Raw genomic sequence first — 109,993 nt, 5'->3', positions numbered from 1 at the left:
GGACATCCCGCCGGTGCCGAGTGCGCGAAGGGCGATGCGTTGGACGCGTGCCCGCGATCACGCCACGTTCGGGGGCCGGCTCGACGCGAAGGCGCAAGGGCACATGGCGAAGTTGATGCTGGACGACGACCGCGGCGGCGACTTCCGCGATCTCGACGACATCGCAGAGTGGGCGACGGGCGTGGCTGCCGAAGTCAGGGAACTGCCGGAAAGACTGTGAACCCATGGCTGCAGGAGTCTGTTGGCGATCGTGGCGCACTCACGCACTGCGCCGACGGATCGACGTCGTCGAGGCACGGCTGCTCCTCCTCCTCTGCGTCACGGTCATCGGGTGTGCGTCGTTGCTCGGTGTGACGACCGGTACCGCGGCCTTCGACCGTGAACGCTCGGCAGCCGCGGAACAGCGCGCCGACCGCCATGTCGCACGTGCCGTGGTCCTGCGCGACGCCGCCGATCCTCCGCCGTGGCAGGACGAGTCCGGGCGCGTCGAACGCGTGCCGGTACCCGTCCGCTGGACCACGGACAAGGGCGGCCACGCCACGGGTGACGCACAGGTGGCACCGGGTACCGAGCGGGGGGCGCGGACGAGCATCTGGCTCGACCGCCGAGGCCATGTGACCACCGCCCCCTCCGGAGACCGGGATGCCTGGGCCGGAGCGCTGTCGGAGGGGGTGGGCGGCGCCGGTCTCGTCGTCGGCTTCGGAACGTTGGCGGGGCTGGGCGTCCACATGGTGTGCGGTCGGCGCCGAGCGGCGGGCTGGGAGACCGAGTGGGGCGAGGTGGAGCCGGAGTGGAGCCGCCGTGCCTGACCTCAGGGAACCGATACGCGGGCGCCGGAGTCGCCCGCGGAAACCACCAGGGAGCTCGTGATGGCCAACTCGCCCCGCACCGTGAGTGATCTCATGACGCACACCGCTGTCGCCGTCGGTAGTCGGGCCTCGTACAAGGAGATCGTCACACTCATGCACCGTTGGAAGGTGAGCGCGCTGCCCGTGCTCGCGGGTGAAGGGCGCGTCATAGGCGTGGTCTCCGAGGCGGACCTCCTGCCCAAGGAGGAGAACCGGCCGGAAGGCGACACCGCCGCCGGCGGCAGTCCGTTCGCGGACGCGGCCAAGGCGGATGCGGTCTACGCCGAGGACCTCATGTCGAGCCCGGCGGTCACCGTGCACGCGGACGCGAAGATCACCGAGGCGGCACGGATCATGGCGAGACGGCGGGTGAAGCGCCTGCCCGTGGTGGACGGCGGCGGAATGCTGCGGGGGATCATCAGCAGAGGTGATCTGCTCAAGGTCTTCCTGCGTCCGGACGACGACATCGCCACCGAGGCCGGTGCCGTGCTGGCGGGCCTGCCCGCCGCTGCGGGCATCGAGGTCGAGGTCGCCGAGGGGGTCGTCACCCTGCGGGGCGGACTCGACGACCGTGCCCTGGTCCCCCTGATCGCCCGGGCCGTGCGTGCGGTGGAAGGCGTCGTGGACATCCGCCTCGACCTCCCGTCGCCCTGAACCCTCCGGTTCCGCGGGACGCCGCGATGGAGGGTCCGCACCGCCGGACGTGAGGCACGGTCAGCCGCTCCCGCCCGGGCATGTGACGCAGCGCAGCCGTTCCCGCCGGATGTGACGCACCTCAGCCGCTGCCGCCGGGGCAGCCGGGCCAGAGCTCGCGGACGGCCGAACCCGGCACGGTGATCACCGGGCACTCGCCCCGGTGCAGGAGCCCGTGAACCACCGACCCCAGCCGCATGCCCGTGTAGCCACCACGGCCGCGCCTGCCGACGACGACGGCGAGCGCCGCGGAGGAGGCGCGCGCGAGCTCCTCCACCGGATGCCCCTGCCGTACCTCCTGGGTCAGCTTCACGTCCGGGTACCTGCCGGGCCACCTCGCGACCGACTCGGAGAGGATCCGTGCCCGCTCGTCCGCTCCCGCCTCCGCCCGGCCGAGCCCGAGGAGCGGGCGCTGCCACACCCACACCGCGTGGACGGACGCCTGCCGCAGACCCGCCTCCTCGAAGGCGAACCCCAGGGCCTGCTGCGAGGACTCGCTGCCGTCCACCCCCACGACCAGGCGAGCGGGACCGGGTGCGGTGTGCTCCGGTGCTCTCACGACTACGGCGGGGCACTCGGCCTGTGCGCTCAGCGGCACGGCGACGGAAGCGGTGCTGAAGATCTCCTCCGGGCGGCTCAGCCGCCGGGACCCGATCACGACCACATGCGTGGTGGGAGCGGCGGCGTACCGGCAGAGCACGGCCGCCGGCGCGCCGTCCACGAGTTCTGTCGCCACGTGCGCGTGCGGCGTGAGACGGAGGACGGTCCCGGTCGCGGCGAGCAGCGCCTCCCTGCCCTGCGCCTGGAGCGACATCCGGTGCGGTGCCGAGTCCACGTGCTGGGTGTCGTGCAGTGGCGGAACGGCAAGTACGAGACGCAACGGCAGATGCACGCGGTCGGCTTCGTCCGCCGCCCAGGCGAGAGTCGGAACCGAGGGATCGCGTGGATCGATGCCCACCACGATCTCCTTGCCGGAGCTGGGCCTGCTCATACCTTCTCCTCCGTCCGGTCGGCGTCGGCGGTCCGGACCCGGGCCGGAGCGGCCCGTGGATACTCCCTGGCCAACCTCCCATCCGCGGTCGTGAGGGAGGCAGGGCCGTCGTGGTCCCGTCCGCGGACCGAATGTCCCCGGGGTGCCACGGCCCGGTGTCCGGATGGTGCCCCACTCGGCCCTTCACCCCGGCTCTCGCTCCGAGGAACCTGTAGGTGCACGCCGGTGTCCACAGGCGCGGGACGCCCCTCTCTGCGAGAGACGGTGAGCGACATGTCGCACGCCACGACCACAGATCCGCACGAGGCGTCGATGGCGCTCCCACACCTGCGGGAGGGCACGACGAAGAGTGCGACGTCCAGCCCCTTCGTACGCGATCCGCCACCCGGGCGTGGCCTCCTCGTGAGAGCCGGGCCGGAAGCGGCTCGGGACTTCCTGAGCACGTTCCGCCCCACGCCGGCCCCGACGCGTGACCGTCTCGTGGCAGACCTGGCCGGATTCCCGCCGTCCGCCCGTCGTACGCGCGTGCGGGAAGCACCCGTACCAGTCGTCTCGGCTCAGCTCTCGCATCCGACCTCAGAAGTCCGCCGTCACCTGGAGAGTCGTGCCGGCCGGCCCACAACCCCCACCGCACCGATGAGGAGACCGACATGACGGCAGTGACCGTAGGAGTGAACGGATCGCCGGAGAGCTTCGCCGCTGTCCGATGGGCAGCGCGCGAGGCGGTGGTGAGGGAACTGTCGCTCCGCGTCATCCACGTCCAGGACTGGCCCGCCCACCCCGAACACATCGAGCACATCGCGGGCCGGCCGCTCGCCCCGGAGCCACTGCCGCCGCCCGGCCGGTCGCGGGAAGCCGAGCACGTCCTCCGGGAAGCGGTGAGGATCGCCGAGCTTCATCAGCCCGGGGTGAGAGTCAGGACGGACGACATGGCCGGCGAGGGCCTTGCCGCTCAGGTCCTGCTCACCGAGGCCGGCTCGTGCGGAGCGGACCTGCTGGTACTCGGGTCGCGGGGGCTCGACAGCCTCACCGGATTCCTGATCGGGTCCACGTCGCTGCCCGTGGCCGCCGCGTCGGAATGCCCGGTCGTACTGGTCCGAGGCCACGGTCACGGAGACACGGACGCGGGCGACGGCGGCTCCGCGACCGGCAAGCTGATCCTCGGTATCGGCCTGAAGCGGAGCACGGGAAACGACGAGCTCCTGTCGTTCGGTTGTGCCGAGGCCGCCAGGCGGAACAGCCGACTCCAGATACTGCACGCATGGTCGCTGCCAGCCATGTACACGTACGCCGAGACCGCCGACCCCGGCATAGGCGACGAGCTCGCCGGCCACATATCGCAGACGCTGAACCGCACCGTCGAGCCCTGGCGGGAGCGCTTCCCCGACGTCTCCATCGAAGCCAAGGCGGTGGTGGGGGCGCCCGGGGCCGAACTCGTGTACGCCTCGCCCGGTGCGGACCTGCTGATCGTCGGCCGTCGTACCCGCACCCTCCCGGTCGGCCCCCGGCTGGGGCACGTGGCGCACGCGGCCATCCATCACGCCACGTCTCCGGTCGCCGTGGTGCCGCACGCGTGAGGTCTTGCCTCACAGGGGAAGGATCGTGATGTCGACTCCACACGCAGACGTCGCATCGGTGACCGCATGGGTCGGGGACGCGACCAAGGCACCGTCGATGCACAACGCACAGCCCTGGAAGTTCCTCTACTCGCCGGCCTCGGGAGTACTGCAGCTTCGGATGGACACCACGCGCGCCATGCCGCGTACCGACTCGACCACTCGCGGCGCGCACCTGAGCTGCGGCGCCGCGCTGTTCAACCTTCGGGTGGCCGCCGCACGGGCCGGGTGGACGGCCGCCATCGGGCCCGTGCCCGACTCCGCCGACCCCGTCCTGCTCGCAACCGTCGCGTTCAGTCAATCCGCGGAGACCGAGGCGGTGTCCGAGCTGTACCCGGCGATCGGCGGAAGACGCAGCAGCCGGGAACCCTTCACCGACGAGCCCGTTCCCGACGCCCTGCTCGACGAGCTCGGCGGTGCCGCGCGGTCGGAGGGCGCGAGCCTCTCCGTGCTCGGCCCCTGGCAGGTCGACGCGGTGCTCGACGTGGTGGACGAGGCCGAGCAGGACGAATCGCTCTCGCGCGAGGCCCGGGACGAGATCGCCCGGTGGACAGGTGCCGGAGCCGGAAGCTCCGAAGGCATCCCGGCCTCCTCCTTCGGGCCGTCCCGCCACGACGGCCGGGCGCCGGTGAGGGACTTCGCCGTGGGCCGCCCGGTTCCGGACCGCCGAACCGCCGTGTTCGAGCGGTTTCCCTGTCTCGCGGTGCTGGGAACGGCGCAGGACCGCCGCCAGGACTGGCTCCTCGCCGGGCAGGCACTCGAACGGGTGCTTTTGCAGGCGACGCTGGACGGGCTGTCCACCTCGCTCAACTCACAAGCGCTGGAACGGACCGATCTGCGCTGGGTACTGCGTGATCCACGCGCGCACGCCTCGTCGGGATTCCCGCAGATGCTGCTCCGACTGGGCTACGGACCCGCTGTTCCGGCGACCCCGCGCCGTGCGGTGAGCGACGTACTCGAGGTGCGCGGGGATCAGCCGTCATAGGCGGGCTGTACGGCTGCGCACGGACCTGACCCTCGGCGCCCTCGCCCAGGTCCACGCAGGACGTACGCCGTCGCAGCGGAACTACCCCGTCACAGTCCGTGCACCACGATACGTCGCCCGGTCACCCTGTCGGGCGTGATCACGATCCACCTGTCGCGACTGCCACCGGCCCAGGCAGTGGTGGAACTGTGCGCCTCATCCAGCCGCCTGACCGCCGACTGCTCCGTGACGGCGTGTGCCCGGCCGACGAGCAGCACACTCCATCCCCGGCTGAAGGCGTCGTCGATGTGATCCACCTCGAAGGCGGTCTCGTGGCCGTCCGCGTCGGCCGGACCCGAGTCCGGCGCCGTCCGGTAGGCGATCTCGCCCTCGACGCAGACGTAGTTGACGGGGAAGACAGCAGGTCCCCGCTCGTTGCTGACGACCACGCGGCCCACCCCGTGGGTGCCGACCAGGTTCCAGCACTCCTCCTCGCCGAGTTCCACCAGTTCCGGACGGTAGGCCGCCCGGCCCACTCCGGGGGGAAGGTCGACCGCGGTCCCCGTGAGGTCGTCGACCGTCGTCTCCAGCGCGTGCGCCAGGCGCACCATGAACCCCATGCCGTGCGCACCCGGCTGCGTCTCGACGTATTCGATGTAGCCGGGAGCGGAGGCGGTGCGCAGCGCGAGCTCCCTCCTGGACAGGCCGAGGTACTTCCGGCGCGCCGCGACACGTCTGCCGATGTCCCCGGTGGCGGGTACTTCGTGCTCCGCCTGATCGTCTGCCGGTCCATTGCGTGCCGGGTCGGTCATGAGGCTCACCTTCCTGTTGTGCCGGGCCCGCCGCAGCCGCCGCGCCGGCCGTCGGGCGGGCGACCGGTGCTGATGCCGTGCGCCCGCAGGCAGCCGCGGCGGGCCGCTGTCGTCAAGGTCAGTCGTGCGGCACCACGGCCACCGGGGCGGCCGCGTGGTGCAGTACGGAATGGACGACCGGACCGACGTGTGCCCCCAGCTCGGAGCTGCGGCGCCGCAGGCCCACCACGACCAGTCCGGCATGGCTCGACGCCTCCACCAGATCCTGCGCCGGATGGCCTTGGCAGCACTGACGCGTCACGGGCGTTCCCGGGTACTTCGCTGTCCAGGGCGCCAGTTCGGCGTCGAGTTCCCTCCGCCGCTCCTTCTCCGTCTCCCTCATGAGCGTGGGTACGACATCGCTCGCGCCCATCCCGTACACGGGCGGCAGGGACCAGCTGTGCACCACTCGCAGTCCGCAGCCGTACCGGTCGGCACAGGCGGAGGCGAAAGCCAGGGCCTCCCGGCTCGCCCGGGGCAGATCAAGACCGAGGACCACCTCACCGGCCGGCGACGCCGAGGCCGACTCGTCCGAATCCGCGCGCACCAGGACCAACGGGCGCCGCGCACGGGCCAGGACGGCGAAGGAGACAGAACCGACGACGAAGCCCCTTACCGTGCTGAGCCCACGCGAGCCCAGGACCATGAGTTCGGACCGATCGCCCGCCGCGCTCAGTTCCTCGACGGGTGGGCCCGAACTCAGCCGCACGTCCACGCGGACGTCCGGATGTCTGAGCCGCACCTGCTCGGAGGCTTCGTGCAGCAGGACTTCGGCCGATCGCTGCCTGTTCCGCGCGTCGGCGTCGTACGCCGTGGGTGAGGCGCCGTCCGTCCACACGTGCACCAGGAGCAGGGGCTGCCCGCGGAGCCGGGCCTCGTCCGCCGCCCAGTTCGCGGCTGCGAGGCTCTCCGGTGAGCCGTCGATTCCGACGGTGACGGTGCGGGTCATGACGCGCTCCTCACGAGAGCTGACCGGACCTCTCGGGACCGAGGTCCTGCTTCAAGGTTCGCCGACCTCGTCAGCCGTTCGGGAGGGGCCGGAAGGGCACGGGCACCGGCCGGTCGGCCCCCGTGCGGTTTCCGTTGGCGGCACACCCGGAGCCCGGGCAGTGTGGTGGGGGAGAGGCTCGGACGAAAGGTGAGGCGGTCATGGACAGCGATACGGAAACCCCGCGCGTCGTCGTCGGTGTCGACGGCTCCGACGCTTCCCAGGAGGCCCTTCGCTGGGCGGCCCACCACGCCCAGCTCACCGGCGCCGTCGTCGAGGCCGTGTGCGCCTGGGACACCCCGTCGGAGATCGGCTGGGCCGGACCGGCCACCGAGGCCGGATTCGACCTGGAGCGTGCCCGTCGCCGGTTCGGCGAAGGCATCAGCGCGGTCTTCGGCGAGGTCAAGCCCGCCGAGGTACGCGAACTGCTGGTACGTGGGGACCCCTCCGAAGTCCTGGTCCGGGCCTCGGAAGGCGCGGAACTGCTCGTGGTCGGCAACCGGGGACGCGGCGGATTCGCCCGTGCCATGCTCGGTTCTGTGAGCCAGCGCTGCGCACAGCACGCGGCATGCCCGGTGGTCGTGATCCGAGCGGGAACATCGGGTCCGGGTCCCGTGTGACGGGTACCAGGCCGACTTCCCGGGCCCTCGGAGGCGCTGGTCCGTCGAGGTGGCGGAGGGCGTCGACGGGAACCGTGCCGTCGAGGTGGCGGAGGGCGTCGACGGGAACCGTGCCGTCGAGGTGTCAGGGGGCGTCGGCGGGGACCGGGCCGTCGAGCTCGCACCGCACCTCCACCACGCCCTCCACGGCTCCGGCCAGGCGTTCTGCGACGGGGATCAGTGAGGCGTCCCGGACGCTCCCACCGAGGGTCACCCGGCCGTCCGACACGTCCACGCGGACGTTCCGACGTGACACGGGGAAGAGCTGGTCGATGACGTCCTCCCGTACCTCTTCGGCCAGTTCCCCGTCCGTACGGAGGAACACCTTGAGCAGGTCGGCCCGGCTCACCATGCCCTTGAGGACGGCGCTCCCGTCCACGACGGGAAGGCGCTTGACCGAGTGGTGCGCCATGAGGCGGGCCGCCTCGGGGAGCGTGGCCCGCGGTGAGACCGTGACCGCGGGCGACGACATGAGGTCCGCGGCCGTGACCGCCCCCGCTCTGGCGTAGTCCGCCAGGCGTCCCCGCGGGCCGGTCATGGTCGCGTCCTGGTCCCGCAGCTCCTCCTTGGCCAGCAGGTCCGCCTCGGAGATCACACCGGCGACGCGCCCCTCGCCCTCCAGCACCGGGACAGCCGTGACCTGCCAGTGGGTCATGGCAGCCACGATCTCCTTGAACTGCGCGTCGCGACCGACTGCGACGACCATCTGCGTCATCACGTCGTTCACGGTGTAGGGCGACCGGCGCTTCACGGCGCTGCTCCTTCCGCGCTGCCGGGAACCACGGCCACCGGGCAGTCCTCGGCCACCGGGCAGTTCTTCGCCATCACCTGATCAGGGCGCGACAGGCGAGCCGCGGGAGCGGCACCCTCGCGCGGCCACGGGGACGCGTGGACCAGACGCAGCCGCACCTCGTGAGGCGACTCCGCGTCCGCCGCCGCCCGGTCGGCAGCGCGGAGACCGCACTCACTTCCGGCGACACCGGCAACCAGAGGAAGGGACGCCATCGTTCCTCACCGTCCTTCTCGGCACACCACTCGTTCAGTGCCACAGTCGCACCGGTGACGTGCCAGGTCCCAGGGCCGACCGGGCCCTACAGGTGCCCGGGCGGCCCTTGGGACGCCGCGGGCGACAGCCACACGATGAACGAGGAAGGGGCGGGCGCGGGCCGACCGGGCCGACGGCTCGGGAACTCGGTTCGGGAATTCGAGGAGGCGCCATGAAGGCACTGGTCTACCACGGCAAGGGGCAGCGGTCCTGGCAGGACGTGCCCGACCCAGGCATCGAGGATCCCGCGGACGTGGTGGTGCGGGTCGAGGCCGTCACCATCTGCGGGACGGATCTGCACATCCTGAAGGGCGACGTACCCGATGTGCGGCCCGGGACGGTCCTCGGACACGAAGCGGTCGGCGAGGTGGTGGAGGCCGGGGGAGACGTACGGGGCGTCCGCCCCGGCGACCGGGTGCTGATCTCCTGCATCACCGCGTGCGGACGCTGTCGGTTCTGTCGCGACCAGCGCTTCGGCCAGTGCCGCGGAGGCGGTGGATGGATCCTGGGACACCTGATCGACGGGACCCAGGCCGAGTACGTCAGGGTGCCGCACGCCGACCACTCCGTACACCTGCTGCCCGATGCCGTGAGCAGCGAGGACGCCGTTCTGCTGGCCGACATCTTCCCCACCGCGTACGAGGTGGGCGTGCTGAGCGGCCGGGTTCGGCCGGGCGACACGGTGGTCGTCGTCGGTGCCGGGCCCATCGGGCTGGCCACCGTGGCAACGGCCCGCATGTACGCTCCCCGCCGGATTGTCGCCGTCGACTTCGCCTCCTCACGGCTCGACGCGGCGCGTGCGGTGGGAGCCGATGCCACGGTCGGGGCGGACGAGGACCCGGAATCACTGGTCCGTGATCTGACCGAAGGCCTCGGTGCCGATGTCGTCGTGGAGGCCGTCGGGGTTCCCGAGACCTTCGAGCAGTGCACCCGCATGGTGCGGCCGTGCGGCCACGTCGCCAATGTCGGTGTACACGGCAAGCCGGCGACCCTCCACCTCGAGAGCCTCTGGTCCCAGGACGTCACGATCACGACCGGGCTGGTGGACACCTTCTCCACCCCGCTGCTGCTCGACATGGCGGCGTCCGGACGGCTTCCCGCCGCGGCCGCGCTGGTCACGCACCGGTTCGTGCCCTCGCAGATGGAGGAGGCGTACGACGTGTTCTCCCGAGCCGTCGACACCGGCGCGCTGAAGGTCGTTCTCGGTGCGGCCGCGCACGACACCGTCTCGGTGCCGTCCTGAGCGCCGTCCCGCGTGATACGGCCTCGCGGATGTCCTCGGTCGTGAACCCGTGAACCGTGTGGAAGCCGGGCGGCCACCGGTGCGGACGTCAGCGGTTCCTCTGCTCGCTGTCGTGGACCTGTGTGGCGATGACGGCCGCCTGGACCCGGCGCTCCACCCCGAGCTTCGACAGCAGGCGTGAGATGTGGTTCTTGACGGTCTTCTCCGACAGGTAGAGCCGCTCGCTGATCTGCCTGTTCGTGAGACCTTCGCCGATCAGGTCGAGTACGGCCCTCTCCCGTTCCGTCAGGGCCGACAGCCGTACGTCACCTTCCGAGGGGGCCGGTGCGGGTGACCTGAGCGACCGCATCAGCTGTGCCGTGGTCGCCGGATCCAGCATCGACTGTCCGGTCGCCACGGTCCGTACCGCCGCCACGAGGTCCGTGCCGTTGATCTCCTTCAGCACGTAGCCGGCCGCGCCCGCCATGATCGAGTCCAGCAACGCGTCCTCCTCGTCGAACGAGGTCAGCATCAGACACGCCAGGTCCGGCAGCCGGCTGCGGAGTTCGCGGCAGACGGTGATTCCGTCGCCCTCCGGAAGCCGAACGTCAAGCACCGCGACGTCGGGGCGCAGAGCCGGCCCGCGTGCCACGGCCTGCCGCGCCGTGGCGGCCTCGCCGACCACCTCCAGGTCCGGTTCGGAGTCCAGCAGGTCGCGCAGGCCGCAACGTACGACTTCGTGGTCGTCCAGCACGAAGACGCGGGTCGGATCTCCTCCGCCGGTCGCCGACCGAGAATCGGTCATTGATGCTCCCGTGGTCGTCTGCGATCACGCTGTGCCACCGGCCAGGGGCTGTTGTCGAAGACCGCCGGGAACCGGGGACAGCTCTGGCCCCAGTATCGCCCGCTGCCGTCCATCCGGCTCGGGACGCTCCGCGGCCTCGGTCGGTGAGGGGCGGAGGGGCCCCAGCGTTACGAAAGGCGCGCTCCGGCACGCGAGCGCTTACGGTGGGCTGAGGGCTGGCTGTCCCGCAATTCCCGGTGGATCAGCGCGCGGCGTCGGATGCGGTGCATCGCAAGGCGGAGGGACGTCCGCATACTGGACGTTCCGACAACGCAGTGAGGCGCCGTTTCCGTCTGCCTTGGAGGGTGTCGTGACCGAGGGCGATCGAGCCGCCGAGGGCGGCGTCCACGAGCAGTCGGGCCGTCGCGGGGCGCTCACCGAGGCGATCGATGCCGTCGACGCCGCCCGTAGCTCCAGGGACCAGCTCCATGGCCTGCTCGAGGCCGTCCTGTCCGTGGGCCGCGGGCTCGAACTGTCACAGGTCCTGCGCCGCGTCGTGGAGGCGGCCATGAAGCTTGTGGACGCCGAGTACGGGGCTCTCGGGGTGATCGGCGAGGACCAGATGCTGTCGGAGTTCATACCCGTGGGAGTGGGGGCCGAGCGGAGAACCGCTATCGGTGCGCTGCCCAGCGGGCACGGGCTTCTGGGAGAGCTGATCAGGCACCCTGAGCCCCTCCGGCTGAGGGAGCTTTGCGAGCATCCCGCCGCGCGTGGGTTCCCGCCGCACCATCCGCCGATGCGTTCCTTCCTGGGCGCGCCGATCCGTGTCCGCGGTGAGGTCTTCGGGAACCTCTACCTCACGCAGAAGCGGGACGCCTCCGAGTTCACCGCGGAGGACGAGTCGGTGCTGCTGACTCTGGCGGTCGCCGCCGGTATCGCCATCGAGAACTCGAGGCTCTACGAGGAGTCCCGAAACCGCGCACGCTGGCTCGCCGCCAGCTCCGAGGTCACGAACAGCCTGCTGTCCGGGCGCCCCCGGCCCGCGGTACTCGCGTTGATCCTCGAGCACGCGTGCGGAAACGTGCCCACGGGCCTCGGGATGATCGCGGTCCCCATCGAGGGGACGGACACCCTGAGGATCGCCCTGGCAGCCGGCGATGACGCCGAGCGCCATCACGGGGCCCTCGTGTCCGTCCGGGACGGATACCTGGGGGCCGCCTATGCCCACGCGGGCGCGTCCGGGACCCGCGACATCGAAGGGGACGCGCGGAGCGGGGCCGATTCCTCCCGATGGGCCGGCCTCGGGCCGGCGGTGGCCGTTCCCATCGGATCGGGGCGCGTGGTCCGAGGCGTGCTGCTGTTGGCCAGGGCAAAGGGGGAGCCGCCGTACTCGGCCGTCGAGTCGGAGTCCCTGACGATGTTCGCGAGACAGGCCTCGCTGGCGATGGAACTTGCCGAACGCCGCAAGGAGGCCGAGCAGATAGCCCTGCTGGAGGACCGGGACCGGATAGCGCGGGACCTCCATGACCTCGCGATCCAGCGCCTGTTCGCCATCGGCATGACCTTGCAGGGGGCCCAGCGGTTCGCCACCCACCCGCAGGCCGAGACGCGGCTGCGCCGGGCGGTGGATGACCTCGACACGACCATCAAGACAATCCGGTCGACCATCTTCGGCCTGCGCGCCCAGGACACGGGCCGCTCGGGGCCGCAAGGTCTGCGGAGCCGAATCGCCCAGACCGTGGAAGCCGCCGCGATACCCCTCGGCTTCCCGCCGGCGTTGCGGGTCGAGGGCCTCGTCGAGACCCGTGTCCCGGTGCCCCTCGCCGACCAGGTGGTTGCCGTCTTGGTGGAGGCCCTGAGCAACACCGCCCGTTACGCGAAGGCGAGTTCGGTCGACGTGCGGCTCCGCGTCGCCGCCGGAACGCTCACCCTCACGGTGACGGACGACGGGGTCGGCATATCCGGGGACGTGAAGCGCAGCGGACTGGCCAACATCGACGAACGCGCCCGTGCGGCCGGCGGCAGGTTCGAGATCAGTTCGGAACACGGCGCCGGCGTGCGGCTGATCTGGACGGCCCCGCTCCTCCGGCCGCGGTCGGACTGAGCCCGACCGGCCCTGTTGCACCGGTCGGGCGGTACGAGCGGTGGCTGTGCCGCCCGCGCGACCGGTGGCGTCGAGGGCCGGCTGGAGGACGGTGAGTCCCCCCGCCTCGTTCCACCGTTCGACGTCCGCTGGGGGCGCGGAGCGTCGCTCGGAGACGAGCCGGACCGTCGTGCCCGGGGCAGGCCTCCGCCTCGCCCGACCTCGTACCGACCCGCACGCTCAGACGGGCACGGTCATGCCAGGGAGAGGAAGAGCTTCTCCAGACGGGCACGCATGGCGTCACGGTCCTCCCCTGAGCGGCGTCCGTCCTCCACGTCGGTCAGGCACTGCTGGAGCCCGGTCGCGATGATCGCGAAGCCGGCCCGGTCGAGTGCTCGCGAAGCCGCCGCGAGTTGCGTGACGACCTCCTCGCAGTCCCGCCCCTCCTCGATCATCCGGATCACCCCGGCGATCTGGCCCTGTGCCCGGCGCAGCCGGTTCAGGACCGCCTTCAGCTCCGCGCCCGCCAGATCAAGCTCCATCTTCACTCCTCACGAAATACCCCCAGAGGCAATGCGGCCCCCGGTGGGGGCGCCCTCGACGAACAAGGATGACATCCGCCACGACCACGCCCACCGCTTTCCGGTACCGACGAGGCGCCTCCTGCGGTGTAGGCGGTTCCGAGTCGGCCCGACGCACCGTGAAACCACGGTTGCCGTGGGGAAACTGTTGTCGTCTCGGTCGCTTTCCAGGGTGATTCGGGCGATGGGGTCGGCTTGATGCGGAGGGCTCCGTGTGAGCGCCAGGGAAACGGATCGTGTCGCGTAGGAAGGGGTGAACCCGACCGAGTGCGCAGCGGTCTTCGGCCGATCTCGGGCCCGGCGGCGTGGCGAGCCCGAGGCGGCACGGGCCCCTCGCCCGCACGTGTGACACTCCCGGATGGACCCTTCGTGGCCGTACCGGCTGCTCGACGGGGCAGTCACGCCGATGAAGGCACGTGAAGGAAAGAAGGGCCCGGTACCGGTGGACAGACCCAGCGCGGTCGAGCGTTCTCTGCGCGAGGCGGCGCCTCACGAGATCTTCGATGTGATCCGCTCGCTGATCGAGCGTCGCCATCATGCCCAGTCGGTGGAGCTGCTGATGGCCGACTACGCCATGACCAGGTTGCAGCCGGTCGGAGTGCTGCCGCACACCCGCCCGCCGGTGTCGGTGTACGAGAGCGCCCCGGGCCGTGCGTTCGGCGCACAGGAGCCGCACTGCGTGTACGACGACTCGGCAGCCACGGTGACGGTGCACGTGCCGGTCAGTGTCCGGGGGGACCGGCTGGGGGTCCTCGGCGTCACTCTGCGGGCCGGCGAGGACGGACCTGCGCCGGAGGTGCTGGCGGAGATCCAGGGGTACGCAGACGCGCTGGCGCACGAGGTGGTCGTCGCGGAGCGGGACACGGATCTCTTCCTGCAGGCACGCCGGGCGGAGCGGCTGACCCTCGCCGCCGAGATGCAGTGGCAGCTGCTGCCGGGACGTTCCTGCGCCCGGCCCGAGTACACCATCGGAGCCCAACTGGAGCCCGCCTACGCCATCTTCGGTGACAGTTTCGACTGGTCAGGATCGGCCGACGACCTCTATGTGACCGTCAGCAACGGCATGGGCGAAGGGATCGACGCCGCGCTCCTGACCAACCTCGCCGTCAACGCCCTGCGCAACGCCCGCCGTGCCGGCCTGGACCTGAGCGATCAGGCCTACCTGGCCGATCAGGCCGTCTACGGGCAGTACCGGGGGAGCCGGTACGTGTCGACCCTGCTCCTCCGATTCCGTCTTCCGACCGGGGAGGTGGAAATCATCGACGCCGGCTCACCACGTGTATGGCGGGTGCGCAGGGGCGCCGTCGAGGCGGTCGAGCTGGAGCCGCAGATGCCCTTGGGCATGTTCGAGGACACCGTCTACGCCCCTCAGCGCTTCTCCGTCGAACCCGGCGACCGCCTGCTCTTCGTGAGTGACGGCGTCTACGACGCGTTGTCACCGGGTGGTGAGAAGTACAGCCTCCGCGCGCTGGCCGGATCCATCAACGGCACGCGTCTGCTGCCCGCTTCGCAGGTGCCCAGAGCGATGCTCCAGCAACTGCTGGGCCATCGGGGCTCCGGCCCGGCCGCGGACGACTCCCTGGTCATGTGCCTGGACTGGCACGGCCGTCCCGCCGTGGACCGAAGCCCTCAGGGCGTGCCGCCCGGTCCGGCCGGCGCGCACCACGCCGGGGACCGGTCGGACGGATAGGGGCGCGCCCCTCGGCCCCGGTTGTCGGGAGCAGCGGGCGTCTCCCCGCCGAGCGGGAGCGCCGATCTGCACCGAGGCGGGAGCGCCGACCGGTACAGAGGCGGGCGCGTCGGCCCGCACCGAGGCGGTCAGCCACCGACGGTGGCTCGATCAGTCGGCTTCGGGCTCGGCGGCATCCAGTTCGGAGGCACCGTTCTCCCAACGCTCCCGCCGCTCCGCGTCGGACTGTTCCCACCACGGGGTGCCACGTTCGCCGAGTGCGACCTTCGCCGTGTGCACCCGGCTCCGGGCGAGCCCCTCCGCCGCCTTGTCCTCGTTCCGGCGTGCGGCGGCCACCGCACGCCGTGCCGCCATGAGGTGGCGGCGCAGGACTGCGGCGACGTCCTCGGGAATCCTCGGGTCCGTTGCCCGCCATCGGCGGCCGTTCACCACGATGTAGCGGCCGTCGGGCGTCCGTTCCGGCGGTGCGGGAGAGTCCATCCGGCTCATGCTGCCCGGACCGGCGCCGATACGGCCCGGCCACGCGGGGCGGCCCGCACGGACGCGCCCGGCTGCCCGCTCCCGGCGTCCGGAGCCCGGCGTCCCTGCGCCGGGACGACCGGCACAGTCACCGACGGTGGACCCGGCTGCGGTCACGTCGCCGCGCGGTGGACCGGGACGGCGGTCACCTGGCCGTGCCCGGCCGGTCCGCAGGCCCCGGCTCACTCGTCGATCGAGGTACCGAACAGCGCGTCGGCGCCGGAGGCTCCGAGGGAGCCCCCGCCGTACGACCACGATCCGGTGCTCACCGTCCCGGTGGCCGACGCTGGCAGCCACCAGACCACCCCGTCCGACGTGTTCTCGCCCGGCGCGGCGGCCAGGAGTTCGGAGCGGCCGTCCGCGTCCGTGTCGGCGAGGCGGACCTGGCCGCCCCAGCGGTCCCCCTTCTCCGCGGTGCCCGGTACGCCCGCCGAGTTCTGGTCGAAGGACTTCGCACCGGCAGCGGTCAGACCCGCCGCCGAACCACGCAGCAGCCGTATCCCACCGGCGTCCGCCACGGTGCCGACGTCCTCGCCCGGGACGCCGACGGCCAGATCGGCGTGACCGTCCCCGTCGATGTCGGCGAGGGAGACGTCGGCACCGAAACCGTCGCCGAGCTCGGCGGTACCCGGCACACCGGCGGTGTCCTGGGTCCACACCTGGGCCGGAGTGCCCAGTTCGTCGACGTCCGCCATGCCTCGCGCCGAACCCAGGTAGACGCCCACCGAGCCGCCCGTCAGAGGCTCGTTCCCGTCCTCAGGCCTGTCCGGCCTGCCGTACACCAGGTCGTCGTACCCGTCGTTGTCGATGTCACCCGAGGCCGTGGCGGTGCCACCGGCGAGGTCACGTGCGTACACCGGGCCGTCGGCGCCTCCCATGACGACCGCCGACCAGGCCCTGCCGTCCTCCTCCAGGCTGCGGCCGGACACGATCAGGTCGGCGTATCCGTCACCGTCGTAGTTGCCCGTCGTCAGGGAGGCGGGCCGGATCGACTCCCGCCCCGGCACACCTGCGGTGTCCAGGCGGCCCGTCGCCCGCAGGGAGCCCGCGTCGTACGTGAACAGGTCGGCGCCCCCTCGGTCGGCGACGGCGAGGTCGTCGCCGGGGGTCGCCCCGCCGAGACGGGCGGCGGCGACGGCCAGGCCGAACCCGGCGTTCGCCTCGGGCGCGGCGGAACGCAGCGTGGCGCTGCGGGCGGCGGTCAGCCCGTCCTTCGAGCCGTGGAGGACGGCCACCCGGCCCGCGTCCGTCACCTGCCCCTCGTCCTCGCCGGGTGCGGCGATGATCGCGTCGTCGTACCCGTCGGCGTCCACGTCCCCCGTCGCCACCGCGGTGCCGAAGCCGTCGCCTGCCTCTGCGGTGCCCGGGACGCCGGGGGTCGACTGGGCGAACACCGCTGTGCGTACCCGGGGGATGCCGGCGGCGGTGCCCATGCCGCTGGCCGAGCCGTACTGCACGGTGACGTACCCCGCCCCCTGCTTTCCGCCGTCGCTGCCCCCCGGCGCTCCGGTGAGGACGTCGTCGTAACCGTCGCCGTCGAAGTCGCAGTTGCGGTCGTCGGCGTAGGTGCCGCCGGGTGTCCCCGCGAGGGCGGCGGGCGCGGCGGTGATGCCGATGCCGCTCAACAGGAGGAACGAGGCGGCGGCGACGGCCGAGAGACGCCTGTTGGTCATGATCTGCTCCCTGGGACGGGCCGGTGGCGGGTCACCGGTACTTGTTGGATGCATGACGTCCCGCGGAGGTTGCGGCCCGGCAGGCCTTTTGTGGCGGAACCGAGGGGCGGGGGCCGCGGCGGGCGGCAACCCGGAGAGCGCCTTCGCGGCGCGCGGGAGACGGACGGGAGGCCGGTCGGACCGCAGGCCGGAGCGTGCCGCAGCCGGCCGTACTCAGCGTGATTCAGCGTGCGCGGCGCTCGTCCGCGAGGGCACCGTCCGCTCCGGGCCTGATGGCCTCCGTCTCGTCCGCCAGTGCGGTCAGCACATGGTCGACGGTCGCGCCGAGATCGGCGCCCGGCGGCAGCCGCGGAGGCGTACCCAGGACCGCCCGATCGGCGAAACCGGTGTCCAGATGCGGCAGGCTCACCTCGAGGACGCGTACGAGGCGGGGCCGCTGCTCGCGTCGCACGGCACGCAGCCAGGCCGACAACGCTGCCTTGGACGCGCTGTAGTCGGCCATGAAGGCCTGTGGACGGTCGGCCACCACGCCCGTGATCGCCGCGGCCGTACCGCCTGGTCCCAGGAGGGGCAGGGCCCCGCGCAGCAGCGCCATGGGGGCGAGCGCGTTCACCGTCATCAGGTGCTCGGCCACCGCGTCCGGCAGCTCGGCCGCGTCCGAGAAGGCCGCGACACCCACCGCGGACATCACCAGGTCGAGTCCGCCCAGGCGGTCGGCCGCCCAGCGGGGCAGCCCCGCCACCGCGTCGAGGTCGTAGGCGTCGAACGCCCTGACGGGTGCACCGCGGCAGGGGACGGCCACGTCGGCGAGCGCCGCCGGGTTGCGCCCCGCAAGGGCGACCTTGCTCCCGCGCTCGGTCAGGGCACGGGCGAGCGCACCGCCGAGCACGCCTGAGGCACCGACCACCAGGGCCCGGCATCCCGCGATCTCCATGTTCTGCCTTCCTGCTGAAGCGGTGGTTCCGGATCCGGCGCGGTGCTGGTGTGTCGCCGGTCCGGCCGGTGGGTCGGTGTCCGCAGGTCCCGGAGTCGTGCCTTCTTGTGTCGGTCGCGGCCGTCTCATTCAGGTATCAGCCGGTTCCTCCCAGTGTCAGCAGGGGAAGCGACATGGGCAACCGAGTCGGCTGCGGTCGCACCTCACCGCGTCAGCGAAGACACACGTGTCCCCGGTCGCGGTGAGTGATCCCGGCCCGATGGCGGCCCACCACCGGAGAGGTGGCCCGGCGGGCTCGGTGCGGCGCCGCCGACGATCTGCCCGTGGGACCGTCGCCGCGGCCCCGGGCCGAGCGGGCCGACGGGTACCGCCGCTGGGCTCTCGTGCGGGGTGGGCCGTCCGGTACTTCGTTCAGAGGGCGACGACCGTCGCCTCCGTCGCCTTGACACTGGTCCACACGGACGCCCCGTCGGCGAGCCCGAGTTCGGCGGCCGCCTGCGGAGTGATCTCGGCGACCAGGTCCGGTGCCTGGTCCGACGTGATCAGCACGCGGAGCCGGCTACCGCTGCTGGTGATCTCCCGTACGGTCCCCGGCCATACGTTGCGCGGGCTCCCGGTGGGCCTGTCCCGGTACACGGCGACGGCCTCCGGAGCGATGACCGCCAGGGAGTCCGTGCCGGGCGGGAGCGGATCCGCCGTGACCAGGGTGCCGCCGCCGGAGAGCCGGATACCCTCGCCGGTGGCCGTACCGGGCCAGGCGTTACGGCCCAGCATCCGCGCCACCCAGGGTGAGCGGGGGTGCCGGGTGACCTCGGCGGGCGGGGCGTCCTGCAGAGCCCGCCCGTCCTCGAGTACGAGCACCCGGTCGGCGAGCGCCACCGCTTCGACGGGGTCGTGCGTGACGATCAGGCACACACCGCCGAACTCGTCGAGATGGCGGCGGAGGGTGTGCCTGACATGGGCGCGGGTGGTCTGGTCGAGTGCGGCGAGCGGTTCGTCGAGCAGGAGCAGCCGGGGGCGGGCCGCGAGTGCCCGGGCGAGCGCCACACGCTGTGCCTGGCCTCCGGAGATCTGGCCCGGCCTGCGGTGCGCGAGATGCCCCACGCCCAGGCGGTCCAGCCACGTCTGCGCACTGCGACGGGCCTCGGCGCGCCGGACGCCGTGGGCGCGTAGCCCGTACGCCGTGTTGGCCAGCGCGCTCATGTGGGGGAAGAGGGCCCCGTCCTGCGGGACCCAGGCGACGCCCCTGCGGTGCGGGGGGAGCGCGGTGACGTCGACGTCGCCCAGCATGAGTTCGGCGTGGGCGCGCGGTGTGAGGCCGAGGAGGGCGCGCAGCAGGGTGGTCTTGCCCGCGCCGTTGGGCCCGACCACGGCGATGGTCGTACCGGCAGCGGCTTCCAGAGTGAGGTGGTTGAACCCGGTGAGCTCGGCGTGGAGCGGCCAACTGCCCTCCGTGCCGCCGGTGCCGGTCGTTCCCTCCGAGGCGACATGCGTGTCCTGCCGGGGGCCGGGAGCGGAGTCGTCCGCCGGGCCGTGCGGCCGGACCGTGGGATTCGGGGTGCCGGTCCAGCGCCCACGCAGTGCCATCAGCACGGCCATGGCGACGACCAGCAGGAGGAGGGAGACCGACGTGGCTGCTTCCGGACTGTCCTGGAGCAGCAGATAGACCTGCAGGGGGAGGGTCTGCGTGGTGCCGGGAAGGTTCCCGGCGAACGTGATGGTCGCGCCGAACTCTCCCAGCGCACGAGCCCAGGTGAGCGCGGCGCCCGCGGCCAGCCCCGGGGCGACCATGGGCAGGGTGACGGTGAAGAACACCCGCACCGGTGACGCCCCCAGGGAGGCCGCGGTCTCCTCGTAGCGGGGACTCAGCCCGCCGAGGGCGCCTTCGAGGCTGATGACCAGGAACGGCATCGCGACGAAGGTCGCGGCGAGGACCGCGCCCGAGGTGTGGAAGGGCAGCGTGAGACCGAAGGTGCCCTCCAGCCAGGGACCCAGGAGCCCGCGCCGGCCGAAGGCGAGGAGGAGGGCGACACCGCCGACCGTGGGCGGCAGCACCATCGGCAGGAGGACGAGGGAGCGGACGAACGCCTTGCCGGGGAAGTCCACGCGAGCCAGCAGCCAGGCCAGCGGCACCCCGAGGACGATGGAAAGACCCAGCGCCCAGGCGGAGACGACGAGGGAGAGCGTGAGTGCCCGGGTCGTACCGGGATCGGTCAGGTGGGCGCCCAGGTCGCCCCACGAGGTGCGGACGAGGATCCCGGCCAGAGGCAGGAGCAGGAAGGCGACTGCCAGTACCGCGGGGATCGCCAGGGCGATCGGCGCGCGGCGGCCGGTGGCGCGACGGCGAAGGCGTGTCATGGAGGATCCCTCGTGCTGAGGTGCCGTGTGGGCGGCCCGTTCCCCACGGACGTGCCGCCCACACGGTGCGGGGGCTGTTACGGCTTCTGGAATCCCGCGCCGGCGAGGATCTTCTGCGCCTCCGGGGTGCTCAGCCACGTCACGAACGCCGCCGCGGCCTCGCTGTTCTTCGAGGCCTTGAGCGTCGCGGCGGGGTAGGAAGCGACGGCGTTCTGGGCGTCCGGGATGTCGATGGCGTCGACCTTGTCGGTGGCCGTCGCGGCGTCCGTCCTGTAGACGAGACCGGCGTCCGCCTCGCCGAGTTCGACCTTGCTCAGGACGGCGCGGACGTTGGGCTCCTGGGAGACCGGCTTCACATCGAGCTTCTGCGCGTCCAGGATCTGCTCGCTGTAACGCCCGACCGGTACCTCTGGGGCCGCGAGGACGACCTTCAGCCCCGGGTCGGCGAGATCCGCCAGGTTCTCGACCTTCTCCGGGTTGCCCTTGCCCGTGGCGATCACCAGACGGTTCTTCGCGATGACGGTCGGGGTTCCCGTGTCTGCCTCGAGACCGTGCATCGTCCTGGTGTCGGCCGTGACCAGGGCATCGGCCGGTGCGCCCTGTTCGACCTGGGCGGCAAGCTCCTGCGAGCCGGCGAAGGAGAAGGTGACCTCGGTGCCGGGGTGCCCCTTCTCGTACGCGGCGCCCGCGGTCTTGAAGACGTCGGTGAGCGAGGATGCGGCCAGGACCGTCAGCTCTGCCTCGGGCGCTCCCGAGGCCGTGGACTTGTCGGCCGACCCCGGCTCGTCGCCGTCGCTGCCGCAGGCTGCCAAGGGGACGAGGAGAGCCGCGGTGAGCACGGCGGCCGCGGTACGCCGCGGGGCGAAGACGAATGGCACGGTGGTGGAACTCCTCGGGGACGCGGTCGGCTCGGGCCGGCCGGTGCGGGTGGTGGTGAGCCGCGCCGGGACGGCGACGCCGCTGAGTGGACCGGTGGTTCAGGTGCGGTCGATGTGCACGCTGGTCGACTTGACGCGGGCGGTGGCCTGCATGCCGACCTCCAGTCCGAGTTCCTCGACGGCTTCCCGGGTCAGGAGCGAGACGAGCCGGTGCGGACCGGCTTGGATCTCCACCTGGGCCGCGATGTCGCCGAGTTTGACGGCGGTGACGATGCCCGGAAAGGCGTTGCGGGCCGAGGTGTACGTCGTTTCCTCCTCGCCGACGCCGCCTTGGGCGACCTCGACGGAGAACGCTGCCAGATCCCGGCCGTCGATCAGCCGGCGCCCGCTCTCCTCGCGGTGCGTCGCGACCCGTCCGGCATCCGCCCAACGGCGGGCAGTGTCGGGACTGACGCCGAGCAGACGTGCGGCCTGTCCGATGGTGTAGGACTGCATGTGCGACACGTTAGACGAGCTTGACTCGTATTTCCAAAGCTTAATACGAATCACCATGGTAGATGCGGTACCGCCTGGACGATCGTCCGAGTGGCTGCGAGTGGCGGGACCGGCAGAACCGCCGTCGCCCGGCCGTTCCGGGCGGAGCCGCCCGGAAGAAGGAGACCGCGACACGGGCTGACGTGCCGTCGGGGATCACGGTGCGAGCATGTCGGCGGCCGTCGCCGTCCATGCCCTCTCCCGCGGGAGGGCGGTGGCCGTTAGGCGTGTGGCGATGGTGGTGGCGAGCGTCGCGGCACGGACCGGCCGGGTGGACGGGGACTCCGTCTGCGCCCGGTCGAACGCCTCGTCCGGTCTCCGGGCCGACCGGCGCCGCCCTGCTCGGTGACGGAACCGGACGGATCGCGTACCTCACACGTCTCGGCGCGATCTGAGCTGCGGGGAACCGGGCCGAGGAGGCGCCGTCGGCCGCTCGCCGGGTGCGGTGCGGCTGCGATCCGAGGACGTCGTACGGAGACCTGGCGGTCAGGCCTCGGTGAGCATGCCTTCGCGGAGCTTGGAGACGATACGGCTGATCAGGCGTGAGACATGCATCTGGGAGACGCCCAGATGTTCGCCGATCTCGGCCTGCGTCATCTCCTGGCCGAAGCGCATCCGGATGATCGCGCGCTCGCGGTCGTCCAGGTTCTCCAGCAGGGGAGCGAGGGTCTGGAGGTTCTCGACCAGTTCCATGCCGGGGTCGCAGTCGCCGGTCACGTCTCCCCGGGTACGGATGGCCGCGCCGGGACCGTCGCTCTCCGACCCGTCGAGGGGCAGGTCGAGCGAGCCGGCGGTGTAGCCGTTGGAGGCGATGAGACCCTCCACGACCTCTTCCTCGCTGATCCCCAGACGCTCGGCCAGCTCCGCCACCGTCGCCTCGCGGTCCAGTGGTGTGGCGAGTTCCTCCTTGGTCTTCGCCAGTGTGACGCGCAGTTCCTGCAGGCGCCGGGGGACGTGGACCGACCATGTGGTGTCACGGAAGAAGCGCTTGATCTCGCCCACGATGTAGGGGATGGCGAAGGAGGTGAACTCGATCTCGCGGGTGAGGTCGAACCTGTCGATGGCCTTGATCAGGCCGATGGTGCCGACCTGGAGGATGTCCTCCATCCGGCCGTCGCCGCGGTTGCGGTAGCGGCCCGCCGCGAACTGCACCAGCGAGAGGTTCATCTCGATCAGGGTGTTGCGGGCGTACTGGTACTCCGCCGTGCCCTCCTCCACGACCCGGAGCCGCTCGAAGAACAGTTTGCTGATCGCGCGGGCGTCCTTGGGTGCGATCTTCCGCGGATGGGTGATATCCGGAAGTGCCGTCGGTACGCCCCTCTTCGCTGTCGGGGCTTGTACGGATGTCGACATGTGCTCGTCCTCCTTCAGCTGACTGCCTCTGTTGGAACCGCACGTATAAGGCATCGCCTACCCCTGGCCTGACGGCTCACACCCCGTCAGCAGACAAAAGCCCTGTCACAGAAGCTTCCTGACAATGCGATACGGATCAGGTCGTGACCACGCCGTGGTCTCCGGACCGGCGCACAGGACCGGTGGGGGAGAGCGCGGGGTCCACGGCGTCGCCCACCGTTCAGCTGTGGTGGGTGAGACTTGGAAGCGTTCCGCCGCGCGGCGCAGTGGCCATTGGTCGTCGATGCACTGCGCCAGGCGCAGGCGGCCGGTCTCGGTCAGGGGCGCATTGCGGTGGACCATGCGGGGCCATTCTGGCTCGGAAGATGACGATGGCCGGGTGCACGAGTGATGTCTCGTGCACCCGGCCGTTGGATGGGCGCCGGCAAGTGGTGAGGTTCGGTGGCGGGTTGTGAAAACGTGGGTGGGCTCGCGCGGAACGCGTGCGCTATTCGCGCGTCGCCATCTCTCTCAGGCGGGGCTCGCCGATCATGCTGAGCAAGTCGGTGTGGTGTGGGGTCCACCCCAGTTCCTGGCGGGTGCGTAGCGCGTCCACTGCCACCTCGGCGCTCTCGCGCGCAGTGTTACCAGGCGACGGCTCCCTTGTCGTCGAAGAAGCCTCCTCGGGGGCCGTCGTCGGGCAGGGTGGCGAGGCGAAGGGCGATCGCGGCGCCCTGCTCGGGTGTTCGTTCCCCGGCGAATCCGGTGAAGTCGGTTGCGACGTACCCGGGGCATGCCACGTTCACGATGATGTTCGTGTCAGCGAATCGGCGGGCGTACTGGGCTGTGACGCTGTTGAGCATCGACTTGGAGGGTGCGTAGGCGGCCATGACCGGGCCGGTCTGCAGCGTCAGGGAGCCCATGTTGCTGGACATGTTGACGATCCGGGGCGAGGCGGCACGGCTGAGCAGCGGGAGCATCGCGTTCGTCACCCGTACAACCCCGAACACGTTCGTTTCCAGGACCGTGCGCAGGACGTCGAGGTCGAGGGTGGTGGGGTCCTGCACCCCGTCCGCGAACCGGCCGGAGATTCCTGCGTTGTTGACGAGGACGTCGAGTCGCCCGGCTTCCTTCTCGATGCTCGCCGCCGCTGCGGCGACACTGGCGTCGGAGGTGACGTCGAGGGCGACTCCGAATGTCTCAATGCCTGCGGCACGCAACTGCTTTACGGCCTGCTCGCGTCGGGTGTCGTCACGCGCCCCCACGGCGACGGTGAAGCCGAGGGTTCCGAGACCCTGGGCGATGGCGAAGCCGATTCCCTTGTTCGCGCCGGTGACCAGCGCTGTCTTGGTGTTGTTCACGCTGCCTATGCTCAGCGCGCGGCGTCCGTTTCGTCCAATATCGATCGAGTACGCTGTGATACCCGACGGGTATCACGAGGTGGATGGGGTGGGCGTATGGACGACCTGGAGACCCGTGAGCTGCGGTACTTCGTTGCGGTCGCCGAGGAGCTGCACTTCGGGCGCGCGGCCCAGCGGCTCGGTATCGCGCAGCCGCCGCTGTCGCGCGCCATCCGGCAGCTGGAACGTCGGCTCGGCGTGCAGCTCCTGGACCGGGACCGACGAGGGGTGGCCCTCACCGACGCCGGGGGTGTGCTGCTGCGCGAAGCCCGGATGGCCCTCGATGTGGTCGCAGCTGCCGCGCGCCGGACCCGCCGGGCAGCGGATCGCCAACGGCCACTGGTACTCGTGACGAAAGCCGGCGCATCACACGAGCTGCTGCAACGACTCCTCGCCTCGTCGGCAGCCGACAGCGATACGGCACCAGTGGAAGTCGTCCTGTGCGAGGTCGGCGAGCAGGCACAGTTCCTGCGCACCGGCCGCGCGGACGTGGCACTCATGCACCGACCGGTCGACGACCTGGCCGGGTTCAATACCGAAGACCTCTGCACCGAAGGGCAAGTCGCCCTCCTCCCGTCCGGACACCCGCTCGCCGCACGTCCCCAGCTCACCCTCGCGGACGTCAGCAACGTGCCGGACCTCCCCATCGCCCGATGGCCCCGGCTCGACGGCTCCTACCCCGACGGCCCCGGGCCAGAGGTGCACACCCAGTCACAACTCGCTCAGCTCGTCGCGCTCGGCAAGACCCTGCTCGTCATCCCCGCCTCCAGCCGCGCCTGGCAGTGGCCCGACCATGTCGCAGTGCCCGTCGTCGACGCCCCCGACATCACCACCGTGCTCGCATGGCCAGCCGGCCACCACTCACCGGCCCTCGCCACACTGGCCCGAGCCGCAGCCGAGCTTCGCAACACGCCACCAGCCGCGCTCACACCCTGAACCTCCACGCCACCCGACTCCGCGGATGTCAACGGGGCCCAACCAGAGCTCTATCGTCACCAACCTCTGTGAACAGAACACCTAGTCACCGAGGATCCGCTCCCACAACAGCCCGTCCCGCCAGCTCCCGTCGAGAAGGATCGAGGAGTGCGCGACACCGTAGGGGCTGAATCCGTTGCGGCGCAGCACCCGCTGCGAGGGCAGATTCTCCAGATTGGTGGACGCCTCGGCCCGGTGCAACCCGAGTTCCTCCGTCATCAGTTGGAGCGCGAGCCCGACGGCGCGCCCGGCGTGCCCTTGATTCTGCGCCGGGCCGGCGATCCAGTATCCGAGGGAGCCGCGGCGCAGGTGCGGCTGCGGCAGGATGCCCCCGACGGTGACCTGCCCGATCACCTGGTCGTCGGCGAGCACGACGCCCGGCCAGACCGTGCCGGCCCGGTATCCGGCCAGCAGGCCGTCGATCCGTTCCGCCTGGCCCTCCGGGGTGAAGAAGCCGTCCGGCTGGGCCGGTTCCCACGGCCGGAAGGCCTCGACGTCCCGCACCCGGTGCGCGGCGATCGCAGCGGCGTCGGTGGGCTCGATCAGACGGATGCTGGTGCTGGTACGCATGGCGGATCCTCGTATCGGTACGTCGGACGGGACAAGAACGGGACCCGCGGAGCCCGTCACGTGACGGGCGCGGTCGGACGGCTCGTCGGTCCACGTGCGGAGCGGGACACCCGGAAGCGGGTTGTTCCGGACGTGCTGTGGGGACTGCCGATCGGCCGGTGCCGTCGTCGAACGCGCGGACCCGGGGCGATGGTACGCAGGACACGGCCGTGGAGCCGCTGTGCGAGCCGACCGAGGCCGGGTGGGCGCGGTAGCACGTTCCCGGACAGCGACTCCCGGGCGGAGAGAACGGCAAGAGGACCAGGTCCAAGGATGCCCCTGGCGCCATCGCCGGCACCTGTCCGAGTCCCACCCGGACGTCCGCACCCTTCCACCAGGAGAACGCACATGCGCCTTCGCCGTCTCGTCACCGTCGCCCTTCTCGCGGCCGCCATGGCCGGGTCCACGGTGGCCACCTCGTCGGCTGCTCCCAAGAACGACCCGGACGAGAACTTCCTCACCGACACGAAGTACGACGCAGTGGCCTTCGGCATGAGCAGGCAGCAGGTCGAGGCCGTCATCGGCACGCGGCCGCACTGTTCCGGAACCGGGGCCGGCGGTGCCCTGGTGTGCTGGGCGAAGAACCAGATGGTCGACCAGACCGCGTCGTTCACCTTCGACGCCGCCGACCAGTTGTTCAGGAAGGAGAAGGACTACGCCTTCGCCTACGCCTGGTACACGTACGATCTGCCCCGGACCATGACCAAGGCCCAGTACGAGCAGCAGTTCGCGGTGGGTGACACGCTGGCCGAGGTCGACACGGTCGTCGCCGGTACGGCGTGCACCGACAGGTGGGTCGAGCGCCCCGCCCACCCGTCGTCCAGTGGGTGGAAGACCATGATCCAGTGCACCGGCACCGTCGACGAGTCCTACCCCGAGATCGAGTTCTTCTTCACCGACGGCGTACTGACGAACAAGACCTACTCGTCCCGCGACGACGCCCGCTGACCCGGCCGGACCCCTCAGGCCGCGAAGCCCGGGGCCGGCCCGCCGATGCTGGAAGCGCTGCTCCGCATCCACCGTCCACCGGGCCGCACCCCGCCCCGTGCGCGGCCAACGGGCCGCTGCCCCGCCCATGAAGCGGTCCTAGCATGATGGGCGGGGCGGGACGGGTTGACGCACAGGCGTGCCGCCGCCGGAGAAGGGGCGGTCCACGGCCATGGCGATGCAGAAGTGGTTCGGCGAAGCGAAGCTGGGGATCTTCGTGCACTGGGGGATCTACGCCGTGGACGGAGTGGCGGAGTCCTGGTCCTTCTACGACGGCACGGTCCCCTACGAGCGGTATATGGACCAGCTTCGCGGTTTCACGGCCTCGCGGTACGACCCGCGCGCATGGGCCGACCTGTTCGCCCGGGCGGGCGCCGGGTACGCGGTACTCACCGCCAAGCACCACGACGGGGTGGCGCTCTTCGACACGCGCCACTCGGAACTCTCGGTGGTGGGCCGCACGCCTGCGGGTCGCGACCTGGTCGCCGAGTACACCGAGGCGCTCCGGGAGCGTGGGCTCAGGGTCGGCCTGTACTTCTCCCACTCGGACTGGTCCCACCCGGACTACGCGACGGTGCGGCACCCCGCCCCGCCGCTCGGCGTGGTCAACGACTCGCGGTTCAGCACCCCGCCGGCGGGTGAGGAGGACCCGGAGCGCTGGGAGCGGTTCCTGAAGTACCGGGCGGCCCAGGTCCGTGAGGTGGCCGAGCTCTTCCACCCCGACCTCCTCTGGTTCGACGGCGAGTGGGAACGCGGCGAAGAACAGTGGCGGATGGACGAGTTGGCACAGGAAGTCGTCTCCCTGCTCCCGGAGGCCGTCCTGAACGCCCGGCTGACCGGCCATGGTGACTACGCGACACCGGAGCAGGGCCTTCCGATCGAGGCTCCGGACGGTCCGTGGGAACTGTGTCTGACCGTCAACGACTCCTGGGGGTACCAGCCCGCCGACACGAACCAGAAGTCGGTCGGACAACTGGTCCGGTACTTCACCGAGACGATCGGAATGGGCGGCAACCTGCTGCTGGCCGTGGGGCCCAGGGAGGACGGGACGATCCCCGAGGCGCAGGCCGGCCGACTGCTCGGACTCGGGGCCTGGATCGCTCCCCACGCCGAGGCGGTCCACGGGACGGTGGCGGGCCTGCCGCCCGGCCACCACTACGGGCCGAGCACCCTCTCCGCCGACGGCCGGACCCTGTACCTGTTCTGCTTCGGCACCCCGCACGAGACCGTGTCGGTCCGGGGGCTGCGTACGCCGGTGCGGCGCGTGAGGGTACTCGGCACGGGTGATGTGCTCGCACACCGGGTGACCGGCGGACTCGGGCACGTACCGGGAGTGCTGTGGATCGACGCCCCCACGGCCGCCCAGGTGGACCCGCACGCGACGGTCCTGGCCGTCGAGCTCGACGGCGAGCTCGCCCTGTACCGGGGCGCGGGGCGGGAGTAGGCCCCGGTGCCACCTGCTGGTCCTCCCCGTCCGCGTCCACGACACCGAGGGCTGCCACGCCGCCGAGCCGGTGGGCCACCGGAGGGTGCCGTGGCACGGCGGACGGCCGTCACGGTTTCCGGGCCACGAGTCCCCACTGGTCCACCGCCTTGGGGGCATCCTCCGTCGGGCGCCAGAAGGCGATGGAGACGAAGCCCGGTTCGAGGAGTTCCAGGCCCTCGGCGCACCCGGTGATCTCCGCAGGCTCCCGCACCAGGTAGGGCGGGTTGTCGCCGGAGTCGTACGCCTCCTGCGCCGCCAGTGTCCGGGGCGTCTTCACCGTGTCGCACAGCACCAGGTGGCTGCCCGAGGGCATCCGGGCCATGTACTGCCGGACCACCCTGATCCCGTCGGCCGGTGCCAGATGTCCCAGCGTCGACATCAGGAGCACCGCCACCGGCCGGGACAGGTCCAGTGTCGCGGCGGCCTCGTCCACCACGGTGTCCGTGTGGGAGAGATCGGCGTCCACGTAGGCCGTGCTGCCCTCCGGGGAACTGGTCAGCAGCGCGGCGGCGTGGACCAGGACGATCGGGTCGTTGTCCACGTAGACGACGCGGGCCTCCGGTACGACGGCCTGCGCGACCTCATGGGTGCTGTTCTCCACCGGCAGGCCGGTTCCCACATCGAGGAACTGACGTACGCCCAGATGTGCCAGGTGACGGACCGCACGCGCCTGGAAAGCCCGGGACGCCTGAGCGATGTCGGCCATCTGCGGGTAGGCGGCGGTCACCGCGTCGGCCAGCTCCCGGTCCACCGGGTAGTTGTCCTTCCCGCCCAGCCAGGCGTTCCACACCCGGGCGGAGTGGGGCACGTCCGATCGGATCTTCTTGAGGAAATCGGCGTCGTCGACGGTCATCGCACTCTCCTACTCACCCAGCACGCACAGCAGTTCACCCCGGATAGGAGGGGTCCTGCCCACGGCACGACCGTACCCCCGGACCCTCTGTGGAGCGCACCGGGCCGGATCGCCGTCCTGTCCGCGGCCCTACGCCGGCCGGGCCGGTCACCCGGCGGCGGGCGTCTGCTCGGCCTCGATGCGCCGCAGCCGTTCGGTGTCACATGTCCGGGGGCAGGTCGCGCAGGCCTCCGCGGGGCGGATCGTGTAGTAGAGGCAGCAGCCCGCCCGGTCCCGGGTCGGATGGGAGCCGCCCCGCGCGTCGGTCAGCCGCCTGAATCCGGCACCGGCGGGGAACGGTGCCACGGGCCCGGGGAGCAGCCGGCCGGCCGCGGCCACCGCGCGGTCCTCCTCGCCGAGCATGCGGCCCAGGTACCAGATGCCCGATACGAGGTCGTCCTCGACCATGCCCCACAGCGCCCGCGGCCCACGGCGCGCCCTGGGCCCCAGCGCCGCACAGAGCGGACGCACCAGATCGGCGACGGCCCCGCGCAGGACGTCACCCAGCGCCGCTTCGTCCGCCACCGGCCTGACGCCGGGCAGCCCTTCGGCCGGGTCGCCCGGCAGGCAGGCGAACGCCCCTGGCACCACCTGGTACCGGTCGCCGCGCCGACTGACGCGTACGTCCTCCGGCCTTGGCAGCGGGACCCGGCCGTCCAGGTACCAGGGCCCGCTGAGCAGCAGGCACACCGACCAGAGGCAGCCGTGCAGCAGGCGCGAGGCCACCACGTCGGGGCGCGCCCGGTGGTCGTGGTGTTCGACGATCCGTGCGGCCTCCTCGTCGAGGAAGTCGTCCAGCAGCCCGGGCCGGAGCGAGAGTTCGGCTACGTCGACCCAGTCCTGGCCCGCCGGTGAACCGGGGGCGGCGACCTCCGCTCCCGGGGCGGGGCAGAGACCGGCGAGGCGGTGGTAGGTGGAGGCGAGAAGGGCGGCGGCGCTCTCGGCCGGCCGGAGGGATGCCGGTGCCGGTGCGAGGATCACGGGGGGCTCCTGGAAGGCGGTGCACATGAACGACGCGATCCGCGGAGACGGCGCGAGCCGGCGGATCAAGTGACCAAGGGGAGGCTCACCTTACTACCCGTCAGGGCGTGGTCGAACCGCCCGCCGATGCGTGTTGCCCGGTTGGTGGAATTAGGACTGCCTAACCTAAGCTTCCCGTCATCTCTCGTCGTACCAGCGCCGGAAGTGACCGCTCATGCAGACGTACCTGCTCGCTCTCAACCCCACCGACTCGGTCGTCAGCGGCTTCCTCCCGGCCGCAGGGCGGCTCGGCCTGTCCGTGACCCTGCTCACCGATCAGCCCGAGGCCTACGGGCCGCCCGTCGCCCTCGGCCCCGACGTGGAGGTGACCGGCTGTGACGTCCGTGACCACCGCGCTGTGATCAGCCACATCTCGCGCCGTGGCAGGCCCGCCGCCGTCTTCACCAACAGCGATCACCTCCAGGTGCAGGGAGCGCTCGCCGCCGAGTTCTTCGGCCTCCCGGGCAAGAGCTGGCAGGCGACGCTGCGCACCAAGGACAAGGCCCTGATGCGACGTCATCTGGCCGCCGGAGGACAGGAATCGGTCCGGTCCGTCGAGATCCTGCCCGACCGGCCGCTCGGCGACTGCGTCGAGGCCGGGGGAGTCCCGTACCCGTGCGTCGTCAAACCGCGCGAAGGTGTCGCCAGCGAGGACGTCGTACGGGCCGACGACCCGGCCGAACTCCTGCGCCTGTGCGCCGAGATCCGCGAACGCCGTCCGGACGCCGCACTGGTCGTCGAGGAGTACCTGCCCGGCGAGCTCTACACCATGGAGACCCTCGGCGACGGTCGGCGCCTGCACGTACTCGGGGGATTCCACACCCGCCTCTCGCCCCCGCCCCACTTCGTCGAGGAGCGGCTGACCTACGTGCCCGCCCACCCCGACCCGGTGCGTGAGCAGATCCTCGGCCGGCTCGAACTGCTCGGAGTGGGGTTCGGCGCCTGTCACACCGAATTCGTCGTCCACGAGGGCCGGGCGCGCATCATAGAGGTGAACTACCGCGTCATCGGCGACCACGGTGATCTCCTGCTGGCCGACCTCCTCGGCATCCCGCTCTTCGACCACATCCTGGCCACCCACCTCGGCCGACCCCTCCCGGAGCGCCTGGAGACCCGCTCGGACCGCGCCGCCCGCATCGACTCCCCCTGTGCGGACCGGGCAGGGGTGCTGACCTCGGCGCCCGGCGCGACCGACCTGACGGACGGCGACGTACGCCTCGTCTACCGGCCCCTGCGCCCGACCGGCGAACGGCACCCGCTGCACCGCACCAACCGCGACTACCTCGGCATCCTGCGGACCATCGGACCGGACCAGCGCGCGGTGGACCGTGCGGCCGACGCCTTTCTGGCCGCCCAGCGCTGGGAGATCACCCCGTGAGCGGGGTCCCGGCGGGCACGCGTGAGGGCCTCCCCGTGGGCGGACCGGACCGCCCGCCCGGCGCCAACCCGCGTGCCGATCCTCCTGCCGCGCGGCAACTCCTGCGTGTTCTGGGGGCTTTGCTACGCGAGGACGTGGCCGGACTGCGTACCCGCACCACCCTCGTCGACCGCCCGGACGGCTCCTGGCTCCGGCTTCCCACCGGCCCGGGCCGCGCCCTGCTCCTGCCCGTGCGGGAGGACGGCTTCCAGGGGGCCCGTACCGCCCGGCTCCCCCTGCTGCGCCAGGAACCCGAAGGCGACGACCTGACCAGCTCCGACGCCGTGCTCGCCGCCCTGGCCCGGCTCGCCGCCCCGCAGGACGCGCCCGGGTACGCGGCCTTCGCGGAGGAGTGCCGCCGGGACCTCGACGCCCGTGAACTGCACGCCACCACCGAGGACGTGGTCCTGGCCCTGCTGACGGAAAGCCACGGCTCGCGGCCGGCCCACTGGCGTGGCCACGCCGGTGCTCTCGCACACGACACCCTGGCCGCCAGGACTGACCATCCCGTGCACCCCGTGTCCCGGGGCCGCAAAGGGCTGGGTGCCGGCGAACTACTGCTGTACGCACCGGAGTTCCACCCACGCTTCCGCCTGCGATGGCTCTCGCTGCCCGCCCGGACCGTCACCCGGTCGACCGGAGGCGCCGAGCACGACACCGGTGCGGCCGGCCTTTCCGGGGCCGGGCCCGGTGAGACGGATCCGGGGTTGCCGGACGGCTGGCCCACCCCGGCCGAACTCGGGCTGCCCGAAAGCCGCCACGAGGGCCACGTCCTGCTGCCCGTCCATCCCCTCACCGCCGCCGGCCCCCTCCGGGACGCCCTCGCCGCCACCGGCCTCGCCCGGCACGCGTACCTCGCCGAGCGGCCTCTGCTCGACGTCGTGCCCACCCTGTCGATGCGGACCGTCGCGCTCGCCGGCCGACCCGGCACCCACCTCAAACTCCCACTCGCCACAGCGACCCTCGGCCTGCTCAACCGGCGTACGGTCACGCCTGGTTCGCTGCGTGACGGCGCCGCCGGGCAGCGACTCCTGGAGGGCGTCCTGCGGCGCGAGCCCCGCTTCGCCGGGCGGGTCCTGCTCGCCGACGAGACCCGCTACGCCCACGCAGGCCACGAACTCCTGGCCGTGCTGCGCCGAACCCAGCCGACCGGACTCGATGACGCCGCCGTCCTCCCGCTCGCCGCGCTGCTGGCTCCCGCGCCGGACGGCCGCCCCGTCATCGGACACCTCGCCGACCGCTTCCACGGCGGCGACCAGGTGGCCCTCGCCGATGCCGTCCTGACCCTGCTGCTGGACTGGCAGACGACCCTCTTCGGTCACGGCATCGCCCTGGAGTCCCACCAGCAGAACATCTCGCTCGTCCTCGGCGGCGGGACGGACGGCCCGCGCCTGCTCCTCAAGGACAACGACGGCCCGCGCGTCCACACCCGGCGGCTGGCGGACGCATGGGGATGCCCCGAGCCGACCGTCGGCGAACTCGGCTTCGCGGACCGCCGTATCCGCGTCACCCAGGACGGGCCCCTCGCCGATCTCTTCACCACCATCACCGTCCACCTGTGCGCGGGCTCGCTGGCCTTCGGCCTCGCGGCGCGAGGGGTCGCGCCCCTGGACCTGCTGCTCGGCCTCGTACGCGCCCGGCTCGCGGAGGCGATCGACCGGGCCGCCGCAACCCGACCCGGGGCGGCGGGGGTGCTGCGTGCCCGCGTCCTGGACGCGCCCGAGCTGCCCGTGAAGGCCATGGTGACCGCCGGAACACTCCTCACCAAGGCCAGGTCCGGCGCCGCCGACATCAACAAGCACTACACCACCGGCCCCAACTACCTTTTGCGGAAGGCATGAACCCCGATGCCCAGCACCACCACCCCCCGCACCCCGGTCCGCGCCCGCACCCGTCCGCCCACGGCCGACGAGGCGGTCGGCCACACCATCCTGAACTGTCTGCTCCGTGAGGCGACCGCCGCCGAGGACCGCACGCTGGCGGACGGCCGGCTGCTCGTACGTCTGCCTCACCAGGACAGCGTGCTGAGCGTCGGCGTGCGCCGCCCCTCGCTCCTCGGCTCACACCGGTTCACCGGTCCCGTCAGCCTCCGCGGCGGGCCGGCCGGCGGAGCCTGGGAGACGATCGGCTGGCAGCGGCTCGCCGAACTGGTCCATACCGAACTCACCCTGCGCACCGGCACGGACAACGACGAGTTCCTGGGGCAGGTCGCAGCCAGCCACCGCGTCGTCGCCGGCGCCCTCGCCCGGCGGGCCGCCGCCGCCCCGCCGTCCCGGTCGGTCCGCCGGCCGTCCGGGAAGCACCGCCACGGCGAGCCGCTCGACACCTATCTCGCGTCCGAGCAGTCGCTCCTCCTCGGCCACCGCTTCCACCCCACGCCCAAGGCGCACGGTGCCGACCCGGACGCCTGGACCGCGTACGCCCCCGAGCAGGGTGCCCGCTTCCCGCTGCGGCTGCTCGCCGTACGGGACGGTCTCCTCGCCGAGGAGACCGCCGAGCCCGGGGGAGCGGCGCCGCTCGACCGGGCGGGGACGGCGCCGTCCGGCTACCGGCTGCTGCCCGCGCACCCCTGGCAGTACCGGCTGCTCGGTGGTCATCCCGTGCTGAGGGCCGCTCTCGCCCGCGGGGACGTGCTCGACCTCGGGCCCGCCGGTGGCCAGGTCGTCCCCACCGCCTCCGTACGCACGGTCCACGACGGCCACACCTTCCTGAAGTTCAGCCTGGACGTGCGGATCACCAACTGCCTGCGCAAGAACGCCTCGTACGAGCTCACCGGCGCCGTCGCACTGACCCGGCTGCTGAGGCCCGTACTGGCCGACCTCGCCGTACGGCACCCCGGTGCCGCCGTGCTCCGCGAACCCGCCTACCGCTCGCTCGCGCTGCCCGGCGCGGACAGCCGCCCCGACCGCGCACTGCTCGAAGGCTTCGGCGTGATCGTCAGGGAGGGCCTCGCCCGCCATACGCCCGAGGGGAGCACGCCCCTGCTTGCCGCGGCCGTGGCCGACGAGTACCCCCTCGGCCCGGGCAGGGTCTCGGACCTCCTCGCGGGCGCCGGTCCCGACGAGGCCGCCGAGTGGTGGCGCCGTTACACCGCACTGCTCGTGCCGCCGGTCCTCACCGCGTACTTCCGGCACGGGGTGGTCCTCGAACCGCACCTCCAGAACGTCGTCGTCTGTGTCGGCGGGGACGGCTTCCCCGAGCGCGTCCTCTTCCGGGATCTCGAAGGCACCAAGCTCCTGGCCTCGCACCACGCCCACGCGCTGAGCACCCTCCCGCGCGAGGTCGCCGGCCCTCTCACGTACGACAGGGACCGGGGCTGGGACAGGGTCGCCTACTGCCTGTTCGTCAACCACGTCGCGGAACTGCTCGCCGCCGTGGCCGACCTCCACCCCGGGACCGAAGCCGCCCTCTGGCGACAGGTGCGCGCCACCCTGGAGGAGTGCGCCGACTCCCTGGGACGCCCGCGGCAGCTGCGGGACCTGCTCGCCGGGGCGCCGCTGCCGGCCAAGGCCAACCTGCTCACCCGGTGGAGCCGCTCGGCCGACCGTGACGCCGGATACGTCCGCCTGCGCTCCCCGCTGGCCGCGCATCCCTGAGACGTCAGCCCTCGCGCCCTCCGCCCCGCCACCGACGAACGGACCTCCGGTGCCCCCTTCCCTGCTCACCCCCGCCGTCCGGACCGAGGCGCTGAACCTCACATCCGGTGAACTCCCCTGCTACGTACACGACCTGACGGCGCTGCACAGCCACGCGGCGGCCGTACGCGAGGCACTCCCGAGCTCGGTGGAGCTGTACTACGCGGCGAAGGCCAACCCCGAACCCGAGATCCTCGCGGCCCTCGCTCCGTGGACCGACGGCTTCGAGGTCTCCTCCGGCGGCGAACTCGGCCATGTCCGAGCCGTTCTCCCGGGGCGGCCCCTCGCCTTCTCCGGGCCCGGCAAGACCCCAGGTGAACTCGCTGCCGCACTCGATGCCGGGGTGGAGCGGGTGCACGCCGAGAGTCTCCACGAGGTGCGGATGCTCGTCGCCCTCGCCGGCCGGAGCCACGCCCCCGGCCGTCCGCCGGTCAGGGTGCTGCTACGCATCGATCCACCCGTACCCGAAGGACTCCTGACGGGCAGCGCCCTCACCATGGGGGGCCGTCCCACACCCTTCGGCATGGGGATCGAGGAGGCGGCGGAGGCCCTGCGGCTGCTCACCGGTGAAGGCTGCGAAGGCCTCGAAGCCGTCGGAGCGCACGCGCACCTGGCCAGCGGTCTGGACGCCGACGCCCTGCTGCGGGTGGCCGAGGCGATCGTCCACGCCGCGGGCGAGCTCTTCCGCGGCCACGGTACGGCGCTGCGGGAGGTCGCCGTGGGCGGAGGCATGGCCGTGGACTACACCCGGCCCGCCGAACGCTTCGACTGGGCCGCCTACGGCGCCGGCCTCGCCGCCCTGGCCCGGCGCAACCCGGATGTGCGCCTGCGCATCGAACCCGGTCGCGCGCTGACTGCCTACAGCGGCTGGTACGTCACCGACGTACTGGACGTGAAGCGCAGCCACGGCGAGGACGTGGCCGTGGTCCGCGGCGGCACCCACCACCTGCGCACCCCCGCCGCCAAGGGCCACGACCAGCCGGCCGAGGTGGTGCCCGTCGAGGCGTGGCCGCACCCGTGGCCCCGTCCCGAGGCGCGGGCGGGCCGGGTGACGGTCGTCGGTCAACTCTGCACGCCGAAGGACGTGCTCGCCCGCGGCCTCGAGGCGCCCGGTCTCCGGGCGGGGGACCGGGTGGTCTTCGCCCTGGCCGGCGCGTACGCCTGGAACATCTCCCACCGCGACTTCCTGATGCACCCCCCGCCCGGATTCCGCTTTCCGGGCAGGACCGGGACAGGGAGCCCCGGAGGGCGCTGACGTGGAGAGCCTCCGGATGCTGTACGTCGGCCTCCCGGCTGGGGCCCGGATCGGCCGCGTACCGCCCCGGACCAGCCTGTACGCTGCGGGGATGCAGCCGTCCGCCTCATCACCGTCCGCGCGGTCCGGCCATGCCGCTGCCCCCGCCCAGCGCGGGCTCCTGACGGAACGCATCGCGCGGGAACTCGAGCACGACATCCGCTCGGGCGAGATCCCCGTGGGGACGAAACTCCCCTCCGAGCGTGAGTTCGCGGCCCAGTTCGGTGCCAGCAGGAACGTCGTACGCGAGGTGCTGCGGCGACTGGAGGCGCAGCACCTGATCGAGGTGGCGCCCGGCCGTGGTTCCTTCGTGCGTGAGCAGAGCTCCGGGCAGGCCAGGGGGTACGACGCCCTGTACCGGGCGGGTCGGCCCACCGTCCGCCAGCTGATCGAGGCCCGGTTGCCGCTCGAGGTCGAGACGGTCCGGCTGGCGACCGAGCGTGCGACGGACCGGGACATCGAGGAGATGCGCTCCGCGCGCGACGCCCTGGAGTCGGCGAGTGACGTCGTCGTGAAGGCCCGGGCCGACATGGCGTTCCACGACGCGGTCGCCGAGGCGAGCAAGAACCCGGTCCTGCGGATCATGCTCTCGTCGATCAGCGGGATGATGTTCGAAATGATGCTCCGTTCGAACTCCGACCCGTCGATCGGCGAGCCCGGGGTCCCTCACCACCCCGAGATCTTCGAGGCGATCGAGGCGCGCGACCCGGACCTGGCCGCCGAGCGTATGCGGGAGCATCTGATGCTGGGCCTGCGCACCTACGGCAAGGACCTCGACGTCCAGGTCGATGTGATGGCGCGCAACCACATCGAGGCACTGCTGGACGAGACCGGGAGCCGGTACGGCGGCGCAGGCGCGGGCGAACTGGGCTCCTCGTCCGGATAGGGACCGGCGGCCCGGCGGGACCGAAGCGAGGCCGAGCCATCGGGATCGTCCACCGGGCGCGGCCGGGCCGGAGGGTTCGGTGCGCGGTGACTTCGACGGATCCGACCGGTGAAAGGGCTGGTCGGCGCGCCGTTCTCCTGTTAGCGTCCCTCTCTGGTCGAACTGGTCCTACCAGTTGGGCCAGTCTGCGGAGGTCTGGCGAATCGGACCGAACCCCGCAGGCGGCAGGCACCACGCACGACAGCGCAGAGAGACGAGGACGACGATGTCCACGAGCAGCCAGCTCCTCAGCCGGCGCTCCTTCGGCCGGCTCGCGGCAGGAGTCGCGGGAGCAGCCGGAACAGGAGTGCTCGGCGCGTGTACGACCAGGGGCGGGAAGCCCTCGGCGGACACCCCGTTGCGGATCATGGCGATCAACCACGTGTGGTCCCAGGCGATCCGGCGCCGGACGAAGGAGTTCGAGGAGCGCATCGGGCGACGCGTGTCCATGACCCTGCTCACCGCCGACCAGCTGGCGAGCAGTTACAACGTGAAGCTCAACGCCTCGGGCACCGACGTGGACGTCATGATGGTCCGGGCGCTCCAGGAACAGCTGCTCTTCGCCCACAACGGCTGGCTGACCGACCTGAGCGACCGTGTCGCCCAGGACGACGACTTCGTCTGGCCGGACTTCCAACAGGCCCCCCGCGAGGCATCCATGACGGCGGGCAAGGTCTTGAGCGTCCCGGTGGTGACCGAACGCCCCGCGCTGTACTACCGCAAAGACCTGGTGGAGGATCTCGGCGGGCCTCCGCGCACCCTCGAAGCGCTGATGTCGGCGGCCCAGGAACTCGCCGACGCGAAGAAGGGCCTCTACGGTTTCGTCGGCCGGGGCCAGCGCAGCGGCGCGGTCTCCCAGTGGTCGAGCTTCCTCTACTCCCATGGCGGGGACTTCGTCGTACGCGGCAAGTCGGGCATCGGCACTCCCGAGGCCCTCGCCGCGTACGAGTACTACGGCAGGCTGCTCGCGAGGACGGGGCCGCCCGGCGCCACCAACATGAGCCTCGAACAGGCGATGCCGATCTTCGCGCAGGGCAAGGCCGCGTTCTACGTCGACGCGGACGCGATCTACAGCAGCTTCCTCGACCCCGAGGTGTCGACGGTGCGCGAGACCGTCGGCTTCGCACCCTTCCCGGCCGGGCCCGCCGGCGCCCGGCCGCACAACATCCCGTCCTGGAGCCTCGGCATCAGCACCTTCTCCCTTCTGCGCGACGACGCCTGGGAGTTCATAAGGTGGGCGGCCGGCCCCGAGGTCACCGCCGCCCTCCAGAAGGACGGCATACCCGGCGCCCGCACCTCGGTCTGGTCCGACCCGAAGTCCCTCGCCTCCTTCCCGCCCGACCTCGCCGAGGCCATGCGGCTCAACGCCGAACGGGGCCTGGGCTACGACAGGCCCCGCGTCCTGCAGGTCGGCCGGGCCAGGGACATCGTCGGACGGCCGCTCGTCGCGGGCATCCTCGGCAACGACGTACGGCCCGTGGCCCGCGACGCCGACGCCGAGTTCGCCGACTTCCTCGTCCGCGACAACCGCCACAAGGAGTCCTGATGTCCACCACGGAGGCATCCCCGGCCCGTCAGGCCCCCGTGCCGACGGCCGGACCGGGCCGCGCGCGCCGCCCTCGCACCTTCGAACAGGCCAACCGGCGGCTGAAGTGGACGATGCTCGCGCCCGCGCTGCTGTTCGTCGGCCTGATGATCGTCTTCCCGCTCGCCTACACCGTCGACCTCAGCCTGACCGACGCCTTCGGCGCGGTGAACGCGGGCAAGGAGTACGTCGGCCCGCGCAACTTCACCGACGCCCTCGGTGACTCCCGCCGGTTCTGGCCCGCCGCGCAGCGCACGGTCGTCTTCACGGCCGGGGCGGTGATCCTGGAGACGGTGCTCGGCCTCGCCCTCGCCATGCTCATGCGCAAACCGTTCAGGGGCATGCGGTGGGTGCGTACGGTCCTGATCATCCCGCTGCTCACCACGCCCGTCGCGATCGGCATCCTCTGGCTGCTGATCCTCGACCCCACCAACGGCATAGCCAACCACCTGCTCGCGGGCATCGGGCTGCCCCGCCAGGAGTTCCTCGGCTCGGTCAGCCAGTCGCTGCCGACGCTCATGCTCATCGACGTCTGGCAGTGGACGCCCATGATGACCCTGCTGCTGCTCGCCGGGCTGACCACGCTGCCGGAGGAACCGGAGGAGGCCGCCCGCGTCGACGGCGCCAACGCCTGGCAGCGCTTCCGCCACGTCGTCCTGCCGATGCTCGGCCCGACACTGGCCACCGCCCTGGTGCTGCGCGCCGTGGACGCCCTCAAGACCTTCGACATCCTGTACGCGACCAAGGGTGCGGGCGGTGGTTCGGACTTCGAGGTGGAGACCCTCAACGTCTACGCCTACGGACTCACCTTCGACTACCAGGAGTACGGCCTGGCAGCCGCCGTCCTGGTCCTGTTCACGCTCTTCATCGTCGGCGTCGTGGTGCTGCTGCGCCGTCGGGGCGGAAGGAAGACCGCATGAGTGCCACCGTCACCCCCGCACCCGTCCGGGCGCACAGGCGCCGGCGTACCGCCCTGTCGTGGCTGCGCGGCACCGCCGTCGCGGCCGTGACCCTCGTCTTCGCGCTGCCGCTGGTGTGGATGTTCGCCGCCGCGTTCAAGACCAACGTCCAGGTCACCGACCCGTCCGTCGGCCTGTGGTTCGGTCCCACCCTCGAGAACTTCCGGAACATAGTCGAGGCCGGGCAGATCCTGCGGTCGATGGGCAACTCCCTGCTGGTCGGGGTCGTCTCCACCGTCCTGTCCGCCGTCATCGCGGTGCCGGCCGCCTGGGCGGTGGGACGGTTCGACATGCACCGGACCGGGTCGCTGATCCTGGTGGCACGCATCGTGCCGGCGATCTCGCTGCTCGTCCCCTGGTACTACCTGTTCGCGCGGATGGGCCTCGTCGGCTCCTACACCGTGCTGATCCTCAGTCAGATGTTCGTGTCCGTACCACTGATCATGTGGATCATGATCAGCTTCTTCGCGGGGCTGCCGGTCGAACTCGAGGAGGCCGCGCGCACCGACGGGCTGAGCGCCTTCGGAGCCTTCTGGCGCATCGCGCTGCCTCTCGCCGCCCCCGGTACGGCGACCGCCTCGCTGCTGGCCTTCGTCTTCAGCTGGAACAACTTCATGTTCGCGCTGATCTTCGCCGACGACCGCACCCAGACGGTGCCGGTGACCCTCTTCAACTTCATCTCGTACGCGAGCACCGACTGGGGCGGTCTGATGGCCGCCGCGACGCTCATCACCGTCCCCGTCGTCCTGGCGGCCGTCCTCGGACAGAAGTACCTGGTGGCCGGACTGACCTCCGGCGCCACCAAGGGCTGAACGACCCTCACCACCGCATTCGGAAGAAAGTACCCCCATGAGAATTGTCGACGCGAAGGTCCTGGTCACCAGCCCCGGCCGCAACTTCGTCACCCTCGAGCTGACGACCGACGAGGGCCTCACCGGCCTCGGCGACGCCACGCTCAACGGCCGGGAACTCGCCGTGGTCAGCTACCTCCAGGACCACGTGACGCCCCTCCTCACAGGTCTCGACCCCCATCGGGTCGAGGACACCTGGCAGTCCCTGTACCGGGGTGCCTACTGGCGGCGCGGGCCGGTCACGATGGCGGCGATCGCCGCCGTGGACGTCGCGCTGTGGGACATCAAGGCCAAGGCCGCGGGCCTCCCGCTCTACCAGCTGCTCGGCGGGGCCAGTCGGGACCGCGTGGGCACCTACGGCCATGCCAACGGCCGCGACATCCCGGAACTGCTCGACTCCGTCCGCGCCCGACTGGCCGAGGGGTATCCGGCCGTCCGGGTGCAGTCCGGTATTCCCGGACTCAAGGCGGTCTACGGCGTCTCGACCACGGACGACAGCGGCTCGCCCGTCCTGCACCAGCAGGCCCGGCCGCTGGTGGAGGACTGGGACACCGAAGCCTATCTGCGCCACACACCTGCGGTGTTCGAGGCGGTCCGCGCCGAGTTCGGCCCCGAACTCCCCCTCCTCCACGACGCGCACCACCGCCTCACACCGCTCCAGGCGGCCCGCCTGGGCAAGGAGCTGGAGCCCTACCGCCTCTTCTGGCTCGAGGACTGCACGCCCGCGGAGAACCAGGAGGCGCTGCGCATCGTCCGCCGGCACACCACCACACCACTCGCCATCGGCGAGGTCTTCAACACCGTGTACGACTACCAGACACTGATCACCGAGCAGTTGATCGACTACGTCCGCTCGGCGGTCACGCACTTCGGCGGGGTCACCCCGCTGCGCAAGCTCTTCGACTTCGCCGCGCAGTACCAGATCAAGAGCGCCGTGCACGGCCCGGAGGACATCTCCCCGGTGGGCATGGCGGCGGCCGTCCACCTCGACCTGGCCGTGCACAACTTCGGTATCCAGGAGTACTCGGGTCACACCCGGCTCACCGACGAGGTGTTCCCGCACGCCTACACCTTCACGGACGGGTACCTGCATCCGGGCGAGGCGCCCGGTATCGGGGTGGAGCTGAACAGGGAACTGGCGGCCGCGCACCCCTACGAGCCCGCGTACCTCCCGGTCAACCGGTTGCAGGACGGCACGGTCCACGACTGGTGAGCCGTCCGGTCCGTGACGGCGGCCCGCGAGGGCAGGCGGACGGCACCGACAGGGGAGAGGCCCGGGGTGCGGTGGCCGTCACCGCCCACCGCACCCGGTCCGGCGACGGGTCCGCCGTCTCAGCGGGTCGCGTCGCGGTCGAAGAGCGAACGCGACCACAGGTAGCCGGCCAGCGCGATCCCCACGCACCAGGCGAGCGAGCTCCAGGCGTCGTTGCCGATCGGCGAGCCGGTGAGCAGCCCGCGCAGCGCTTCCGTGATCGGGGTGAACGGCTGGTTCTCCGCGAACCAGCGCAGTCCGGGGGACATGGACTCGGCCGGTACGAACGCCGAGCCGATGAACGGCAGGAACTGGATCAGCAGCGGCTTGTTGCTCGCCGCCTCCACCGTCCTGGAGATCAGGCCGAACGCCACCGACAGCCACGTGAGAGCGAACGCCGCGAGCATCAGCAGGCCGGTCGCGGCCAGCCACTCCACCGCACTCGCGTCGGGCCGGAACCCGACGGCCACGGCGACGGCGAGGACCACCGCCACGCTGAACATCGTCTGGACGACGCTGCCGAGTACGTGCCCCGTGACGAACGAGGAACGGGTGATGTCCATGGTGCGGAAGCGGTTGATGATTCCCTCGGTCATGTCGGAACAGACCGAGATGGACGTCGACATGGACCCCGAGGCCACCGCCATGACCACGATGCCGGGAGTCAGGTACTCCAAGTACAGGTCCCTGGTGGCTCCGGCCCCGCCGATGCCGGAGCCGATCGAGTCGCCGAACGCGTACACGAACAGCAGGAGCATCATCACCGGGATGAGCGGAGCGCCGAGCGACACCGAGGGGTAGCGGACCGCGTGCCGCAGATTGCGCCGCAGCATGGTCGCCGAGTCGTGTACCGCATAGGTGAGCGTGCTCATCGCAGGGTCTCCTTCAGGCGCAGCGGGCTGTCCGGGCCGCCGTCGCCGGTCAGCGCGAGGAACACGTCGTCGAGGTCGGGTGTGTGCACGGAGAGGCCCGCGGCGCTCACCCCGTTCGCGTCGAGCCGGTCGAGCAGCGTGCGCAACGCGTCGACTCCGCCGTCGCCCGCGACGCGGAGAGCGAGGGACTCGTCGTCGCGAGCTGCCCCGGGGAAGGCGACGGCCGCCCGCTCGAAGGTGTCCGTGTCCGCGAACCGCAGCTGGACATGACCGCCCGGGATGCGGGCCTTGAGTTCGTCCGAGGTGCCCTCGGCCACGATGCGGCCACCGTCGAGAACGGCGATACGGTCCGCCAGCTGGTCGGCCTCCTCCAGGTACTGCGTGGTCAGGAAGACGGTGACGCCGCCGGCGACGAGCGAGCGCACCGTCTCCCACATGGTGCGGCGACTGCGTGGATCGAGCCCGGTCGTCGGCTCGTCGAGGAAGATCACCCGCGGACGGCCGACGAGCGTCATGGCGAGGTCGAGCCGCCTGCGCATCCCGCCGGAGAACGTCGCGGCACGTCTGCCCGCGACGTCGGCGATACCGAAACGCTCAAGCAACTCCGCGGCGCGGGAACGGCCTTCGCGTCTGCCCAGCCTGAGCAGGTCTGCCATGAGGAGCAGGTTCTCCTCGGCGGTGAGCAGGTCGTCGAGTGCGGCGAACTGGCCGGTGACTCCGACTGCGGCGCGCACCCCGGCAGGTGATGTGGCGACGTCGTGGCCGGCGACCTGCGCCCGGCCGCCGTCGGCCGAGATCAGGGTGGACAGGATCTGCACGGTGGTGGTCTTGCCTGCGCCGTTCGGACCGAGCAGCGCGAAGACGGTGCCTGCCGCGATGCGCAGGTCGATGCCGTCGAGGACGGTCTTGTCGCCGTAGGCCTTGCGCAGGCCGATGGCGGAGACGGCCGGCGGCGACGGTGGGCCTTCGCTGGATGTGGGCATGACAAAAGAAGCCATGACGCCTCCTCTTCGACGGACAGGGCGGAGTCGGTGGACGGGGCGGGTGTGTCTCGGGTCCGGGGAGGCTCAGATCCGGGGTCCGGCGCGACGGACGTCGATGTTGCCGTAGCGGGTGCGGGCCCGGACCTCGACGGTCGACTTCGAGTCCTCGGGGCTGTCCGACGCGGTCAGCGAGTTGTGGACCCGGCCGTGCTTCGAACTGATGTCGAGCCAGGCCGCGGTGCCCGCTCGCACCCCCACGTCGATGGCCCCGTACGAGGTCTCCAACTGGACCGTCCCGCCGCTGACTTCGGCCACGCGCAAGGTGCCGTGGGCCGTGGTCGCCGACAGGGAGCCCTCGGCGCTCTCGACGATGATGTCGCCGTTGGCACCACTGATGCGAAGGTCGCCGAGAGCGTGGCCGACGGTCGTGGTGCCGTGGGAGTTCCTCAGCACCGCGGCGCCGTCGACGGTCCCGACGCGCATGCTCCCCGAGCTCGTGGTGATCTCGGCGGGGCCGTCGACGCTGTCCACGGAGATGCTTCCGTGCGACGCGGTCAGTTGGAGCGGCCCGGTCGCGGCGAGCCTGACGTCACCCGACGAGGTCTTCACGCGGACCTCGCCGAGGCGGCCCTCTCCGCGCACTTCGGCCCAGGTGCCGGTCACCTCCAGGGCCGAACCCGCGGGCAGGTGGACCGTGATGTCGACGATTCCCGAGCGTCCGAAGAGGCTGCGCTGCTTCGATGTCCTGATGTTCAGCCGGCCGCCGGAGTAGGTGACTTCGGTCTGCTCGGCCGCCTGCACGTCCTGGTCCCTCCCGGCGTCGCGAGGTTCCACTTCGACGACGGTGTCGCTCCGGTCGGCCGCCGCGAAGTGGATGGAGCCGGCGTCGACGCGTGCGGTGGCCGCGATGGGTCCGGGGGTGTCGAAAGAGGGCATGGCTGTCCCGTCTTCATGGGTCGTGTGCCGTTCCCGCTGGTGGGAGGGCGTGTGGATGGGAGGGTGTGGGGCGGTCAGCGCACCCAGCCGGTGAAGCTCTGGCCGCCTGCGCGGGGCTTGTCCGCCGAGCGGGGCGGCGTGCCGCCGGTCCCTACGGCGGCGGACACGGCGTGCACCAGCCACGCGTTGACCGACAGCCCCTCGCGGCCTGCCGCCTCCTCCGCGCGGGCCTTGAGGTGCGCGGGCAGGCGGAGATTGACGCGGGCGGTGCCGCCGTCGTCCGTCCCGGGGGAGGCCGGAGCGGACTGCTTCGCGGGATCGGGCTGCTCGGCCCGCTCCTCGTAGGTGTCACCGACCGGCGGCAGCGTCACGACGAAGTCCGGGTCGATCCCGCGCAGCCGCACGTCGACCGACCCCGGGGCGAGGTCGCGCGTGATCTCGTTCATCGCGGCCGACAGGACGTTGAGCATCGTCAGGCGGGCCGCCGACTCCAGGGGGGCCGTGAGCCGCTCGGCGAGCTCGCGGGCTTCGTCCCCTCCGGCCTCGGCGGCCACCGCGAGTTCGCAGCGGAGCGTATCGACGAAAGGCGTGAGATCCATGACGCCATAGTGGCACCATTCTGGCGCCATGCGCAAGAGGGGTTGTGCGGCGGTGTCGTACTCCGCGTCCGCGTGTACGCCCTGGCCAGTCAGAACGGTTGTGCTCCGAGGCGGCTGAACGAGCAGGAGGTCGACCTCCTGGGGTGGCGTGGAGCCGCGGAAACCCGCTGTTTTGCATGCGGTGGTGCCGCAGGTGTGCCACGCGGTGCCACGCGGTGCCGGCCCCGTCTCCGCGTGAGCGAGGGCTTCTCCCGGGTGCCGTCGCGGAGTGGCTGCCGGGGCGAATGGTGCGCGTGTTCACGCATGCCGATGTTGCGCAAGAAAATGAAAGGTCTTGCAGGAATCCTTGACGGGTACACGCAGGGAGCGGCAGGCTCCCACACGTTCCCCCCACGGCAGCCTGGCGCGTGGCTGTCTTCGAGGGCACGCCTGTGCCCTGATGTCGAAGGAGCCGCACATGAAGTACCGATTCCGTCTGATCGGCGGAACGCTGGCCGGAGTGGTGACCGTCGCCGGTCTCGCTGTCGCCGCCCCCTGGCAGTCCCAGGCGACACCGCCGGGCGAGAAGACCGTCACCGTCACCATGTTCGAGCGGCCGTTCGCGGATGTGGCCACCGCCTGCACCGACCAGCTGGGACCGGCCGGATACGGCTACGTACAGGTGTCACCGGCGTCGGAGCACATACAGGGCGACCAGTGGTGGACCTCCTACCAGCCGGTCGGCTACAGGATCGCGGGCCGCCTCGGTGACCGCGACGCGTTCGCCGGCATGGTGGAGTCCTGTCACGCCGCAGGCGTCAAGGTCATCGCCGACGCCGTCGTCAACCACATGGCCGCCGGCTCCGGGACGGGCACGGGCGGCACGGCCTACACGAAGTACGACTATCCCGGGTACTTCCAGGACGCCGACTTCCACACCTGCCGCACCGCCATCAAGGACTACACGAGCCGCGACGACGTGCAGAACTGCGAACTCGTGGGACTCTCCGACCTCGACACCGGCAGGGACGCGGTCCGCTCCACCATCGCCGCGTACCTCGGCGACCTGCGTTCGCTGGGGGTGGACGGCTTCCGGATCGACGCGGCCAAGCACATGGCGGCCGACGACATCGCCGCGATCAAGGGGAAGATGGGTGACCCGGGCTTCTGGGTCTCGGAGGTCATCCACGGCGGTGGCGAGGCCGTACAGCCCGAGGAGTACACCGGAATCGGCGACGTGGACGAGTTCCGGTACGGGGGCCACCTGAAGAGCGCCTTCCAGGGAGGCGGCATCGCCCAGCTCAAGTCCGTCGCCGACGGCAAACTGGGCAGCGCTTCCGCCCGTACGTTCGTCGACAACTGGGACACCGAGCGCAACGGGTCGACGCTGACCTACAAGGACGGCGCGGCCTACACCCTCGCCAATGTCTTCATGCTCGCCTCGCCCTACGGATCGCCCAACGTCTACTCGGGCTACGAGTGGTCGGACAAGGACGCCGGTCCCCCCAGCGGCGGCGGCTGGACCGACATCCACGCCCAGCAGGCCGTGACCGGCCTGGTCGGCTTCCGCAACGAGGTGGGATCGGCCGAGCTGACCGACTGGTGGGACAACGGAAGCAGCGCGATCGCCTTCGGCCGCGGCGACAGCGGATTCGTCGCGATCAACAACGGTGACGGCGCCCTGACCGAGACCCTCACGACCTCCCTGCCCGGCGGGACCTACTGCAACGTCGCGGTGGCCTCACCTGACAACTGTGCCGACCACACCGTCACGGTCGGCGAGGACGGCAAGGTGCAGGCGGCGGTGCCCGCCCGTGGAGCGCTGGCGCTGCACACCGGAGCGCGGGTGGGCTGACCACGCGGACGGTGCCGGCGGCGCGCGGGGCGATCACGGTCCCCCGCGCGCCGTCGGGCGTCCGGCCGGACGCAACCCACAGGCGCACCCTGGCCGGTGGGGCCGGGTGACGGTCGTGAAAGGCTCGGGGACGGTACCGGAGGACAGGCAGACCCTCTTCCGGATTCCCGACACCTGGAGTCATGAGTGACCGGCCGTGCCCTCTTCCCGTTTCCTCGTCGCAGCCAGGCCCTCGCCCGGACGGCCGCAGGCCTCGCCTGCGTCCTCGGCGCCGGGGTGCTGGCGGGCTGCACCCCGACGGACCAGCGGCCGGCAGGCGCCACGTCCGAGCGGGGCGCGGAGACCGCCCGGCCCGTCGAGCCGACGGCAGGTATGGCGTTCGACTACCAGATCGGCGGCGGCTACCGGCCGTCGTCAGAGGTGGAGGCCGTGTCCCGCGACCGCGAGGACGAGCCCGCCGATGGCCTGTACAACGTCTGCTACGTCAACGCCTTCCAGACCCAGCCCGGCGAGCTGAAGTGGTGGGAGGACAACCACCCCGGTCTGCTCCTGCGCGATCGAGACGGAGAGCCGGTGATCGACGAGGGCTGGGACGAGGTGCTCCTGGACACCTCCACGGCCGACCGGCGCACCCGGCTCGCGGAGATCGTCGGGGGCTGGATCGACGGCTGTGCCGACAGCGGATTCCAGGCCGTGGAGCCGGACAACCTCGACTCCTTCGAACGCTCCCACGGAGAACTGACGAAGGCTCACAACGCGGCCTTCGCCGAGATGCTGGCCCGGCGTGCCCACGACGCCGGTCTCGCCATCGGGCAGAAGAACACCACCGACCTGCTCCCGGAGCACGAGAAGATCGGCTTCGACTTCGCGGTGACGGAGGAGTGCGCCCAGTTCGACGAGTGCGGCGCCTACGCGGACGCGTACGACGACCGTGTCTTCGCGATCGAGTACGAGGGTGAGGGGGACGTCGGCTTCGACGAGAGCTGTTCCACCTGGGGAAACCGGATCTCCCTCGTGCTCCGCGACCTCGGCGTGCTCCCCGCGGAGGAGAAGGGGCACGTCTTCCGCTCCTGCTGAGCGGCGGCCACGGATCCGCACAGCCGAATTCGCGCCTGCCCGGGGGCGGAGTGGAGGCGGACCGGGAATCCCGGCCCGGTCGCGGTGTTGAACCCTGTGTGAGCTCTCTCCTCGGATCGACCCGGTTCTCCTTCCTCGACCGTTCCCGCACCCGTGACGGGTACGACGGGCCGCAGGCGCTGCGCGACACCGTCGCTCTGGCCAGGACGGCCGAGACGCTCGGCTATCACCGGTTCTGGGTGTCGGAGCACCACAGCGTGCCGGGAGTGGCCGGCTCCGCACCGACCGTGCTCGCCGCCGCTGCCGCCGCGGCGACCGCCACCATCAGGATCGGCACCGGCGGCGTGATGCTCCCCAACCACCAGCCCCTGGTCGTGGCGGAGCAGTTCGGGGTCCTCGCCTCACTCTTCCCCGGCCGGATCGACATGGGCCTCGGGCGTTCCGTCGGCTTCACCGACGGGATCCGCCGCGCCCTCGGCCGGGACAAGGGGGACGCCCAGGGCTTCGCCGCGCAACTCGCCGAACTCCTCGGGTGGATGGACGGCAGCCAGCGGGTCCATCCTCAGGTCCACGCACACCCCGCCGAGGGGCTGCGCGTCCCGCCCTACGTCCTCGCGACCGGCGAGGGCGCCGCCGTCGCCGCGGCGGCGGGCCTGCCGCTCGTCGTGGGCGACCTCAGGGGCCGGGGGAAGCTCGTACGCGCGGTCGAGGAGTACCGCGGCGGCTTCCGCCCCTCCGCGTGGTCCAAGCGGCCCTACGTGATCGTGGCCGGCACCGTGGCTGTCGCCGGGACGGCGCAGGAGGCCCGGCGGCTGCTGATCCCCGAGGCCTGGTCCATGGCGCAGGCGCGTACCCGGGGCTCGTTCCCCCCACTGATGCCGGCCGAGAGGATCGAAGCCCTGACCATGACGGAGAAGGAGCGCGGTCTGTTCGAGGACGGGCTCAGCGGCCACCTGGCCGGTACGCGGGAGACGGTGACAGCCGAGCTCGAGCGGGCCGTAGAGGAGACCGGCGCCGACGAGGTGCTGGTCACCACGAGCACGTACGACCGTGACGCCCTGGTGGACTCGATGGCCCGGCTGGCGGGGATCGCGGGCCTGCGCCGCCAGTCGCCGGGCTTCCGGCGGGGACGGCCGGACAAGGGGCCGTGACCCGGGGACGCGCCCGCCGTCACTTTTGCCGTCACCGTTTCCTTCTCGGAGCGCGGGCGGAGAGCGGGGTGGGGGAGGGGAAGCCCGTGCCCCGCCCTCCGCGTATTCGGCGGACGCCCCCGCAATTCGGTACTGACACGCAGTCCGGACGCCGGCAAGCGCGCACGATGTCACGCTCGGTTCGGAACGCTTCGCGGAACGGGCGGGGACGGCCTACTCGATGGGGTAGATGTCCCCACTCGCCATGTCCCTGATCTGCTCGCTCCGGGATTCGAGACGGCGCGCCTCGTCCTGGAGCCGTTGGCGCTCCCCGGCGTCCGTGGCCTGCTCGGCGGCGTTCTCGAGCTCCTTCGCCTTGTCGTGCATCTCGTAGGCACGGCCCCGAAGGTCGTCCGACTCGCTCATGATCACTCCCTGGCGGTGTGCGGGGCGTACCCCTCCACCGAACCAGGCACCCGGGGGTGCGCGCATCTCGGCGGAGATGCCGGAAGCGCGGAGTGACCGTGTCGCCGGGCGCGCTACTCGAAGCGGTCCGGGTCGCCGGCCCCCCGGCGTACGATCTCCAGCTCGCCGGAGGAGAAGTCGATCACGGTGGTGGGCTCGGTGCCGCAGTCACCGGAGTCCACTACGACGTCCACGACGTGGTCGAGGCGCTCCTTGATCTCCCAGCCCTGCGTCAGCGGCTCCTCCTCGTCGGGCAGGAGCAGCGTGCTGGACAGCAGCGGCTCGCCGAGTTCGGCCAGGAGCGCCTGGGTCACGGTGTGGTCGGGGATCCGGACCCCGACGGTCTTCTTCTTCGGGTGCAGCAACTGCCGCGGGACCTCTTTGGTCGCGGGGAGGATGAAGGTGTAACTGCCGGGTGTCGCCGCCTTGATGGAGCGGAAGACGTCGTTGTCGACCTGCACGAACCGACCCAGCTGTGCGAAGTTCTGGCACACCAGGGTGAAGTGGTGCCGGTCGTCGAGGTTCCGGATCGACCGGATGCGGCTGATACCGTCCCGGCTGCCCAGTTGGCAGCCCAGGGCGTAACAGGAGTCGGTCGGATACGCGACCAGGGCGCCTGAGCGGATGCTGTCGGCCACATTGCTGATGGTCCGGCGCTGGGGATTCTCGGGGTGCACATCGAAGTACTTCGCCATCCGGCGAGTCTACGGCCGCCGTGTGAGGTGCTGCGCCTCCGGCCCGTGAAGGGCGCCAGGTGCGCCAGGTGCTTCAGGCGCGCCAGGCGCGTCAGGCGCGGATGAAGGAGTGGCCGCCGGTGGCCGGACGCCGTCGCCCGGACGTCCGTGGCCGACGCCGTGACCGGTCGTGGATGAGTGGATGACCGCCCCCGGAACTCCCACCGGGAGCCTCCGGGGGCGGATCGACCCGGGGTCCGTCAGGCTCCCGAAGCGTCCAGCATGGCCTCGCGCTCGACGACCTTGATGCGCTCACGGCCCTGCTCGGCGCCGAGAGCCTGCTCGTGGGCGTCCAGGCGGTGCCAGCCCTCCTTGGTGGTGTACCGGATGCCGCGCTGCTCCAGGAAGTCGACGACCGCGTCCGTGCCGGGCTGCGCGGGTGTGGGCAGCCGACCGGCGGCGTGGTCCTCCAGGAGGCAGGCCACGGTCTCGTTGGCGTCGCCCTTGGTGTGTCCGATCAGGCCGATCGGACCGCGCTTGATCCACCCGGTGACGTACACCGAGGGCATCGGCTCCCCGCCGGTCAGCACCCGCCCGGCCGCGTGCGGGACGGTGCCGGAGACCACGTCGAAGGGCAGCTTCGGGAGCTCGTCCGAGTAGTAGCCGACCGCGCGGTAGACGCTCTGCACGTCCCAGTCGGTGAAGCGGCCCGTGCCCTTGACGTTGCCCGTGCCGTCCAGCTCGGTCCGCTCGGTACGCAGGCCGACGACGCTGCCGTCCTCGCCGAGAACCTCGACGGGGGACTCGAAGAAGTGCAGGAACAGCTTGTGGCGGCGGTCGCCGACGTCACGGATCGCCCAGTTCTCCAGGGTGGAGGCGACCATGTTGGCCTGCTTGTTCTCGCGACGGGTGGCGATCGAGCCGTCGTCGTAGTCGATGTCCTCGGGGTTGACGATGACCTCGATGTTCGGCGAGTGGTCCAGCTCGCGCAGTTCCATCGGGCTGAACTTCGCCTGGGCGGGTCCGCGCCGTCCGAAGACGTGCACCTCGAGAGCCTTGTTCGCCTTGAGGCCGTCGTACACGTTGGCGGGGATCTCGGTCGGGAGCAGCTCGTCCGCCGTCTTGGCGAGGATGCGCGCGACGTCCAGGGCGACGTTGCCCACACCGAGCACCGCGACCTTCTCGGCCTCCAGGGGCCAGGTGCGGGGGACCTCGGGGTGCCCGTCGTACCAGGCGACGAAGTCGGCGGCGCCGTAGGAGCCACCGAGCTCGATGCCCGGTATGTCGAGCGCACGGTCGGCGTCCGCGCCCGTGGAGAAGATCACGGCGTCGTAGAAGGACCGGAGGTCGTCCAGGCCGATGTCGTTCGGGTAGTCGATGTTGCCGAACAGTCGCAGCTGCGGCTTGTCCAGGACCTGGTGCAGCGCCTTGACGATGCCCTTGATCCTCGGGTGGTCCGGGGCCACTCCGTAACGGATCAGGCCGAAGGGGGCGGGCATGCGTTCGAAAAGGTCGATGGATACGCCCGGCTCCCGGGCGGCGTCGGACTTGAGCAGCGCGTCCGCTGCGTAGATTCCGGCAGGACCGGCTCCGACGATGGCGACGCGGACGGGGCGTGTCATAGGAGTGTTGTTCCTTCGGGCGGACGGGTGGGGGCAGAGTGCAGCGGGGTAAGGCTTGACTTACTCCGCTGCCCCCACGGTATGCCCTGTTCCCGAGCCTCCCTGGAGTGGGGCATGAGCATATTCCGGAAATAACAGGACGTAGTCGCCTGAAGGGGGCCGGATTCTGTAGGTGGATTCCGCTTCAGCCGTCTCACCGGCTTCCAGGGAATGAGACGGCTGAAGCGGGTGGGGACTTCGTGCCGGTGTCCCTGAGTGCTTCCGGTCCCGGGCGGAGACATGATGGTGTGACGACGCGGAACTCCGACGAAAGGACATGCGCCATGCCGATCGAGGGTGAGTACGAGCCCAGCCCGACCACGTGGGTCCGTGAGCAGGTCGAGCTCATCGAGAGTTCCGGCGGGACGGAGGGGACCACGCTGCGTGGCATGCCCGTCATCCTCCTCACGACGCGCGGAGCCAAGAGCGGCAAGCTCCGCAAGACGCCGTTGATGCGCGTCGAGCACGCGGGTGAGTACGCCGTGGTGGCCTCCCTCGGCGGCGCCCCCAAGCACCCTGTCTGGTACTACAACGTGCGCGCCGATCCCCAGGTGGAGCTGCGGGACGGCACCGTCCGGCACGACATGGTGGCCCGCGAGGTGACCGGGGACGAGAAGGCGCTGTGGTGGGAGCGCGCCGTCGAGGCGTTCCCCGACTACGCCGACTACCAGACCAAGACCGACCGGGAGATCCCGGTCTTCGTCCTCGCCCGGACCGGGGACAGCTGAGGCGAACCCGGCGACAGCCGTGAGCGGATCCGGCCCCGCGGGCGAGAGGGGTCGGCGGATCCGCTCACGGCGGGTCCTGTCACGAGCGGTGCCCCTGCCCCGAATGTTCCCGGCCTGCTCCGGCGTCGGCCGAGCGGGCCGGGAGGCCGTTCGAGGCGTACCCGATCCGGCGACCGGGGGACGCGCCCCGCGTCCTCCACGCCGGGAGCCGGCCCGCGCTCCGGTCAGGCCTTGAGCAGACGCGGCAGCCGGGCGAGCTGTACCGCCTGCTGGAACGGACCGCCGCCCTCGTGGTCGTTGAAGTCGTACACCTCTATCTCCTTGTCGGCGTGCGCGTAGGCGTTGAACGCGGCGAAGACGCTGGAAGGCGGGCAGGTCGCGTCCTCCAGGGCCACGGAGAACAGGGCGGGCGCCCGCCCCCGCGCGGCGAAGTGCACACCGTCGAAGTAGGCCAGTGTCCGGTAGGCCTGCTCGGTCCGGCCCCGGTGTGTCTTGAGGTAGTCCCCGATCTCGCGGTAGGGCTTCCGGTCCGTCACCCGGGTCGCCCGGGGGAAGTCGCAGAGGAACGGCACGTCCGGGGCGAGGGCCGCCAGGCCGGGCACCAGTCCGGCGACAGCGAGGGCGAGGCCGCCGCCCTGGCTCGCCCCGACGACCGCCGTGCGGGAGGCGTCCACCAGGGGGTGCGAGCGGGCCGCCTCCACCGCGCGTACGGCGTCCGTGATCACCCGGCGGTAGTAGTACGTCTCGGGATCCTCGATCCCCCGGGTCATGAATCCGGACAGCGAGGGCGCCGAGCCCACGGGATCCGCCGTGTCGCCCGGCGCCCAGCCGCTGCCCTGGCCCCGGGTGTCCATCACGAAGTGGGCCATGCCGGCCGAGGCCCAGAGCAGATGCGTGTGGGGAAGGCTCCGCCCGCCGCCGTACCCGATGAACTCCACGACCACCGGGAGAGGGCTCGTGGTTCCCGCGGGTACGACGAACCAGCCCTTCACGGGGTGGCCGCCGAACCCCGCGAACGTCACGTCATGGACGTCCACCGTTGCCAGGCCGGTGTCGGCACGGAGCTCGAAACGGGCGTCCAAGGCGAGCGCCGCGGCCTCGTCGAGCGTCGCCGACCAGAACGCGTCGAAGTCCTCGGGCTCGACCGACCGGCTCCGGTATGTGCGCAGTTCGTCGATGGGCAGATCGAACAGGGCCATGCGGGACCGCCTTCGTCGCAAGGTGAGTGAATGGTCACACCGTACGACGGTCGGCCCGAGGGTCGACAAGCGCTTTCCACGGTGAAATCACGTTGCCGCGTGCTCCTGTACCTGCGACGCTCCCCGGATGTCCGATACGCGATCCCGCAGTACGCATCAGGTGTCCGCGCTCTTCTCGGGTGGCCGCCTGACGGCGATCCCCCGAAAGCACGCACGGCGGGAGCAGCTGTTGGCCCACCTCGCCGAGACGCTGTTCGAGCGCGACCGGGTCTACACCGAGAGCGAGGTCAACGACGCGCTGCTGAGCGTGCACGAGGACTGCTCGGCCCTGCGCCGGTACCTCGTCGTCGCAGGGTTGCTGGAGCGGCCCGCGGACGGCAGCAGCTATCGGCGGGGGCGCTGACCCGCCGGAGGGCCGGGTCCTCCCGGCCTCAGTCGAGGGTGTCGGGGTCCGGGCCGGTGCGCATGCCGCGGTCCAGGCCGGCGATCGCTTCCATGTCCGCCGCGGAGAGCTCGAAGCCGAAGACGTCGATGTTCTGACGGACGCGGGCGGGTGTGACGGACTTGGGGATCACGACGTTGCCGAGCTGGAGGTGCCAGCGAAGGACGACCTGCGCCGGCGTCTTCCCATGGCGTTCCGCGAGCAGGGTGAGTGCCTCCTCGTTCAGCAGCGCACCCTGGGCGAGCGGGCTCCACGCCTCGGTGACGATGCCGTGTCCGGCGTTGGCGGCTCGCACATCGACCTGCTGGAGGCCGGGGTGCAGTTCGACCTGGTTGACGGCCGGGACGAGCGAGCTCTCCCCCAGCAGGCGCCGCAGGTGGGAGGGCTGGAAGTTGGAGACGCCCGCCGCACGGATCCGGCCGTCGGCCAGGAGTTTCTCCAGCGCCCGCCAGGTGTCGACGTAGAGGTCCCGGGCGGGGGCGGGCCAGTGGACGAGGTAGAGGTCCAGGTAGTCGAGACCCAGCTCGGCCAGGGAGGCTTCGAACGCGGCGAGTGTGGAGTCGTACCCCTGGTCCGCGTTCCAGAGCTTCGTCGTGATGAACAGGTCCTCGCGGGGGAGCCCGGACTCGGCGAGTGCGCGGCCGACGCCCGATTCGTTGCCGTAGACGGCGGCGGTGTCGATGGAGCGGTAGCCGGCCTCCAGTGCGCCGGAGACCGCTGCGGTGGTCTCGTCGTCGGGGATCTGGAAGACGCCGAAGCCGAGCTGCGGGATCGTGACGCCGTTGTTGAGGGTGACGGTGGGGACCGTGGGCATGGTGGAACCTCTCGTGGTGCGGGGCCGAACCCTTCGGCGGGCGACGGTTACTGGCGTAGACAATAATTGCACGCGCGGGTTAATGGCAAACGCCGATAATGTGGCATCGGGATCGCCCGTCGGTCCGTGGTCCCCGATGTGCTGAACTGTCCGCGAAGCAACCGATACAGGAGTTCCCTTGAGCAGCTACCGCCAGCCCGGGCTCGTCCTCACGGACCGCCGGTTCACGGTTCCCCTCGACCACGACGACCCGGGCGGCGAGACGATCGAGCTCTTCGCCCGCGAAGCCGTGGCAGCCGGGAAGGCGGCCGAGGAGCTGCCCTGGTTGGTCTACCTGGAGGGCGGCCCCGGCTTCGGCGCACGCCGTTTCGTCGGTGCGGAGGCCTGGTTGGGCCGGGCGGTACGGGAGTTCCGCGTACTGCTCCTGGACCAGCGCGGGACGGGGCTCTCCGCCCCGGCCACCCGGCAGACCCTGCCGCTGCGCGGCGGCCCGCGCGAGCAGGCCGACCACCTCGCGCACTTCCGCTCCGACAGCATCGTCCGCGACTGCGAACTGATCCGTCCGCAGCTCACGGGAGGGGCGCCCTGGACGGTCCTCGGTCAGTCCTTCGGCGGATTCTGTGCCGTCCGCTATCTGTCGGCGGCCCCCGAAGGGCTCGAAGCCGTCCTGATCACCGGCGGGCTCCCCGCCCTGGACGCGTCCGCCGAGGACGTCTACCGGGCCGCGTACCCGCGCATCGAGCGCAAGGTAGCCGCGCACTACGCCCGCTACCCGCAGGACGTCGCCCGCGCCCGCGCGATCGCCGCGCACCTTGCCGAGCACCGCCCGGACGGCGCGGGCCACCGGCTGACGGTCGAGGGGTTCCAGTCGCTCGGCATCATGCTCGGCGGCGGCAGCGGCAGTCATCAGCTGCACTACCTCCTGGAGAACGCCTTCGTCGGCGGCCCGCGGGGGACCGAGCTCTCCGACGCGTTCCAGGAGGCCATGCGCACCGCCACCTCGTTCGCCGGGCATCCGCTGTACGCCCTGCTGCACGAGTCGATCTACGCGCAGGGCGCACGGCCGACCGGCTGGGCCGCCGAACGCGTCCGCGCCGAGTTCCCGCAGTTCGACGCCCGCACCGCACTGGCCGGCGACGGCCCCGTGCTCTTCACCGGCGAGAGCATCCACCCCTGGCACTTCGACGTGGACCCCGCGCTGCGTCCGCTGCGCGAGACGGCCGAGCTGATGGCGGACCGCACCGACTGGCCGGCCCTGTACGACGCCGAGCGGCTCGCGGCGAACGAGGTGCCCGTGGCCGCCGCCGTCTACCAGGACGACATGTACGTGGACACCGCCCACTCGCTGCGCACGGCGTCCTCGATCCGCGGCCTGCGCACCTGGGTGACCAGCGAGTTCGAGCACGACGGGGTGCGGGCGGGCGGCCCCCGGGTGCTGGACCGGCTGCTCGCGCTCGTGAGGGGCGAGAGCGACCGGTAGGCCCCCGGGTCAGCCCTGGAGCGCGTCCAGCGTGGCGTCCAGGCCGGCCTCGGACTGCGGCGCCCGGTTGTACGGCAGCTTCGCGAGGACGGCGGCCATTCCGCAGGTGTTGCTCACCGCTGAGTAGACGAGGCCGGTGCCGATACCGGCCGAAAGCCAGCGTGCCGCCGGGAAGCGTCGGCCGGCCAGCAGGCCGGCCACCACCAGCGAACCGGCGGCGAGCCGTACCTGGCGTTCCATCGGCCAGGTCGTCCGGGCGTCCGGACGACGGTCGAGGCCGTGCCCGTCGCCCTCCCATGCGGAGGTCCCGCCGCTCAGGGTGGCCGCGTCGATGTCGGCGTCGGCGAGGATCTCGCACGCCCGGACGGAACGGACCCCGGAGGCGCACACCACGAGCAGGGAGCCCCGGGCGGAGGCGGACTTCAGGGCCGGTACCGCCTCGGTGAGCCGGTCGAGCGGAATGTTCACGGCGCCGGGCACGTGCCCCGAGGCGTACTCGCCGGGGGCCCGCACGTCGATGACGGTGAACTCCTCCAGGCGTGCTGCGGCCTGGGCGGGGGAGAGGGAGGCGGGGCTGATCACTGGCTGGTTTCCTTTCGGTCGCCTGACGGGGCCGTCCGGGGTCCTGCTCACCCCGGCACCCCGGTCGATAATACCCTGAGGGGTATCGGACCCGGCGGGTCCGGCCCGTTCGGCCCACGGCACGTCCAACGGGGGCGTTTCCTCCGCCCCTGCCCCGGACCGCTGTCTGAATGCGCGTGTCCGTCACCCTTCTCCGGATAGCCTGCCGCGCATGACAGAGCAGCTGGAACCCATGCCCACGGACTGGCAGCGGGCGCTGGCGGTGGTCGCCCACCCCGACGACCTGGAGTACGGCTGTGCGGCCGCCGTGGCGGGCTGGACGGACGCGGGACGGGAAGTCACCTATCTCCTGGCGAGCCGTGGCGAGGCCGGGATCGACACGATCGCCCCGCAGGAGTGCGCGCCACTGCGCGAACGGGAACAGCGGGCGAGCGCCGCGGCCGTGGGCGTCACCGGCGTCGAGTTCCTCGACCACCGTGACGGCGTCATCGAGTACGGCACGGCGCTGCGCCGCGACATCGCCGCCGCCGTCCGCCGTCACCGGCCCGAGCTGCTCATCACGCTCAACCATCGCGACACCTGGGGCGGCGTGGCGTGGAACACCCCCGACCACCTGGCCGTCGGCCGGGCCACCCTGGACGCCGCCGGCGACGCGGGCAACCGCTGGATCTTCCCCGAACTGAGCGAACAGGGGCTGGAGCCGTGGGACGGCGTGCGCTGGGTGGCCGTGGCCGGCACCGACCGGCCCACGCACGCGGTCGACGCGACACCTGGCTTCGAGCGGGCGGTCCGGTCACTGCTGGCCCACCGCACCTACATCGAGGTGCTGACGGACGAGGACCCGGAGGCGTACTGCCGTACGTTCCTCGCCGGTGCCACCGGGGCGTCCGCCGAGCGTTTCGGCGGGCGCCCGGCCGTCGCGTTCGAGGTCTTCGGCCGCTGAGCCGTGCGGGCGCCCTGCGCCCGTGGCGCCGATGTGCTCGGACCGCGCGGCACGAGCATCTGATTGACAAATGCGTTTGCCGATTCTGCAATGGGCGGCATGAAGGAACAGAACCAGGAAGACCCTGAGCTGGAAGCCGTGCTCACCGGGGTCGGCCCCCGGCTCCGGCGGCTCCGCAAGGACCGGGGCGTGACGCTCGCGGCGCTCTCCGAGGCGACCGGGATCTCCGTCTCCACCCTGTCCCGCCTCGAATCCGGCGGACGGCGACCCAGCCTCGAACTGCTGCTCCCCATCGCCCGGGCCCACGAGGTGCCGCTCGACGACCTCGTCGGGGCCCCGCCCGTCGGCGATCCGAGGGTGCGGGCCAAGCCGATCGTGCACGGGTCGAAGACCTCCCTGCCGCTCACCGGCCGTCCGGGCGGCCTGCAGGCGTACAAGGTGATCCAGGAGGCCCCCTGCACCGAGACGCCCGAGCTGCGCACCCACGAGGGCTACGAGTGGCTGTACGTGCTCAACGGACGGCTGCGGCTCAGGCTCGCCGAGCACGACCTCGTGCTGGTGCCCGGTGAGGCCGCCGAGTTCGACACCAGGCTGCCGCACTCGTTCGGTCCCGCGGGCGACGAGCCGGTCGAATTCCTCAGCCTGTTCGGGCCGCAGGGGGAGCGGATGCACGTGAGGGCCAAGCCGAAACGGCCGTGAAGGGCCGGGCCGCTGCGCACGAGGTGTTCCCAGACGGGCAAGCGACCGCTTAGTATGCGCCGGAGCAGTGGTAATGCCGACAGTGTTGTGGAGGCCCCTCATGCAGGCATGGCGAGTGCACCGGAACGGCGAGCCGAGCGAGGTGATGGAGCTCGGGGAGACGGAACGGCCCGTCCCCGGCGACGGGCAGGTGCTGCTCAAGGTGCGTGCGGCGAACATCAACTTCCCCGACGCGCTGCTCTGCCGGGGCCAGTACCAGGTACGGCCCCCGCTGCCCTTCACCCCGGGCGTGGAGGTCTGCGGTGAGACCGAGGACGGGCGCCGGGTGCTCGCCACCCCCGCCCTTCCGCAGGGAGGCTTCGCCGAGTACGTCGTCGCGGACGAGGCGGCCCTGCTGCCGGCCCCCGACGCCCTCGACGACGCCGAAGCCGCCGCACTGCACATCGGCTACCAGACCGGCTGGTTCGGCCTTCACCGGCGCGCACACCTGCGAGCCGGTGAGACGCTCCTCGTGCACGCGGCGGCAGGCGGTGTCGGCAGCGCGGCCGTCCAGTTGGGCAAGGCCGCCGGAGCCACCGTCATCGGCGTGGCCGGCGGACCCGAGAAGGCCGCGATCGCCCGCGAACTGGGCTGCGACCTGGTCATCGACCGTCGGAGCGAGGACATCGTCGCGGTGGTGAAGGAGGCCACCGGCGGACGCGGAGCGGATGTCGTCTACGACCCGGTCGGCGGAGATGCGTACGCCAAGTCGGTCAAGTGCATCGCCTTCGAGGGCCGCGTCGTCGTCGTCGGCTTCGCGAGCGGTGACATCCCCGCGCCCGGTCTCAACCACGCCCTGGTGAAGAACTACTCGATCGTCGGACTCCACTGGGGTCTGTACAACACCAAGGACCCCGCCGCCGTCCGCGCCTGCCACGACGAACTCACCAAGCTCGCCGAACAGGGCGCCGTCAAGCCCCTGATCAGCGAGCGCGTCCCCATGGCCGACGCGGCGCGCGCCGTCCAGCGCGTCGCCGACGGCACCAGCACAGGCCGCATCGTCGTCCTGCCGGCGGGAGGAAGCCGATGAGCGGCACCATCGACGCGCCGGGCATCCGCCGGCTCACCCAGGAGCTGCTCACCGCCCACCCGCCGGCCACCACCGGCCGCACCGAGTTCCTGGAAGCGCGCTTCGACGCGGGCCTGGCCTGGGTGCACTACCCGGTCGGGCTCGGCGGCCTCGACGCGCCGCGCTCCCTGCAGCCCGTCGTCGACGCCGAACTCACCGCCGCCGGCGCCCCCGACAACGATCCGCGCCGCATCGGCATCGGACTCGGCATGGCGGCCCCGACGATCCTCGGCTACGGCACCGACGAGCAGAAGAAGCGCTTCCTGCGCCCGCTGTGGGTCGGCCACGAGGTGTGGTGCCAGCTCTTCAGTGAGCCCGGAGCGGGCTCCGACCTCGCCGCGCTCGGCACGCGCGCTGTCAGGGACGAGGGTGGGACGTCCCGCTCCGGGGAAGCCGGGAGCGGCGGTGACTGGGTCGTCGACGGCCAGAAGGTCTGGACGTCCAGCGCCCATGTGGCCCGCTGGGCGATCCTGATCGCCCGCACCGATCCGGACGTACCCAAGCACCGCGGCATCAGCTACTTCATCTGCGACATGACCGACCCCGGTGTCGAGGTCCGCCCGCTGCGCCAGATCACCGGCGAGGCCGAGTTCAACGAGGTCTTCCTCACCGGAGTCCGCATCCCGGACAGCAGGCGGCTCGGTGCGGTCGGCGACGGCTGGAAGGTCGCCCAGACCACCCTGATGAACGAGCGCGTCTCGATCGGCGGAGCCCGTATCCCCCGCGAGGGAGGGATGATCGGCACCGTCGCCAAGACCTGGCGTGAGCAGCCGGGACTGCGCACCCACGACCTCCACCAGCGGTTGCTCACCCTCTGGGTCGAGGCCGAGGTTGCCAGGCTCACCGGCGAGCGGCTGCGCCAGCAGCTCGTCGCGGGACAGCCCGGCCCCGAGGGCTCCGGGATGAAGCTCGCGTTCGCCCGTCTCAACCAGGAGATCAGCGGCCTGGAGGTCGAACTCCTCGGTGACGAAGGCCTGCTGTACAGCGACTGGACCATGCGCCGACCCGAGCTCGTCGACTTCACCGGACGCGACGCCGGGTACCGCTATCTGCGGTCCAAGGGCAATTCCATCGAGGGCGGGACGAGCGAGGTCCTGCTCAACATCGTCGCCGAGCGTGTGCTCGGCCTGCCCAGCGAGCCGCGCAACGACAAGGACGTCGCCTGGAAGGATCTTGCCCGATGACCGCACAGACCGAAGGCGTCCATGCGCCCGACCTGCTCTACTCCGAGGCCGAGGACGACCTGCGGTCGGCCGTGCGCTCGCTGCTCGCGGACCGGGCCGCCGCGTCGGCGGTGATCGCGGGAATCGAGTCCGACACGCCGTACGACCAGCGGTTGTGGGAATCGCTCGCGTCCGGGATCGGGGCAGCGGGGCTGCTGGTACCCGAGAAGCTCGGCGGACAGGGCGCCGGTCATCGCGAGACCGCGGTGGTCCTGGAGGAGCTCGGCCGCAGTGTCGCGCCGGCCCCGTACCTCACCAGCTCCGTCGTCGCCACCGAAGTCCTTCTGGCGCTGGTCGCCGAGGGCGGGCCCGCAGCCGAACTCCTGGAGGGGCTGGCTGCCGGCCGCAGGGTCGCCGTGCTCGCCCTGCCGTTCGCCACGGCCCCCGCCGACGGGGCGGGGGCGATGACGGGCACACTCGACCGGACGGTGACCGGCGTGGCCGACGCGGCCGCGGCCGACGTACTGCTGGTGCCCACCGCCGAGGGCCTGTACGCGCTGGAGACCGGCGGTGACGGCGTTGCCGTCCGGCCGCTGGTCCCGCTCGACCTGACCCGTCCGCTCGCCACGGTGACCCTGCACGGGGCCACCGGCGCACTCCTCGCCGAAGCCGGCCCCTCGGCCGCGGCCGTGACGCGGGGGCTGCTGGCGGGCGCCGGCCTGCTCGCGTCCGAGCAGTTGGGTCTGGCCGAGTGGTGTCTGACGGAGACGGTCCGGCACACGCGCGAACGCCACCAGTTCAACAGGCCGGTCGGTTCGTTCCAGTCGCTCAAGCACCGGATGGCCCAGCTCTGGCTCGAGGTCGTCTCCGCGCGCGCCGCCGCCCGCAACGCCGCGGACGCGCTGGCGGCCGGCAGCCCCGACGCCCCGCTCGCGGTGGCCGTTGCGCAGGCGTACTGCTCCGAGGTCGCCGTGCACGCGGCGGAGGAATGCGTGCAGCTGCACGGAGGCATCGGGATGACGTGGGAGCACCCCGCGCACCTCTACCTGAAGCGGGCCAAGGCGGACTCGATCGCGTACGGCAGTGCGGGACGCCACCGCGACTCCGTCGCCGAGCTGATGGAACTCCCCGCTCCATGAGGGCTGTTCCGTAGGCGGACCCGGGGCGGGGGCGCGTGACCGCACGCGCTCCCGCCCCGGCACGTCCGGGCGCACGGGAACAGCGGGCGACGTGCGGGCGACGGCATTCTCAACTCTTGGCAGGTACCTGCCTTTTGATGGGTCGGTGCGTCCATACTCGTCGCGTCCCCACGCCCGCCCGACCGCTTCAGGGAGACCCCATGGCACACCTGACCCGTCGCAGCGTCGTCACCACCGCACTCGCCACCGCGGCCGCCGGGGCGTTCGTCCCCGCCCAGGCAGCCGCCGCGGCACCCGCAGCTCCGCCCCGGCCGCCGGGCCCCCGCCCGCTCGAACAGGCCCACGCGCACAACGACTACCTGCACCCCCGGCCCCTCCACGACGCGCTCGCGCACGGATTCACCAGTGTCGAGGCGGACATCTTCCTGGTGGACGGTGAACTGCTCGTCGCGCACGAGGCCGGGAGCCTCGACCCCACACGCACCCTGGTCTCGCTCTACCTCGACCCCCTGCTCGCCCGGGTCCGCGCCAACCACGGGTCCGTTCACGCGGGCCACCGTCACCCGCTGCAACTCCTGATCGACATCAAGACCGACGGCGCCGCCACCTACCTCGCGCTCGACCGGGTGCTCCGGCACCACCGGCACATCCTCAGCCACTTCGCCCACGGACGGGTCCGCGACGGCGCGGTCACCCCCGTCGTCTCGGGCGACCGGGCGGCCCGCGCCCCGATGGAGGCGCAGACCACCCGGTACGCCTTCTACGACGGCAGGCCCGAGGATCTCGGCACAGCGGCACCCGCCTCCTTCATCCCGCTCATCAGCGGGAACTGGACGCAGAACTTCGACTGGCTGGGTGCCGGGCCCTTCCCCGCCGCCGAACGCGACAGGCTGCGCACGTTCGTGAAGGCGGCACACGGCAGCGGCCGGCGAGTCCGCTTCTGGGGCACCCCCGACACCCCCGGTCCGGAGCGCGACGCGGTGTGGACGGAACTCGTCGCCGCCGGCGTGGACCACCTCAACACCGACGATCTCGCGGGTCTCGAAGCCTTCCTGCGGCGGCGCGGAGGCACCGGCCGACAGCACGGCTGACCGATCCCGGCCCGCTCGTCTGGTCACCCTGCGTCAACACCCGTTCGGCGGACACGCCGATGCGCCGAACGGCCCCTCCGCTGCGCCACACTGGCCGCCGAATGCCGCAATTCAGGCGCGGCGGAGGAGGTTGGCCATGGCCATTTCGATCTCACTGGTACTGCTCATGCTGATCCTCGCGGTGATCTTCCTGCGCAACGGAGGTCTCAAGGTCTCGCACGCGATCGTCTGCGCCCTGCTCGGGTTCTTCCTCGCCGGCACGAGCATGGCTCCCACCATCCACGAAGGCGTCAGCGCCACCGCGGACGTCGTCAGCGGTCTGAGCCCCTGACCCCGTCCACCCTCCAGGTGCGGGACAATGGCGTTCCGATCATGGCGGAGCGCCGCGCCGGAACCGGACGGGCGATACCGTCGTCCCAGGGCCCCTGCGCGCACTCCGTCGAGATGGCTTGGACCTGACCGCTCCACGCCACGCACCTGGAGAACGCCGCAATGTCATTCCCGCCCACCGGACGTCAGTCGGGCGCCGCACACCACGAGTACTGCAACAACGCCCTGTGCTGCCGCTGCCAGCAGCGGCAGTGGTCGACGAAGCTCGGCGACGAGCGGCTCTGCGGCCCCTGCGCCGCCTGCTGCCGTGACTGCGGGCGGGCGCCCGCGCCCCACCTGGACGGGCTCGACGACGGACTCTGCGCCGAATGCCGGGGCCGATGCGGCCGCTGCCAGCGGGTACTGCCCACCGAAGGTCCCTGCGCCTGCCGCAAATGGCGCGAACGGGCCGGCGGCGACCCGGTCGCGTACATCCTCCAGGCGCTTCCGCAACCCCTGGTCCAGGCGCTCGGCCACCGCCACCCCCGCACCGTCCACGACCTGATCCACCAGGAGCTCGCCCGGCGCACGCCCGACCAGCTCCTGGAACGGCTCGAGCGCCGGTGGAACGTCCGCTGGTCGCACGCCCTGCACGAGAAGGACGAGGACGGCCGTCGGCGCTGGGCGCCGCAGGAGATCGCCGAGGCGCTCGTATGCCCCGGCCCCTGCACGAACCCGCAGTGCGAGGACGGCTACCTGATCACCACCGATACCCCGTGCGACCGGTGCCTGCGTCCCACCCACCGCTTCGTCACGTCGGTGGCCGACCGCACCGCGACCTCGGACCACGCCCGTGCCACCGCCGCGCAGATCCGGCGCGCGCTCGTCGAGGGCCGCTCCACGAAGCCGGGGAAGCGGCGCCCGGCGAACTGAGCCCGGCCGGCGTTCGTGCCTCCCCGCTGGCCTGATGCCCGGATGCAGCCGAAGCCCCGCACGGAGGATCTCCGCACGAGCGGCGTGTTGCGTCCTGGGCCCGCCGAGAACTCACGCGAACCCGAAGATGCGCGCGATGAAGAATCCGGCGAAGACGGCTGAACCCAGCAGGACCAGGACCGCCCAGAACACCGGGTGCTCCCAGATGCCGCCGTCCGCGCGTTCGACGTGTGCCTCGCTTATGCAGCCCTCGGCGGGAGGAGTCTCCCCGGGGGGATTCAGTGAGATAGCCATGCATCCACCATCTCTCCGTCCGGTCCGACGCGCGCGGCCTGTGCCGGTCGGGGGGTACGCCCGTACGGGGGTCCGCCCCGGCCCCGGAGCACTGCGACCGCCCGGATCGGGGCACCGTGAAGGAATGCCTGCCGTATCCACGCCCGCCCCCGTCGTCAAACTCGTCCAGCGGACCACCGAGCCGGCCGCGACACAGACGCTGCGGTCCACCGCGGCGGCCGTCATCGCCTTCGCGGTGGCCCAGTGGGTCCTGCCCGAACCGCACCCCTCCCCACTGACCGCGCCCCTCACCGCCCTGCTCGTGGTGCAGGTGACGCTCTACGCCACGCTCACCACCGGTGTCCGCCGTGTGAACGCCGTCGTCGTCGGGGTCCTGATCGCCAGCGGGTTCAGCTCCCTCGTCGGCCTGAGCTGGTGGAGTCTCGGGCTGACCATCTTCTCCGCCCTGCTGATCGGACGGCTGGTCCGGGTCAACGAGTTCGTGCCCGAGGTCGCGATCAGCGCGATGCTGGTGCTCGGAGTCTCTCAGGTCGCCGACACCGCCTGGGAGCGCGTGCTGGAGACGCTGATCGGTGCGGGCGTCGGTCTGCTCTTCAACCTCCTGTTCGCGCCGCCTGTCTGGGTCGAGTCGGCGGGGGCCTCGATCGGAGGCCTGGGGGAGCGGATGGGCAGGATGTTCCGGGCCCTGGGTGACGAGATCGGCGGCAACCACCCCGTCCGTGAGGCCGCGGCGCGGCTGCACGAGGCCCGCAGGCTGGACCACGACATCGTGGAGGTCGACGCGTCCCTGCGGCAGGCCGAGGAAAGCCTGATGCTCAACCCCCGGGTCAGGCAGGGGCTGCTCTACCGCGTCGTGCTGCGGACCGGGCTCGACACGCTGGAAATCTGCGCCGTGGTGCTGCGCGTCCTGACCCGCACCCTGACCGACCTCGCCAAGGCCCGTACACAGGAGGCGCTCTTCCCCGAGGACGTCGCCGCGGGCCTCCGGGAACTCTTCGATCACATGTCCGACGCCATCGAGGGATTCGCGGAGATGATCACCACCCCGATGGCAGAGAGCGGGGAAGAGGCCGAGGACCGCCTCGCCGAAGCGCTCGTCCGTAGCCGGACGACCCGCGACCGGGTGGCCGACCTGCTGCTCGAAACCGTCCAGGAGCACCCTCGGCAGTGGCAGCTGCACGGCGCGCTGCTGGCCGAGGTCGACCGCATCCTCGACGAACTCGACATCGACAAGCGCACGGAGCGCCTGGCCGAGGAGCTGGACCGGCGTGCCGCCGAGGTGCACGAACGCCGTCCCCGGCTGCGGGCGGTGTCCCGCCGGCTGCGCGGGGCGAAGCCGACGCGGCGTCGCTCCGCCGGGTGAGGGCGCGCGGGGAGGTCAGCCCGCCGGCTCCCCGGGCGGACCGTCACCCGGCTTCGCGCGACGACGGTGGCTCGTGTCGCACCACGGGTACATCCGGCTCCGCCTGCACATGCAGAGGGCCACGACGAACCGGTCCGACACCGCCACCCGGCCGTCCGCACAGGTGACCTCCACGGGGCCCTCGACCAGCAGGGGACCGTCGTCCTCGAAGGAGATCCGCCGGGGGCGCTCAGGGCTGCTCGGCACGGATCACCACCAGTTCCTCGGTCATCTCACCCGCACCCACCAGGCCCGTCTCCCGCAGCCACCGCAGCCTGGACCGCAGCACGGGCCCGAGAGGTACGAGGGCGCGGTCACTGACGTGCGCCCGCAGTCCGGCGGCCTCCAGACGCCGCACGGTCGTCAGGCTGTCGCACAGACCGGAGTGCACGAGCAGCAGCCGGCCACCGGGGCGCAGCGCCCCCGGAGCCGTCGCGCAGACCCGGTCCAGGACCGCCCGGCCGTCCCACCCCGCGTCCCAGGCCCGCGCCGCGCCGTGGCCCGGCAGCCTACCCACGGGGCACGGCACGTACGGCGGGTTGCAGACCATCAGGTCGTACGACCTGCCGGGCAGCGCCGAGAGGAGATCGCTGCGGTGCACCGTGACGCGCCGTCGGCGCAGCAGCGCGTTCAGCCGGGCCGTCATCACCGATCGCCAGGCGATGTCCACGGCCGTGACCCGCGCACCGAGCCGCGCCGCGTGCAGAGCGAGCGCGCCGCTGCCCGTCCCGAGGTCCAGTACCTCGGTGCCGGGGCTGACGTCCTCACGGTTCAGTGCCGCGAGGAGCAGGCGTGTGTCGTGCTGTGGCGCGTACACCCCCGGAAGTGTCATCAAACGAGCGGTACGGGTTGCCTCGGCCATGTCTGCGGACATCTGCGACTCCCTTCACTGCTACTGCTGTGCGGGGTGACGGAACCGAACCGCCGGTCAGGTCTGCCAGTCGGCCAGCAGCCGGTCTCCGAGCCGGTCCTCGAGGAACGAGGTCGCGGTGACGCCGAAGGCGATGTCCGCCGCCAGGCCGGGTTCGTCGTCGAGCAGGCCGCCGACGACGTCGCGGCGCACCACCTGCTCGTGGACCGCGTCGGCCTCGACGTGCTCGGTGTAGAAGAACTCCGCCGCGGGACCGGCGCCGGTGCGCTTCATCGCGTTGGCCAGGCGCCGTGAGGCGGGGGAGGAGGTGATCTCGACGGCGGCGAAGTGCCCCACGAGCGACCCGCGCAGGCTGCGGTGCAGGCCGAACAGGGACATCACGTTGACCAGGGCCAGCATGGGCGCCCGGCCCTCGTCCAGGTACGCGCCGTAGGCGGTGTCCAGGCCCAGGTCGTCCATCAGGTCGGCGAACAGCCGCGCGTGGACGCGCTCCGCCCGGCCCGCGCCGAACTCGTCGTACTCGATGGCCGCCATGCCGGCCTTGGCCCGCCCGCTGAGCCTGGGCAGTACCCAGGCGTGCGGGTCGGCCTCCTTGAGGTGGTACAGGGAGCGCTGGATCGCGTAGTCGCGCACATGGCGCAGGTCTCCGCGGTCCTGGAGGAACCAGGAGACGCCGGTGCCGCGAACCGGCTCCACGAGAAGTCCGTCGAGGAGTTCGTCCGGAGCAGCCGTCCCCGTGGCGTCGCGCCGAAGAGCCGTCAGGAAGCGGTCCTCGAACGCGGCGCGCACGGTGAGCAGGGGCGGGTCCCACTCCAGTTCCGGGCGAACGCGGGCGAATCCGCGGTAGTGCAGTTCGTAACAGACGTGGAGGGCGAGCTGCAGATCATCGCCGTAGGGGTCGGCATCGTAGGCACCTGCCGGATCCGGCAAAGGGCCGTCATCCCGCAGGTAGCCGATCACCGCTGCGGAGAGTGCGCCTCGCGAGCGCGGAAGAGAGGGGTTCGTGCGGTTACCCGACATGGGTTTCCTCCTGCCCCGGCGTGCCCCGGAGTCACATGGGCAACCTCGCTCGACTGTACGCCGAACAGCGGTGACCGGCCCGCCCAGGCCCTGGTACCTGGCATCGGCGCCCCCTCCCGGCGGCGCACGCGGGCGCGGCCCGCATCATGAGCGCTCCGCACCCCCGGTCCAGTCCAGGAGGCGTTCCGCGGACCATGCGGTGACGACCCGGTCCGCAGGCACTTCGCACTCCTCCGCCCGTGCGCAGCCGTAGGGCTGCCAGTCCAGCTGCCCAGGGGCGTGGGCGTCGGTATCGATCGAGAAGAGGGCGCCCGACGACACTGCCTTGCGGAGCAGGTCACGCGGCGGATCGAGCCGTTCCGGGCGGCAGTTGATCTCGACCGCCGTCCCCGCCTCCGCACACGCGGCGAACACCCGATCGGCGTCGAACTCCGACTCGGGCCGTTTCTTCCCTCCGAGCAGCCGGCCCGTGCAGTGCCCCAGCACATCCGCGTGCGGGTTCCGTACGGCCCTGAGCATCCGCTCCGTCATCGCGGGGGCGTCCATCCGCAGCTTCGAGTGGACCGACACGACCACCACGTCGAGGCGCTCCAGCACCTCGGCCTCCTGGTCGAGCGAGCCGTCGGCCAGGATGTCGCACTCGATCCCGGTGAGCAGACGGAAGGGCGCCCACCGCTCGTTGAGCTCCGCCACCAGCGACAGCTGCCGCACGAGTCGCTCGGTGGACAGCCCGTTGGCCACGGTCAGCCTGGGTGAGTGGTCGGTGAGCACGGCCCACTCGTGACCCAGCTCGATGGCTGTCCGCCCCATCTCCGCGACGGGGCTGCCCCCGTCGGACCAGTCGGAGTGCAGGTGGCAGTCCCCCCGGATGGCGGCGAGGAGCGTCTCACCACCCTGGACCAGCGGCCCCGACGCCTCGCCCTCCAGCCGTTCCAGATACCTGGGCGTGGCTCCGTCCAGGGCCTCCCGCACCACCTGGGCCGTCTTCGGCCCGATCCCGCGGACCGCCTCCAGCGAGCCGTGCGCCGCTCGTTCGGCGACCTCGCTCCCTCCCATGGCGCCGACGGCCCCGGCCGCCGTGCGGAACGCCTTCACCCGGTACGTCGCCGCCTGGGACCGCTCCAGCAGGAACGCGATCCTCCGCAGGGCTGCCTCAGGTTCCACGGTCAGGGCCGCGCTGTGTGATCGGGGTGGCCGTGAGTGCGGCGGGCCTCCTTCATCTCGGCCTCGTAGAGATGCCGCCGCCCTCCCGCCAGCTCCTGCCGCACCCGCTCCTCGACCGCGGCGAACGGCCGGTAGTAGGTGTCGTCGTACGTCTCGACCACCTGGAAGGTCCAGCGACCGGGGAGGACGTTGCGGCCCATGATCTCCCGCTCGACCAGGTCGGCCTGCGCCGCGTGGCCACCCATTCGGAGCAGCTCCACCGCCCGGTCCAGCGTCAGGTCGGCACCGCCCGTGAGCTGGTGGAAGTCGTACAGACGGCCCCGGGCCCGCTCCACCGTCTCCAGCGCCTCCGCCAGCGCACCGAGCGCCTCGACCGTGGTGTCACCGACATCGCGCGGCCGGACGTGCTCCTGATCGGGCCCTGTCGGGTCGGAGATCTCACTCATGACTACGACTCTGCACGTCTCCCGGCGGCACGTCCCGCCGGAGCGCCGAAGGGGTGAGTGCTTCCGCACACCCGGCCGTCGGCGTCGAGATGCGGCACGCCGCATCCTGATCAGACTTGGTCCCATGGCAGAGAATCGTCGCGCCCGCTCCGGGCCATCAGCGAAAACGGCAGCCACGCGCACCTCGTCCCGACGAGGTCCCGAGCACGCTGCCCGCGCCGCTTGCGAAAGCCTGGAACGGCTGATCAGCCACTCCGCTGAGGGTGTGTCGGCCGTGCGCAGGAACGACGACGGATGGTGCGTGGTCGTCGACGTACTCGAAGTACCCCGAATCCCGGACACGACGAGTCTGCTCGCCTCCTACGAGGTGCAGATCGATGAGCGTGGCGAGCTCATGGAGTACAGGCGGGTCCGCCGCTACCGGCGCGGCTCCGCCGACGAGTGACCGCATCGCCCATCACCCGGAAGGAAACCCATGACCACCAGCATGTACGCCGACGAGATCGCCCCGTGCCCGCCGAGGGCCGGCACGCTCTACGACGTCCTGGAACTCATTCTCGACCGGGGCATGGTCATCGACGTGTTCATCAGGGTGTCCCTGGTCGGCATCGAGATCCTCAAGATAGACGCGCGCATCGTCGTGGCCAGTGTGGACACCTACCTCCGCTTCGCCGAGGCGTGCAACCGGCTCGACCTGGAGCGTGACTCCGGCAGCACCACCATTCCCGAGCTGCTCGGTGGAGGCGTGGCCAAGTCCGTCGGCAAGCGCAAGGTGCGCAGGGCGGCGGAGTCCGTGGGCGAGACCGTGCGCAGCGCGGTGGGCAAGGGCGGCGACGAGGACGAGGACGACTCGCAGGAGGAGCGTCCCAGGAAACGCCGCGCGCCCGCGCGCGAATCGTCGAGCCGGCGCCGGCGTGCGGAGGTGTGAGCCGTGACCGCGAACGGCGTCTACGTCTACGCGATCATCCCCGCCGAGGCGAACCTCCCGGCCGGCGCGGGCGGAGTCGGCGGCCCGCCGGCACCCCTGCGGCTGGTCGGCGACGGCCGGGTCACCGCCGTCGTGAGCGACGCGCCACCCCAACTGCGTGCGAGGCGACGTGACCTGATGGCACACCAGGATCTCCTGCTGCGCCTCTCCGAGGACGGCCCCGTACTGCCGATGCGGTTCGGAGTGATCGCACCGGACACCGACTCGCTGCGACAGCAGCTCGCGGGATCGGAGACGGAGCACCTCGCGACGCTCGCGCATCTCGCCGCCGGGGTCGAGTTCAACCTCAAGGCCCTGCCCGCACAGGACGCTCTCGCCGCGGTCCTGGCGGAGGAGAAGACCGTGCGACGCCTGCGCGACGCGGTCCGCAGACGTCCTGACTACGAGGCGAACGTCCGGCTCGGCGAGGCCGTGGCCGGCGCGCTGTCACGCAGAGCCGCCGAGGCCGGGAAGCAGATCCTCCACGAGCTCACTCCGACGGTACGCGCGGTGGCCGGCGGGCCCGAGGTGCACGGGTGCGCCCTGAACGTGTCGTTCCTGGTCGACCGGAGCGGGAGCGACGCCTTCAGGACGACGGTGCAGCGGTTCGCGGACTCGCACCGTGCGCGTGTCGAACTCCGGGTGGCAGGGCCGCTGCCCTGCTACAGCTTCGTCTCCTCCCGTGCTCCGCGGGCGACGACGGCGGCGGTCTGAGATGGGACTGCTCACCGGCCTGCTCCTGCTGCCCCTCGCACCGGTCCGTGGTGTGGCCTGGATCGCGGAGAAGGCGAACGAGGCTGCCGACCGTGAACTGCACGACCCGAGTGTGATCCGGGCGCAACTCGCCGCACTGAACCAGGAGCTGGAGGACGGCGGCATCAGCCTGGAGGCGTTCGAAAGGGAAGAGGAAGAGCTGCTCGACCGGCTTCACGCCGCACGAGTCCGCTCCGCGCCTATCTATCGAGGGTGACGTACTCATGGAAGATCAGACGAAGGTGACGCTCGCGGCAGCTGTGGTGGGCGGATACGTACTGGGCCGGACGAAGAAGGGCAAGCTGGCCATCTCGATCGCGACCTACCTGGCCGGCAGGCGCTTCGGCCTGGAACCGCGTCAGCTGGCCGCCGAAGGCGTGCGACGGCTGAGCGAGATGCCACAGTTCGCCGAGCTTCAGGGGCAGCTGCGTGGAGAAGTCCTCGAATCCGGCAGGAAGGCACTGACGGCGGCTGCGGACCGTGGCATGAACTCCCTGGCCGACGCCCTCAGCGACCGGACGGCGCGACTGGGGGCGCTCAGCGGCGAAGGGGCCGACGAGGACGAGGACCAGGACCAGGAGTACGAGGACGAGGATTACGACGAGGAGGAGGGCGAGGAGCCCGAGGAGGACGAAGAGTACGAGGACGAACACGAGGACGAAGAGGAGCCGGAGGACGAAGAAGAGGAGCCGGAGGAGGAAGAGGAGCCGGCCGCGAGGAAGGCGGCCCCGGCCAGGAAGCCGGCTGAGAGGAAGTCCGCACCGGCGAAGAAGGCGGCTGCGAAGAAGGCCGCCCCGGCCAAGAAGACTGCCGCGAAGAAGTCCGCACCGGCGAAGAAGGCGGCTGCCAAGAAGGCGACCCCCGCCAAGAAGACCGCTGCGAAGAAGTCCGCACCGGCCAAGAAGGCGGCAGGGAAGAAGACGGCACCGGCCAAGCAGGCGTCGGCACGCAAGAAGACCACTTCGGCCAAGAAGACATCGTCATCGAAGCGAGCCGCGTCCCGCGGCGAACGGCGGAGGTAGGCAGCCATGGCCAGGACCGACAAGGAAGAGCCCGAGGCGGAAGAGTCGGGTATGGACCGGCTCCGCGGGGAGTTCACGAACTTCCTCGGTGCGCAGACCGAGAAACTCACGCAGAAGGCCGGCGACAAGCTCAACGGCCTCACCGGCCAGCTCACCGATATGGCCGAGAACGGCGGCTCACTGCCGTCGATCGCCTCACGCGTCATGCAGGGCGAATCGCCGGTCAAGGCCTTCGTCTCCGAAAAGGCCGGCAGTGTCAAGGACAACGTCGTGGACAAGGCCAAGAGCGCGTTCGGCGGCGGCAAGGGCAAGAGCACATCCGGTGGGGGTAAGTCCATGAACATCGTCGAGGTCCTCGATGTGGGAGTGTCCCTGCGTACCGCCTACGACCACTGGACTCGGTACGACAAGTTCGGCACCTTCACGAAGGGCGTCCAGAGCGTCTCCATGGGCGAGGAGATGGAGAGCGACTGGAAGGTCAAGATCGGCCCGTCCTCACGCAGTTTCAAGGCGACGGTCCAGGAACAGGTGCCCGACGACCGCATCGTGTGGACCTCAGAGGGCTCCAAGGGCTCCACGCGTGGCTGCGTCAGCTTCCACGAACTGGCGCCGAACCTCACCCGGATCGTCCTGGTGGTGGAGTACTACCCGTCGGGATTCTTCGAGAAGACGGGCAACCTGTGGCGGGTGCAGGGTCGTCGTATGCGCCTCGACTTCAAGCACTTCCAGCGGTTCGTCACTCTCACCGATGAGGACGCCGAGGGCTGGCGCGGCGAAATCCGCGACGGGGAAGTCGTGGTGACGCACGAAGACGCGATGGAGCAGGAGGAGTCCGAGAACGAGGAGGAGAGCGAGGAAGAGGAGGCCGACGACTCGGACTCCGAATACGACGACGAGGAGGAAGCCGAGGACGAGGAAGAGGAAGAGCCCGACGACGAGGAGTACGAGGACGAGGACGAGGAGGAGCCGGAGGAGGAGGAAGAAGAGGAAGAGGAAGAGGAAGAGGAGCCCGCCCCCGCCAGGCGCCGCGGACGGAGGTCGTCGAGGTGACCGAACTCGACGTAGGACGCGACGCGTACGCCGTCCCCGGGCCGCCCAACACGAACCTCGCCGACATCCTCGAACGTGTCCTCGACAAGGGCATCGTGATCGCCGGCGATATCAAGATCGACCTTCTCGACATCGAGCTGCTCACCATCCGTCTGCGCCTCTTCGTCGCATCCGTGGACACCGCGAAGAAGGCCGGGATCGACTGGTGGGAGACGGATCCGGCGCTCAGCTCACGCGCCGCTCGCGACTCCCTCCTGGACGAGAACCGTGAGCTGCGGGAGCGGCTGGAGGCCCTCGAGTCGAAGGCGGACCAGACGTCCGTGGCCAACTGATGAGCAAGGAGGACCGAGCGAGATGACGGACCGGGGTCCCGAACCTACGGACGAGAGTGCCCTCTACGTTTTCGCGGTGTGCCGAGCCCCGGACCCGAAGGTGTTCGCCTGCCTCCCGGGCGTCGCGGTGGGTGAACCTCTGCGGCTGCTGCGGTTCGGCGAACTGACCGCGATCGTTCAGACCGTCCCGGCCGCGGACTTCACGGACGAGGTATGGCAGGCGCGTATGGCCGACCGCGACGAGCTCGAACGCTATGCGCGCGCTCATCACCACGTGGTGTCCGCGGCCGCCTCGACCTGCCCTACCGTGCCGCTCCCGCTGGCCACGCTCTACCACGACGAAGAGCGGACCCGGCAAGCGCTCTGTGGCGAGACCGAGCGCTTCCGCGCGGCTCTGGAGCGCACCGCGGGCCACTCCGAATGGGGCGTCAAGGCCTATTCGGCCGACCCCCAGGAACCGGCCCAGGGCCCTACCGTGCGCAGGACGGAAGCTGCGGCGGCCGGACGCGTCCGCGCGACGCCCGGAGCCGGTCTCGCCTACCTGGAGCGCAAGCGGGGCGTGCAGGCGCAGCGCGAGCAGCGTCACGAGGACGCCCTGCGGCTCGCCGAATCGGTCGACGCCGCGTTCCAGGGTCTTGCCGCCGCGGGTCGCCGGTTGAGGCTTCAGGCAACCGAACCGGAGTCGAAGGACCGAGTCCAGGTCCTCAACGCCACCTACCTGGTCCCTGAACGCCGGGCCGCCGAGCTCGAAACGCTCGCGCGGACCCTGCGCGAGGCGACCGGCGCGCGGATCGAAGTCTCGGGTCCGTGGGTGCCGTACTCCTTCGTGGGAGAGGTGTAGAGGATGTCCCACGACGTGGTGCCCTGGAACAATCCGGAACCCCTCCGCGGACCCATCGGGGTGCCGCTCGTCGACCTGCTCGACCGGGTTCTGGCGACGGGTGTGGTGATCAGCGGTGACCTCGTCATCGCGATCGCGGACGTCCCGCTGGTGCGGCTCTCCCTCCACGCCCTGCTCTCGTCCGTCAACGAACGCGTCCCGGCACCCTGGGCGGACGGGGGGCCGCTGTGACGTCCTCCCGACTCGACGTCGACTCGGACAAGCTGGGGCAGGACCTCGTGACGCTGGTGCTGACGGTCGTGGAACTGCTGCGGCAGCTGATGGAACGCCAGGCGATCCGTCGCATCGACCAGGGTGATCTCAGCGACGGTCAAGTGGACGAGATCGGCACCACGCTCATGATGCTCGACCAGCGTATGGCGGAGCTCTGCGAACAGCACGGGGTACGGCCCGAGGACCTCAACCTCGACCTCGGCCCGCTGGGAAGCCTGCTGCCCCGGGACTGACCGCGTGTGCGGGGGACGAAGAACCGCGTGCGCGAGAGGTGAGGGCCGTGTGTCCTGAGGACGAACGCGGTCGTCGCTCGGGCACGCGGTGACGCGCGGCCTGGGCAGGTGGCAGATCAAGGCATATGCTCACATATAGGCCCACTCTTCGCGGGTGGGTGATCCTGCCGGAGGCAGCCATGATCATCATCGGAGCAATCCTTCTCGTACTCGGCCTGGTGACGGGACTCGGTGTCCTGTGGACCATCGGGATCATCCTGCTCGTCATCGGGCTCGCCCTCTGGGTCCTCGGTGCCGTGGGACATGCGGTGGGAGGCCGTCGGCACTACTGGTGACACCGTGCCGCGCGCTCCGTGCGCAGCGGAGGGGCAGGGAGCGCGCTGTGCGCCCAAGGCCGGTGCCTCGGCGTCCGAGCGCCTCACCGGGTCCCGTGCCGGTCACCGGCCTCGTGCGGGGCGGGCCTTCCCGGCGGACGCTCCCGGCCCCGTCCGTGGGGCTGTCCGGTGATCGATTGGCGGGGCCGTCCGGTCCGTCCTAACGTCGGTGGGCGAACGTTTTCGTTCACTGCCGACCCGTGAGGGACGTGGCGCCATGACAGATTCCCGAGCGAAGTCCGCGACGCCGGCCGATGCGCCCGGGCGGGGCCACGGCAACGGGATAGCACTGCTCGTCATCGCCTCTTGCCAGCTGATGGTGGTCCTCGACATCACCATCGTGAACATCGCACTGCCGCACATCCAGACGTCCCTGGGCTTCTCGACCGAGAACCTGTCGTGGGTGATCAACGCCTACACCCTGACCTTCGGCGGGCTGCTTCTGCTCGGCGGACGGCTCGGCGACATCCTGGGGCGACGCAGGGTCTTCATCTTCGGCGTCCTGCTGTTCGTGCTGGCCTCGTTGCTCGGCGGCCTCTCGCAGGAGTCATGGCAACTGCTGGCCGCGCGTGCGCTACAGGGCGTGGGCGGTGCGATCGCGTCGCCCACCGCGCTCTCCCTCATCACCACGACCTTCCGCGAGGGACCCGAACGGAACCGGGCTTTCGGCGTGTTCGCCGCCGTGTCCGCGGGCGGAAGCGCGATCGGGCTGCTGGCGGGCGGCCTGCTGGTCGAGTGGCTCGACTGGCGATGGGTGCTCTTCGTCAACGTGCCCATCGGTCTGCTGATCGCGCTCGCGACACCCCGCTACATCAAGGAGTCCGAACGCCACCCCGGTCACTTCGACCTGCTGGGCGCGCTGACCTCCACGCTCGGCATGGTGCTGCTCGTGTACGGTTTCATCCGCGCCTCCGAGGACGGCTGGAGCGACCCCCTCACCATCGGGGCCTTCCTGGGCGCCGTGGTGTTCCTGGCGGCCTTCCTGGGCGTCGAGAGCCGGTCGAGACAGCCCATCACACCGCTGCGCATGTTCCGCGACCGCAACCGCGCCGGCACGTACGGCATGATGCTCAGCCTTGCCGCGGCGATGTTCGGGATGTTCTTCTTCCTGACCCTCTTCGTGCAGAACATCCTGGACTTCAGCCCGCTGCGGGCCGGGCTCGCGTTCCTGCCGGTGAGCGTGATCATCGCCATCAGCGCGGGACTCGCCTCGCAACTGCTGCCCAGGTGGGGACCGAAGCCCTTCATGGTGTCGGGTGCGATCCTGACGGCCGGCGGACTCGGATGGCTCACCCGGACCGATGTCGACAGCACCTACCTCGGCAGCATCCTGGGCCCCCTGCTGGTCTTCGGTTTCGGCATGGGCATGCAGTTCGTGTCGCTGACCCTGATGGCGGTGTCCGGTGTGGCGCCCAGAGAGGCAGGCGCGGCCTCCGGGGTCCTCAACGCCACTCAGCAGGTCGGCGGTTCGCTGGGGCTGTCCATCCTGGTCACGGTCTTCGGCAGCGCCAGCCGTAACGAGGCGGCGGATCAGATTCCCCGGTTCCTGGCCGAGTCCACCCCCGCCCAGCAGCAGGAGTTCCGCAGGACCGGCGAGCTCCCGGCCCCGTGGGGCGACCAGGTGCTCGCTTCGGGTGTCTCCCAGGCCTTCGTCGTGGCAGCCGTCTTCTCCGTCGTCGCCGCACTGATCGCCCTGATCGTCATCCAGGTCCGGTCCTCCGACCTCGAACGCCTGCGGGGCGGAGGGGCCATGGCGCCGCCGATGGCCGAGGACGCCGCCACGCCGTCGGGTGACGGGGCGCCGGACGGTGTCCCCGGGGCAGGCGGCGCGGGAGGCGCTCGCGACGGGGTGCCCACACGGAAACGGGACGGAGGCGAAGGTCCCCCTCCAGCCGGTTAGGGCGCCGTCCGCCATGGGCGTACCTCGGGTCGGGGGGGCGGTGAGCGTCGGCGGCCCCGCACGGTCGGGGGCGCCGCCGCACCTCCCCCTCAGGACAGGTTGACGAGGCGGATGTAGCGCACCCAGTCCCAGTCGTCCCCCGGGTCGGTGTGGTCGCTGCCCGGCACCTCGTGGTGGCCGATGATGTGCGCGCGGTCCTTGGCCAGGCCGTAGCGCTCGCAGATGTCCGCGGTCAGCCGTGCGGAGTGCTCGTACATCGCGTCGGTGAAGTACGACGGCTGATCGACCCAGCCCTCGTGCTCGATGCCGACGCTGCGCGTGTTGTGGTCCCAGTTCCCCGCGTGCCAGGCGATGTCCCGCTCCGGTACGCACTGCGCCACGAAGCCGTCCCCCGAGCGCACCACGTAGTGGGCCGACACCTGCTTGGCCGGATCCTGGAAGATGCCGATCGTCTCGGTGAACGTCTGCTGGGCGACATGGACGACGACACGGTCGACCTGATGGTCCCAAGGGCGCTGCGCGGCGGTGTAGTTGGACGTGGACGCGGGGAACCACTGTGCCGCCGGGTAGTCCGTGCCCTGGGTCGGCGCGGCCACGGCGCGGGCCGACGCCGGGAGGAGCGCCGCCGCGGCCGTGACCGCGGCGCCCTGAAGAATCCGTCTGCGCCGCATCGGAACTCCTGTCGGGTGAGGCTTCGTCGGACGTACGGCTGAAGGACGCGCCGCCCCGGCGCACGGTTCCGGCAGGCGGGGCGGCGCCTTGCCGACCGCCCCGGTCTCAGGCCCCGGGGCGTACGCCGGCCAGGGCGGCCGCCGGGTCGCTGTCCGCCGGACCGGCGGGCACCCAGCGGCCCCGCTCCTTGGCGTAGGGCCACCAGCGACCGTCGCGCCCGTACCTCAGCTGGGTACCCGAACCAGCAGCGCTCCAGCGATTGTTGACCGCGCTGAACCGAGGGGCCTCACCCTCCTCCCACGCCGCCGCGATCCCCGCCCTCGCCCGGGCGAGGTCCTCCGGCTCCGGCAGCCACTCCTCGTCGTACACCGCCAGGGCCGCGCTCCCGCCGTAGTGCCAGGCGCGTACCGCGGCGTCGAGCGCGGCGGGCCGCCGTCCGGTCGCCGCGGCGAGACGCGCCGTGAGCAGCGCGTCCGGCGTACCTTCGGCAGCCATGCGCACGGCGTCCTGGTCAGGCGTCAGCCCGGGCGTCGGCGAGCGCTGTTCATGACCCGCGGAGAGCGCGTCCGTCAGCATCGCGAAGGCCCGTACGGCGCTGTCCGCCGCGAGGAACTCCAGCGCCGCGGGATCCACACCGGCCAACGGCTCGGCCTCCGCGTCCAGCGCGGGCGGCACCCCGGGCCCGGTGGGGAGCGGCGGGGGCGGCGGGAGCGGCGGCAGGATGTCCCGTGCCGCGAAGGCCACGTCGGCCCGCACACCCCGCGTGGACCTGGTGCGAGTCTCCTCCGCGGGTGAGGCGCCGGCCGCGTGTGCCGTGCTGCGTGCCTGTAGTTCGTCGATCAGCCGCCGTTCGTCCCGGCCCCGCAGGAGCAGCAGTACGAACGGATCCTGGTCCAGCAGCCGCGCCACCTGATAGCACAGGGCTGCCGAATGGGGGCAGTGGTCCCACGCCTCGCAACTGCACTCCGGCTCCAGATCGCCGATACCCGGAAGCAGCTCGACCCCGGCCTCCGCCGCGTCCTCCACGAGGTGCGGCGGCATCTCACGGTCGAGCAGCGCGGCGATGTGGCCGGACCGTTCGGAGGCCATGTCCAGGAACCTGTCCCACTCCGCCTCACCCAGCTCCTGGAGCAGCACATCACTCCGGTACGCCGCCGAGTCACGGTCCTGCACGACCGCGGTGAGCCGGCCGGGCCGGACGGAGACCGCGCCCACCAGGCCCTCCCGGGCGAGCCTGCGGCCCTTCTTCAGCTGCACCCCGTCGAGGGCGGTGTCCTCCAGCGCCTTCAGCCACGCCCGCCCCCACCAGGACGAGGCGAATCCTCGGCCCTGCGCGGGCGGCAGCGCGGCGAACGTACGCTCCGGCTCGACACTCCCGTTCATCGTGCGCCCCCTCGCAGCTCGACCAGTTCGGCCAGTTCGGCATCGGTGAGTTCCGTCAGCGCGCCCTCGCCGCTGCCGAGCACCGCGTCCGCCAGGCCCTGTTTACGGGCCAGCATGGCGGCGATCCGGTCCTCGATCGTCCCCTCGGCGATCAGCCGGTGCACCTGGACCGGCTGGGTCTGCCCGATCCGGTACGCGCGGTCCGTGGCCTGCGCCTCGACGGCCGGGTTCCACCAGCGGTCGAAGTGCACCACATGACCGGCGCGGGTGAGGTTGAGCCCGGTACCCGCGGCCTTCAGCGACAACAGGAACACCGGTGCCTCGCCCGCCTGGAAGCGGTTCACCATGGCCTCACGCTCGGCGACCGGGGTGCCGCCGTGCAGGAACTGGTTACGTACCCCGCGCGTCGCCAGGTGCTGCTCCAGCAGGCGTGCCATCTGCACGTACTGGGTGAACACCAGCACGCTCGCACCCTCGGCGACGATCGTGTCGAGCAGTTCGTCCAGCAGCTCCACCTTCCCCGAGCGGTCCACGATCCGGGGCCGTTCCTCCTTGAGGTACTGCGCGGGATGGTTGCAGATCTGCTTCAGCGCCGTCAGCAGCTTCACGACCAGCCCGCGCCGCGCGAATCCCTCCGCCCCCGAGATCTCGGCGAGTGTCTCGCGTACCACCGCCTCGTACAGGCCGGCCTGCTCCGGTGTGAGCGACACCGCCCGGTCGGTCTCCGTCTTGGGCGGCAGCTCCGGCGCGATACCGGGGTCGGACTTGCGACGGCGCAGCAGGAACGGGCGGACCAGCGAGGCGAGCCGCTCGGCGGCGGCGGGGTCGCTCCCGCCCTCGACCGCGCTCGCGTACCTGGCGCGGAACGTGCCGAGCCGCCCGAGCAGGCCGGGTGTCGTCCAGTCCAGGATCGCCCACAGCTCGGACAGGTTGTTCTCCACCGGGGTGCCGGTGAGCGCGACACGTGCCCCGCCGCCGATGGTCCGCAGCTGCCTGGCGGTCGCCGAACGCGGGTTCTTGACGTGCTGCGCTTCGTCGGCGACGACCATGCCCCAGGCGACCTGGGCCAGGCGGGCCGTGTCGAGGCGCATGGTGCCGTACGTGGTGAGGACGAACTCGCCGTCCGCGAGGTCGTCCAGCGAGCGGGAGACGCCGTGGAAGCGGCGCACCGGTGTTCCCGGGGCGAACCTCTCGATCTCCCGCTGCCAGTTGCCCATCAGCGAGGTCGGGCAGACCACGAGGGTGGGCCCCGCGGCCGACCCGACGCCCTGGCGGTGCAGATGGAGTGCGATCAGGGTGATGGTCTTGCCGAGTCCCATGTCGTCGGCCAGGCAGCAGCCGAGGCCGAGCGAGCTCATGGTGACCAGCCAGTTCAGGCCACGCAGTTGGTAGTCGCGCAGGTTCGCGTCGAGTGCCGCCGGCTGAGCCACCGTCTGCGCCGTCCGCGACTCGGGGTCCGCGAGACGCTTGCGGAGTTCTTCGAGCCGGCCCGTCGCCGTGACCTCGACCCGGTGTCCGTCGACGTCCGTCGTCCCGGTCAGTACGGCACTCAGGGCGTCGACCGGCGTGACCTTGCGGTCCTGGGTACGCCGCGCGCGGCGGGCCTCCTCCGGGTCGACGAGCACCCACTGGTCCCGGAGCCTGATCAGCGGCCGGCCCGCCTCGGCGAGCCGGTCGAGCTCCTCCCGCGTCAGCTGCCGGTCGCCCAGCGCGAACCGCCAGTCGAACGTCAGCAGTGCGTCGGGCGAGAGGAAGGACGGTGCTCCCGTGCGATCCCGTGACTCCTGCGCCGTGCCGTCGTCCGCCGGGCCGATCACGGCCCGGGCGGTGAGCTTTCGTGCCAGTTCCCTCGGCCAGTGCACCTGTACGCCCGTCGCGGCGAGCGCCCGGGCGGCGGGCCCCAGCAGCTCCGCGATCTCCTCGTCGGCCGGCTCGACCGCGTCCGGGACCGCCGCGGACAGCAGCGGTGTCAACGGCGGCCAGGCGCGCGCCGCGCGGCGCAGGGCGAGCAGGGCGTCCATCCGCACCCGTGGACCGGACAGTGAGGCGGCGGGGGACCGTTCGGCCCAGACGTCCGCGGCGTCGGCGACCGTCGCGGGATCCCGGACGCTGTGGATCTGCAGCACCGCACGGAAGGCGGGGGCCGCGCCGGAGCCCTCCTCATCCCACTCCGCCTCGGTCAGTCCCGAGACCTCGATGCGCAGGGAGAGGCGTACTCCCGCGTCGTGACCGGCCGCCACGTCGGCCGCCCACGGCCGCAGCCCCGGCAGATGGTGCACCCCCGGGGCGGCGAAGGCCGGAGCTCCCGCGGCCGACTCGGCCCCGGGTGCGCGCGGCAGTCCGTCCACCACGGCGTCGACGAACGACCTGAGCAACGACTCGGGTTCGGCCAGCAGCAGCGGATCGGCCGCCGCGTCCAGCGGTACGGCGTGCGCCGCCGGCGGCATGGACGCGGCCAGCACCCGCATCCGTTCGAGGTCGTCCGCCGTCAGAGGGCCGGCCCGCCACGCATCGTGGTCCGTGGCGCTGAGCCCCGGCAGCAGCAGCCCGCGTGCGGCGAGTTGGAGGGCCAGGACCCCGGCCGCGCCCCAGAACCTGGTCGAGGGCGAGGCGCCGGCATCCGCCCGCGCCCGCGTCAGAACGGGCAGCGCGTCCTTCACCGGCATCACCAACGCCGGGACCGCGTAAGGGCGGACGTCGCTCCCCACGACCGTCAGTTCCCTCGGACTCCCGGGATCGCCGGGCGGGGTGCTACCGTCCGGGTTCCAGAACGCGATCAGGCCGGTACGGGCCGGATCCGCGGGGAGGAAGACTGCGGAGCAGCGGGACAGTTCAGAGATCTCGTCAGGTGTTGCCGCAGGGAGCCTGTGCACAGCGATGTCGGATTCCTCAAATTTGACTAGTGAGCCCGGGGTCGCCGAGGGTACTCCACCACGGCCCCTTCCGGGAGAAACCCACAGTGATCCACCTCACTGCTTTCTGCCTTCTGAAGCTTGGGGTACATCTCGCCCCACCACCGGACACGGGGGATTCCCCCCGCACTTCCGGGGTGATGGCGCCATGGCTGCCACAGGCCCGCTCTCCGTACGTTTGACGAGGTCAGAGCAGATGCCCAGAAACCGGAGACGTCATGCCCCAGGCGGTAGCAGCGACCGTTGCGCCACACCCCCGCGACGGATCGGAGAGCCCGGCGGAGCCGCAGGCCTCCGGCAGTGACTTCGCGCCGCTCCTCAAGGCCGTCAAGGGGCAGGAGCTCCTGGCGCGGCGGACCGGCTGGTACGCCGTCGGGATAGCCACCAACCTGGCTGCCCTCGCGGCCGTGATCACCGGCATGGCGCTCCTGGGCGACACCTGGTGGAACCTCCTCCTCGCCCTGCCGCTGGCCGTCCTGTGGACCCGTACCGCCTTCTTCGGGCACGACGCGGGCCATGCCCAGATATCCGGCGACCGCAGGTCCAGCCGGATGATCGGGCTCGTGCACGCCAACCTGCTGCTCGGAATGAACGAGGCGTGGTGGAACGACAAGCACGTACGCCACCACGCCAACCCCAACCACATCGACAAGGACCCCGACGTCGGAGTCGGTGCCCTGGTGTGGACCCAGAAGCAGGCGGCGCAGCGCGAGGGCCTCGCCCGCCTGCTCACCCGGAACCAGGCACGGCTGTTCTTCCCGATGCTGCTGCTCGAAGGCATCGCCCTCAAGATCTACGGATTCCAGTTCCTGCGGCGTCAGCCCGTCCGCGAACGCGCGCTGTCCGGCCTGCTCCTCGTCGGCCACCTCGCCCTGTACGCCACGCTGCTGCTCACCACGATGTCCCCCGGCAAGGCCGTCGTCTTCGCCCTCGTGCACCACGCACTCTTCGGCCTTCACCTCGGGATGGCCTTCGCCCCGAACCACAAGGGCATGGAGATGCCCGACCCCGACGGCGACCGGTGGGGCCACCTGCAGCGCCAGGTCCTCACCTCGCGCAACGTGCGCGGCGCCGTCCTCACCGACTGGTTCCTCGGCGGCCTCAACTACCAGATCGAGCACCACCTCTTCCCGAGCATGCCCCGGCCCCACCTGCGGCTCGCGCAGCCTCTGGTGAAGGCGCACTGCGCCTCGATCGGCATGTCCTACGCGGAGACGGGCCTCGTCGAGTCGTACCGGCAGGCGCTGCGGCACATGCACGAGGTCGGCGAGCCGCTGCGCTGAGACCTGGGCCTGTGCCGCTGGAACCAGGACCCGTTGCGCCGGGGCGGAACCCACGGGCCCGCATACGCGTTCTCCCAACAGGAGCGGCTCGGGCCGCGAAGGAGGCACAGATCATGTCGAACGGTGCGAAGATCGCCATCGGGGGAGTCGTCGCGGCAGTCGTCCTGATTCCGTTCATCGGATTCTGGTGGTCGCTGCTGGTGCTCATCGGGGTGCCCGTCGTGGGTTACCTGATGCTCGACCCGGCACAGAGGCGCAGGCTCCGCAGGATCAGCCGCAAGGAGATCGGGCGCTGAACACCACCGTCTCGGCAGTGAGCAGCAACGGCGTGTACTCGTTCACCAAGCCGAACAGGGACAGCATCACCCTGCTGGCCGGCCTCGGTGTCGAGGGCGACGTGCACGCCGGTGTCACCGTCAGACACCGCTCGCGGATGGCCCAGGATCCTGCGCAGCCCAATCTGCGTCAGGTCCACCTCATCCATCAGGAGCTGTTCAGCCAGCTGCGCGGAGCCGGATTCGCGGTCGCCCCCGGTGACCTGGGGGAGAACGTCACCACCAGCGGGATCGACCTGCTCGCGCTCCCGGTCGGGACCCGGCTCCATCTCGGCGACGAAGCGGTCGTCGAGGTGACCGGCCTGCGGAACCCGTGTCTCCAGATCGACAACTTCCAGGGCGGACTGCTCAAGCAGGTCGTCGGCCGGGCGGACGACGGCACGCTGGTCCGCAAGGCCGGGATCATGGGAGTCGTCACGACGGGCGGCGTCGTACGGCCCGGTGACCCGATCGAGGTCGAACTGCCGGCCGAGCCGCACCGTCCACTCGAGCGCGTGTAGCAGCGGGTGCGGTGCTGCGTGCGCACGGCCGGCCCCACTTCGGCCGTGCGTGCTCGCGGTCGGCTCCTCGGCGCCCAGTGCGCGCCCGAGCGGTCAGTTCGGCCGGACGGCGAGTTCGTCGAGCGACTTGAGCAGCCCCGGAAGCTCCGGGCCGCGGCCGACCGTCATGATCTCGCCCGGCTCCTCGTCCAGCAGGACGAACGCGATGTCGTCGGTTCTGGCCACCAGGGACCATCCGGGGCCGTCCGCCCGTAGCGTCCGTGCCCCGCCGGGGGCGAAGGCGGACCGTATCCGGCCCGGCGGAGGCGGAGCCGTGACGTACGCGCGAGCCGCCTCGAGTGCTTTCCTCACCCCCGGGTGCTGACCGTTGCCGGCGAAGGTCCCGGCAGGGGGACCGCCGTCACCTGCGGACTCTTCCTCGGCCGTCCGCTCCGGGGAGGCGGCCGCTCGGTCGCGGGCCCCGTCCGAGCCGGTCCCATCCGACGTGGCGTCGTCCTCGAACGGGCCGAAGGCGGTCTCGTCGTCGATCTGGTCACGCCACGCCGACCACTGCAGCGCTATCTCGTCCGCCCCCAGCCGCCGCTGCGGCGGCCCCCACACCTCGGTGTCCGGCGGCTTCAGCGGTGCGGGGCCCTCCGTGGCCGGATCGGGCAGCGGGTCGTGCGGCGCCGGCACTCCTGGTGCGGCCACCGCCAGTGCGAGCGGCCAGCCCGGCAGAGCGCACACCACCGAGCGGTCATCGGGGGAGAGGTCGTACTCCATCCCGCAGTCCCACGAGGCGATGGCGACGGCCACCAGGGAGACGTCCTCGACGACCACGGTCCAGCGCGCGCCCGCGCTGTCCTGACCCAGCACGAGACCGTACCCCTCGGCATACGGCTCCAGTCCCAGCGCCGAGCACGCGGCCACGTAGTCGTCGCCGAGCACGCTGGGGAACTGTGCCGGGGTCAGCAGCACCGCGGTCAGCACAAACAGCGCGTCGTCGGCGACCGTGTCGTCCGTCCCTGCCACAGCACCCACCCTGATCCCTCGTCGCTTGGTCCGTCGGCGCACCTTAACTACTCGGTAACCCTGCCGTCGAGGCCCTGACAAGCGATAACAGCCACGTATCTCCCCGGCTTCGACAGCCGGACGGGCACGCCACCACACCCCTCGGGGAGCTGATGACGGTCCGCCCCGCTCTCTGGCACCCGATGGCCGCGCGGGTACCCACCGGGTGCCGTGAACCCATCAGTACTTCGAACGCGCCCACGAGGGCGACCACTTCGGCCGGCACGCATGCGGCTGTCCTGATCAGCCGGTTCGCACGGCCAGCGCCAGGAACCGGTCGTCCTCATCGGTGTAGGAGTCCAGCCGCCACCCCGAATCCGCCAGCAGGGACGCGAGACGGGGCTCCGCCCGGAGATCGTCGTCCGAGAGTGCGCGTCCGTGCCGCGCGGCCAGGGCTGCCCTGCCGATGGGGTGGAACAGCGCCAGCCTGCCCCCCGTGCGCACCACCCGTGCCAGCTCGGCGAGCCCCCGGCCCGGGGACGGCAGATGCGAGATCAGCCCGGCGGCGAACACCCCGTCGAGGGATCCCGCACGCAGCGGCAGCCGTGAGACGTCCGCGAGGAGCAGCGTTCCGTTCGTCCCGCGCCCTGCCAGTAGCGCCGCTTCGAGCATGGCGGACGTCAGGTCGGCCCCGAGCACCTTGCCGCCCGGGCCGACGGTGGCGCGCAGGGACGGGAGCGCCCGTCCAGTGCCGCAGCCCGCGTCGAGCACCGTCCCACCCGGCCTCAGCCCGAGTTCACCGACGGCCGCGGCGTAGGCCGGTCCGTCGTCGGGGAAACGGCTGTCCCAGTCCGCCGCCCGAACGGAGAAGAAGTCCTGGATGTGTGCGTGGTCGTCGGCCATACGGACATGATCGCCCGGTCCGCAGCCGAACGAAACGACAGGAAGCTGTGCGCATGTCCGAACGCCGCCAGCCACAGGAGGAGGTGCGGCTCCGCACCTCCGCCTGTGGCGGCACGACCGCCGGGCCGCCGTTCCGCGCCTCGGCGGTCGTGCCGCGTTCTCCACCCCCTTCGCGGTGCCGGCCCTCGAGAAGCGCGCGCCGTCCGGCACGCCGCCGGCATCCGAACCCGCTCCGATCGCGACGCTGCACCGGAACAGCGGCAGCGGGCCCCGCCGACGACGGCCGAGGCGGCCGGGGCGGTGGCGCGAAGGGGCGCCCCGGGTACGGGGAGGTGCTTGCCCGCAGGGAAGCCGTGCGCGAGGCTTGCGTGGGACGCGGGGAACGTATGAACGGGGAGGACGAGCACATGGCACTGGACCGGAGACTTGACTGGCTCCTTGACGACCTCACCAGCAGGGTGGAGCAGATAGAGCATGCCCTCGTGCTCTCGAACGACGGCCTTGTGACCGGGGCCAGCACGAGCCTGGCCCGCGAGGACGCGGAGCATCTGGCGGCAGTCTCGTCGGGCCTGCAGAGCCTGGCCCGCGGGTCGGGACGCCACTTCGGGGCGGGGAAGGCCCGCCAGACCATGGTGGAGTTCGACGAGGCGATGCTCTTCGTGACGGCGGCGGGTGACGGAAGCTGCCTGTGCGTGCTGAGTGCCGCGGAGGCCGATGTCGGCCAGGTCGCCTACGAGATGACGCTGATGGTCAACCGGGTGGGTGAGCATCTCGGTGTGACGGTGCGGCAGGAGGCGGAGGTCATCAACAACGGGGCCTGACCTGCATCTTCAACGGGCTGTCCGGAGTTGTCCACAGGCTCGTGTGCGATGTTCCTTTCCCGACTACCGTGGTCACGCAGAGTATTCGACCTCACGGGGGAGGACGGTCATGACCGTCAAGGAAGTCGCCCGCACGCCCGCGGTGGACCAAGCGCGCCAGGTGTTCGTGTCAGCGGCGGGCGCGGCTGGGGAACTGGACCTGAAGCGAGGGGAATTCGATCTCGCCGTCCATCTGGGGCTTATCGCTACGGACGCGGCGGTAGGGAGCACCCGTCCGCGGGTCGCTCGACGGGAGATCGAGCGGCTGCGTGCGCTGCCGGGGTTTCCCGCGTCGCTGCGGGACAGGGTGCGAACCGCGGGCACGGCTGAGTGCGCCACCCTGCTCGGCGTCAGCCCCCTCCGCTTCACGGGGCTGGCCCGCGTCGGGTGCGTCTCACCGGTCGCGTTCCATCTGAACCGGTATCGGGCGGTGGTCTGGGTCTATCTGGTCGAGGAACTCCTCGCCTTCGCCGCGAAGGAACCCGACCTCGTCTCGGGCGGGAGCCCGGCGGGGATGCGGACCATGCTGGAGGCCGGCACGGACTGGCGTGCGCGTAACTGGCGTTCACGCAGGATCGACAGAGCGCTGAAGCGCACGAAGGACCCGTGGGCCCGCGCCGCGCTCCAGGCGTCCGCCCTGGACCCGGTGCAGATCGCGGAGTTGGTGGACGACCCGTACGAGCGGGCCCATCTGGCCCGGATGCAGCAGTCGCCGGTGTTCGGGCGCCCGGGCTCCGTGTCCGGCAGGGAGGTGATGGCGAGACTGATGCTCGCCGATGATCCGGACGAGATCCTCTGGCGCCGGGTGAACCTGATCTCGGAACTCGACATGGCTCGAGAGGTCAGCTCCGCACCGCGACCAGGTCGCGACCTCGTTCCCCGGCCGGTGCCGGTGCAGGCGGCGGTGCCAGTGCCCGGGGCGGAGCCGGTCGCCGGTCTCGTGACAGGGCGGACAGCGCTCGGAGCTGCGCCGGACGCGACCCGGCCTCAGTCGGAAGGGGCTGGGCCGGCCCTCGGCCGCCCGGGCCCGCGCAGCGGCGGTGGACGGAGGCTGCTGGCCTGGATCAGCCTGGGCAGGCCTGAGCGTAAAGGTCCCTAAACGGATTGCGGGAGGGCTGCCGGGCGGGGCATCTTGGCCCGCATGTTGATCAGAGAGGCCACCGGCCAGGACTGGGCCGCCATCTGGCCGTTCTTCCGTGACATCGTCGCGGCAGGCGAGACCTTCACCTTCCCTGCCGAACTGGCGGAGGAGCAGGCCCGGGACGAGGCCCAGGGGTGGTGGCTCCTGCCGGAGCCGGGCCGCACCGTCGTCGCGGTCGACGAAGCCGACGTCGTGCTCGGTACGGCCAAGATGAACCGGAACCACATGGGCAACGGCTCGCACATCGCCAGCGCCAGCTACATGGTCGCGCCCCGGTACTCCGGCAGGGGCGTGGGCCGGGCCCTGTGCGCGCACACCGTGGACTGGGCGCGGGCCGAGGGCTATCGGGCGATGCAGTTCAACGCCGTGGTGGAGACGAACGTGCACGCGGTACGGCTCTACCAATCCCTCGGCTTCGAGGTCATCGGAACCCTTCCCGAGGGTTTCAACCACCCGACCGACGGCTATGTGGGGCTCCACATCATGCACAAGAGGCTCTGAACCCCTCCACTGCCATAGGTGCGGCAGCAGCGGGTACGGGGTGTCGTGGGGCCCTCGGTCGCAGGGTGTCTTCCGGCCATCTTCGGACCGGCTCGGGAACGCGCCGCGGCAGGTGCCCGGCACGGTGCGCGGTCATGACGAACCATGACGGACCGCAAGTAATTGCCCCGCTCTCGCGCGGAGTCGGATTCCGCGGTGCCGCCGAGGGCGGGAGGGCAGGTGCGCCCCTCCGTCGAGCCCGCGGAATGCCAACGTCCGATTCTTGTGTGTCCGGCATGTCACAAGTAGCGGTGTTGTGGGTGTTGTTGAGGAGTCGGTGACGCCTGGGGCGGTTGCGCACCCGCTCGTGGAGGGCAGTACTGTGCGCCCCATCGCTATTCAGCGGTGAACTCATATGGAGGAAGAATCCATGACCATACCCAGGAGATCGTGGCAGGGCGCGGCAGCATTCGCGGCCGCCGCGGTTGTCGGCCTGGCAGGCGGGGTCATGACCGCCGCTCCGGCCGCAGCTCACACCCCCACCTGGGCCGTGACCTGCTCCGAGGTGACGCTCAACCTGACCGCCTACTCGGACAAGGTCGCCAACACGGTGACCGTTTCCGTGGTGGACGGCGACGATCTGCTCGCTACGACCGAGTTCGGCCGTAGCTTCAGCACGAAGACCCCGCTGCAGCTCCCCGAGCACAGCAAGGAACTGACCGTCCGCCTCGTCGTGAAGGCCGGCGACGGCGACAGGTACTCGGTCGACGAGACCAAGCAGGCCCCCGTCTGTGAGGGCAGCACCCCGTCGCCCGAGCCGACGCCCCCGAGCACCGAGCCGCCGGCCTCCGAGACGCCCGAGCCGAGCGCCACGCCGAGCGAGACGGCCACGGAGACCGCGCCCGCCCCGGCCAAGCCCAGCACCAGCGCGCCTGAGGACCTGGCCGAGACCGGTTCGTCGTCCGCGACGCCCGTCATCGGTGGGGCCGCTGTCGCGGTTCTGCTCGCCGGCGGTGGCATCCTGTGGTCCGTCCGCAAGCGCCGCACCGCGCAGCACTGACGTACTCCACGCGGCCCGACGGCGATCCACGCCGACGTGCCTGACAGGGGTGCACCGCATCGATTCCGATGCGGTGCACCCCTGTCGCGTACCGGCCACGACACGGCGCTACCGGTCATGGACCGGGAGACGGACCGATCTCGCACCAGACGGCCTTGCCCTCGCCCCGGGGTTCGATACCCCAGCGTTCGGCCACCGCGTCGAGGAGCAGCAGCCCCCGCCCCGAGGTCGAGGTCTCGCCAGGCGCGCGGCGCCGCGGCCAGACGCTCGAACGGTCCTGGACCGACAGCCGGATGCGGCGTACGGGCTCCGGCAGAACCTCCAGGGTGAGGACGGCCCCGCCCTCCGTATGGAGCAGCACATTGACCAGCAACTCGCCGGTGACCAGCTCCGCGTCGTCCGCCAGCCCGGCCAGGTCCCAGTCCGTCAGCGCCTGACGCACGATCGACCGGGCCTCCGAGAGCCCCTCGGGGTCCGCCTGATGGATGTACTGATGCAGCCGCGGAGCACGTGGCGAGCCCAGGTCCGGGCTGCGTCTCAGCACCAGGAGCGCCACGTCGTCCCCCGAACCCCAGCGTTCCCACAACCGGTCGGACAGATGGTCGGCCAGCGGCTCCGCACCATCGGGCCCCTCGCTCACCTCGTGGATCAGTGCCGCGACGCCCGAGTCGACATCGGCGCCCGGCTCCTCCACGAGCCCGTCCGTGTACAGGACCAGGGTCTCACCCGGCACCAGGTCGAGGCGGGTCTCCGGGAACTCCTCGTCCCAGAAGTCCGAGGAGATGCCCAGCGGCAGGCCCCCGCGTACCTGCGGCACACCGACGCGCCCGTCGGTGTGCCTGATCAGCGGCCCGAAGTGCCCGGCCCGCGCCACGCGCACCGCGCCCGTCGCGAGGTCCACCTGCGCGTACGTGCACGTCGCGAACCGGTCGGTGTCCAGCTCCGCCAGGAAGCGCGAGGCCCGGGCCAGCACGGTCGCCGGAGGATGCCCCTCGGCGGCGTACGCGCGCAACGCGATGCGCAGCTGGCCCATGATCGCGGCGGCGTGCGTGTCGTGCCCCTGGACGTCGCCGACCACGACGCCGTATCGGTTCCTGGGGAGCGTGATCACGTCGTACCAGTCGCCGCCGACCTCACGTCCGCTCCATGCCGCGTGGTAACGGACCGCGATCTCGCCGCCCTCGATCTCCTGGATACGGCGCGGGAGCATGGCCGACTGCAGTCCGGTGGCGAACTCGCGTTCCTCGTCGAACAGGATGGCCCTCTGAAGCGACTGCGCGACGATGGCGGCCAGCCCCAGGCAGAGAATCCTCTCGTCCTGGCTGAACACCGTGCGATCGCGGTAGAAGAGGGCGAGGCCGCCCAGCGGTCGGGCCTGGGCCACCAGCGGGAGATAGGCCGCGGCACGGAAGTTCAGCTCGCCTATGTGCGGTCGGAGCACCGGGTACCGCTGGATCAGCGAACCGAGCGAGGTGATGAACCGAGGGCGTCCGCTCAGGATCGTGTCGCCCAGGGGAAGCGCGGCGTCGAGATGCCCGGAGCCCAGGCCCTCCAGCACCTCCACCGAGTCGCCGCTCAGCGCGATGATCCTGAGCGCGGAATCGTCCACCAGGCCCAGCGCCAGCCCGTCCGCACCGATGCCGACCAGTCCGCCAGGGCCGGTGAGCGCAGCGGTGACGTCGTCCACCGTGACTGCCCGTGACAGCGCGTTCGTGGTGCTTTCGACGATGCTCGTCTGGCGCCTGCGCCGTTTTTCCAGATCCAGCACGAAGGCCGAATGGGTGAGCTCCGCGGTCGCGTCCCGCACGACACCGATGACGCGGTGCGCCCGGCCGTCCCCGTCCCGCAGAATCCTCGCCTGGGCGTGCGTCCACTGGAGGGTCCCGTCCTCCAGCGGCACCTGGAAGTGGATGCTGTACGAACTGCTCCCACTGGTGATCGCCTCTTCGATGGTGAGGTTGAGACGGGCGCGCTCCGCGGGGTCCAGCCGCTCGATCACGGTTGACGGCCGCGCGTCGAACGTCGCGGGATCCAAGCCGAAGACCATCAGCCCGGACTCGTCCATGTCGAGAGTCCTGGCGTCCAGGTCCCACTCGAAGCTGCCGGTGCGGTTCAGGGCGAGGCGTTCCGCGATTCCCGTCTCGCCGTTGTGGCGCCCGTCGAACCGCAGCCCGGACGCCGCGTCGTCTGCTCGCCGTGATGAGTCGGTCATGCGCGCTCCGGAGGTAGTCCGGCGGGGCTGCCGGACGGCGCGGCCCGTAGTTCTCAATTGTCGAGCCCGTGGTGCGGCAGTGCCACAGCGGTTTCACCGGAGACCCGGCGCGAGTGCCCCGCGGGGGCCGTCGCAGAATGGCACGCACAGACCGTCCACGGCTGACCGGAGCGCATACATGAACGACGACGAGCCCGTCCTGCTGCACACCGCGGGCCGTGTCCTGCACATCACCCTCAACCGCCCACGCGCCCTGAACGCTCTCACCCACACCATGGTGCGCGGCATCGACGAGGCGCTCACGCGGGCGGCCGGTGACGACGACGTCACCGCCGTCGTGATCGCGGGATCCGGCGACCGAGGCCTCTGCGCGGGCGGCGACATCCGGTCCATCTACGAGGACGCCCGTGCCGGCCGTCGCGCATCCGTGGACTTCTGGCGGGACGAGTACCGGCTGAACGCGCGGATCGCCGGGTTCCCCAAGCCCTACGTGGCGCTCATGGACGGCATCGTGATGGGCGGCGGGGTGGGGATCTCCGCCCACGGCGACGTACGTGTCGTCACCGAGCGGTCGCGCGTCGCCATGCCCGAGACCGGCATCGGCTTCGTGCCCGACGTCGGCGGCACCCGACTGCTGGCCGGGGCACCCGGTGAGCTCGGCACGCACCTGGCGCTCACGGGGAGGGCGGTCGGCGCCGCCGACGCGGTCCTGTGCGGACTGGCCGACCACTTCGTCCCCTCGCACCGCCTCACCGAGCTCACCGCCGCGCTGTCCCGGTGCGCCACCCCCACCGAGGTCACGGACACCGTGCGCCGGTTCACCACCGAGGCCCCGGAAGGGGAACTCGCGGGCCAGCGGGGATGGATCGACGAGTGCTATGCGGCGGACACGGTGGAGGAGGTCATCGACCGCCTGCTGGACAGCGGCCTGCCCGCCGCGAAGGAGGCCGTCACCACCCTCCAGGCGGTGTCACCCACCGCGCTCAAGGTGACCCTGGCCGCCCTACGCCGCGCCAGGCACCTGACCAGTCTCGAAGCCGTCCTCGACCAGGAGTTCCGCGTCTCCTGCCGCGCGTTCGACGGACCGGACCTGGTGGAGGGCGTCCGCGCTCGGATCGTCGACAAGGACCGCAACCCGCGGTGGAGCCCCGCGGAGCCCGGAGATGTCACCCCGGCCGACGTCGCCCGCTACTTCGAACCGCTCGGTGATCAGGAGCTCGGCCTGTCCGCACACTGACCCGCGGAACGCCCCGCAGCTCCGCCGCCCCGCAGGGGGCCGGTCCCGGTCGGCGCCGGACCTGCGGGGATGCTCGGCCGTGGGCCGCAGGGACCGGTGCGGGCGGGTGGTCAGCCGCGTACCGCCAGCCGGTCCTCCGCCCTGTCCCAGGCCGACGGGTCCCCCTGAGGGACGTAGTGACGCAGTTCCTGGGTGCGGGCGACCAGCCCCCGCATGTCCGCGAGCCCGCCGACCGACCCGTGGGCCCGCGCCTGGAGCAGTACGTTGCCGAGCGCTGTGGCCTCGGCGGGCCCCGCGGTGACGGGCAGCCCGGTCGCGTCGGCGGTCCACCGGCACAGCAACTCGTTGCGCGAGCCGCCGCCGACCAGATGGACCCGGGTCAGCTCCCGGCCCGCCAGACGCGCCGCCTCGCGCAGTGTCCTGCGATGCGCCAGAGCCAGACTCTCCAGCACGCACCGCACGTATCCGCCCGGGCCGTCGGGCAGATCCTGTCCGGTCCGGGTGAGCGCGGCGTCGATCCGCGACGGCATGTCACCCGGCGCGAGGAACGACGGATCGTCTGGGTCGATCACCGCGGCGAAGGGCCGGGCACGGGCCGCGGCCCCGAGGAGGTCGGACAACGACGTGGAGACACCGTCGCGTGCCCAGGAGCGCCGGCACTCCTCCAGCAGCCACATGCCCATGATGTTGCGCAGGTAGCGGACCGTCCCGTCGATCCCGCGCTCGTTGGTGAAGTTGGCCGCCCTCGATTCCTCCGTCAGTACCGGCGCGTCCAGTTCGAGGCCGGCCAACGACCAGGTGCCGCACGACACGTACGCGAACCCCGGCTCGGTGGCGGGTACCGCGGCGACCGCGGACGCGGTGTCGTGCGAAGCGACCGCGACCACCGGCGTGCCGGCCGGAAGTCCCGTCGGCCCGGCGACCTCGGGCAGCAGGGTCCCCGCGACGCAGCCCGGTTCGCGCAGTGGCGGAAACAGCGACCGGTCCAGCCCCAGCCGCCCGATCAGCGCATCCGACCAGGTGCCGGTCCTCGCGTCGAAAAGGCCGGTCGTGGACGCGTTCGTCACCTCCGCCCCCACCGTCCCGGTCAGCCAGTACACCAGCAGATCAGGCATCAGAAGCAGCGTCCTGGCCGTGTTCCACTGGGCGGTCGTCCGGTGTGCGGCCAACTGGAAGAGGGTGTTGAACGGCAGGTGCTGCAGTCCGGTGATCCCGTACAGTTCCCGCGCGCCGATGTCCGCGAGCACCCGCTCGGCCGCGGCGCCGCTGCGCCCGTCACGGTAGTGGTACGGGATCCCGAGGAGCGACCCGTCGGCGTCGAGGAGGCCGTAGTCGACCGCCCAGGTGTCGATGCCCACCGAGATGACCGGGCCCGTGCGCGCCGCGGCGCGCAAACCGTCCAGAACGCCCTGGTGGAGGGCGAGGACGTCCCAGCGCAGCCCGTCCGGGAGCCGGACCGGGGTGTTGGCGAAGCGGTGTGCCTCGGTCAGCACCAGATCGTCCGGTCCGACCCGGCCGGTGATCACCCGGCCGCTGGTCGCCCCGAGGTCCACCGCGGCGAACACCGGGTCGTTTCGTGAAGTCGCAGGCATGGAAGTCTCATCCGATCAGGGCGGAGCCGCGCCCCGGGAGCCCGCCCGACAGGCTCCCGGGGCGCGGCGGCACGTCAGGTGGTCAGCGCAGGAACGCCGCCGCCACACCGGCGTCGACGGGGATGTGGAGGCCGGTGGTGTGGGTGAGGTCTCCGCCCGTCAGAGCGAACACGGCGTTGGCGACGTGCTCCGGCAGCACCTCGCGCTTGAGGATCGTGCGCTGTGCGTAGAACTCGCCCAGTTCCTCCTCCTCGATGCCGTACGTCGCAGCGCGTTGCGCGCCCCATCCGGCCGCGAAGATTCCGGAACCCCGCACCACTCCGTCGGGGTTGACACCGTTGACCCGGATGCCGTGTTCACCCAACTCGGCCGCCAGCAACCTGACCTGGTGCGCCTGGTCCGCCTTGGTGGCCGAGTACGCGATGTTGTTCCGGCCCGCGAACACGGCGTTCTTGGACGCGATGTAGACGATGTCGCCGCCGAGGTCCTGCGCCCTCATGACCCGTGCGGCCTCGCGGGACACGAGGAAGGAACCGCGCGCCATGATGGCGTGCTGCACGTCCCAGTCCCGGGCTGTGGTCTCCAGGAGTGGCTTGGAGATGGAGATCCCGGCGTTGTTCACGACCAGGTCCACACCGCCGAACGCGAGGACCGCGGCCTTGAAGGCGCCGGTGATCTGGTCCTCGTCGGTGACGTCGACCGTCACGGCGACGGCCCTGTCCGGACCGCCGAGCTCCTCGGCCACGGCCGCGGCGGCACGGGCGTTCAGGTCGGCCACGACGACGCAGGCGCCCTCCGCGACGAGTCGGTGCGCGATGGCCCTGCCGATGCCCGACCCCGCGCCGGTCACGAGTGCCACCCGTGTGGCCAGCGCCTTCGGCTTCGGCATCCGGCGGAGCTTCGCCTCCTCCAGCTCCCAGTACTCGATGCGGAACTTCTCGGACTCCTCGATCGGGGCGTAGGCGGACACGGACTCGGCGCCCCGCATCACGTTGATCGCGTTGAGGTAGAACTCGCCGGCGACCCGGGCCGTCTGCTTGTCCTTGCCGTAGGAGAACATGCCGACACCGGGCACCAGCACGATCGCCGGGTCCGCTCCCCGCATCGCGGGTGACTCGGGTGCGGCATGGCGTTCGTAGTACGCGCGGTACGCCTCCCGGTACTCTCCGTGGAGCACCTCCAGCCTGGCCACCGCGTCCTCCAGCGGGGCGTCGGCCGGCAGGTCGAGGACGAGCGGGGTGACCTTCGTGCGGAGGAAGTGGTCCGGGCAGGACGTGCCTAGCGCGGCGAGCCGGGGGTGCTCGGCCCGCGACAGGAAGTCCAGTACGGGGGCCGTGTCGGTGAAGTGACCCACCTGCGGGCGGTCCGTGGACGCGAGCCCCCGGATCACCGGGGCGAGCGCCGCCGCCCGCTCGCGGCGCACCTGTTCGTCCAGGGCCTCCCGCCCGGCCAGTACGGGGCCGAACGGTTCGGTCCTGCCGTGCTCCTCGATGAAGCGCTCGGCGGTACGGATCATCCAGAGGGCGTTGCGCTCGCACTCCTCGGAGGTCCCGCCCCACGCCGTGATGCCATGGCCGCCCAGGATCACGCCGACGGCCTGCGGGTTGGCCTCCTTGACGGCGGCGATGTCGAGGCCGAGCTGGAAACCGGGGCGCCGCCAGCCGACCCAGGCCACCCTGTCACCGAAGCACTCGGCGGTCAGCTTCTCGCCGTTCGCGGCGCAGGCGAGCGCGATACCGGAATCCGGGTGCAGGTGGTCGACGTGTGCGGCCTCGACCAGCGCGTGCATCGCGGTGTCGATGGACGGGGCGGCACCGCCCTTTCCGTGCAGGCAGTAGTCGAACGCCTGGACCATCTCGTCCTCGCGGTCCACCCCCGGGTACACGTCCTTCAGCGCGCGGACCCGGTCCAGCCGGAGCACGGCGAGCCCGGCCTCTGTCAGCGTTCCGAGATCACCGCCCGAGCCCTTGACCCAGAGGAGTTCGGCCTCGCCGCCGGTGACGGGGTCTGTCTCCGTCGCCTTGGCCGAGGCGTTGCCCCCGGCGTAGTTCGTGTTGCGGGGATCGGAGCCGATCCGGTGGGCGCGCTCCAGGAGCGCGGCGACCTCGGCGTGCGTCGCGGACGTCATGAGGGTTCCTTCGGGAAGACGGGACGAGCGGCGAGTGCTTCGGAGGCGGGCAGGACGGTCTCAGGCGCCCCAGCCGGCCTGTGTGCCTCCGACGCGGTCGGCGGCGATGCGCTCCTGGTTGCCGGAGGCGAGATACGCCGCGAACGGGTCACGCGCCAGGCCGAGTTCCTCGCGGACCTCGGCGAGCAGCGGCCGCACATCGGTGTTGAACGCATCCATCAGCACGCCGTTGGAGGCGAGCACATCGCCGGAACGCTGCGCGGCGGCCAGCGCCTCGGCGTCGATCAGCAACGCCTTGGCGGTCGCCTCCTGGACGTTGGTGACCGAGCGGATGACGGCGGGGATCTTGGCCTCGATGTTGTGGCACTGGTCCAGCATGAAGTTGACGTTGGTCGAGGCGTCGAGGCCGCCGTTCTTGACCACCTCGTGCATGATCCGGAACAGCTGGAAGGGGTCCGCGGCGCCGGCCATGAGGTCGTCGTCGGCGTAGAAGCGGGAGTTGAAGTCGAAGGCGCCGAGTTTTCCCTCGCGCAGCAGGAAGGCGACGATGAACTCGATGTTGGTGCCGGGCGCGTGGTGTCCGGTGTCCACGACGACCTGCGCCTTCGGGCCGAGCTTCAGGCAGTGGGCGTACGAGGTGCCCCAGTCCGGGACGTCGGTGGTGTAGAAGGCGGGCTCGAAGAGCTTGTACTCCAACAGCATCCGCTGGTCGTCGCCCAGGCGTTCGTAGATCTCGGCGAGCGCCTCGGCCAGCCTGTCCTGGCGGCCCACGATGTCGTCCTGGCCCGGGTAGTTGGTGCCGTCCGAGAACCACAGCTTGAGGTCGGGGGAGCCGGTGGCGTCCATGATGTCGACGCACTCGAGCAGATGATCGGTCGCCTTCCGGCGGACCTTCGGGTCCGGATGGGTGACGGAGCCCAGCTTGTAGTCGTCGTCCTGGAAGACGTTGGAGTTGATCGCACCGATGCGCAGCCCCAGACCCTCGGCGTACCGGGTCAGCGCCGCGTAGTCCTCGACCCTGTCCCACGGGATGTGCAGCGAGACCTTCGGCGCCACTCCGGTGTGCGAATGAACCTGCGCCGCGTCCGCCAGCTTCTCGAACGGATCGCGAGGGACCCCGGGCTGGGCGAACACCTTGAATCGCGTCCCGGAGTTCCCGTAGCCCCAGGACGGCGTCTCGATGACCTGGGACCTCAGAGCTGCCTTGACGGCCGACACATCAGACATGAACACCTCGTAAGCAGAGTCATCCGGCGACCGCTCGGGATCGGGATGTGAATCGTTTCATCCGGAACGTACGCTAGGTTTGGGTGGTGTTGCTAGTCAAGCAGCCCATCAAGTTTCTTCTTTGATTTGAATCAATTCATCGCACCCGATCCGAGGCGGTCGGAGAATCCGTCCGGATTGACAGGTGACCAAAAGGTCACATATTTTGGATGTATGGATGCGGTGTTCAAAGCTCTGGCGGACCCGACGCGGCGAAGTCTTCTCGACGAGCTGTTCCGCGACGACGGGCAGACACTGGGTGCGCTGGAGGCCCGCTTCGACATCACGCGGTTCGCCGTGATGAAGCACCTCAAGCTGCTGGAGGCGGCGGGCCTCGTCGTCACACGACGGCGCGGCCGGGAGAAGCTCCACTTCCTGAACCCGGTGCCCATCCGGCTCGTCCACGACCGGTGGGTGAGCAAGTACGCGGAGCCCTGGACCGCCGGGCTCAGCGACCTCAAGAGCCGACTGGAGAGTCCCATGGAGAAGGTCTTCGAGATCTACATCCGTACCACTCCCGAACGCCTCTGGGAGGCGATCACCGATCCCGATATCAGAAGCAAGTACAACTTCGGCGCCCGCGTCACATCGGACTGGACCGAGGGGTCGAGCTTCGAGATGGGAGCCCCCGGCGCTCCGGGTCCGCTCGGCGAAGGCCGGAACCTGGAGGTCGACCCGCCCCGCAGGCTCGTCCAGAGCATGGTCGCGCTCTGGAGCGACGAGGTGAGGAGCGAGGGCTCCACCCGCATCACCTGGGAGATCGAGCCCGTCGGCGACTCCTGCCGGCTGACCGTCACCCACGACGAACTGCGCGAGGGCGCCAACGACGAGCTGTACGGTGGTTGGCCGATGATCCTCTCCGGCCTGAAGACATGGCTGGAGACGGGCGAACTGCTCACCACACCTGGTTCGTTGATGTACAGCGGCGAATAGGCGGAGGCCCGGCGCCGAGACCGGTCACGGGTGACGCACGGCCGGAACCCCGCCCCCATCCGGGAGCGGGGGGCCTTCCCAGGAACGCGCCCCGTCAGCGGTCGGAGCCGGACAGGGTCGGCCGAAGCTTCCGGACGAGATCGAAGAATTCGTCCTCGTTCCCGGCAAGGCCGGCACTCCGCAGGGCATCGTCCGCCTCCCGTATGGGCGAGGCGAGCAGCGGCATGTACAGCGGGGCATCGGCCGGGTCGGCGAGGGCGGCGCGTGTGGCGGCGAGTAAGCGGACGTACGCCTGGGCCGCGGCGATTTCGGCTTCGTGCATCTCAGCATCTCCCGGTCAGAGGTGTCGGACCGTCAAGCATCCCCCTTGGGTCCGACAACCCGCCCTTCCCGGCGTGGACAAGCCGCTCACACGCGAGCGACGGGCGGTGGCTCGACCTCCAGGAAGCGCCGTCGGCGCGGCCCCCGGTACAGCAGGGCCGTCCAGCCGAGTCGCCTCAGCACTTCGACGCAGCCGGCCAGTGCCTCCTCCTCGTCGTGGGCGACTCCGCTGCCCGGCGGACCGGCCCACTCCACGCGCACCGACCCGGGAACGCCGCTCTCGCACACGCGGTAGCCCGTGGCCGTCCGCTCCCCGGACGGTCCGACCGCCGAAGGGGGTATCCCGGAGGCCTCCAGCGCCAACGCCACGGCACGCACCGGCCGGTGACGCTCCCAATCCGCGGGCGCGCCTTCCGGTCCGGCGCATCCCCCGCCGGTCAGGCGTCTGATCTGGAGCAGCCCCTCGAACGCGGTGCGCAACTCCCCGGCACGTCCGCCCGGACATTCCCCCGCCGGTGCCGCAGGGCCGTCGCCGGTCGCGGGCTCGAACCCCCCTTGCTCCGCCCCGCTCATGTGCTGCCCCCTCCACCGATGCCGAGCCGATGCGGCCAAGTGTGCGCCCGGCCACTGACATCGCCACTCGTCACCGCTCCGGCGGTCGTGTCCCCGCCTTTGCCGGAAACCTGTCGAGTGCCGTCCGCGGCCCTGTCCGACCGGGCGCGCGGCTAAACTCACCGGGTTACCGCACCCACCGGAGGAACCACCCTCGTGTCCGACACAGACGACCCGTCCGCGGCACCTCTCGCCGACCGGGTGGCTCTGCGCGCCGACTGTGCCGACTGCTTCGGACTGTGCTGCGTCGCCCTCACCCTGACCGCGTCCGCGGACTTCGCGATCGACAAGGAGCCGGGCACCCCCTGCCCCAACCTCGCGGAGGACTTCCGCTGCGGGATCCACACCCGGCTGAGGCCGGAAGGCTTCTCCGGCTGCACCGTGTACGACTGCTTCGGTGCCGGCCAGAAGGTCTCCCAGGAGACCTACGCCGGCCGGGACTGGCGCTCGGCACCGGACGTCGCCCAGCAGATGTTCCAGGTGTTCCCGGTGATGAGGCAGCTTCACGAACTGCTCTGGTACCTGACCGAGGCCCTCGGCCTCCCCGCTGCCGCAACCCTGCACGCCGAGCTCCGCGTTGCCCGCAGCACCACCGAACGCCTCACCCGCCTTTCGGCCGACGAACTCGCCGAGCTGGATCTCTCCCCGCACCGCGACACGGTCGCTGTCCTGCTGAAGCGGGCCGGTGAACTCGAACGTGCCACCGTGCCCGGGCGCGGGAAGCGCGGTCGACGTGGTGCCGACCTCATCGGTGCCCGGCTCACCGGGGCGAACCTGCGCGGGGTCGACCTGCGCGGTGCGTATCTCATCGCGGCCGACCTCCGCGGCGCGGACCTCCGTAGCGCCGACCTCATCGGTGCGGACCTCCGTGACGCCGACCTGTCCGACGCCGACCTCACCGGGGCCCTCTACCTCACCCAGACCCAGGTGAACGCGGCGAAGGGGAACGCCGCCACCCGGCTGCCGCCCTCCCTGACCCGGCCCGCGAACTGGGCGGGCAGCGGGCTCCCTGCGGGCTGAGTACCGGCGTGACCAGACAGATCCCGGGGAAGCCGGTCCCGCAGGCCTCCACGGCGACGGCGTGCTGCCTGGCGACCCTCACGGCGACGGTGTGCGGAACGGCCCGACGTCCGGCGGTCCGTGTCGCGGCGCCGTACGTCCGACTCCGGCCGGACCTCGCGTCACCCACGAACCGGGTCCTCCGCCGTGCGGCCGTCCGACTCTCCGGTGTCCTGCTCCATGGCAGCCTTCAGCCGCTCCAGCGTCGTACGGATGTTTCCGCGCTGGAACTCCGCGAACGTGTGCCCCCGCGTCGCGACCCGGTCGAACGCGTTGGCGAGGAAGTCCGGCCACGACCGCCTGTTGTCCGTCCAGGTCTCCGTGACCCGTGTGGAGCCGTCGACCCCTTCGAAGCGGTACTCCCACAGGGCTATGGCCCCCGGGAGCCGCGGGCGTCGTGCCCCGATCGCGTGGACGCGGAACGCGAACCGCTCACCGGGGTCGGCGGCCGTGACCGTGCACCTCGTCGTCCAGCGGAAGGAACCGCGCTTGTTGCGGCCTTCGAAGACCATGCCGACATAGGCTCCGCGGCGCTCCCCGAGCACCCGTGCGCCCCTGTTCTCCGGACTCCAGCGACCCATCGCGGTGGGATCGCTGAGCTGTTCGTACACCACGGACGGCTCCGCCCGGATCAGGATGCTGTCCGACACTGACATGGTGCGGGGCATGGGGAGACTCCTGTCCTCGGCCGACCGGCGCGACCCGAGGGAAGCCGGACGGATCATCTGCGAACGCTCGGAGGCGCTGGTTTCGTTGGACAGTGTGTCCCACACGCACCACGGTCCAGGCACCGGACCTCGCAAGCCCGCACTGCCGGACGCCGCCGGGCCAGGTGTCAGGCACGCCACTCGGCGCCGCGCTCCGGCGACGCTTCGGCCAGCGCCACGGTGATGGCCTCGGCGTCGCCGCGGTTCCCGTACACGGGTGTACCGGGCTGCTGACGCCAGGAGTCGTCGAGGCCGCCGGCGTCGACGGTGTCGAAGCCCAGTTCGTCGATCAGGTCCCGCACCGTCCGCTTGGCCGCCAGGTCGTCACCCGCTACCGGTAGGGCCTGCCGGCCCGGGGCGCCGTGGGGGAGCGGCCTTTCCAGGATGTCCTGTGCGTACGTCCCGTTGAACGCCTTGATGACCGGGTGGCCGATGTGCTGCTCGGTCCACCTGCTCTCCGTCAGCCCGTCCTCGATCGCCGGGATCCGCCCGTCGCGCTGCGGGTAGTAGTTGCCCGTGTCGATGACCACGACGCCCTCTGCCGCACCGTCGAGGATGCCCGAGGGCAGGTCGGGCACCGACCCCAGCGGAACGGTCACCACGACGATCTCGGCATCGCGCGCCGCCTCCGTCGATGTGACCGGTGTGGCCCCCGTCTCCTCCGCCAGGGCCTTGAGGGTCTCGGGCCCGCGGGAGTTGGCGACCGCTACGTCGTGTCCCAGAGCGGTGAGACGCCGGGTCAGATTGCCGCCGATGTTGCCTGCCCCGATGATGCCGATCTTCATGGTCCTGGCCTTTCTGTTGCGGGTGCGAGACCTCGAGGTGTCTCGCCGGATCATCAACCGGCGACGGCCGGAGACTATTCCGTTCCGTGTCTGCCGAATCGATTCAGCGATCGTGCGGAGGATGAGAGGGCCGAGCAGGGGCACGTATGGAGCAGAAGAAGCGGAACAACTTTGCCCCATTTGGAGGTGGCGTTCGTGCTGCACGGCGTCGACGTCAGCTCGTATCAGACCGACTTCGACACGGACGGTCTGGACTTCGTCTTCGTCAAGGCGACGGAGGGCCGGACCTACGTCAATCCGAGACTGACGGGTCAGGTGAAGCGTGCCCGGGATGCCGGTTGCATCATCGGTTTCTATCATTTTCTCTGGCCCGGACACGCGAAGGAACAGGCCGCGCATTTCGTGGAGGGGACGCCGGAACGGGCCGGTGACCTCCTCGCCGTCGACTGGGAACAGACCGGCGACGGAACGCGTGCCGGCAGCGCCGACAAGGACCTCTTCATTCGTGAGGTGAAGAGACTGAGGCCGGATCGCCGCGTCCTGCTCTACTGCAACCGTTCCTTCTGGCGGACCCACGACACCAGTTCGTACGCCGGTGACGGGCTCTGGATCGCCGACTACGGCACGGCCGGCGAACCACGGATCGAGGCCGCCTGGCGTATTCACCAGTACACCGACCACCCGCTCGACAGGAACGTGGCCGACTTCCGCTCCAGGGAGGCGATGCGGGCCTGGGCGGGGGAGGCCTGAGAGCGGGACGCGCGTCAACGACGGCATCGTGGCCATCGGCCAGTGGAGTGTCCTTTGACAGCCACTGGTGCAGTGCGCAGGGAGATGACCTGCGCCGTGGCCTGGGGGAGTCCATTCTGGTCGCCGAGTCAGCAATCGGCCGTCGACCGAAGGAGTGCCGCAGTGACGACGAGGGGCCCCTCAGTATCGGTGGAAGCCGATGACGCCTACCAGGACGAACTGCCCGTACGGCGTCGGGAGCCGGGGAACGTGGTCATCAGGTGGCTGACCACCACCGACCACAAGACGATCGGCACGATGTACCTGATCACGTCGTTCGCGTTCTTCATCCTCGGCGGTGTGCTGGCTCTGGTGATGCGCGCCGAACTGGCCCGGCCCGGTATCCAGATCGTGTCGAACGAGCAGTACAACCAGGCGTTCACGATGCACGGCACGATCATGCTGCTGATGTTCGCGACGCCGCTGTTCGCCGGGTTCACGAACTGGATCATGCCGCTGCAGATCGGCGCGCCCGACGTGGCGTTCCCGCGGCTGAACATGTTCGCGTACTGGCTCTACCTCTTCGGCTCGCTCGTCGCCGTGGCCGGGTTCCTCACCCCGCAGGGTGCGGCCGACTTCGGATGGTTCGCCTACTCCCCGCTGTCGGACGTGGTCCGCTCGCCGGGTGTCGGCGCCGACATGTGGATCATGGGTCTGGCCTTCTCCGGCTTCGGCACGATCCTCGGTTCGGTCAACTTCATCACCACGATCGTCTGCATGCGCGCCCCCGGAATGACGATGTTCCGTATGCCGATCTTCGTGTGGAACGTCCTGCTGACCGCCGTCCTGGTACTGCTGGCGTTCCCGGTCCTGGCGGCCGCGCTCTTCGCGCTGGAGGCAGACCGCAAATTCGGTGCGCACGTATTCGACGCGGCGAACGGCGGAGCACTGCTCTGGCAGCACCTCTTCTGGTTCTTCGGCCATCCGGAGGTGTACATCATCGCGCTGCCGTTCTTCGGAATCGTCACCGAGATCATCCCGGTGTTCAGTCGCAAGCCGATTTTCGGCTACGTCGGCCTGATCAGTGCGACGATCGCGATCGCGGGTCTCTCGGTCACTGTCTGGGCGCACCACATGTACGTCACCGGCGGCGTGCTCCTGCCCTTCTTCTCCTTCATGACCTTCCTTATCGCGGTGCCGACCGGTGTGAAGTTCTTCAACTGGATCGGCACGATGTGGAAGGGTTCGCTGTCCTTCGAGACACCGATGCTCTGGTCGATCGGATTCCTGGTCACCTTCCTCTTCGGGGGTCTCACCGGCGTGATCCTCGCGTCACCTCCGATGGACTTCCACGTCTCCGACTCCTATTTCGTGGTGGCGCACTTCCACTACGTCGTCTTCGGCACTGTGGTCTTCGCGATGTTCGCCGGATTCCATTTCTGGTGGCCGAAGTTCACCGGCAAGATGCTGGACGAGCGGCTCGGGAAGATGACCTTCTGGACGCTGTTCGTGGGGTTCCACGGCACCTTCCTTGTGCAGCACTGGCTCGGCGCCGAGGGCATGCCGCGCCGTTACGCGGACTACCTCGCCGCCGACGGCTTCACAGGGCTGAACACGATCTCCTCCATCGCCTCGTTCCTGCTGGGCCTGTCCATGCTGCCCTTCCTCTACAACGTCTGGAAGACCGCCAAGTACGGCAGGAAGATCGAGGTCGACGACCCCTGGGGCTACGGTCGTTCGCTCGAATGGGCCACCTCCTGCCCGCCGCCGCGCCACAACTTCCTGACGCTTCCTCGGATCCGCTCCGAATCACCCGCGTTCGACCTGCACTACCCCTCGATCCAGGGCGTCCAGGAGGCGATGAACCGGCCCGCCGAATCCATCACGGTCGCGCCCGGGGACAAGCAGGCCTGAGGGCCGGGCTGCCCACGGGGCGGCCTTCGGACCCTCGTACGGATCGTTCCGGGCTCGCGCACCCGACGCGGGCCCGAGAAGAGGAGGACCGTGTGAAGCCGGACAAGGAGAGCGCGCGGGGCCTGGCCCAGGTCGAGGGCTACCTCCTCTGGAACGCCGAGGTCGAGGAGGCCGGCCGACAGGCCCGCAGCTTCACCGAGGCACTGCCCTGGCTCACCACCGCCCAGCGGGAGGACGTCGAGCGCGTCTACGTCACGTACAGGATGGCCGTCTGCCGGCAGACCCTCACGAAGATCGCCGACCGCGCGGTCGAACTCCGGGGCGAGTACACCGCTCGCTACGACCGGCTCAGAGTCCGGTGCGTGGCCCTGTCCGTGTTCACCGTCGGTGCGGTGGGCGGCAGCTGCGCCGTACTCACACTGATCAGCCGCTGACATCCGGCCTCGGGCGCCGCATCCGCACAGGGGCGCCCGACGTCAGTGTCGCAACAGGCAGAACGGATGCCCCGCGGGATCCGCGAAGATCCGCCAGCCACGGGAGTCGGGGCCACGGTCCAGCAACGTCGCCCCCATACCCAGTACCAGCTCTTCGGCGCGGTCCAGATCGGGGACACCGAAGTCGAGATGGAACTGCTGCGGCCTGGCGGGATCCGGCCACTGCGGCGGCAGGTGGTCCCTTACCCGCTGGAAGCAGAGGACGAACCCGCTCGGGGTGTGGACCGTCGACCAGTCCTCACCCAGGGTCCACCGCCTGTCGGGCTGGTCGGTTCTGCCGCCGAGCAACTCCGCGTAGAAACCGGCCAGCAGGGCCGTGTCGGGACAGTCGAGTACGACGCACTGCAACTCGGCGATCATGTACCGCATCCTAGGAGCGGCCGGAGCAGCAGGAGCGCGCGGGGAGCGGCCTCATTGTGCAGGGGCCGCCCGTGCCCGGTCGAGTTCGGACAGTCGGCGTACGAGCAGTTCCGCATGCGACGGGGGCAGCTCCGACGACGGACGGTCCAACTGCACCGCACATGCCGTCGTCGTGTCGATGAGCCGTTCCAACGCCTCCGCCACGCCTGCGGATCCGGCGGAGTGCCGTGCCACAGTCGGGAGTTCGGCCGCCGACAGCTCGATGACCGTACGCGCGGCAGCCAGTGACCGGTACGCGTCGCGGCGCAGAGCGCCCTTCCCTTCGTGGTCCTGGGGCGAGTCCAGTACGTGTCCGAGATAGCGGTGGGCCGCGCCCGCCGCCGTGTCGAGCGCGGCCCGCACGGAGTTGCCCCGGTTCCCCGGCAGCGGGATGTGCCCGACCAACAGGACGGTCGCGCAGGCGAGCAGGGACTCCACGACGCGCCCCCAGGTCGCAGCGGGTTCCCCGCCCAGCAGGACGAGGCAGAGCACGAGCACGGTGACGACGGCTGTCTGTACCGCGAAATGACGGGTCGCCACAGGAAGGAGCGCGCCGCAGAGCGCCACCGACGCGACCAGGGGGAGCGGTCCGGACAGCAGCAGGGCGAGCAGGCCGAACACCGCCGCGCCCGCGACGGTGCCCGCCGCCCGGCACACCACCCGGGAGGCCAGCGGCCCCAGATCGGGCTTGACGAGGAAAACCGTGGTGGCGGGCAGCCAGTACCAGTGTTCGTGATGCAGCAACTGGGCCACGACGGTGCTCGTCGCGCAGCACACCGCGACCCGCAGGCCGTACTCCCGCCCCGCGGCACTCCACGCCCGGCCGACGAGGGAGGGGACGGACTCACCCTTCGGTCTGCCCGAAGGCGCGGCGGCGGGATGGTCGAAGACCGTGGCGGCCCGCAGCAGCGCGTCGTCCAGAGCGCGCAGCCCGGCATCCGTCCGCGCCGGCGCCGGCACCGGTCCGCACGGCTCACCCGTGCGCACGGCGGCTGCCAGCCTGTGAGGTCCCTCCGCGATCCTGGCCGGCAGCGGGACGCCGGCCCAGGCCAGCGCGGTCGCGGCCTCGGCCAGCGGGAACGCCGCCGCGTACTGGGAGTGCAGTCGGCGTTCGGCGGCCGAACTCGCGTAGCGCCGCAGCCGCGGCCCCGCCAGCGCGTCCTGGGCGTGATCCAGCGCGGCGCTCAGCGCGGCCCGTTCGGCGAGGGCCCGGGGCCCGCCCGTCGCCCGCAGGAGCCGGGCCGCAGCCTCGTACACCGCTGCGACCGCCGCCCGTTCTCCGTCCAGCCGGTACGGTCCGTGGCCCAGCCCGCCGGGTGACGGCAGGAGCAGCCGGAGCAGGAGGAGCCAGCCGGCCCCGGCGAGAAACAGCAGCGCGCGCACCGGCCCCGGCTCCGGCAGGGGCATGCCCGCCCCGATGACCGTGGCGACCAGCACCTGGGTGCCGGACGCCGACGCGACGGGGCCGGTCGAGCTGAACGCGCCCGCCACCAGGCCCAGCAGACCGATCGTCAGCGGCAGGACGGCCAGGGACCTGCCGCTTCCCGCGGCGGCCGCGACCAGGGTGCCAAGCAGCAGTCCTGCCCCGCCTGCCACGGCGGGAAAGCCCAGCCGCGCGACCGAGGCACGACGGCTGCCCGGACGGTCGTTGATGCCTGCCAGCATCGCGCCGAGCGCCGCGGGAACCCCTGCGGTGGGCCGGTCCGCGAGTACCGCCACGAGCAGCGGTACGGCGGCCAGGGCCCCGCGCGTCACCGCGTTCCACGGGACGGGGCCGCGCTGGGTCCGCATGACGTGGGCCAGCCACGGAGGCAGCGCGAGGGGCGGACGAAGAGGTGGGGACACCGGTCTCCTGAGTGCGAGGGGAAGCGTCGTAACTGCCGGCGGACGCCTTCGGCCTGGGCACGCACCCAGGGTAGATCCCTCACGTGGAGCGGGCGCTACCCGCGCGTTTCCGGCGTATGACAGCCGGGCGGACCCGGGACGTCAGAGCGCCGCACCGAAGTTCTGCGTCCACACCGGGCCACCCGGCGAGTCCTCCCTGCCCACGCCGATCTCCTTGAAGTCGCAGTTGAGGATGTTCGCCCGGTGCCCCTCGCTGTTCATCCAGGCGTCCATCACCGACTCGGCGGTCTGCTGGCCCTTCGCGATGTTCTCGCCGTACGTGCTCCACCGGTAACCGGCTGCGGTGATGCGGGCGCCCGGGTCCGTGCCGTCCGGTGAGGTGTGGGAGAAGTAGTCCCGCGCCACCATGTCGGCGGAATGGCGGGACGCGGCCGTCGCCAGCTTGCTGTTGCCGCTCACCGAGGCGCAACCCGCCTTGGAGCGCTCGGCGTTGACCAGACCGATGACCTCGTCCGCGACGGACGGCGCCGACGGGGGCTTCGGGGCGGCAGCCGGTCTGGACGACGCAGTGCGCGGCTTCGGCGCCTTCTTCGGCGTGGGGGAGGCGCTGCGGCTCCTGGACGCCGACGGCGACGCGGACGCGGACGGCGACGGCGAGGCCGACGAGGGGGAGGGTGAGGGCGATGCCGAGGGGGACTCGGGCGGTGTCACCGGAGCGGACGGGCCGGCGAGAGGGGTGACGGCGGTCGCCGGTCCCTCGTCGCCGTCGTCGGTGTAGAGGTGGACGGCAGCTCCGCCGCCCCCCAGGACGCTGACCGCCACCAGTCCCGCGACAACGGTGGTGCGCCGGCGGCGCCGGGCACCGTCCCTGCGGCGTTCGGCGCGTCCCGGCCCGGATGCGGCGCCCG

The 109,993-nt window shown here is 71.2% G+C and carries 111 protein-coding genes and 1 pseudogene (2 of these 112 running past the window's edge); 61 read left to right on the top strand and 51 right to left on the bottom strand.

All coding sequences use genetic code 11. The annotated features are described in order from the left end of the window. The 3 genes in view from AB0I83_RS14690 to AB0I83_RS14680 are tightly spaced (at most 60 nt apart) and all read left to right on the top strand, a layout consistent with a single transcriptional unit that may run on beyond the window. On the top strand, nt 1-220 hold the end of the coding sequence (locus tag AB0I83_RS14690) for a flavodoxin domain-containing protein (RefSeq protein ID WP_363304823.1). Its footprint begins 290 nt before the window's first position; the window shows 220 of its 510 coding nt (coding positions 291-510); the start codon falls outside the window, past its left edge; its stop codon occupies nt 218-220. A gap of 4 nt (nt 221-224) precedes the next feature. After that, the gene (locus AB0I83_RS14685; protein WP_356839365.1) at nt 225-809 is read left to right on the top strand and encodes a hypothetical protein; all 585 of its coding nucleotides are present in this window, start codon (nt 225-227) and stop codon (nt 807-809) included. 60 nt (nt 810-869) lie between these two features. Continuing rightward, complete coding sequence (locus AB0I83_RS14680) at nt 870-1,502, top strand: CBS domain-containing protein (protein ID WP_363304822.1); 633 nt, start codon at nt 870-872, stop codon at nt 1,500-1,502. 121 nt (nt 1,503-1,623) lie between these two features. Here the strand turns inward: AB0I83_RS14680 and AB0I83_RS14675 are convergent, their stop codons facing one another. Continuing rightward, complete coding sequence (locus AB0I83_RS14675; protein WP_363304821.1) at nt 1,624-2,532, bottom strand: universal stress protein; 909 nt, start codon at nt 2,530-2,532, stop codon at nt 1,624-1,626. Nucleotides 2,533-3,182: 650 nt separating this feature from the next. Here AB0I83_RS14675 and AB0I83_RS14670 point away from each other — a divergent pair. Together AB0I83_RS14670 and AB0I83_RS14665 are read left to right on the top strand one after the other, a co-directional pair. Then, nucleotides 3,183-4,109 (top strand): universal stress protein, encoded by a 927-nt coding sequence (locus tag AB0I83_RS14670; RefSeq protein ID WP_363304820.1) that lies wholly within the window; start codon nt 3,183-3,185, stop codon nt 4,107-4,109. Between the two features lie 28 nt (nt 4,110-4,137). Next, a complete protein-coding gene (locus tag AB0I83_RS14665; RefSeq protein WP_363304819.1) occupies nt 4,138-5,133 on the top strand; it encodes a nitroreductase family protein in 996 nt (331 codons plus the stop codon). An 89-nt stretch (nt 5,134-5,222) separates the two neighbouring features. Here AB0I83_RS14665 and AB0I83_RS14660 read toward each other — a convergent pair whose 3' ends face one another. Together AB0I83_RS14660 and AB0I83_RS14655 are read right to left on the bottom strand one after the other, a co-directional pair. Continuing rightward, nucleotides 5,223-5,924: a pyridoxamine 5'-phosphate oxidase family protein gene (locus tag AB0I83_RS14660; protein ID WP_363304818.1), complete on the bottom strand. Its 702-nt coding sequence runs from the start codon at nt 5,922-5,924 to the stop codon at nt 5,223-5,225. Between the two features lie 118 nt (nt 5,925-6,042). Then, complete coding sequence (locus AB0I83_RS14655; RefSeq protein ID WP_363304817.1) at nt 6,043-6,912, bottom strand: universal stress protein; 870 nt, start codon at nt 6,910-6,912, stop codon at nt 6,043-6,045. A gap of 200 nt (nt 6,913-7,112) precedes the next feature. Here AB0I83_RS14655 and AB0I83_RS14650 point away from each other — a divergent pair, with 200 nt between their 5' ends. Next, nucleotides 7,113-7,571, top strand: a complete 459-nt coding sequence (locus AB0I83_RS14650; protein WP_363304816.1) for a universal stress protein — start codon at nt 7,113-7,115, stop codon at nt 7,569-7,571. Nucleotides 7,572-7,695: 124 nt separating this feature from the next. Here AB0I83_RS14650 and AB0I83_RS14645 read toward each other — a convergent pair whose 3' ends face one another. Together AB0I83_RS14645 and AB0I83_RS14640 are read right to left on the bottom strand one after the other, a co-directional pair. Next, the gene (locus AB0I83_RS14645; RefSeq protein ID WP_363304815.1) at nt 7,696-8,361 is read right to left on the bottom strand and encodes a CBS domain-containing protein; all 666 of its coding nucleotides are present in this window, start codon (nt 8,359-8,361) and stop codon (nt 7,696-7,698) included. Next, entirely contained in the window at nt 8,358-8,615 is a 258-nt protein-coding gene (locus AB0I83_RS14640; protein ID WP_363304814.1) for a universal stress protein, read from the bottom strand. The genes AB0I83_RS14645 and AB0I83_RS14640 overlap by 4 nt, the downstream gene beginning before the upstream one ends. A 212-nt stretch (nt 8,616-8,827) precedes the next feature. Between AB0I83_RS14640 and AB0I83_RS14635 the strand changes: the two genes are divergently transcribed. Next, entirely contained in the window at nt 8,828-9,898 is a 1,071-nt protein-coding gene (locus AB0I83_RS14635) for an alcohol dehydrogenase catalytic domain-containing protein (protein WP_363304813.1), read from the top strand. A gap of 88 nt (nt 9,899-9,986) precedes the next feature. On the opposite strand, the gene AB0I83_RS14630 is transcribed toward AB0I83_RS14635, so the two are convergent. Beyond that, nucleotides 9,987-10,682: a response regulator transcription factor gene (locus tag AB0I83_RS14630; RefSeq protein ID WP_356529745.1), complete on the bottom strand. Its 696-nt coding sequence runs from the start codon at nt 10,680-10,682 to the stop codon at nt 9,987-9,989. Between the two features lie 424 nt (nt 10,683-11,106). Between AB0I83_RS14630 and AB0I83_RS14625 the strand changes: the two genes are divergently transcribed. Beyond that, on the top strand, nt 11,107-12,765 hold the full coding sequence (locus AB0I83_RS14625; protein ID WP_363304876.1) for a GAF domain-containing sensor histidine kinase: 1,659 nt from the start codon (nt 11,107-11,109) through the stop codon (nt 12,763-12,765). A 233-nt stretch (nt 12,766-12,998) separates the two neighbouring features. Here AB0I83_RS14625 and AB0I83_RS14620 read toward each other — a convergent pair whose 3' ends face one another. Then, nucleotides 12,999-13,286: a metal-sensitive transcriptional regulator gene (locus AB0I83_RS14620; protein ID WP_356839357.1), complete on the bottom strand. Its 288-nt coding sequence runs from the start codon at nt 13,284-13,286 to the stop codon at nt 12,999-13,001. Nucleotides 13,287-13,767: 481 nt separating this feature from the next. Here AB0I83_RS14620 and AB0I83_RS14615 point away from each other — a divergent pair, with 481 nt between their 5' ends. Further along, on the top strand, nt 13,768-15,015 hold the full coding sequence (locus AB0I83_RS14615; protein ID WP_363304812.1) for a PP2C family protein-serine/threonine phosphatase: 1,248 nt from the start codon (nt 13,768-13,770) through the stop codon (nt 15,013-15,015). 150 nt (nt 15,016-15,165) lie between these two features. Here the strand turns inward: AB0I83_RS14615 and AB0I83_RS14610 are convergent, their stop codons facing one another. The 9 genes and pseudogenes from AB0I83_RS14610 to AB0I83_RS14570 all read right to left on the bottom strand — a co-directional run bounded on the left by AB0I83_RS14610 (nt 15,166) and on the right by AB0I83_RS14570 (nt 24,613). Then, on the bottom strand, nt 15,166-15,495 hold the full coding sequence (locus AB0I83_RS14610) for a hypothetical protein (protein ID WP_363304811.1): 330 nt from the start codon (nt 15,493-15,495) through the stop codon (nt 15,166-15,168). A gap of 221 nt (nt 15,496-15,716) precedes the next feature. Next, nucleotides 15,717-17,207: an FG-GAP repeat protein gene (locus AB0I83_RS14605; protein ID WP_363304810.1), complete on the bottom strand. Its 1,491-nt coding sequence runs from the start codon at nt 17,205-17,207 to the stop codon at nt 15,717-15,719. Between the two features lie 223 nt (nt 17,208-17,430). Then, complete coding sequence (locus AB0I83_RS14600) at nt 17,431-18,141, bottom strand: SDR family oxidoreductase (RefSeq protein ID WP_356529752.1); 711 nt, start codon at nt 18,139-18,141, stop codon at nt 17,431-17,433. A gap of 411 nt (nt 18,142-18,552) precedes the next feature. Continuing rightward, nucleotides 18,553-20,499, bottom strand: coding sequence for an ABC transporter permease (locus tag AB0I83_RS14595; RefSeq protein WP_363304809.1), 1,947 nt, complete (start codon nt 20,497-20,499; stop codon nt 18,553-18,555). 77 nt (nt 20,500-20,576) lie between these two features. Continuing rightward, on the bottom strand, nt 20,577-21,377 hold the full coding sequence (modA, locus tag AB0I83_RS14590) for a molybdate ABC transporter substrate-binding protein (protein ID WP_363304808.1): 801 nt from the start codon (nt 21,375-21,377) through the stop codon (nt 20,577-20,579). A gap of 99 nt (nt 21,378-21,476) precedes the next feature. Next, nucleotides 21,477-21,872, bottom strand: coding sequence for a helix-turn-helix transcriptional regulator (locus AB0I83_RS14585; protein WP_363304807.1), 396 nt, complete (start codon nt 21,870-21,872; stop codon nt 21,477-21,479). Between the two features lie 525 nt (nt 21,873-22,397). Continuing rightward, nucleotides 22,398-23,264 carry a SigB/SigF/SigG family RNA polymerase sigma factor gene (locus tag AB0I83_RS14580; RefSeq protein ID WP_356529759.1) on the bottom strand — a complete coding sequence of 289 codons (867 nt, stop codon included), beginning with the start codon at nt 23,262-23,264 and terminating at the stop codon, nt 22,398-22,400. A gap of 210 nt (nt 23,265-23,474) precedes the next feature. Next, nucleotides 23,475-23,606, bottom strand: a pseudogene (locus AB0I83_RS14575) (leucine zipper domain-containing protein); the annotation flags it as partial. Between the two features lie 281 nt (nt 23,607-23,887). After that, nucleotides 23,888-24,613, bottom strand: coding sequence for an SDR family oxidoreductase (locus AB0I83_RS14570; protein WP_363304875.1), 726 nt, complete (start codon nt 24,611-24,613; stop codon nt 23,888-23,890). 87 nt (nt 24,614-24,700) lie between these two features. Here AB0I83_RS14570 and AB0I83_RS14565 point away from each other — a divergent pair, with 87 nt between their 5' ends. Then, nucleotides 24,701-25,579, top strand: coding sequence for a LysR family transcriptional regulator (locus AB0I83_RS14565; protein ID WP_363304806.1), 879 nt, complete (start codon nt 24,701-24,703; stop codon nt 25,577-25,579). Between the two features lie 81 nt (nt 25,580-25,660). Here the strand turns inward: AB0I83_RS14565 and AB0I83_RS14560 are convergent, their stop codons facing one another. Beyond that, nucleotides 25,661-26,188, bottom strand: a complete 528-nt coding sequence (locus AB0I83_RS14560) for a GNAT family protein (RefSeq protein WP_356839346.1) — start codon at nt 26,186-26,188, stop codon at nt 25,661-25,663. Nucleotides 26,189-26,575: 387 nt separating this feature from the next. Between AB0I83_RS14560 and AB0I83_RS14555 the strand changes: the two genes are divergently transcribed. Both AB0I83_RS14555 and AB0I83_RS14550 read left to right on the top strand, forming a co-directional pair. Then, a complete protein-coding gene (locus AB0I83_RS14555; protein WP_363304805.1) occupies nt 26,576-27,175 on the top strand; it encodes a BLIP family beta-lactamase inhibitor in 600 nt (199 codons plus the stop codon). A 211-nt stretch (nt 27,176-27,386) separates the two neighbouring features. Beyond that, on the top strand, nt 27,387-28,658 hold the full coding sequence (locus AB0I83_RS14550; protein WP_356839343.1) for an alpha-L-fucosidase: 1,272 nt from the start codon (nt 27,387-27,389) through the stop codon (nt 28,656-28,658). A 109-nt stretch (nt 28,659-28,767) separates the two neighbouring features. On the opposite strand, the gene AB0I83_RS14545 is transcribed toward AB0I83_RS14550, so the two are convergent. Both AB0I83_RS14545 and AB0I83_RS14540 read right to left on the bottom strand, forming a co-directional pair. Then, nucleotides 28,768-29,553: an SAM-dependent methyltransferase gene (locus AB0I83_RS14545; protein WP_356839341.1), complete on the bottom strand. Its 786-nt coding sequence runs from the start codon at nt 29,551-29,553 to the stop codon at nt 28,768-28,770. Nucleotides 29,554-29,700: 147 nt separating this feature from the next. Continuing rightward, on the bottom strand, nt 29,701-30,573 hold the full coding sequence (locus AB0I83_RS14540) for a (2Fe-2S)-binding protein (RefSeq protein WP_363304804.1): 873 nt from the start codon (nt 30,571-30,573) through the stop codon (nt 29,701-29,703). 214 nt (nt 30,574-30,787) lie between these two features. On the opposite strand from AB0I83_RS14540, the gene AB0I83_RS14535 reads away from it, so the two are divergent. The 9 genes from AB0I83_RS14535 to manD all read left to right on the top strand — a co-directional run bounded on the left by AB0I83_RS14535 (nt 30,788) and on the right by manD (nt 42,491). Beyond that, nucleotides 30,788-31,990 carry an ATP-grasp domain-containing protein gene (locus AB0I83_RS14535; protein ID WP_363304803.1) on the top strand — a complete coding sequence of 401 codons (1,203 nt, stop codon included), beginning with the start codon at nt 30,788-30,790 and terminating at the stop codon, nt 31,988-31,990. A gap of 101 nt (nt 31,991-32,091) precedes the next feature. After that, entirely contained in the window at nt 32,092-33,870 is a 1,779-nt protein-coding gene (locus AB0I83_RS14530) for an IucA/IucC family protein (protein WP_363304874.1), read from the top strand. A gap of 6 nt (nt 33,871-33,876) precedes the next feature. Continuing rightward, nucleotides 33,877-35,625, top strand: a complete 1,749-nt coding sequence (locus AB0I83_RS14525; RefSeq protein WP_363304802.1) for an IucA/IucC family protein — start codon at nt 33,877-33,879, stop codon at nt 35,623-35,625. A gap of 49 nt (nt 35,626-35,674) precedes the next feature. After that, nucleotides 35,675-36,919: a type III PLP-dependent enzyme gene (locus AB0I83_RS14520; protein WP_363304801.1), complete on the top strand. Its 1,245-nt coding sequence runs from the start codon at nt 35,675-35,677 to the stop codon at nt 36,917-36,919. A 91-nt stretch (nt 36,920-37,010) separates the two neighbouring features. Then, on the top strand, nt 37,011-37,844 hold the full coding sequence (locus tag AB0I83_RS14515) for a FadR/GntR family transcriptional regulator (RefSeq protein WP_363304800.1): 834 nt from the start codon (nt 37,011-37,013) through the stop codon (nt 37,842-37,844). Between the two features lie 265 nt (nt 37,845-38,109). After that, the gene (locus AB0I83_RS14510; protein WP_363304799.1) at nt 38,110-39,429 is read left to right on the top strand and encodes a sugar ABC transporter substrate-binding protein; all 1,320 of its coding nucleotides are present in this window, start codon (nt 38,110-38,112) and stop codon (nt 39,427-39,429) included. Then, nucleotides 39,429-40,388: a sugar ABC transporter permease gene (locus AB0I83_RS14505; protein ID WP_356529782.1), complete on the top strand. Its 960-nt coding sequence runs from the start codon at nt 39,429-39,431 to the stop codon at nt 40,386-40,388. Before AB0I83_RS14510 ends, AB0I83_RS14505 begins: the two co-directional genes overlap by 1 nt. Then, on the top strand, nt 40,385-41,239 hold the full coding sequence (locus AB0I83_RS14500; protein WP_356529783.1) for a carbohydrate ABC transporter permease: 855 nt from the start codon (nt 40,385-40,387) through the stop codon (nt 41,237-41,239). Before AB0I83_RS14505 ends, AB0I83_RS14500 begins: the two co-directional genes overlap by 4 nt. Before the next feature lie 37 nt (nt 41,240-41,276). Beyond that, on the top strand, nt 41,277-42,491 hold the full coding sequence (manD, locus tag AB0I83_RS14495; RefSeq protein ID WP_356529785.1) for a D-mannonate dehydratase ManD: 1,215 nt from the start codon (nt 41,277-41,279) through the stop codon (nt 42,489-42,491). A gap of 119 nt (nt 42,492-42,610) precedes the next feature. Here manD and AB0I83_RS14490 read toward each other — a convergent pair whose 3' ends face one another. The 4 genes from AB0I83_RS14490 to AB0I83_RS14475 form a co-directional block, all read right to left on the bottom strand. Continuing rightward, nucleotides 42,611-43,402: an ABC transporter permease gene (locus AB0I83_RS14490; protein ID WP_356529787.1), complete on the bottom strand. Its 792-nt coding sequence runs from the start codon at nt 43,400-43,402 to the stop codon at nt 42,611-42,613. Next, nucleotides 43,399-44,400 carry an ATP-binding cassette domain-containing protein gene (locus tag AB0I83_RS14485; RefSeq protein WP_356839335.1) on the bottom strand — a complete coding sequence of 334 codons (1,002 nt, stop codon included), beginning with the start codon at nt 44,398-44,400 and terminating at the stop codon, nt 43,399-43,401. The genes AB0I83_RS14490 and AB0I83_RS14485 overlap by 4 nt, the downstream gene beginning before the upstream one ends. A gap of 69 nt (nt 44,401-44,469) precedes the next feature. Further along, on the bottom strand, nt 44,470-45,321 hold the full coding sequence (locus tag AB0I83_RS14480; RefSeq protein ID WP_363304798.1) for a DUF4097 family beta strand repeat-containing protein: 852 nt from the start codon (nt 45,319-45,321) through the stop codon (nt 44,470-44,472). A gap of 74 nt (nt 45,322-45,395) precedes the next feature. Further along, nucleotides 45,396-45,920 (bottom strand): hypothetical protein, encoded by a 525-nt coding sequence (locus tag AB0I83_RS14475; RefSeq protein WP_363304797.1) that lies wholly within the window; start codon nt 45,918-45,920, stop codon nt 45,396-45,398. Between the two features lie 457 nt (nt 45,921-46,377). Between AB0I83_RS14475 and AB0I83_RS14470 the strand changes: the two genes are divergently transcribed. The 3 genes from AB0I83_RS14470 (at nt 46,378) to AB0I83_RS14460 (ending at nt 49,982) form a co-directional block, all read left to right on the top strand. Continuing rightward, a complete protein-coding gene (locus tag AB0I83_RS14470) occupies nt 46,378-47,754 on the top strand; it encodes an alpha-amylase family protein (RefSeq protein ID WP_363304796.1) in 1,377 nt (458 codons plus the stop codon). A gap of 186 nt (nt 47,755-47,940) precedes the next feature. Next, a complete protein-coding gene (locus AB0I83_RS14465; protein WP_363304795.1) occupies nt 47,941-48,831 on the top strand; it encodes an endo alpha-1,4 polygalactosaminidase in 891 nt (296 codons plus the stop codon). 98 nt (nt 48,832-48,929) lie between these two features. Beyond that, nucleotides 48,930-49,982, top strand: coding sequence for an MsnO8 family LLM class oxidoreductase (locus AB0I83_RS14460; RefSeq protein WP_363304794.1), 1,053 nt, complete (start codon nt 48,930-48,932; stop codon nt 49,980-49,982). 213 nt (nt 49,983-50,195) lie between these two features. On the opposite strand, the gene AB0I83_RS14455 is transcribed toward AB0I83_RS14460, so the two are convergent. The 3 genes from AB0I83_RS14455 to AB0I83_RS14445 form a co-directional block, all read right to left on the bottom strand. Then, nucleotides 50,196-50,387 carry a DUF6381 family protein gene (locus AB0I83_RS14455; RefSeq protein WP_363304793.1) on the bottom strand — a complete coding sequence of 64 codons (192 nt, stop codon included), beginning with the start codon at nt 50,385-50,387 and terminating at the stop codon, nt 50,196-50,198. A 113-nt stretch (nt 50,388-50,500) separates the two neighbouring features. Next, on the bottom strand, nt 50,501-51,121 hold the full coding sequence (locus AB0I83_RS14450; RefSeq protein ID WP_363304792.1) for an L-threonylcarbamoyladenylate synthase: 621 nt from the start codon (nt 51,119-51,121) through the stop codon (nt 50,501-50,503). 239 nt (nt 51,122-51,360) lie between these two features. Beyond that, on the bottom strand, nt 51,361-52,722 hold the full coding sequence (locus tag AB0I83_RS14445; protein WP_363304791.1) for an FAD-dependent oxidoreductase: 1,362 nt from the start codon (nt 52,720-52,722) through the stop codon (nt 51,361-51,363). A gap of 323 nt (nt 52,723-53,045) precedes the next feature. Here AB0I83_RS14445 and AB0I83_RS14440 point away from each other — a divergent pair, with 323 nt between their 5' ends. Further along, a complete protein-coding gene (locus tag AB0I83_RS14440; RefSeq protein WP_356529802.1) occupies nt 53,046-53,489 on the top strand; it encodes a nitroreductase family deazaflavin-dependent oxidoreductase in 444 nt (147 codons plus the stop codon). 224 nt (nt 53,490-53,713) lie between these two features. On the opposite strand, the gene AB0I83_RS14435 is transcribed toward AB0I83_RS14440, so the two are convergent. Then, a complete protein-coding gene (locus AB0I83_RS14435; RefSeq protein ID WP_363304790.1) occupies nt 53,714-54,688 on the bottom strand; it encodes an acetylxylan esterase in 975 nt (324 codons plus the stop codon). A 127-nt stretch (nt 54,689-54,815) separates the two neighbouring features. Between AB0I83_RS14435 and AB0I83_RS14430 the strand changes: the two genes are divergently transcribed. Then, complete coding sequence (locus AB0I83_RS14430) at nt 54,816-55,091, top strand: DUF2087 domain-containing protein (protein ID WP_363304789.1); 276 nt, start codon at nt 54,816-54,818, stop codon at nt 55,089-55,091. A 28-nt stretch (nt 55,092-55,119) separates the two neighbouring features. On the opposite strand, the gene AB0I83_RS14425 is transcribed toward AB0I83_RS14430, so the two are convergent. Then, a complete protein-coding gene (locus AB0I83_RS14425) occupies nt 55,120-55,944 on the bottom strand; it encodes an aldo/keto reductase (RefSeq protein WP_363304788.1) in 825 nt (274 codons plus the stop codon). A gap of 178 nt (nt 55,945-56,122) precedes the next feature. On the opposite strand from AB0I83_RS14425, the gene AB0I83_RS14420 reads away from it, so the two are divergent. Beyond that, entirely contained in the window at nt 56,123-57,424 is a 1,302-nt protein-coding gene (locus AB0I83_RS14420; protein WP_363304787.1) for an alpha/beta fold hydrolase, read from the top strand. A 9-nt stretch (nt 57,425-57,433) separates the two neighbouring features. On the opposite strand, the gene AB0I83_RS14415 is transcribed toward AB0I83_RS14420, so the two are convergent. After that, the gene (locus AB0I83_RS14415) at nt 57,434-58,006 is read right to left on the bottom strand and encodes a rhodanese-like domain-containing protein (RefSeq protein ID WP_356529811.1); all 573 of its coding nucleotides are present in this window, start codon (nt 58,004-58,006) and stop codon (nt 57,434-57,436) included. Nucleotides 58,007-58,217: 211 nt separating this feature from the next. Here AB0I83_RS14415 and AB0I83_RS14410 point away from each other — a divergent pair, with 211 nt between their 5' ends. From AB0I83_RS14410 to AB0I83_RS14375, 8 genes are all read left to right on the top strand, one after another. Beyond that, nucleotides 58,218-58,949: a PIG-L deacetylase family protein gene (locus AB0I83_RS14410; protein ID WP_363304786.1), complete on the top strand. Its 732-nt coding sequence runs from the start codon at nt 58,218-58,220 to the stop codon at nt 58,947-58,949. Between the two features lie 99 nt (nt 58,950-59,048). Continuing rightward, complete coding sequence (locus tag AB0I83_RS14405; protein ID WP_356529814.1) at nt 59,049-59,648, top strand: XRE family transcriptional regulator; 600 nt, start codon at nt 59,049-59,051, stop codon at nt 59,646-59,648. A 100-nt stretch (nt 59,649-59,748) separates the two neighbouring features. Then, a complete protein-coding gene (locus AB0I83_RS14400) occupies nt 59,749-60,717 on the top strand; it encodes an NADPH:quinone oxidoreductase family protein (protein ID WP_356529816.1) in 969 nt (322 codons plus the stop codon). Further along, entirely contained in the window at nt 60,714-61,940 is a 1,227-nt protein-coding gene (locus AB0I83_RS14395; RefSeq protein ID WP_363304785.1) for an acyl-CoA dehydrogenase family protein, read from the top strand. Before AB0I83_RS14400 ends, AB0I83_RS14395 begins: the two co-directional genes overlap by 4 nt. Then, entirely contained in the window at nt 61,937-63,058 is a 1,122-nt protein-coding gene (locus AB0I83_RS14390; protein WP_363304784.1) for an acyl-CoA dehydrogenase family protein, read from the top strand. Before AB0I83_RS14395 ends, AB0I83_RS14390 begins: the two co-directional genes overlap by 4 nt. Before the next feature lie 200 nt (nt 63,059-63,258). Then, nucleotides 63,259-64,149, top strand: a complete 891-nt coding sequence (locus AB0I83_RS14385; RefSeq protein WP_363304783.1) for a phosphatidylinositol-specific phospholipase C/glycerophosphodiester phosphodiesterase family protein — start codon at nt 63,259-63,261, stop codon at nt 64,147-64,149. Between the two features lie 136 nt (nt 64,150-64,285). Next, nucleotides 64,286-64,480 carry a hypothetical protein gene (locus AB0I83_RS14380; RefSeq protein ID WP_356529822.1) on the top strand — a complete coding sequence of 65 codons (195 nt, stop codon included), beginning with the start codon at nt 64,286-64,288 and terminating at the stop codon, nt 64,478-64,480. Nucleotides 64,481-64,641: 161 nt separating this feature from the next. Then, complete coding sequence (locus AB0I83_RS14375) at nt 64,642-65,391, top strand: hypothetical protein (RefSeq protein WP_356839318.1); 750 nt, start codon at nt 64,642-64,644, stop codon at nt 65,389-65,391. Nucleotides 65,392-65,502: 111 nt separating this feature from the next. Here the strand turns inward: AB0I83_RS14375 and AB0I83_RS14370 are convergent, their stop codons facing one another. After that, on the bottom strand, nt 65,503-65,685 hold the full coding sequence (locus tag AB0I83_RS14370; protein WP_363304782.1) for a DUF6480 family protein: 183 nt from the start codon (nt 65,683-65,685) through the stop codon (nt 65,503-65,505). Nucleotides 65,686-65,809: 124 nt separating this feature from the next. On the opposite strand from AB0I83_RS14370, the gene AB0I83_RS14365 reads away from it, so the two are divergent. Then, nucleotides 65,810-67,048 (top strand): aromatic acid exporter family protein, encoded by a 1,239-nt coding sequence (locus AB0I83_RS14365; protein WP_356839317.1) that lies wholly within the window; start codon nt 65,810-65,812, stop codon nt 67,046-67,048. Between the two features lie 15 nt (nt 67,049-67,063). Here AB0I83_RS14365 and AB0I83_RS14360 read toward each other — a convergent pair whose 3' ends face one another. From AB0I83_RS14360 to AB0I83_RS14340, 5 genes are all read right to left on the bottom strand, one after another. Beyond that, nucleotides 67,064-67,294, bottom strand: coding sequence for a CDGSH iron-sulfur domain-containing protein (locus AB0I83_RS14360; RefSeq protein WP_363304781.1), 231 nt, complete (start codon nt 67,292-67,294; stop codon nt 67,064-67,066). Beyond that, nucleotides 67,278-67,961, bottom strand: coding sequence for a HemK2/MTQ2 family protein methyltransferase (locus AB0I83_RS14355; RefSeq protein ID WP_356529832.1), 684 nt, complete (start codon nt 67,959-67,961; stop codon nt 67,278-67,280). The genes AB0I83_RS14360 and AB0I83_RS14355 overlap by 17 nt, the downstream gene beginning before the upstream one ends. Before the next feature lie 54 nt (nt 67,962-68,015). Next, nucleotides 68,016-68,978 (bottom strand): iron-containing redox enzyme family protein, encoded by a 963-nt coding sequence (locus AB0I83_RS14350; protein WP_363304780.1) that lies wholly within the window; start codon nt 68,976-68,978, stop codon nt 68,016-68,018. 144 nt (nt 68,979-69,122) lie between these two features. After that, nucleotides 69,123-70,142 (bottom strand): PHP domain-containing protein, encoded by a 1,020-nt coding sequence (locus AB0I83_RS14345; RefSeq protein ID WP_363304779.1) that lies wholly within the window; start codon nt 70,140-70,142, stop codon nt 69,123-69,125. A 2-nt stretch (nt 70,143-70,144) separates the two neighbouring features. After that, complete coding sequence (locus tag AB0I83_RS14340) at nt 70,145-70,588, bottom strand: hypothetical protein (protein ID WP_356529838.1); 444 nt, start codon at nt 70,586-70,588, stop codon at nt 70,145-70,147. 124 nt (nt 70,589-70,712) lie between these two features. Here AB0I83_RS14340 and AB0I83_RS14335 point away from each other — a divergent pair, with 124 nt between their 5' ends. The 12 genes from AB0I83_RS14335 to AB0I83_RS14280 all read left to right on the top strand — a co-directional run bounded on the left by AB0I83_RS14335 (nt 70,713) and on the right by AB0I83_RS14280 (nt 78,333). Next, entirely contained in the window at nt 70,713-71,033 is a 321-nt protein-coding gene (locus tag AB0I83_RS14335; RefSeq protein WP_356529840.1) for a gas vesicle protein, read from the top strand. Between the two features lie 30 nt (nt 71,034-71,063). Continuing rightward, the gene (gene gvpJ, locus AB0I83_RS14330; RefSeq protein WP_356529841.1) at nt 71,064-71,516 is read left to right on the top strand and encodes a gas vesicle protein GvpJ; all 453 of its coding nucleotides are present in this window, start codon (nt 71,064-71,066) and stop codon (nt 71,514-71,516) included. 3 nt (nt 71,517-71,519) lie between these two features. Next, nucleotides 71,520-72,269, top strand: a complete 750-nt coding sequence (locus tag AB0I83_RS14325; protein ID WP_363304778.1) for a GvpL/GvpF family gas vesicle protein — start codon at nt 71,520-71,522, stop codon at nt 72,267-72,269. Nucleotide 72,270: 1 nt separating this feature from the next. Further along, nucleotides 72,271-72,525: a gas vesicle protein GvpG gene (locus tag AB0I83_RS14320; protein WP_356529844.1), complete on the top strand. Its 255-nt coding sequence runs from the start codon at nt 72,271-72,273 to the stop codon at nt 72,523-72,525. Nucleotides 72,526-72,532: 7 nt separating this feature from the next. Beyond that, nucleotides 72,533-73,330, top strand: coding sequence for a histone protein (locus AB0I83_RS14315; protein WP_363304777.1), 798 nt, complete (start codon nt 72,533-72,535; stop codon nt 73,328-73,330). Nucleotides 73,331-73,336: 6 nt separating this feature from the next. After that, the gene (locus tag AB0I83_RS14310; protein WP_363304776.1) at nt 73,337-74,380 is read left to right on the top strand and encodes an SRPBCC family protein; all 1,044 of its coding nucleotides are present in this window, start codon (nt 73,337-73,339) and stop codon (nt 74,378-74,380) included. Further along, nucleotides 74,377-74,712 (top strand): gas vesicle protein, encoded by a 336-nt coding sequence (locus tag AB0I83_RS14305; protein ID WP_356529849.1) that lies wholly within the window; start codon nt 74,377-74,379, stop codon nt 74,710-74,712. Before AB0I83_RS14310 ends, AB0I83_RS14305 begins: the two co-directional genes overlap by 4 nt. A gap of 22 nt (nt 74,713-74,734) precedes the next feature. Beyond that, a complete protein-coding gene (locus AB0I83_RS14300; RefSeq protein ID WP_363304775.1) occupies nt 74,735-75,553 on the top strand; it encodes a GvpL/GvpF family gas vesicle protein in 819 nt (272 codons plus the stop codon). Between the two features lie 3 nt (nt 75,554-75,556). Next, on the top strand, nt 75,557-75,784 hold the full coding sequence (locus AB0I83_RS14295) for a gas vesicle protein (RefSeq protein ID WP_356529852.1): 228 nt from the start codon (nt 75,557-75,559) through the stop codon (nt 75,782-75,784). Further along, nucleotides 75,781-76,059, top strand: a complete 279-nt coding sequence (locus AB0I83_RS14290; protein WP_356529853.1) for a gas vesicle protein K — start codon at nt 75,781-75,783, stop codon at nt 76,057-76,059. Before AB0I83_RS14295 ends, AB0I83_RS14290 begins: the two co-directional genes overlap by 4 nt. A gap of 179 nt (nt 76,060-76,238) precedes the next feature. Continuing rightward, complete coding sequence (locus tag AB0I83_RS14285) at nt 76,239-76,394, top strand: DUF6131 family protein (RefSeq protein WP_356529854.1); 156 nt, start codon at nt 76,239-76,241, stop codon at nt 76,392-76,394. Nucleotides 76,395-76,650: 256 nt separating this feature from the next. After that, nucleotides 76,651-78,333, top strand: a complete 1,683-nt coding sequence (locus tag AB0I83_RS14280) for an MFS transporter (RefSeq protein ID WP_363304774.1) — start codon at nt 76,651-76,653, stop codon at nt 78,331-78,333. 89 nt (nt 78,334-78,422) lie between these two features. Here the strand turns inward: AB0I83_RS14280 and AB0I83_RS14275 are convergent, their stop codons facing one another. The 3 genes from AB0I83_RS14275 to AB0I83_RS14265 all read right to left on the bottom strand — a co-directional run bounded on the left by AB0I83_RS14275 (nt 78,423) and on the right by AB0I83_RS14265 (nt 83,261). Then, nucleotides 78,423-79,004: an N-acetylmuramoyl-L-alanine amidase gene (locus AB0I83_RS14275; RefSeq protein WP_363304773.1), complete on the bottom strand. Its 582-nt coding sequence runs from the start codon at nt 79,002-79,004 to the stop codon at nt 78,423-78,425. 106 nt (nt 79,005-79,110) lie between these two features. Next, complete coding sequence (locus AB0I83_RS14270; RefSeq protein WP_363304772.1) at nt 79,111-80,388, bottom strand: SWF or SNF family helicase; 1,278 nt, start codon at nt 80,386-80,388, stop codon at nt 79,111-79,113. Then, on the bottom strand, nt 80,385-83,261 hold the full coding sequence (locus AB0I83_RS14265; RefSeq protein WP_363304771.1) for a DEAD/DEAH box helicase: 2,877 nt from the start codon (nt 83,259-83,261) through the stop codon (nt 80,385-80,387). The genes AB0I83_RS14270 and AB0I83_RS14265 overlap by 4 nt, the downstream gene beginning before the upstream one ends. A 257-nt stretch (nt 83,262-83,518) precedes the next feature. Here AB0I83_RS14265 and AB0I83_RS14260 point away from each other — a divergent pair, with 257 nt between their 5' ends. The 3 genes from AB0I83_RS14260 to AB0I83_RS14250 all read left to right on the top strand — a co-directional run bounded on the left by AB0I83_RS14260 (nt 83,519) and on the right by AB0I83_RS14250 (nt 85,418). Continuing rightward, nucleotides 83,519-84,583 carry an acyl-CoA desaturase gene (locus tag AB0I83_RS14260; RefSeq protein ID WP_363304770.1) on the top strand — a complete coding sequence of 355 codons (1,065 nt, stop codon included), beginning with the start codon at nt 83,519-83,521 and terminating at the stop codon, nt 84,581-84,583. A 113-nt stretch (nt 84,584-84,696) separates the two neighbouring features. Continuing rightward, on the top strand, nt 84,697-84,879 hold the full coding sequence (locus AB0I83_RS14255; RefSeq protein ID WP_356529865.1) for a hypothetical protein: 183 nt from the start codon (nt 84,697-84,699) through the stop codon (nt 84,877-84,879). Beyond that, nucleotides 84,876-85,418 carry an MOSC domain-containing protein gene (locus tag AB0I83_RS14250; RefSeq protein WP_363304873.1) on the top strand — a complete coding sequence of 181 codons (543 nt, stop codon included), beginning with the start codon at nt 84,876-84,878 and terminating at the stop codon, nt 85,416-85,418. Before AB0I83_RS14255 ends, AB0I83_RS14250 begins: the two co-directional genes overlap by 4 nt. A 93-nt stretch (nt 85,419-85,511) precedes the next feature. Here AB0I83_RS14250 and AB0I83_RS14245 read toward each other — a convergent pair whose 3' ends face one another. Together AB0I83_RS14245 and AB0I83_RS14240 are read right to left on the bottom strand one after the other, a co-directional pair. Continuing rightward, entirely contained in the window at nt 85,512-86,429 is a 918-nt protein-coding gene (locus AB0I83_RS14245) for a hypothetical protein (RefSeq protein ID WP_363304769.1), read from the bottom strand. Between the two features lie 282 nt (nt 86,430-86,711). Further along, a complete protein-coding gene (locus AB0I83_RS14240) occupies nt 86,712-87,311 on the bottom strand; it encodes a methyltransferase domain-containing protein (RefSeq protein WP_363304768.1) in 600 nt (199 codons plus the stop codon). Between the two features lie 407 nt (nt 87,312-87,718). Here AB0I83_RS14240 and AB0I83_RS14235 point away from each other — a divergent pair, with 407 nt between their 5' ends. The 4 genes from AB0I83_RS14235 to AB0I83_RS14220 all read left to right on the top strand — a co-directional run bounded on the left by AB0I83_RS14235 (nt 87,719) and on the right by AB0I83_RS14220 (nt 90,852). Beyond that, a complete protein-coding gene (locus tag AB0I83_RS14235; protein ID WP_356530081.1) occupies nt 87,719-88,132 on the top strand; it encodes a roadblock/LC7 domain-containing protein in 414 nt (137 codons plus the stop codon). A 109-nt stretch (nt 88,133-88,241) separates the two neighbouring features. Next, nucleotides 88,242-89,270, top strand: a complete 1,029-nt coding sequence (locus AB0I83_RS14230; RefSeq protein ID WP_363304767.1) for a DUF6397 family protein — start codon at nt 88,242-88,244, stop codon at nt 89,268-89,270. Nucleotides 89,271-89,312: 42 nt separating this feature from the next. Continuing rightward, nucleotides 89,313-89,813: a GNAT family N-acetyltransferase gene (locus AB0I83_RS14225; RefSeq protein WP_363304766.1), complete on the top strand. Its 501-nt coding sequence runs from the start codon at nt 89,313-89,315 to the stop codon at nt 89,811-89,813. A gap of 409 nt (nt 89,814-90,222) precedes the next feature. Continuing rightward, nucleotides 90,223-90,852: an LAETG motif-containing sortase-dependent surface protein gene (locus AB0I83_RS14220; protein ID WP_356529873.1), complete on the top strand. Its 630-nt coding sequence runs from the start codon at nt 90,223-90,225 to the stop codon at nt 90,850-90,852. Nucleotides 90,853-90,967: 115 nt separating this feature from the next. On the opposite strand, the gene AB0I83_RS14215 is transcribed toward AB0I83_RS14220, so the two are convergent. Next, a complete protein-coding gene (locus AB0I83_RS14215) occupies nt 90,968-93,064 on the bottom strand; it encodes a SpoIIE family protein phosphatase (protein WP_363304765.1) in 2,097 nt (698 codons plus the stop codon). A 178-nt stretch (nt 93,065-93,242) separates the two neighbouring features. On the opposite strand from AB0I83_RS14215, the gene AB0I83_RS14210 reads away from it, so the two are divergent. Then, nucleotides 93,243-94,301, top strand: coding sequence for an enoyl-CoA hydratase/isomerase family protein (locus AB0I83_RS14210; protein ID WP_363304764.1), 1,059 nt, complete (start codon nt 93,243-93,245; stop codon nt 94,299-94,301). A 110-nt stretch (nt 94,302-94,411) separates the two neighbouring features. Here AB0I83_RS14210 and AB0I83_RS14205 read toward each other — a convergent pair whose 3' ends face one another. The 3 genes from AB0I83_RS14205 to rhaI form a co-directional block, all read right to left on the bottom strand. Then, nucleotides 94,412-95,893 (bottom strand): rhamnulokinase family protein, encoded by a 1,482-nt coding sequence (locus AB0I83_RS14205; RefSeq protein ID WP_363304763.1) that lies wholly within the window; start codon nt 95,891-95,893, stop codon nt 94,412-94,414. An 82-nt stretch (nt 95,894-95,975) separates the two neighbouring features. Continuing rightward, nucleotides 95,976-98,021: a bifunctional aldolase/short-chain dehydrogenase gene (locus AB0I83_RS14200; protein ID WP_363304762.1), complete on the bottom strand. Its 2,046-nt coding sequence runs from the start codon at nt 98,019-98,021 to the stop codon at nt 95,976-95,978. A gap of 60 nt (nt 98,022-98,081) precedes the next feature. After that, nucleotides 98,082-99,248, bottom strand: a complete 1,167-nt coding sequence (gene rhaI, locus AB0I83_RS14195; protein WP_363304761.1) for an L-rhamnose isomerase — start codon at nt 99,246-99,248, stop codon at nt 98,082-98,084. A 213-nt stretch (nt 99,249-99,461) separates the two neighbouring features. Here rhaI and AB0I83_RS14190 point away from each other — a divergent pair, with 213 nt between their 5' ends. Further along, entirely contained in the window at nt 99,462-100,220 is a 759-nt protein-coding gene (locus AB0I83_RS14190; RefSeq protein ID WP_363304760.1) for a metalloregulator ArsR/SmtB family transcription factor, read from the top strand. A gap of 94 nt (nt 100,221-100,314) precedes the next feature. On the opposite strand, the gene AB0I83_RS14185 is transcribed toward AB0I83_RS14190, so the two are convergent. After that, on the bottom strand, nt 100,315-100,542 hold the full coding sequence (locus AB0I83_RS14185) for a hypothetical protein (RefSeq protein ID WP_363304759.1): 228 nt from the start codon (nt 100,540-100,542) through the stop codon (nt 100,315-100,317). 86 nt (nt 100,543-100,628) lie between these two features. Continuing rightward, the gene (locus AB0I83_RS14180; RefSeq protein ID WP_363304758.1) at nt 100,629-101,114 is read right to left on the bottom strand and encodes a hypothetical protein; all 486 of its coding nucleotides are present in this window, start codon (nt 101,112-101,114) and stop codon (nt 100,629-100,631) included. Nucleotides 101,115-101,309: 195 nt separating this feature from the next. On the opposite strand from AB0I83_RS14180, the gene AB0I83_RS14175 reads away from it, so the two are divergent. Further along, nucleotides 101,310-102,173 (top strand): pentapeptide repeat-containing protein, encoded by an 864-nt coding sequence (locus AB0I83_RS14175; protein WP_363304757.1) that lies wholly within the window; start codon nt 101,310-101,312, stop codon nt 102,171-102,173. 161 nt (nt 102,174-102,334) lie between these two features. On the opposite strand, the gene AB0I83_RS14170 is transcribed toward AB0I83_RS14175, so the two are convergent. Further along, on the bottom strand, nt 102,335-102,880 hold the full coding sequence (locus tag AB0I83_RS14170) for an SRPBCC family protein (protein ID WP_363304756.1): 546 nt from the start codon (nt 102,878-102,880) through the stop codon (nt 102,335-102,337). A gap of 167 nt (nt 102,881-103,047) precedes the next feature. After that, complete coding sequence (locus AB0I83_RS14165) at nt 103,048-103,884, bottom strand: NAD(P)-binding domain-containing protein (RefSeq protein WP_363304872.1); 837 nt, start codon at nt 103,882-103,884, stop codon at nt 103,048-103,050. Nucleotides 103,885-103,899: 15 nt separating this feature from the next. Between AB0I83_RS14165 and AB0I83_RS14160 the strand changes: the two genes are divergently transcribed. From AB0I83_RS14160 to AB0I83_RS14150, 3 genes are all read left to right on the top strand, one after another. Further along, nucleotides 103,900-104,454 carry a glycoside hydrolase family 25 protein gene (locus AB0I83_RS14160; protein ID WP_363304755.1) on the top strand — a complete coding sequence of 185 codons (555 nt, stop codon included), beginning with the start codon at nt 103,900-103,902 and terminating at the stop codon, nt 104,452-104,454. 162 nt (nt 104,455-104,616) lie between these two features. Continuing rightward, entirely contained in the window at nt 104,617-106,347 is a 1,731-nt protein-coding gene (ctaD, locus tag AB0I83_RS14155) for a cytochrome c oxidase subunit I (protein ID WP_363304754.1), read from the top strand. Between the two features lie 92 nt (nt 106,348-106,439). Then, a complete protein-coding gene (locus tag AB0I83_RS14150) occupies nt 106,440-106,781 on the top strand; it encodes a hypothetical protein (protein ID WP_363304753.1) in 342 nt (113 codons plus the stop codon). A 42-nt stretch (nt 106,782-106,823) separates the two neighbouring features. Here the strand turns inward: AB0I83_RS14150 and AB0I83_RS14145 are convergent, their stop codons facing one another. The 3 genes from AB0I83_RS14145 to AB0I83_RS14135 all read right to left on the bottom strand — a co-directional run. After that, nucleotides 106,824-107,201 carry a VOC family protein gene (locus tag AB0I83_RS14145; protein WP_363304752.1) on the bottom strand — a complete coding sequence of 126 codons (378 nt, stop codon included), beginning with the start codon at nt 107,199-107,201 and terminating at the stop codon, nt 106,824-106,826. Nucleotides 107,202-107,252: 51 nt separating this feature from the next. Then, nucleotides 107,253-109,031, bottom strand: coding sequence for an FUSC family protein (locus tag AB0I83_RS14140; protein WP_363304871.1), 1,779 nt, complete (start codon nt 109,029-109,031; stop codon nt 107,253-107,255). A 195-nt stretch (nt 109,032-109,226) separates the two neighbouring features. After that, nucleotides 109,227-109,993 carry the final stretch of a sigma-70 family RNA polymerase sigma factor gene (locus AB0I83_RS14135; protein WP_363304751.1) on the bottom strand. The gene runs 820 nt beyond the window's last position, so 767 of the gene's 1,587 nt are visible here — the last part of the coding sequence; its start codon lies beyond the right edge, outside the window; the stop codon is at nt 109,227-109,229.

It is taken from the genome of Streptomyces sp. NPDC049970, from assembly GCF_040660235.1.
Lineage (GTDB): Bacteria > Actinomycetota > Actinomycetes > Streptomycetales > Streptomycetaceae > Streptomyces.
The sequence above is the reverse complement of the archived record's forward strand: the minus strand, read 5'-3'. Positions and strand labels throughout refer to the sequence as shown.

Excerpts from the sequence above, each read along its gene's own strand:
- AB0I83_RS14685 (WP_356839365.1), top strand. The coding sequence starts at position 225 with ATGGCTGCAGGAGTCTGTTGGCGATCGTGGCGCACTCACGCACTGCGC.
- AB0I83_RS14680 (WP_363304822.1), top strand. The coding sequence starts at position 870 with ATGGCCAACTCGCCCCGCACCGTGAGTGATCTCATGACGCACACCGCT.
- AB0I83_RS14675 (WP_363304821.1), bottom strand. The coding sequence starts at position 2,532 with ATGAGCAGGCCCAGCTCCGGCAAGGAGATCGTGGTGGGCATCGATCCA.
- AB0I83_RS14670 (WP_363304820.1), top strand. The coding sequence starts at position 3,183 with ATGACGGCAGTGACCGTAGGAGTGAACGGATCGCCGGAGAGCTTCGCC.
- AB0I83_RS14665 (WP_363304819.1), top strand. The coding sequence starts at position 4,138 with ATGTCGACTCCACACGCAGACGTCGCATCGGTGACCGCATGGGTCGGG.
- AB0I83_RS14660 (WP_363304818.1), bottom strand. The coding sequence starts at position 5,924 with ATGACCGACCCGGCACGCAATGGACCGGCAGACGATCAGGCGGAGCAC.
- AB0I83_RS14655 (WP_363304817.1), bottom strand. The coding sequence starts at position 6,912 with ATGACCCGCACCGTCACCGTCGGAATCGACGGCTCACCGGAGAGCCTC.
- AB0I83_RS14650 (WP_363304816.1), top strand. The coding sequence starts at position 7,113 with ATGGACAGCGATACGGAAACCCCGCGCGTCGTCGTCGGTGTCGACGGC.
- AB0I83_RS14640 (WP_363304814.1), bottom strand. The coding sequence starts at position 8,615 with ATGGCGTCCCTTCCTCTGGTTGCCGGTGTCGCCGGAAGTGAGTGCGGT.
- AB0I83_RS14635 (WP_363304813.1), top strand. The coding sequence starts at position 8,828 with ATGAAGGCACTGGTCTACCACGGCAAGGGGCAGCGGTCCTGGCAGGAC.
- AB0I83_RS14630 (WP_356529745.1), bottom strand. The coding sequence starts at position 10,682 with ATGACCGATTCTCGGTCGGCGACCGGCGGAGGAGATCCGACCCGCGTC.
- AB0I83_RS14620 (WP_356839357.1), bottom strand. The coding sequence starts at position 13,286 with ATGGAGCTTGATCTGGCGGGCGCGGAGCTGAAGGCGGTCCTGAACCGG.
- AB0I83_RS14610 (WP_363304811.1), bottom strand. The coding sequence starts at position 15,495 with ATGGACTCTCCCGCACCGCCGGAACGGACGCCCGACGGCCGCTACATC.
- AB0I83_RS14605 (WP_363304810.1), bottom strand. The coding sequence starts at position 17,207 with ATGACCAACAGGCGTCTCTCGGCCGTCGCCGCCGCCTCGTTCCTCCTG.
- AB0I83_RS14600 (WP_356529752.1), bottom strand. The coding sequence starts at position 18,141 with ATGGAGATCGCGGGATGCCGGGCCCTGGTGGTCGGTGCCTCAGGCGTG.
- AB0I83_RS14595 (WP_363304809.1), bottom strand. The coding sequence starts at position 20,499 with ATGACACGCCTTCGCCGTCGCGCCACCGGCCGCCGCGCGCCGATCGCC.
- AB0I83_RS14585 (WP_363304807.1), bottom strand. The coding sequence starts at position 21,872 with ATGCAGTCCTACACCATCGGACAGGCCGCACGTCTGCTCGGCGTCAGT.
- AB0I83_RS14580 (WP_356529759.1), bottom strand. The coding sequence starts at position 23,264 with ATGTCGACATCCGTACAAGCCCCGACAGCGAAGAGGGGCGTACCGACG.
- AB0I83_RS14565 (WP_363304806.1), top strand. The coding sequence starts at position 24,701 with ATGGACGACCTGGAGACCCGTGAGCTGCGGTACTTCGTTGCGGTCGCC.
- AB0I83_RS14560 (WP_356839346.1), bottom strand. The coding sequence starts at position 26,188 with ATGCGTACCAGCACCAGCATCCGTCTGATCGAGCCCACCGACGCCGCT.
- AB0I83_RS14555 (WP_363304805.1), top strand. The coding sequence starts at position 26,576 with ATGCGCCTTCGCCGTCTCGTCACCGTCGCCCTTCTCGCGGCCGCCATG.
- AB0I83_RS14550 (WP_356839343.1), top strand. The coding sequence starts at position 27,387 with ATGGCGATGCAGAAGTGGTTCGGCGAAGCGAAGCTGGGGATCTTCGTG.
- AB0I83_RS14545 (WP_356839341.1), bottom strand. The coding sequence starts at position 29,553 with ATGACCGTCGACGACGCCGATTTCCTCAAGAAGATCCGATCGGACGTG.
- AB0I83_RS14535 (WP_363304803.1), top strand. The coding sequence starts at position 30,788 with ATGCAGACGTACCTGCTCGCTCTCAACCCCACCGACTCGGTCGTCAGC.
- AB0I83_RS14525 (WP_363304802.1), top strand. The coding sequence starts at position 33,877 with ATGCCCAGCACCACCACCCCCCGCACCCCGGTCCGCGCCCGCACCCGT.
- AB0I83_RS14515 (WP_363304800.1), top strand. The coding sequence starts at position 37,011 with ATGCAGCCGTCCGCCTCATCACCGTCCGCGCGGTCCGGCCATGCCGCT.
- AB0I83_RS14510 (WP_363304799.1), top strand. The coding sequence starts at position 38,110 with ATGTCCACGAGCAGCCAGCTCCTCAGCCGGCGCTCCTTCGGCCGGCTC.
- AB0I83_RS14505 (WP_356529782.1), top strand. The coding sequence starts at position 39,429 with ATGTCCACCACGGAGGCATCCCCGGCCCGTCAGGCCCCCGTGCCGACG.
- AB0I83_RS14500 (WP_356529783.1), top strand. The coding sequence starts at position 40,385 with ATGAGTGCCACCGTCACCCCCGCACCCGTCCGGGCGCACAGGCGCCGG.
- manD (WP_356529785.1), top strand. The coding sequence starts at position 41,277 with ATGAGAATTGTCGACGCGAAGGTCCTGGTCACCAGCCCCGGCCGCAAC.
- AB0I83_RS14490 (WP_356529787.1), bottom strand. The coding sequence starts at position 43,402 with ATGAGCACGCTCACCTATGCGGTACACGACTCGGCGACCATGCTGCGG.
- AB0I83_RS14485 (WP_356839335.1), bottom strand. The coding sequence starts at position 44,400 with ATGGCTTCTTTTGTCATGCCCACATCCAGCGAAGGCCCACCGTCGCCG.
- AB0I83_RS14480 (WP_363304798.1), bottom strand. The coding sequence starts at position 45,321 with ATGCCCTCTTTCGACACCCCCGGACCCATCGCGGCCACCGCACGCGTC.
- AB0I83_RS14475 (WP_363304797.1), bottom strand. The coding sequence starts at position 45,920 with ATGGATCTCACGCCTTTCGTCGATACGCTCCGCTGCGAACTCGCGGTG.
- AB0I83_RS14470 (WP_363304796.1), top strand. The coding sequence starts at position 46,378 with ATGAAGTACCGATTCCGTCTGATCGGCGGAACGCTGGCCGGAGTGGTG.
- AB0I83_RS14455 (WP_363304793.1), bottom strand. The coding sequence starts at position 50,387 with ATGAGCGAGTCGGACGACCTTCGGGGCCGTGCCTACGAGATGCACGAC.
- AB0I83_RS14450 (WP_363304792.1), bottom strand. The coding sequence starts at position 51,121 with ATGGCGAAGTACTTCGATGTGCACCCCGAGAATCCCCAGCGCCGGACC.
- AB0I83_RS14445 (WP_363304791.1), bottom strand. The coding sequence starts at position 52,722 with ATGACACGCCCCGTCCGCGTCGCCATCGTCGGAGCCGGTCCTGCCGGA.
- AB0I83_RS14440 (WP_356529802.1), top strand. The coding sequence starts at position 53,046 with ATGCCGATCGAGGGTGAGTACGAGCCCAGCCCGACCACGTGGGTCCGT.
- AB0I83_RS14435 (WP_363304790.1), bottom strand. The coding sequence starts at position 54,688 with ATGGCCCTGTTCGATCTGCCCATCGACGAACTGCGCACATACCGGAGC.
- AB0I83_RS14430 (WP_363304789.1), top strand. The coding sequence starts at position 54,816 with ATGTCCGATACGCGATCCCGCAGTACGCATCAGGTGTCCGCGCTCTTC.
- AB0I83_RS14425 (WP_363304788.1), bottom strand. The coding sequence starts at position 55,944 with ATGCCCACGGTCCCCACCGTCACCCTCAACAACGGCGTCACGATCCCG.
- AB0I83_RS14410 (WP_363304786.1), top strand. The coding sequence starts at position 58,218 with ATGACAGAGCAGCTGGAACCCATGCCCACGGACTGGCAGCGGGCGCTG.
- AB0I83_RS14405 (WP_356529814.1), top strand. The coding sequence starts at position 59,049 with ATGAAGGAACAGAACCAGGAAGACCCTGAGCTGGAAGCCGTGCTCACC.
- AB0I83_RS14400 (WP_356529816.1), top strand. The coding sequence starts at position 59,749 with ATGCAGGCATGGCGAGTGCACCGGAACGGCGAGCCGAGCGAGGTGATG.
- AB0I83_RS14395 (WP_363304785.1), top strand. The coding sequence starts at position 60,714 with ATGAGCGGCACCATCGACGCGCCGGGCATCCGCCGGCTCACCCAGGAG.
- AB0I83_RS14390 (WP_363304784.1), top strand. The coding sequence starts at position 61,937 with ATGACCGCACAGACCGAAGGCGTCCATGCGCCCGACCTGCTCTACTCC.
- AB0I83_RS14385 (WP_363304783.1), top strand. The coding sequence starts at position 63,259 with ATGGCACACCTGACCCGTCGCAGCGTCGTCACCACCGCACTCGCCACC.
- AB0I83_RS14380 (WP_356529822.1), top strand. The coding sequence starts at position 64,286 with ATGGCCATTTCGATCTCACTGGTACTGCTCATGCTGATCCTCGCGGTG.
- AB0I83_RS14375 (WP_356839318.1), top strand. The coding sequence starts at position 64,642 with ATGTCATTCCCGCCCACCGGACGTCAGTCGGGCGCCGCACACCACGAG.
- AB0I83_RS14370 (WP_363304782.1), bottom strand. The coding sequence starts at position 65,685 with ATGGCTATCTCACTGAATCCCCCCGGGGAGACTCCTCCCGCCGAGGGC.
- AB0I83_RS14365 (WP_356839317.1), top strand. The coding sequence starts at position 65,810 with ATGCCTGCCGTATCCACGCCCGCCCCCGTCGTCAAACTCGTCCAGCGG.
- AB0I83_RS14355 (WP_356529832.1), bottom strand. The coding sequence starts at position 67,961 with ATGTCCGCAGACATGGCCGAGGCAACCCGTACCGCTCGTTTGATGACA.
- AB0I83_RS14350 (WP_363304780.1), bottom strand. The coding sequence starts at position 68,978 with ATGTCGGGTAACCGCACGAACCCCTCTCTTCCGCGCTCGCGAGGCGCA.
- AB0I83_RS14340 (WP_356529838.1), bottom strand. The coding sequence starts at position 70,588 with ATGAGTGAGATCTCCGACCCGACAGGGCCCGATCAGGAGCACGTCCGG.
- AB0I83_RS14335 (WP_356529840.1), top strand. The coding sequence starts at position 70,713 with ATGGCAGAGAATCGTCGCGCCCGCTCCGGGCCATCAGCGAAAACGGCA.
- gvpJ (WP_356529841.1), top strand. The coding sequence starts at position 71,064 with ATGACCACCAGCATGTACGCCGACGAGATCGCCCCGTGCCCGCCGAGG.
- AB0I83_RS14320 (WP_356529844.1), top strand. The coding sequence starts at position 72,271 with ATGGGACTGCTCACCGGCCTGCTCCTGCTGCCCCTCGCACCGGTCCGT.
- AB0I83_RS14315 (WP_363304777.1), top strand. The coding sequence starts at position 72,533 with ATGGAAGATCAGACGAAGGTGACGCTCGCGGCAGCTGTGGTGGGCGGA.
- AB0I83_RS14310 (WP_363304776.1), top strand. The coding sequence starts at position 73,337 with ATGGCCAGGACCGACAAGGAAGAGCCCGAGGCGGAAGAGTCGGGTATG.
- AB0I83_RS14300 (WP_363304775.1), top strand. The coding sequence starts at position 74,735 with ATGACGGACCGGGGTCCCGAACCTACGGACGAGAGTGCCCTCTACGTT.
- AB0I83_RS14295 (WP_356529852.1), top strand. The coding sequence starts at position 75,557 with ATGTCCCACGACGTGGTGCCCTGGAACAATCCGGAACCCCTCCGCGGA.
- AB0I83_RS14285 (WP_356529854.1), top strand. The coding sequence starts at position 76,239 with ATGATCATCATCGGAGCAATCCTTCTCGTACTCGGCCTGGTGACGGGA.
- AB0I83_RS14280 (WP_363304774.1), top strand. The coding sequence starts at position 76,651 with ATGACAGATTCCCGAGCGAAGTCCGCGACGCCGGCCGATGCGCCCGGG.
- AB0I83_RS14275 (WP_363304773.1), bottom strand. The coding sequence starts at position 79,004 with ATGCGGCGCAGACGGATTCTTCAGGGCGCCGCGGTCACGGCCGCGGCG.
- AB0I83_RS14270 (WP_363304772.1), bottom strand. The coding sequence starts at position 80,388 with ATGAACGGGAGTGTCGAGCCGGAGCGTACGTTCGCCGCGCTGCCGCCC.
- AB0I83_RS14260 (WP_363304770.1), top strand. The coding sequence starts at position 83,519 with ATGCCCCAGGCGGTAGCAGCGACCGTTGCGCCACACCCCCGCGACGGA.
- AB0I83_RS14255 (WP_356529865.1), top strand. The coding sequence starts at position 84,697 with ATGTCGAACGGTGCGAAGATCGCCATCGGGGGAGTCGTCGCGGCAGTC.
- AB0I83_RS14240 (WP_363304768.1), bottom strand. The coding sequence starts at position 87,311 with ATGGCCGACGACCACGCACACATCCAGGACTTCTTCTCCGTTCGGGCG.
- AB0I83_RS14235 (WP_356530081.1), top strand. The coding sequence starts at position 87,719 with ATGGCACTGGACCGGAGACTTGACTGGCTCCTTGACGACCTCACCAGC.
- AB0I83_RS14230 (WP_363304767.1), top strand. The coding sequence starts at position 88,242 with ATGACCGTCAAGGAAGTCGCCCGCACGCCCGCGGTGGACCAAGCGCGC.
- AB0I83_RS14225 (WP_363304766.1), top strand. The coding sequence starts at position 89,313 with ATGTTGATCAGAGAGGCCACCGGCCAGGACTGGGCCGCCATCTGGCCG.
- AB0I83_RS14220 (WP_356529873.1), top strand. The coding sequence starts at position 90,223 with ATGACCATACCCAGGAGATCGTGGCAGGGCGCGGCAGCATTCGCGGCC.
- AB0I83_RS14215 (WP_363304765.1), bottom strand. The coding sequence starts at position 93,064 with ATGACCGACTCATCACGGCGAGCAGACGACGCGGCGTCCGGGCTGCGG.
- AB0I83_RS14210 (WP_363304764.1), top strand. The coding sequence starts at position 93,243 with ATGAACGACGACGAGCCCGTCCTGCTGCACACCGCGGGCCGTGTCCTG.
- AB0I83_RS14205 (WP_363304763.1), bottom strand. The coding sequence starts at position 95,893 with ATGCCTGCGACTTCACGAAACGACCCGGTGTTCGCCGCGGTGGACCTC.
- AB0I83_RS14200 (WP_363304762.1), bottom strand. The coding sequence starts at position 98,021 with ATGACGTCCGCGACGCACGCCGAGGTCGCCGCGCTCCTGGAGCGCGCC.
- rhaI (WP_363304761.1), bottom strand. The coding sequence starts at position 99,248 with ATGTCTGATGTGTCGGCCGTCAAGGCAGCTCTGAGGTCCCAGGTCATC.
- AB0I83_RS14190 (WP_363304760.1), top strand. The coding sequence starts at position 99,462 with ATGGATGCGGTGTTCAAAGCTCTGGCGGACCCGACGCGGCGAAGTCTT.
- AB0I83_RS14185 (WP_363304759.1), bottom strand. The coding sequence starts at position 100,542 with ATGCACGAAGCCGAAATCGCCGCGGCCCAGGCGTACGTCCGCTTACTC.
- AB0I83_RS14180 (WP_363304758.1), bottom strand. The coding sequence starts at position 101,114 with ATGAGCGGGGCGGAGCAAGGGGGGTTCGAGCCCGCGACCGGCGACGGC.
- AB0I83_RS14170 (WP_363304756.1), bottom strand. The coding sequence starts at position 102,880 with ATGCCCCGCACCATGTCAGTGTCGGACAGCATCCTGATCCGGGCGGAG.
- AB0I83_RS14165 (WP_363304872.1), bottom strand. The coding sequence starts at position 103,884 with ATGGGGCAAAGTTGTTCCGCTTCTTCTGCTCCATACGTGCCCCTGCTC.
- AB0I83_RS14145 (WP_363304752.1), bottom strand. The coding sequence starts at position 107,201 with ATGATCGCCGAGTTGCAGTGCGTCGTACTCGACTGTCCCGACACGGCC.
- AB0I83_RS14140 (WP_363304871.1), bottom strand. The coding sequence starts at position 109,031 with ATGCGGACCCAGCGCGGCCCCGTCCCGTGGAACGCGGTGACGCGCGGG.